This is a genomic window from Puia dinghuensis, from assembly GCF_014642875.1.
Lineage (GTDB): Bacteria > Bacteroidota > Bacteroidia > Chitinophagales > Chitinophagaceae > Puia > Puia dinghuensis.
In genome coordinates, this window is the sequence record NZ_BMJC01000007.1 from 115,343 (window position 1) to 230,685 (window position 115,343).

The following is a 115,343-nucleotide window of genomic DNA, read 5'->3' on the forward strand; positions in this document are numbered from 1 at the left end:
GTGGCTATATGAAGGCCAGTGGGCGGCGGCAGAAAGTATGGCCACCCAGGTGATCGCTGATGGCCGTTACCAGCTGGTGGCAAACCCGGATAGTGTCTTTCTTGCGGGGAGTCGTGAGGCCATCTGGCAATTGCAGCCGGTGCATGGCAGGATGGCTACAGCGGACGCGGGCGCCTTTCTCCGGCTGCTGGCAGGGAAGCCGAATTTTGTTTTGACGCAGCAACTATCGGCCAGTTTTGAAACGGGTGATCTGCGGAAGGTGCATTGGACGAAGAACAGCCTTTATGGGGCTTATCCGTATAAGTACAAGCAGATCGCTGCTTCCGGCGTGCCGCCGGAATATGAGATGGTGTTGCGGCTGGCCGAGCAATACCTCATCCGTGCCGAGGCGCGGGCACAGGAAGGGGATGTCGCCGGCGCGATGGCCGATCTGAATATTGTCCGGGCGCGGTCGGGTCTTGCTGCCACGACGGCGACGGGGCAGGCGGGGGTATTGGCTGCCATCCTGCACGAACGGCGCGTCGAGCTGTTTACCGAATGGGGGCATCGCTGGCTTGACCTCAAGCGTCTCGGGCAGGCCGATGCGGTGCTGAGCATAGAAAAAAACCCGGGCTGGCAGGCGAAGGATACGCTGTATCCTATCCCTGCGACGCAGTTGCTTGCCAGCCCGGGGATGCAGCAGAACCCGGGATATTAGACGCACCTAATGTGCATACAGATAGACGGCAGGATAGGCCGAATGTGGATAGTTATCGTTGAGATAGCCGCATACGATGAGGGTGCCGTTCATGGGATTCTGGTCGATGATCATGCCACCGAGGGCGACCCACCATTCGAAGCATTCGTCGCCGATAGAGAGCTCGTCATTGTAAACATCCTCAGGCTCGAGGTACCAATAATAGAGCATGTTGGAGTGGGAGGCGGCCCTTGTGGTGGAGGGGGAGAGGGGTGGATGTACCGACGATGGCAGGAGCAGCGGCGGATGGAAGGCGGGTGCTGGTTTAGCGGGCCCACCGGGCTTAACAGGGGTGGAGGCGATGGCGAAGCTGCAAACAAAGAGCATTACGGCCAGCGAAAGCGCCGGCAGGCAAATGGATAAGCGTTTCATGGCTTGTGCCGCTTTTATGAACAAAAAGCGGCAAAAACTTAAGGTTTAATAAATCGAGATACCTGTTGACGGAGGGTGCGGAAATAGTGCTGTCTGGAGGTAAGTAGATTTATATAGGGTTTATACGGGTTATCCCGGGGTGTCCATAAATGTAAGCAGGGCTTATGCAGGCTGACTGCATAAGGACGATTTTGCCTTTTTGGAGTCCCAAAAAGGCTGCAAAAACAATTCTATTTTTCATGATCGAATATGCAATAGGTGATCTATTGGCCGCCGATGTGCAGGCATTGGTGAAGGAAGGAGGAGGTGTGCCGGGCAAGATGATGGTCACCTGGGACAGTTCGCAGGAAGGGGAGAAGATGATCGTGCATTTCCCGACGAAGACGCACTTTTCGCGGAAGTCGCAATATAGTTATATCGAGGAAGGACTGAAAGACCTGGTGCGGGTGATAGGCGCCTGGCGTATAGCCAGCATCGCGTTGCCGCCGCTGGGCTGCGGAAATGGAGGATTGCAATGGGCGCAGGTGAGGCCCTTGATCGAGCAATACCTGGGGGATAGCCCCGCGCGAGTGGTGGTTTTTGAACCGAATGGAGAGGCGAAGACCGGAATTTGACAGGCCCCTGCTTTGGCGTTGCGGGGTGGAATGTTATCTTCCTTATTTAAACCTTTATCGCTATTCTCTATGCCTTCTCCAACCCATACTTTTGACGCCATTGTTGTAGGAAGCGGTATCAGCGGGGGCTGGGCCGCCAAGGAATTGTGCGAAGCCGGCCTGAAAACGCTGCTCATCGAAAGAGGCCGCAATGTTGTCCATCTGAAAGATTATCCCACCGCTAATTGGGGACCCTGGGATGCGCCACACCGGGGTGAGATGCCGCTGGCAGACCGGCAGCAAAATCCCCTTGCCAACGCCTGCAGCTATTATGGCGAGGAGACGGCGCATTTCTTTGTCAAGGACGCCGAGCATCCCTATATCCAGGAAAAGCCTTTTGGGTGGATCCGCGGTTACCAGGTGGGCGGGAAGTCGCTGATCTGGAACCGGCAGACCCAGCGGTTTAGTGATTTCGAGTTCACCGCGCCTGCCCGCTATGGATTTGCGGTGGACTGGCCGATAAGATATGCCGACCTCGCGCCGTGGTATTCACATGTCGAGAAATTCATCGGAGTCAGCGCCAACAAGGATGGATTGCCCCAGTTACCTGATGGGGAATTCCTGCCGCCGTGGGAGATGAATTGCGTGGAAAAGGAGATGCAGCGGCGCATCATGGCCCGCTGGCCCGAGCGCCCGGTGATCATTGGCCGTTGCGCCCATATTACCCAGCCTCAGCCGGTGCATCTCCAGCAGGGAAGGGGACAATGCCAGGCCCGCAACAGGTGCAACCGGGGCTGTCCTTTCGGGGGGTATTTCAGCAGCAATGCCAGCACGATACCCTGGGCGCAAAAGACGGGTAACCTGACGTTGCTGACCGACACCGTCGTGCATTCCCTTATCTATGACGGGGAAGAAGGGCGCGCCACCGGGGTGCGGGTCATCGACGCGCATACACATCAGGCTTCTGAATACTATTCCCGCATCATCTTTGTAAATGCCTCCGCCCTCAATACCCTGCTTATTATGCTGAACTCGACGTCGGGTAGGTTCCCCAATGGATTTGGGAATGACAATGGGCTGCTGGGCAAATATATCTCATGGACCAACTACCGGGGCGGGGTCTCGGGCAGTTATGAAGGATTTGACGACAAGTATTATTCCGGGCGCCGGCCGACGATGGTGATCATCCCTAATTTTCGCAACCTGGCCAAACAGGACACCAACTTTCTCGGGGGGTATCTTACCCGCATCTTCACCGGCCGGCAGAGGGGTATTCATAGTACCGTTGACGTAGGTCCCCAATATAAAGATGATCTCAGTGTAGCGGGCCCCTGGTATGTTACCATGAGTATGCAAGGCGAGGTCATTCCCAAGGAGTCGAATTATGTTTACCTGAGTTCCGACGAAAAAGATCCCTTTGGTATTCCCCAGCTCGTCACCTCGTGTGACTATGATGAGAATGATGATAACCTGGTAGATGACTTCCTGCAGCAGGCCTCGGAGATGATGGATGCTGCCGGGGCGAAGAATATCGGTACCGGCGACAATCATATGACCCCTGGCTTAGACATCCATGAAATGGGCGGGATGCGGATGGGTAAGGACCCCAAGACTTCCCTGCTGAATGCCTGGAACCAGGTGCATGGTTGTGACAATGTATTCGTGACGGATGGCGCTTGTATGACGTCTACGGGCACACAGAATCCATCGCTAACCTATATGGCACTGACGGCACGGGCGGTTAACCATGCGGTGGAGGAGTTGAAGAAGGGGAATCTATAAGCCTGTCAGGGCATTACGGTAAGTTGCTTTCCTTCCAGCTTAAAGTGTACATGATCGGTTTCGAGCGCCTTGAGGATGATCGAGAGGGGCATATTGCGTTCTATGCGGCCCATGAATTCCTGGTCGGGCGGGATGCTGCCCTGGTAGCTGACGGTGACATCGTACCAGCGGGCTAATTGCCGCATGGTAGTTTCGAGGTTGGCGTGGTCGAAGTTGAAATAGCCATTCTTCCAGGCAGTGATCACCGCGACATCGACGTGCTTCAATGTGTGGAGGTTGCCGTGGGTGTCAAGGACAGACTGTTCTTCTGGTTTCAGCAGGGCGCTTTTGTCACCGCTGGAATAGCGGATGCTGCCTTCGACGAGGGTGCTGCGGACGGCATTCTCGTCGCTATAGGCCATTATGTTGAAGGAGGTACCGAGGACGTCGATGGTGGAAGGGGCGGCGGTGGGGCCGCCGGTGATGCGGACGCGGAAAGGATGGGCTGCATCCTTTGCCACTTCGAAATAGGCTTCGCCGGTGAGCTCCACCTCGCGCGTTGCGCCGGTGAAGGCGACGGGATAGCGGAGGGACGATGCGTTGTTGAGCCAGGCCTTCGATCCGTCGGGCAGGGCCAGGGAGAACTGGCCGGCGCGGGGCGTGGTGAGAACGTTATAGACCATGGCCGCGGTGGTGGAGCCGGCAGAAGATTTATTATAGGCTAGTTGGCCGTCGGCCAATTTGGAGACGTTGGTATTGCCCTGGCTGGCGATGAGGCCGTTGGCACTGGAGTCGAGGTTGATGGTACGGCCGTCGGCGAGGGTGAGGGTGGCGCGGTTGCCGCCGGGAGCCACGTCAGTGGCGTTGGTCGTCCGGGCGATGGGCGCTGTCGAGGCCGGTGCAGGGTTGCTGCGGTGGAAGGCCCAGTAAGCGCCCGCGGTGGCGAGGAGGAGGGAGGCAGCGACGGCATAACGACGCCAAAACGATGCAATGCGGTTCTGATGGGCGTGCAAAGGGATGGCCACGGAGGCATCGGGCGCGTCGTCGCGCCAGTAGCCGTCCTCTTGTACGCGGGCGACGAGTTTTTCCCAGATGCGGGCGTGCGGGATCTCTTCCATATGCACCAGATTGGCTTTGGTCGAACGGGGTTCATTTTTCAGCTCTTCCAGCATCTCGCTACGGCCCTTGCCCTGATTGATCCAGGAGTGAAGGGCAGTAGTCTCCTCGGGCGACAGCGGTTCTTCGCGCAAATACTTCGTGACAATAGGATCGATTTCCATTGGTTGCTCCATAGCAGGCACATTCATTGTTTTTAGGCGCTCGGTCTATCCGGCGGTTTGGTAATTCAGGGCTCCAGGAAAGTACACGGATTGGTTGTTGCTTTAACCAACTCACCAGGTTAAGATTTCATTAATTTTATTTCAATAGGAGGAAGGCGGCGGCTATGGCAAATGTCGGGACTCCTTCGAGGAGCCATTTGATGCGGAGGCCGCTGCGCCGGAGGGCGTCGAGGGCCTTTGTTTTATGGTTAAGGCAGGTTTGCGGGCTGATGCCCATGATCTCGGCTATTTCGGGAGTGCTTTTTTGTTCGAAGAAATAGAGTCGTAGGATGGTGCGGCGCTGGGGCGGCAGCTTTTCTATCTCTTTCTGGATGTCCTGCAGGAGGATGGTGCGGACGCGTTCGGTCTCGATATGTTCTTCGATGCCGGTGTCGAGGTAAGCAAGGTCGTACTGGTTCTCGCGCTGTTTTGCTTTGATGCGGAGGTAGTCGATGGATTCGTTGCGGACGATGACGTAGAGCCAGCGTTTTACGTGGTCGTAGGACTTCATCGCGGCGCGCTGGTTGAAGAGCTTGTAGAAGGCATTGGCCACGATGTCTTCGGCATCCGGCTCGGAGTGGATGATATTCTCTACGAAGTACGTGAGGGGGCGCACCATGAAATCGTAGATGACGCGGAAGGCTTCTTTGTTGCCTTCGCGAAATGCGATCATGATGGCCTCTTCGTTGCCTCTGAGCGGTCGTTCTGGTTTTATTGCCTGCATGCCTTTACGCAATACGGATTTACTTAACGTTGAAGTTAACGGCTACTTGATCAAACAGGATAGAAGGTTTGGAACTTTCTTCAAGGATAAGAAAGCAGGTTGGAGCAATCGTGGATGTCGACGAGAATTTACCTCATGCAGGTGGGGCGTGAGCCCTTCGCCGTGCAACATAAGCCGAATTTCGGATTCCACGGAAGAAAAATTGCGTGCTTGCGCAAAAATTCGATATAAAACTACCAATTTATCGGCGGAAAAACTATAGTCTTCATAAAAATCTACGGGTATTTATATAATAATAACATGCTTTCGTCCATGGGTACACGCATTACAATCCCCTCCGGTGCGGGATGGCGACAGCGTGGGACGAGCGGATAATGGGGATGTTGGTTGTGAAGTGGTTGAGGACAGCCGAAGGTCTATGCTAATATAATCAAATAGGTTGAAATTTTCTAAAAAAGATGGTCTCCGTGGTTATTTTCAATCGCCTGCCGTAAAACTGGGCATGTACAGACTGTTATTTATCACATTGTTATTCCCTACCCTTTTGCTTCGCGCTCAGCCTTCGCGGCATGTTATCCTTATCACCATCGATGGGATGCGCCCGGAATTCTATGAAGACCCGGCCTGGCCGGCGCCCAACCTGCAGCACCTGATGCAGGAGGGGGCATACGCCATACGGATGCGGCCTGTGTTTCCGACGGTGACGCTGCCCAACCATACTACCATGATCACCGGTGCGCTGCCGGCGCGGCATGGGGTATATTATAATCAGCCGTTCAACCCGCTGGCTACGGGGATGTCGTGGAATTTTTTTGCCAACATCATCCGGGTGCCGACGCTTTTCGATGCCGTGCATGCCACCGGCAAGGTGACGGCGGCCATCGACTGGCCGGTGACGGTGGGCTCTCCTTCCATTGATTATAATTTTCCCGACTATTGGGGTTTTAGCGATACGACGGATAATATTGCGCTGATCCGCAGCGGGGTGCATCCCGCAGGACTGTGGGACGAGCTGGAGCAGAATGCGCTGGGCAAGGTGCCGAGCGAGGAGATCAACAGCGATGGGCTGCTGCGGACGGATGAGAATGCGGGGAGGATCGCTGCTTATTTGATCCGTCGTTATAAACCGACTTTTACAGCCTTTCATATTACCGAGACCGACCATGCCCAACATGAAGAGGGGCGGGAAGGATATTTCGTTCGGACGGCGGTAGCGGCGGCTGACCGGGCTGTGGGCGATGTGCTCGAGGCGGTGGAGCGGGCCGGCATCAAAGACAGCACCACCATCATCATCGCGGGCGACCACGGGTTCGCCAATATTCACAGTGTGTTATTCCCCAATGTCTGCCTGGCGCAGGCCGGGCTTTTCCAGAAAGGGGCGAACTGGCGGGCGAAATTTCAGTCGGCCAGCGGAAGCTGCTTTTTGTATCTTCAAGATCGTCATGACACGAAGACTTTGATGGCTGTGAAGGATCTGTTAGCCCGGTTGCCAGAGAAATATAAGTCGCTTTTTCGCGTGCTCGACCGGCCGGAGCTGGACCGGCTGGGTGTGGACTCCGCTGCTTTTCTCGCGCTGGCGCCGACCGTTGGCATCGCTATCGGCAATTCGGGCGAGGGAGAGGTGTTGCGCGGAGCACATGGAGGCACGCATGGATTCATGAATGACGAGCCAGAGATGATGACGGGGTTCATCGCTTACGGCGCGGGCATCCGGAAGGGAGTCGTGCTGCATGAGATGCAGACGCAGAACATTGCGCCGCTTGTCGCGAAGCTATTAGGGATAACTTTCATATGCCCCGATGGCATACTTTACCCGGGAATTCTTCGATGATTTATTCACTTTTTGTGGATAAATGAGGGGCGATTCGCAGCCCGAGATAGTTAACGAAAGTCTTTACCCGTGGTATGAGTAAGTCCACGCATGAAATCTCAACTCTAACGATTGTATAAACTGGTCCTTATTAAATCCAACCTCTGCCTATCAAGACCATACATTAATCGTTAAACCTTCCCAATTAGTGAATTAATAATTTGGTAATACCGGCCAGGTAGGTGGCCTCGCAAAACTATACTGTTCACTTAAATCTAAACAAGTACTATGACTCCTAATTCTAATGGGATGCCCCATGCGCGGGCAATCGCTGGTTACGATCCATTAGAGGCTCTGAAGGCCGCTAAGCTAGCGACTCGCGAACGACACGATTTTAAAGGCTTGCTTCGTGTTGTTAAATTGACTGCACTATTTCTTTTCGTCGGCCTCCTGCAATTGAGTGCAGGAAGTTCCGGTCAGCGGTTGAGCATTGCCGTTAAAAACACAACGCTGGACAAATTATTCAGCGAGATCGAGAAGAAGACAAGCTATGTTTTCTTCTATGATGCGACTCTGTTGCAGCACACGAGGCCGGTGACGGTGGATATGAAGGATGCAACCATCGAAGAGGTGTTGGCGTATTCGCTGAAGGGGCAAGGGCTGGCTTTCTCTATCCAGGACCGCACCATCTTTGTGAAGCGGGAGCAAGCCAAGACGGCGGGTGTAGGCACCGCTGAAGGCGGGGGCGCCACGCCGGGGGTTAAAGGAGAAGTGCGGTCGGAGGAAGGGTTGCCACTGGCGGGAGCGACGGTGTACATCAAGAAGCTGAAGATCTCGGGGATGACGGATGCGAAAGGGGAGTTTGAGTTGAAGAATGTACCGGATGGAGAGTATGAGGTGGAGATTAGCTATGTGGGATTTGAGGGGTATAAAACGATGGTCTCCGTGACGAATCATGTCGGGACGGTGACGGCAAAGTTGAAGCAGTCGATGAGTAAGCTGGATGAGACGGTGGTAAAAGGTTACTACAATACTACCAACAGGTTAAATACAGGATCCGTATTTACAGTAAAAGCTGAGGATATAGAGAAACAGCCGGTTACAGATCCCTTAATGGCTCTGGAAGGAAGAGTGCCGGGGTTGTATATTGCTCAAACATCAGGCATACCTGGCTCCTACGGCACGGTCCTTTTAAGAGGACAGAATTTCATTTTCACTAGAAGTCAAACGCCATTAAACCTCAATAGTCCCCTGTATATTGTAGATGGGGTGCCCTTCTCTTCAACATCCCTAACATCCAATGGTATTGGAGGTGGGGCTTTGGGATCACCGAGTAATGGCCCAAATCCGCAATTTGGAATGAGTCCCTTTAACAACCTTAATCCTGCGGATATTGAAAGCATAGAGGTGTTGAAAGATGCCGATGCGACGGCTATTTATGGTTCCCGGGGGGCAAATGGCGTCGTTTTAATTACGACGAAGAAAGGTAAGGCCGGGTCCACTAGGGTGGATGTAAATGTATATTCGGGCGCTGGTAAAGTAGCCAGGGAAATGCAATTATTGAACACCCAGCAATACTTGGCAATGCGGCATCAGGCTTTTTATAATGACTCCCTGTCAAGCCCTTCTTCCGATATCACACCAGGCCCAAATGATTATGATCTCAATGGCATATGGGACACCACCCGCTATACAGATTGGCAAAAAGTATTTATTGGCGGTACAGCTCAATTGACCAGTGCCAATTTGAATATCTCCGGTGGTAATCTGAACACACAATTCTTGATTGGTGGTAACTATACAAAACAGACAACCGTTTATCCGGGGGACTTTTCCGATCAAAAGGCTTCTGTTCATATCAATATCAACCATGCCTCTATTGACCAAAAATTTCATCTATTGTTTTCCGGACAATACATGAACGATAATAGTATGCTCCCATCAACAGATTTTGCTACCGATATTACAATGGCGCCGGATGCACCCGCCCTATACAATGCCGATGGGAGCATCAACTGGCAGGGGGGAACCTGGTATAATCCCCTGGCATCCATACTTATGACGTCTGGGGCCGTTACTCATAACCTGCTTGGAAATTTAAATTTGAGCTACGAACTTTTGCCAGGCCTTAAAATAAAAAGTAGTTTAGGTTATACACGGATGCAAATGGATCAAACGCAGTTGATACCTTCCGCTGCTTTTTATGGTCCCCCTGACCCGAATAACAGATTTAACTTTTTCGCGACAACAAGTGTTGGCACTTGGGTGCTTGAACCAGAAATTGATTATTCGAAAAAACTGGGTCAGGGAAAACTGGATATATTAATTGGAACTACTTTTCAGGAAAATGTGCAGAATACACTTGGTCAATACGCCTATGGGTTTAGCAGTGACGCGTTGATTTCTGATATTGCAGCCGCTTCAAATGTGGCCACGATTAATGCAACGAATTCCGATTATCGATATAATGCGCTTTTTGGCAGAGCCGGCTACAATTGGCGGGATAAATATTTAATTAATATTACCGCACGTCGGGATGGAAGCACCCGATTTGGACCCCAAAATCAATTTGGAAATTTTGGTTCTGCTGGAGTTGGATGGATATTTTCGAAAGAGAATTTTGCGGAAAAATTGCTTCCTGTTTTGAGCTTTGGAAAGCTTAGGATAAGTTATGGCGTTACCGGGAATGATCAGATAAACGATTATCAATACTTTAGTACTTATGCACCTTATTCTAGATCTTCCTACCAAGGCGTGATCGGGTTATATCCTCAACGTATCGCCAATCCATATTTTGGCTGGGAAAGGGTCAATAAATTGGAAGCGGGAATTGAATTGGGTTTTTTGAAGGATCGAGTCTTACTCTCGGGCGATTATTATCGCAATCGCAGCAACAATCAATTGGTGCTTGCACCATTACCCAGTATTGATGGCTTTTCATCGATACAATCGAACTTGCCTGCCTTGGTTCAGAATTCAGGCGCAGAAGTTGAAATCAATACTGTTAATATTAAGACAAAGAATTTTACCTGGACAACTGCTTTCAATCTGACTATACCTCGCAACAAATTGGTATCTTTTCCTGGCCTTGCAAGCAATTCAACATACAAGAATGCATATGAAATTGGAAAGTCACTATTTATCCAACATCAATATCACTACACAGGCGTAGATCCTCAGACGGGTCTATTTACATTTCAGGACGTGAACAAAGATGGAGTGATTAACTCACTTGATTTGCAATTTCTGAAGCAAGTAGCACAGGAATATTATGGGGGATTTGGGAACACTTTTATTTATAAAGAATTTCAATTGACGATCTTTTTTCAATATGTGAGGCAAACAGGATTTAATTATTTTGCTGATGCTAATCCAACAGGAATTTTTAATGGTGGTAGTAGTAATGTGCCGGTGTTTATGGTGAACAATTGGAAAAGGCCGGGTGATGTGTCAAATATTGAACAATTCACGCAAGGAGGAGGCAGTGGAGCAGCAGCTACAGCATGGTATAATATCCAGACAAGTGACTATGCTATCGGCGATGCTTCCTTTATCCGATTAAAAAATCTATCCTTGTCATGGTCTCTTCCCGAGCAGTGGAGGCGGAAAATGCATCTTCAAAATGCGAGGATTTATGTTCAAGGACAGAATTTACTAACCATTACGAAATATCGTGGCCAGGATCCAGAGTCGCCAACAAACCAAGGCCTCACTCTGCCCCCTTTACGAATGATAACGGGTGGTGTTCAATTAACTTTGTAAAAATTAAAATGAGCGCTCATGCAAAAGTTGAAAATAAAATATCCTTGTATTATATTATTTGTGCTGGCAATTGCAACAAGCTGTAAGAAATATCTTTCGGTTGGGCCTCCTACTACTCAGCTGGTCACGACGAATGTATTTACAAGTGACGCTTCGGCCACTGCTGCACAACTAGCTATTTACGCGCAAATGCAGAATGATCCTGCACTTTTTGATGAATATTGCGGATTGTCTTCAGATGAATTTAATATCGCGCGTACGGATGTCTTTTCTCTCGATTTGTATGGAAATAAGTTAGTCGCTTCCACTGATGCGAATCAGATACATGTATGGGGGCTCGCCTATCAATTTATTTACCAAGAAAATGCGATTCTCGCGAATTTGGCGTCCTCGGCAGGAGTAAGCAATGTAGTTAAGCAACAGTTGACAGCAGAGGCTGAGTTTACGAGAGCCTACTGGTATTTTTACCTGCTTAACTTCTATGGGGATGTGCCTTTGATCACTTCGACCGATTACAAGGCCAATTCGACCATGGTGAAAACGCCAAGTTCAAAGGTTTACCAACAGATTATCTCCGATCTGAGCGCTGCTGAATCAAAATTGAATGCAAATTATGTGGACGCCACTGATACTGCTGTTACGAATGACAGGGTACGACCTACAACGTGGGCGGCGGCCGCTTTGCTGGCGAGGACCTATTTGTTTGCTGGCGTCACGAATAATGCCTATTATGACAGTGCCGAAATGCAGGCAACTATTGTTATCAATAATTCGATGCAATTCTCGCTTACAGGATTGGATAACGTATTTCTAATTAACAGTAACGAGGCAATTTGGCAAATTTCGCCAAACAGTAATTACAATTATACAGCTGAGGGTTTAACTTTCGTATTGACAAAGCCGCCTGCAAGTTCGAGTTCCGGCATAACCATGAGCAAAAATTTGCTGAATGCATTTGAGCCCGGAGATAATCGAAGCTCGCATTGGATCGGAGCCTATACTAATGGCGGTAATACCTGGTATTTTCCACATAAATATAAAGCCGGGTCGAATGCTAAAAGCCTGACGGAATACTCAATGATCCTTCGACTTGGAGAACAATACCTTACACGAGCGGAAGCAAGGGCGCAGCAAGGAAATATCAATGGCGCTTTGTTGGACCTGGATGTTATTCGAAAGCGAGCGGGCCTGCCGAACTATTCCGGGCCTATCGATCAGGCTTCTGTTATCCTTGCCATCCAACATGAACGCCAAGTTGAACTATTTTCCGAGGGATTTCGCTGGCTGGATTTGAGAAGGACCGGTATGATAAATTCGGTAATGAGTGTTGTGACACCTCAGAAAGGTGGAGGAACTTGGAATGCCTATCAGCAGTTATACCCCATTCCGGTAACTGATGTCCAGTTGGATCCCAACTTAGCGCAAAATCCTAATTATTGAAAGCTTTAATGGTGGGTGCAAAAATCATGGTAAATACAATAAAATTTCTGTTTTTCGGAGTTGTGATGTTATTCTGTGGTAATTCAATGGGGCAATCTGTTAATCCCCCCCTGTTAGGTGAGCCCCTGGTTGGAAAAATATGTCCAAATTATGTGTTCAAAAATGTCGTTTTTTATTCAAAAAGACAAGCGTCTTTGAATGATTTCAGGGGTAAGTGGTTAATTATTGAATTTTGGGATAAACACTGCTCGGCCTGTATTGGTCATTTTCCCGATGCCAATGCAACTCAAAAGGAATTTAGGGATAGTTTACAGATTTTAATGATTGCGCCAGATGATGCTGAAAATGAGAATCTACCCTTGTATCGGAATTATCATGATCGCCTTCATCTAGAAATGCCTGCAGTTTTTGATTCGGCGTTGTTTTCAATTTGCAATGTAGATTTGCTTCCTCATGTAGTTATCATTGATCCGACAGGAGTGGTTAGAGCAATAACAAATGGAGTAAACTCAAAAAAGATTCATCAGCTTTTGGCTGGCGAAAACCCTGTGTTTAATGGGACTTCTTATAAGGATGGGAAGCAAGGAAAAGATAAATTTCGATACAATGGAGCAGTGCCTTTTCTGATCTCTGGTAACGGCGGCGTGGATACCAATTTTCTATTCAGGTCTTTACTCACCCACTGGGTACCAGGTAATCCTTCCAGAGCTTATGACGAGATCACTCCTGAAGATATAATTGACCAGGGACCATATAAGCAACAATCAAGATATGAAGGCTTAGGGCTAAGCCTTCGTTTTCTTTATGAAGCCGCTTATACAGGAAAGACGTATGGTATGGACATGAATGATTCACTATATGGAAAGGTATGGTATACCCCCCTTCTGGAAGTCAAAGACAGTAGCTTCTTCGTAGCTGATTATGCAACCGGGAAAAATGTATATTGTTATAGTCTGGTCGTTCCTTCATCCAGAGCGACCAAAGACCGAATGATGCAGATCATGCAGAATGAGTTAAAGAGCTGTTTTGGTTATGAGGTTTTGTTTGAAAGGAGAATGATGCCTTACTGGCGAGTGATTGCATTCGAAGGTACCGGAGAAAAGCTAAGATCAAAAGGAGGACCATGTCAAAGAACTGAAACTAAACCATGGCAGGAAATCGTATTTAAGAATACTTCTATTTGGGATTTTATTAAGGAAGTTAATGATTATTCGGGGATTGGAAGTATTCTTCATGAGCCCCTATTGGATGAAACCAATATTGCAGACAATATTGATATTACCGTTGATTGGTTCAAGAATGATTTTAATAGTGTTAAAGAGGCATTAAATAAGAACGGCTTAGATTTAATTCCTGGAAAAAAGGAAATGAAGGTCTTGGTCATTAAAGATGCGCACTATTAACAAGATTTAACTTCGGAGAATTTTACTTTTTTGAATCAAAAAGTAAGAAAAACATGAAATATACAAGTACGCATACCCCTTTTTCAGGTTTTCGAGATTCCCTGCCGCCCATCGTGGTTGCAGACAAGATGGACTATTACAAATAAAATAAAAGGCTAGTCGCTCTTGACTAGCCTTTTATTTTAGAATGGGTTATTGCGTATTTGTATGCAATTTATTAGTGCAAGTGTTGGTGGAATAACACGTATGGGTGCTGCTTTTGCAAGTTACGCCAGTCGCACCGGTAGAGCAGGCAACGTTGCCAAGGTTAGTTGTGCAGGTTGTATGCTTCGACCAACAGGCGTTTAAGTTATATTTGTTACTTGCTTTTGAAGCAAATGCGCCGGCGATAGCCAGTACAAAGGCTGTACCGCCCAAAATGATATTTGATTTTTTCATTGCTTTGTTCACTTTTTGAATCAAAAAGTAAGAAAAACTTTAAGTATACAATTACGCCTACTCTTTTTCAGGTTTTCGGCATTCCCTGCCGCCCATCGTGGCTGCAGACAAGATGGACTATTTGTGCACAATATTTTCAAATATCAAGCAACAGATGTCCGATCTTGTCGGGCATGTCACATCTCATTAAGAAATGAATAATACCGCATGTTCCGGTCATGAGTTCTGGCTCAAAATCGGGAAAGATATTCACCGACCAGTAGCCTTGTCGGTTTTCATGTTCCCAAAAAGTATGAATAAATAAATTTGCTAATTGATTAAGTCTATATTGCCAGATATCACCCCCCAAAACCCGACTTGCTTCCAGATAAACCTCTCCCAAACCCGATAAGCCATTTGCTTGCGTATAATCTAGATGTGTTGGGCTATCGGGAAGCGATGCTAAGGCATTTTCAGCTATTTTTTTATATAAAGGTTCATTTAAAAGTGAATATGCTTTTATGAATGTCAATGCGACACCTGGCAAGCCTATATCACTGCAGAATGCATTTTCCGACTTGCTTTTTGTACTTGTGGCCCAATAATATGAGCCGCTTTTTACCTTTGATTGCCTATGCAACCAAGCTAATCCTTTACAGATACATTCTATGACTTGCGGGTCTTTATGATAATTTGCATAAGCTATTAGAAAGCAAAGTATCCCTGCAGTTCCATGTGCAAACCCAATTGCATTGTCTTTTTTTTTGCCGCTTCTATAATTAGGCCATGATCCATCAGATTGTTGCGCCTGGATTACCATGGCTAGGTATTCCTGCAACAATGGTTTGTGGAATTCATGCCGTAAATAGGTAGCACAATGCAAAAGGGATAGCCCTTGCCCGGAAACTCCTGTCGCTAAAGCTAATTTTGACGCAGGCGGCTGAAAGCAGTGTTCTAAGTAGGTATAGTATTTATTGTCAGGGAGCAATCCGGATTCAATGCCTTCTTTGAGCGCTAATGCTATGCCTGCTGACCCATCGTATAAGCCAGGAGTTGATAATTGGATGGAATTGAGGAATTTATCTTCCAGGTATTTGCAACTTGCCGTGTATTCTTCAGTCACAGTGCTTGTATCATAGCCGAATCGCTTAGCCCGACCTATAAGATAGGCGATACCCGTTAGTCCGTTAAAAAATGCAGATTGAGGCGCACGCTCCGCAGGTTGATACCCTATGAGGTCATTTATTTTAACAGTCGAAAGCCACACATTATCCTCGGACAATATGCTTCCATTGCTAAGGCATTTTATCGCTTTGATGATTATTTCCCTGATCTTTTCCTTGTCTATTTTTGTGGTAAGCTTTTCCGACGATGTAATGGAAGGATGCATTTGCAATTCTTTCCGGTAATTAGTGATCGTTTCCTCTAACATTGATAGAGCGGGCCTTTCTTCAGGGTTGGAGGCAAGGCATTTCTTAATAAGTGCGGCTAAAACTGGATTGCGCAGAAAGTATTTTAATTGTTCAGGAAATTGTTCCGAAAAGGGATTAAATTTTATCGGTTGTATTCCAGTGAAAATAAAGATCATAAACGCTCCCAAAGCATAAATGTCTTCCTTTGTATTCGGGGTTTGAGCTTCCATTTGTTCTGGAGAAATATATCCCGGTGTTCCTAATTTAAATGGAGGATTTGGTTTATTGCAGTAAATGGAATAGCACAACTCCATATCGATCAAAAAGAGCTGGGACCTCCTGTTAATAATAAAATTCGCCGGCGTGATATCGCGATGGATATATCCCTTTTGGTGCAATTTGTCTGTGATACTTAGGATCATCAGTAAAAGATCAATTAAATGCAATTGCTGAGATTTGGCCAGGCCAAACCAGCTATTATTTTGGAATATGGACAATATATAGTCATTTAACGGGTCTCCTTTAATAAATTCCATTGCCAGATACGTACAATCCTGGTCCTGGAAAAGATCAAAGATTTCTGGCATAGGAAACTGCCCCGATAAATCCTTATACAATTCATATTGCCACATCAATCTGTCCGTAATGTCTCTTCCAAATTCATCGGCCCACATATTCTTTAGACCTTCTTTTATTATGCAGAGTTTTATTTGAAATGGTCCTTTGAAATAGTTTCCCTGGATAACCCTTCCTTTGGGATCAGGTTTGAGTACAGTCAATGGCTTGTACTTTAGATTCCAAAGTTTCTTTCTAACTGGTAACTTCACCTCTGCGATTTCGGCAAAAGGCCATATGACCCCCGGAGGCATGGAAAAAGGAATTGTCATCCTATCCAGGATTAAATTTCCGGTACTATCGTAAATATATTGCTGTTCATGACCGTTGTGCCCTATTTTTGTGATAGGATTGAAGCCTTCATACCGCGTATAGACGGTGCCACCTAGGAAACTATCGGTGGGAACCGCTGGGCCCCGGAAGTTGCGAGTGAGTTCGACGAGTTTTTTTGCTATAGTAAGTGTTGTTGGTTCTGATTCAATATATATGCATAGTATTTTGCCAACTTGAAAGTGACCAAGGGTGCCATCCAATAATGATCTTACTGTATCCTTTGTTCGCGGAATTTGAAATGGGATCTTCATAGAGATCAACAATGGTAAGATATTATTTATCAATGATGTAAACTGCAATCTTATAACAGAGACGTGTAAAACCCAACCTTGCGTGCCTGTAATTTCGCCAACTTGAAAATAGAGGCCTTTATCTTTATAAGATAAACCGTTACGGTTTAACATTTCATCACATTCAAATGAGGCTTCACCCACCAGATGGATCGCGGAAGATTGGTCTACATCGATTTCGGCAAATGTTGTTTGCATATAGCGCTTTTAGAATTTATTTTCCGGAAACTTCCAGATTCGCTTGTAAGGGAACATTATCTTGCTGATGAAGTGTTTTATTCAGCCAAATTCCAGCTAAGGCAATTAATGTGAAGATGATATTAAATATCAGGTGTTGCCTCCACTTAAGACCTTTGAGCACACCCCCGCATGCACATGGACGATGAGACGCAAGAAAATTTACATAGGCAACATATATGGTGAAAACTGACATCAGAATCAGGGAGGTGTATAACCCTTTGTGCCGCGTGGAAGGGATAATTAAAAGAACAGCCACTACAATTTCCACGAGGGGAAGTGCTATAGACAGAATGGCGGCAAAGGGCCTGAGTTCATCTGTTTGACGGAGAACAAAGAGGAAATTATTATAATCAGCAAGTTTGCTGACTGCAGTATACACAAATAATAGAATTAACAGACAAATGATGATTTGGAAAACAAGATCTTTTTTCATAATGATTAGATATCTTTTTGGAGTAAGTTTGTTTTTTGATCGGCGATGATAGGAGATTTGCTTATTAAATGCGGCTTTTTGCCCGGGACTAATTCACTCAGATGATCATTGAGCAAGGCCCCGAATGAAAGCAAGATTGCCATGGGAACCACTTGATACCGCAATATATTGACCGTCGTCACTATACTAAATAAGAAATTGAGAAGCAGGAAGGCTGCTACTGCCCACATGACCCGGTCATTTTCGCTAGTAAGGTGCACCCTTTTGTAGTTAATTAGGTATTTGGCCAATTGCCACAAAAAGTATAGATTGAATAACAAAAAGAATGCTTCATAAATAATTAAGAAACCCTGAAGAGAATGCGAGATACAATGTACAGTGGAGTTGGGGTACCCAAACCAGTCCCTTGCGATCGGATCTATCTCATTTGTGCCATAATTATATCTTTCGATGTGGGACAATGGAGGCAGGAAATAATGTAAGATGTTTGGACGTATGAAGTACCATGTGTAGGCCATGGGATGTTGAAGGATAACGGCTTTGCCAAACGGTTCGAAATCTGCGGATGCCTTCCCCCAGGCTGCTGTTAGGGCCATTTCACTGTGTAAATGTTGATAATGACTGCCAAAGTATCTTTTGAGCGGAGCATTTGGCTCTCGGATAAAGAAATTTCCTACATATGTTTCCAGGAGACTTCTATATTCCTCTTCATTAACATGTTTCAAAAAAGAAAGTGTTAGACGATTAACCTCTTTCGCCGCAGGTGTGGGAAGCGCCAGGCTGTCTTGTTCAATTCGATCATAAATGTAAAGCGCATTGTTGGCGAGTTGCCAGCCCGTGAATAGCGAATATTGCCTAATACCCGTGATTTTGAAGGCAGCTTGTTCCGTATAGATAATAAAGGGAACAAGAAAAAAAAATGGCATTAAGATTCCACCAAGTTTTACCTTCCAACTTTGCTTGGTGAGCAAATAGGCAATGACAGTTACTGCTGGGTAATAATATGCATTATTCCGAACTGTGAAGCACAGGAAAAGCAGGATTGCCTGGATAAGTACCTGGTAAAGACGGGGACGTTGGACGATCCAGATCATTTGGATGAGCCAAAGCAAGGTCAAAGCTGCAAACAAGGCATCGCTATTCACTGTGTTACAAAGGTAAAGGGAGAGGGGATTGATGAATAAGAAAAGGAACAGGATAGTTTGTGTGACCCTTTTCACCTTGAAAAAGTAGATAATGGTAAAATAAAAGTGCAATGCCGCCGCCTGCAAGAAGAAATATTGGAATGCTACAAGCGCTGTGTCGGAATGAGTAATGGCATGAAACCAATCAAGGAATTTGGAGTACCCGATCGGCCATATGCTTATATCCAAATGAGCGGATGCCGCGAATATATAGCTATAGGAGTCCCCAAAAAAATCAGGGAATGGATATAGCAACTTAAAAATGACAAACTGTATGATGCAGAGCCCTATCCCTAGGAGAAGGGATTTTCGATTGGCGCTTTCCTTCCAAATAAAAGACCAATAGGAATCCTGGCTTGTTGTGACGATATCGGTTGTGCTATTCATAAGAATGGCGATAACTTGGCTATAGTGATATATGTTATTTGGGTGCACGCATCCGGCAGAATACTGAGTATTTTACTAGGCTATAAATACTTCGTACGGCATCCCGTAACCTGATCTTCTTGCCTTCGGCAAAAGTTCTACCGTAATAAGAAATGCCGACCTCATAAATGCGGAGCTTAGGTATTCGGGCGATCTTGGCATTGAGTTCAGCATCAAAAGCAAAACGTTTTTCGACCAGGGGGATGCCTTTTATTGTGGAGGTGCGAATCACCTTGTAGCAGGTGTGTGCATCCGTAAGGTTCATATTGGTAAAGAGATTGCTAATAAATGTAAGCAACTTATTGCCCAGTGTATGCCAAAAAAAGAGGATCCTGTGAGGCTGTCCGCCCATGAAGCGGGAGCCATAAACAATATCGGCATGACCGCTGAGAATGGGCTCCAACAACAGATTATATTCCTTGGGATCATACTCTAGGTCAGCATCCTGGATGATCAGGTAGTCGCCAGTTGCGGCTTGCAGACCAGTCTGTATAGCAGCCCCTTTTCCTTGGTTGTGAGGATGAGAGAAGTACTTGATTGGTGTGTTGGGATTGTCATCAATATATTCACGGATCATGAGATCGGTATCATCTTTAGAACAATCGTTGACAACGATGATCTCCTTTTCTATAGAGTGGGTCAACATTACATCGGCAACTTTGTCTAGGATGATTGCAATGGTCGAAGCTTCGTTGTAACAGGGGATGATAATGGAAATCTTTCGGATACTAATATGGATTGGTGTACTTCGTATGTGCCGGGGAGTTCTGCGGACGGCTTCAACAGCCTCGGTAGCAAGTATGGAGGACTCATGCATAAAATAAGGTTTCTTGATCGTCGCGTAATGTAGCGTTGAATATGTGAACTAAGTTACTGTTGTTCTTGTTCTCAAAAGGGATAAAGGTGTGGTGAAATTGGATGCCCGAGAAAGCATGACTAGCATCTTATATTAAACTTAGTCATTGTGTATTCGTATGCAGTATCAGAAAGCAATGGCCAGTGGCGGCCCTCGACCAGCAAGTATGGACGCCCGAACGGCAAGTATAACCTGGTGCTGTGACAGAGCAAGCTACATTACCTAGGTTAGTAGTACAGGTTCCACGATCACTTAGCGACCAACAGAAGTTGATATTATATTTGTTATAGGCCTTTGAAGCAAGCGCACCGGCAATAGCCAGGACAAAGGCTGTAGCCCCCAGGATAGTATTCGCGTTTTTCATTTATTTATACAATATTTATATAATTACACCTGCCCTTGGTGATCTCCTTTTCTCTGACATGGGTCAATGCTCATCGGCAACTTGGTCCAGAATGATTGCAGCGGTTGAAGGTTCGTTGAAATGGCCAAAAATAATTTATAATAGCAGAGATATGGAAACTAATTTGATGTAACGCTGAATATATGAAGTTACATTTGTTCTTATTCTTAGAAGGGATAAAGATGTGACGAAATCGGATAGAATGTTAGGTCGAAAGAGCATGACAATCGAGCCATACGAGAAATACCCTGATATGCAAGTGAAAAAGGCTGATCGATTTTGATTAGCCTTTTATCTTAAACGTGATTTATTAGAGTGCACCTGTATACCTGTATACATTTTATTAACGCAACTGGAACTGGAATAGCAGGTATGGGTGCCACTTTTGCAAACTGCGCCAGGTGCATTGGTATCGCAAGCTACGTTACCTATATTGCTGCAACCTCCATTCTTCGACCAACATGCGTTGACAATGTATTTGTTACTTGCTTTTGAAACAAACGCGCCGGCAATGGCCAAGGCAAAGGTTATAGCCCCCAGGACAATGTTCGTTTTTTTTATTATTCTGCTATTTTTTATTAGCATAAGCCCCTTTTTTGCATACTGGGCAATTTTCGTTACAGCTCTCGTTTGGCTCAAGTTCATAGCCAGTCTCAACGCCCTTCATGTTAGCCGGCACACCCCTTGTCATCCACCTTGGCGGGGGGGTACCTTTCAAATAATGATCAAAGAACTGCTTCATTCTTATTGTGTAATCTTTGGCATCATCTAATGAATCTAGACCATGCCCAGCCATTTCATATTCAAGCAGCCATGTTGGCTTCCCTATCCTTCTTAAGGCCAGGAAGAGCTCAATTGCCTGCGCAAATGGTACTGCAGCGTCAAAATCCCCATGCATGATAAGTAATGGAGTGGTAACATCATTGACATGTAGGACCGCAGAATTTTGTATATACAAGTCGGGGGCACTCCAAGGTGTAACCCCGATGCCATAAGGCCCCCCCTGACCGTTAAATTCATAATATGCCTGGCTGCTGTTTCCCCATGGAAAAGCGATTTGATCATAGACGCTTAACAGATCACTTGGTCCAGAAGCTGAGCACGCTGCAGCAAACACTTTAGAATGAGTTACTATATAATTGGTTGCCCACCCGCCAAAACTGTGCCCTTGCAATCCCATTTTATTTATATCCACCCATGGAAGAGTCGCTAAGTAATTTGCCGCGGAGGTGATGGAATTCAATAGGTCTTCTCCATTGTGCCCAGGCTCAGTGTATAGAATATCGGGAGTAAATACCAAATACCCATTACTTACATAATAAGGGATATTAATGGTTGCAATCGACCAATTAGGCTCAAGAAATTTGTGCAAAGCATCAGCTTGTTTTTCATAAACCGAAAAGATCAATGGATATTTCCTGGTGGAATCAAAATTTTCAGGTTTAAATAGGATACCTTGAGATATTCTGCCATCCGTCATTTTCCACTTTATGAGCTGGGTAGTCATCCAGTTATAATTTTTCTCGGGACTTATGTTGCTCAAACGATTAAATGTCTTAAAATCTGTTGTTGTAAATAAATTGGGAGTATTAGATGCATCCTCCCTTTTTACAAGAAAAGTCATCGCGTTCCGTGCTTTTATAGGTGTGGCACCTCTTGCAAATGCCACAGACCCTGTTCTTCCCGTACGTGGGACAAAATAAGTGTATGGTTCCATATTACAGGATATTGGGTCCCCATGGTTTGTAATATCTAAATTCCAAAAGCCATTTTCCTTGGTGACGTCATCGAAGCCTGATAGTAAAAGGTTCCCACCAATTTCAAAAATTGGCGGGTCATCAAGCTCCTGAAAGTTAACCAAATTAAAGACAATATGATGTTTCCTGCCAAATCCATTCGTAAGATTTATCGGTGATTTGACTCCATCGGGGTCAACCTGCCATATGTCATAGCGGTCGTAGATAAGGAGTGAGCCTTCTGTTTTTGACCAACCGGCAATTCTCCAGGGTATGGCTTTTCCTAACTTTTCCGCTTCATCATCATATAGGCTAACAGGTATTTTTGTTGAGAGATTGTGTGTGACCCCACTTTTTATATCATAAGAACAGTAGCTCAGGCTATCATTATTGAACCAAATAGCATGTTTTTCATCCGGTGAAAGTACTTGCTCCATTTGTCCAAAAAATGCGGGCCCGGCCAATCTAATCCTCTTGCCTTCTTTAGTGTCAATCAAATAGAGGCATGGGCGATCACTCTTATTGAAATAGCCATTTGGCGATCCTCTGTCCATCGCCAGGACATAATTATTGTTTGGTTCAGGATATATTTGCCTTATTAGATCTATTTTATCGTTTTCCAGAATATTCAATTTGCCAGACAGAATGTCAATGTCGGCCCGAATCTTTTTATCCTCATGAGAATAATACGGACTTGTTTGTATTGATTGAAGTTCTTCGTCCTTGTAATTCCAGATGCGTACATTTGGTTTGATGCCTGATGAGCCAATTGTATTTGCAGCAAGGCTTTTCTTTAAGGCAAAGAACAGGATATTTCCATCTCCTGAAAATCTGATATCGCTTTCAATTAGGTGGAAACCTTGTGTTGTAAAATTGGTATCGTTCACCAAATCGGTTGAAGTTGAATCGCCTGCTTTATAAATTAAGATCTTACTGTCCCCTTCTGACTTCCCCTGAACAAAAAAAGCGAACTTGGTTTGCTTTTCATTCATTGCAATATCCTTTACTTCCATTCCCTTGCAAATTTTCAAAGATCTCCCGGACAGCAAAGACGTCCACTGTAATTCATGTTGGCCTTCGCTATCTGATGTTGCAATCAATATTCCCTTTTGCTTAGGTGCTGGCCAATAGTGATCGACTCCAACACACTTTTGCTTTTTATTATTTTTAAGATTTAATATAGTGAGTTCTTTTTGGGAGGTTATTTTATGGCAAAATAGCCAACTTTCGTCTTGAGTATTAGTTACTTTATAATTATCGATCTCAGTAAAGCATTGCGATTGAGCTGTTCCCAATCTTAAAATAAATAAGCTATCTTTTATTTTGAATATAAGCATTTCCCCATCGGACGTAAACATGCCGCCATCACAATCGACAAATGCGTGCACATATTTTTGGTTCCCGGTCGCACTTAAAAGCCAGGTAAACCGCCCAGGAGCGGGTAGATTTTGCACACCGTAAAAGACGTACTTTCCGTTGGGAGAGATCGCGGATCCAGTAATTAAATTTGGCCATTTGTTATCCCAGAGAACTCTAAATACCGAGGTGTCGATCGCAGGCTTTTGGGCACCAATAGATGTTGAAATACAATAAATTATCAAAAAAGCTTTAAGGTGCTTAATTTTTATTGCCATAATTAGATCAACGAGTGGAAGCCAAAGTTTAACCATTGATCGTTAACAATATTTTATGCCCGAACAAAGTGGGTGCAATGGATAAATATCATTATTTCAATGCAATATCTCTTATGACGTTTACGTCAGATTGCCCGAACAAGGATTGCTTCAAACATTTTTTTGTATTATATATCGCGGTATAAGGCGCTCCCGGAACATTGTAATAATTGTTAAATACATTTGAAGACTCGACACCAACCAGGATGTTCGGATATTTTTGAAGATGAAAATAATTATAGAATACTTGCATATCTTGAAATGAAGCCCGAGTGAAAAGGTAAAAGCGGATATTTTGTAGAGAGCTCATATTATCGATCATTTCTTGCATTTGGCTCCTAGAATAGGGACAATAAGGGCCAAAATAGAACAGGACAATAGGTTCTCCCATCGGAATAGAATCTGTGTTTAATTTGGTGATACCATCAGACAATTGAATACTGAAATGGGGCATTGGCTTTCCTTCAAGTCCAGTAATTGTTTTGTTAGGGTCATGACATCCGGATAAAACAGTAAGCAATAGTGGAATTATCACTTTTTTCATGATTATTTGAGATTTGTCTTTTACATTTTTTGGGGTTGAACACATTGAAATTAGTTCAGATAATATTTCAAAAAAGGATAAATCTATCTTCAAAACAGAATACAATGATTAAGAAATAGAGTCTCTGCTTTTGCTCAGCAGGGAAATTGAATATATTGCCCTCCTTTACAATTTGATTCCTTGCTAGCTATTAAACCTTTTATCCTGCTGCTACTTCTCGGCATAGCGTCCTTGTGTCTCTATGCCCAGAATCGTCCTGTGCTGGTACGATCACCTGATACTCTGCGGATAAAAATTGATACGTTAAAAACTGCAATTGTCACGGCAACACTGAGGCCGAGAATAAAGAGGGATACGATTGAATACAATACGGAGAATACTCGTTTGCATCCGAATGCATTGGTTGAAGAATTACTTGGCCGTTTTCCAGGAATGCAGATTGATTCGTATGGGAATATCACTTACAACGGAGAAAAGATTCAGCGTTTATTGGTGGATGGGGAAGATATCTTCGGATCTGACCCGACCATCGTCACCAGGAACTTCGGTGCTGACAAAATTGCAAAGGTACAGGTGTTAGACAGAAGGAGCGATCACACGATCTTTACGGGTATTGATGATGGAACGCGCACCAAAACCATTAACTTAGTGCTTAAGGGAAGCGCCAAAGACGGATATTTTGGTAAAGTGGAGGCAGGTGGTAATAAGGATGGATATTATAATTCGAATGGCGCCCTGGCGGCATTCCGAAACAGGGAGCAAATAACGATTCTTGGGCAGGCATCCAATACCGGGATAGTAGGATTTAGCAGTAATGCCGGTGGCTCACCTTCACAAGTTATCTTTTTGAGCAATATGGATCCCCTGGGCACTTCTGCGGGGACCGGAATTCCTAGTTTTGACGCTGCCGGATTGCATTATGCCAATACATGGAACGGCTCGGGAAACCACGTGATGGTTAATTGTCAGTACAATCATTATTTTACCCGACCGGTGACAACCACAGAGAGCTGGCAAACCGAAGCCAATAGGCTCTATGGGCAGTATCAGCAGAGCAACTCTATCAACCAGCAGGGTCAGCAATTGGCATATGGGGTATACGATTGGGCGTCAAGCCCCAATTCAGCAGTTAAACTTGTATTGAGTGGCAACAATTCGCAGGCACAAAATCAATTTGAGGCTACCGATATTGGCAATTTCAACGACACCCTTTTGAATGAAAGCCGGCGGACGATCCAGGATAAGGTGAGTTATCAGAGAATTGCCGGAGAAATTTCCTGGCGGATCCGGATCGGTCATCAGATTGGACGTACTTTTTCCGTTAGTTCAGGCATTACAAAGATGGACAATTCCACCCATGGATATTTGTATTCATTAAATAGTTATTACCAATCTGGCACTATCGAAAGCATTGACACGGTGGACCAGCGAAAGGTGATCACCAGTCATTCCCTGACTTACACCGGCCATATTGCATATACAGAACCATTGTGGAAGGATGCCTTTTTCGGGATGGAATATAATCTTCGAATTATCACCGATGCTCCTATGACTAGCACCTTTAATCGTGGGGACGGAAAGTACCTGCAACAAATAGACAGTTTGAGCAGCCATATAAAGACTCAATCCATCAACCAACGGGCAACATTCGAACTGCAAGGGAAAACCCAAGCACTCAACTATATTGTTGGATTTGATTGGATATGGTACAAATATTACCAGGGAAACCTGTTAGTTGACTCGATTTCTCATTTAAATTCTATTGATTTCGCACCAAGGGTAGGATTCTCATATGCGATAAACTCATTCAGCAGGCTCAGTTTCGAGTACGACGGATCGCCTCAACGAGTGTCTCCTGGCCAATTACAACCTATAATAAACAATAGCGATCCGCTGCATCTTACGATAGGTAATCCAGCACTAAAGCCGGGCCTTGAACATGACTTCAGCCTTGAATTCAGTCGACTTAAAACCTGGTTACTGAATCTGAAGTTGAATCTTAGGCTGATTGACAACGGCATTAGTACAAAAACCACTACCGACACTCTTGGCCGCCAGATCAGCCAGCCGATTAACGTCAATGGCGCGCATTCGGCGGTGCTTAATTTTTCTTTGAACAGACGCCTGCTAGGAATTGACGCTGGCCTGGACTTCGCGGGCACCTATGGTCACACGCTTAACTATGTCAACGCCGACCTTAGTCACAACGATGCTTTCACCGCCGGCACTGGTTTGAGCCTGAACAAATATGTACCTGATAAATTTTCACTTCTTGTAAAGACCAATTTAACCTATTTTGAGCAGTCCAGCAGCATCAATCCGGCTGCCCCAGTCCGCTATTGGATGCAGGATCATTCGGGCGCGATAACCTTATTTCTTATTAAAAATTATGAGCTTAACACCAATGCAACTTATACCTGGCACCAAAAGACCGCTTCCTTCCACGCGAATACCTCGGTCCTGTTTTGGAATGCCTACTTCGGCCGGAATTTTCTCCACAACAAACTAACCGCTAGATTCTTGTTTAACAACATCCTCAACAAAAATGCAGGTATTACCCGCACTAATACCGCCAATATCAACATCGAGTCCTCGACCAATATTTTGGGTCATTATTGGATGGTGTCGGCTACCTACCATTTCGACAAGAAATTTAAAAAGTAATGGTCGCCCTTCTAAATATTCTCTTTCTTCAACTCTTTGACGGCATGATCCAGCGCCATGGTGGTCAGTGCAATGTAGGTGAGGGAAGGATTTTGTGCTCCTATAGAGGTCATGCAGGCAGCATCGGCAACGAAGACGTTTGGGCAGGCGTGACCCTCGTTTCAGACATTGAGGAGGGAAGTTTTGGGATCACTGCCCATACTCATGCCGTCCATCTCGTGGACATCGAGACCGGGAAGCATGTGGTTGTCATATGTTTCAATATTCTTGACACCGGCAACATCTCTCATCTTCGCGGCTTGCACGACGAAGTCCTCGACCAGGCGTCGTCGTTGTCATTATAGTCGATAACGGTGACCAGTTGGGGGATGCCCCAGGGATCTTTTTCATTGATGCTTAAGTATACAAAGTTAGTCTCTCGCGGAAAGACTTCGACCTACATATTGAAGTTCATATGCCAGGGACTTGCCTCGCTGAGTGGGTATCTGGTATTTTGACCCTACCAACTCGGTGCTATGGACACCACGTTCGCGCATAGTTACTTGGCGGCCTAACCATCGCTAATGCCGAATCCGACGACCATGGGGTCAAATATATTACCTGGAGGTGGAGGCATGTAAGTTTTTTTGAGGTTCCAATTTCCGGGCGATCACGATGAAGGAGGGGCTGGATTGGTTAAAATAGTGGGTCGCAAGTATCTCCATTTCATCCGTCATTAGGCGCTTGATCGACTGGTGGTTGTACTTTTTTAAGTCTTCTAAATCTATCTCTAACCCGCTATAGATCGTAGTATACACCGGCGCCAGTGCGACCAGCCGACCTCTATCCCGCAATAGGTGTCTGGCATTACGAACTATGATTGAATTGCAAGATTGATTTAAGACAAGTACGGTATCAAAAAATCTTGCCACCTCTACTGGGTAAGCCTGCTCAAAGTCAGCTCTGTGGAAATCAAGAGCTTTAACATCCCTTATGGGTTCTATCCCTTGGTACTTCGTTCGTAGTTGGTCGCGGGTATACTTGTCGGAGCTACTCAAATGGATGGGTTGGCCTTTTTGTGCAAAGATGGCGGAAATAGAATGCGGAGTACTCCCCACTTCCAGCACCCGGCCTTTGAGCCAAGGTTCAATGATGTCGTAAAGCCATTCATTCAAAAGGCCGGGTGAGGAAACAGGCGGGGGAGTAGTAGACTCGCTCATGACGAAAAATTTAGGCGGTCTGCCGATTACGGTATTCGGTTGGCGCATAGCCATAGGCTTTTTTGAAGGCCGTGCTAAAGCCATTGTAGGTGTCGAAACCGACACGAGAGGCGATCTGGTCGATGGTGTCGTCTGTCTCTTCAAGGAGAACCTTGGCACGCTCGAGACAGAGGTGGAGGCGGTATTGGTATGGGCTGGTCTGGAACAACTCACGGAACCCCACCTTCAGCTTGAATTCATTGATACCGACCTTGTCGGCGAGCATCGGAATGTGGATGTGAGAGACAGGGTCCTTCAAAATAAGATCCCGGGCTTTTTCAATGGCGGGGACGTCGTAGAGTTTGGTGCGGGCAATAGGATGCTCGTAGCCCGCGATCTTTTTTTGGCGCTGCATAATCGATAAGGTTTAATGTGTAATGGTTGTTGCGCTACTAATCGGGCCTTGCGATGGTGTCGGAAGACTAATTTACGACCCGTTTAGGACATGTTACAAATAATCGTTGGCTACTAAAAGCAGAAAAGAGTTTACTAAAGGACGAGAGTGAAGTCATATTTCAGTTAAGGGCGAAAAATACCTCAATAATTATTTGAAAATTAATCGACGTTGATTGGTTGTCGAACAAGACTGCATGAATAATGCATTTAAATTCAAGAAAAATTTACAACTAAGCAGGGGGTTACCCTATTTTGCTGCTTCTTGCTCAGCAGTGTGATGCAAAACCGAGTTTGCAATAACTGCCGCTTCCTTTGTTGCCAGGGCTGACGGTTGCATACGTTTAGCAATGAAGTCTCTTACTTGTTTGGTGACGATATCGGTGCGATTGAGCAAGGGTCTTTCTATAAAATAATAGGTCTGACAAGTGATCAGGATCAACACTGCGCAGCAGCCGGAGATGACACACCAATAGCTTAAAGGAGAGAGCTTTTCTGCTGTTGCTCCATGAATTATAAATTGGAAAGTGGTATAAAGCAGGAGCCCACGTAACAAATAGATGCTGTACGATATCTGACCCAGAAGTCTGGATGCTTTTAGCGTCAGGATTCCAAAGAAATCATTCCCGCAGGCGATGGCAATAAATATCAGGCAAATGCACAGGTATGGCACAGGGCTAAAAACGGTAGAATAATTAAGTAAGGAGAGGTACAGCAGGGCTGCGAGCGCAGGCGTCAACCAGGGATTTGCAACAAAATTCCCGACCCGCTGGTTTCTAGTCGGGAAGGCGGCGGCAATTCCCCCCAGGAAGGGACTCATTTTTTCCCAGGCAAGTATAGGATAATATTCATGAATGATCAGTACGAATACAACAAGGCCAAGACTAGTGAGAAGGATAGTAGTGATCGAAGTCTTTATGCGGAAGAAAAGGCTACCGATGACAGCCAGGGAGCAATAGAATAGCCATTCAAATGCCAGACTCCATTGAACCCCTACGATGAGGTATTTCGTTCCTTTGAGCACATTAACATCTGGCTCCATAAATAGGATCCATTGTCCTGTATGCCAAATCAAATTCGGCAAGGATTCCTTAAGCGTAAATCCTGATTCAATGGCAACCAGGAGGAAAAGGAAGAACATTGCAAGTAGGAAGAGCGGCATGATCCTCAGCACCCTGGAAACATAAAGTTTTAGCCAATCCATCTTTCTTAAGCTTGCCTCGATCAATTTGGAAAAAAATAAGAAAGCGGTGATCATAAAAAAAGAAAGCGACGCTGGTAGAGCCAAAATGATCAAACAGCGGATGCGGGATTAGACCCCATTGATGCCGCTGGGACATATAGTACCAAAGAGTCGCATGGTGGATAAACAGAAACAGGGCCAGAAATCCTCTCAGCCCGTCAATGGAGGAGAAGCTATGAGGTTTTGCCTCGATGCCGATGGCTCGACCTATGAAATAGACTGAACCCAGGGCTATTAGCAGGATGGGAAGGATGGCGAGTGTGCTGATTAATTGCATAATAGATGAATCTGCGCGTATTCCCGGTAATAGGATTGCACTCTACCTCAATCGACCGTTAACAGGTCTTTCTCGTAGTCTAACGATCAATTTTCGATGCTTTGAGCCAACTCTGTGGCGGTAGGTTGCTGGCTTATCACCCTTTTCAATCTTTTCTTGGCGTCGAAAATGACTATGAGGGGTGTATTGTCAGTCTTGAAATAAGTGAAGAGGATATTGGCGCTGTCCCAACCCATGACAATATTCGGGTAGTGGGATAGTTGATAATATCTATAGAAGGTTCTCATGTTCTTGAACTGGGCGGGAGTGATGTAAAAGATGCGGGTGTCTTTGAAAACCTCGATATGGTATATAATGTCGACCGTAAGTTCCTGGCAGTGGTTGCACCAGGGGTCAAACCCTATAACGACGAAGGGTTTCCCGGCTGGGATGTCGTCGGTATTCAATCGTGTAGTGCTGTCGGTAAGAAGAAGGGGAATAGACGGGATTACACGCCCTTCCAGGCCTGTCTTCTCTGACACTGGAGCCGTGAAAGCGGTGAACAGCGACCATCCTATGACTGCCAGCAGACCTATGGCAGACGAATTGGTCAGCCATTTGAAAAGTCGTGTTGGTTGCTGCCGCCGTATAGCCATGATGCCGACCAGGCTAAGGATCACACAGGCGCTGTTGAAAAGAACATGCTGTTTGGGTGTCAGTTCTTGTATTATTCCACCGCAGCTGCAGGTGAGCTGATCATCTATTAGCAGAATAGTGATGACGTAGCCGGTGAAGAGGGTCATCAACCCGGCTGTAACATATAATGCTGGTAGCCGCCATCGGGTAGTGAACAGGGCTATCGTCAGGAGGATCTCGCCGATCGGGAGGGCCCAGGTGATGACCCCGGCAATGGAGCCCATCAATGGAGAGGAGGATAGTTGTTGCCTGAAAGTAGATATTTCAGTGAGTTTGACGAATCCTGTGTAGAGGAATAAAAGAATAAAGAAATAAGACACGATATCTGCAAGAATATTGCGTTTCATAAAATTAGGGAATAAGCCAGAACTCAAGTTAGGCGGGATCGTATTCTTAAACAGGATAATACTATGCAAAAAACGGATGGTCGATGGAGGACCATTCTGCTGTTTTCCCATTATCCGCAAGCGGGTAATGGGGCCGGCCGCTCACAACCGAACCCCGTACCTACCTGAAACCCGCTACCATCAATAAGCTTAACCAAAGCTTACCTCATACACATTGTTCATTCCGTTTCTATAGAAAAGGGAGATATCATTCGACCGGATCATCTCATACGTGCTGTCTATGCATCGTTTTCGAGGCTCTTTCTCGAAGATCTGGCGCTGACTAGTAGGATAAGTAATACTGCCCAAAGGAGATTCAGAACAAATAATTTCAAAGCGAAAGGGCCAGGTCGGAACACCTGGTCCGATAAGATCAAATATATTCCGTAGGACCCGAAATAAAGATTGAATATTGCCAGTAACGTCAATGGGAAAGGTATACCACTCTTTATTATTTTGAGCTTGCGTAGGGCCAAAATAGCCGGACTGACAACACTGGTGACCGTCCAGATGAGCAGAAAAAACGCAAACAAATCCTCTCCACCACCCAACTTTGAGTTTGTGCGGTAAAAAATGCCAGGAATGAAGATCAAAATTGCCAGAAGTAAAAGGGACCAAAAAATATGTATCAGTTTCATAGACGAATAACGTTTATTTTATAAGGTGTTGATGTATGCTCATGTATGAGCTTGAAAGATAGTTTAACCAATCCTGCTGCACGTCGGAGCTTACCTCGAAATAGGCATTCTCCGGCTGACAATAGAAAAAGCCCCCATAATGGCTAATAACGGCCTTTCGGATTTTGCCATCTGAAGTTTCGTAAGACGTTAGATAACAACCCATCCACGCAGGATTGGTGGACGGAAGTTCCTTAGCATCAGAAAGGAATATGTGCATGGAGTCGTCATTGAGAGGCTTGTTCTCTAGGTATTGCAAGCTATCTGCTGGGATCCCGAAAACCCGGTTAAAATTTTGCAATTTGTATATTCTCCAATTCTTTGTAGAGTGCCAAGGAACAGCGGGATGCGGCCGGTTGTAGGCTGCCACACATATTAATAAGAACATCAAAGAGAGGAATTTCATAACGATAGGTTTAATTACAGCTGCCAATGTTTGGATGATCGTTATCCACGGTGTTGCGGCTCATGTTGGAGAACAAGGGCATGTTACGGATGTCTTCTCCAAGGTCACCGGGGTCGTTGCCAGAGCCTCCTGGCCAGGTTCCGCGCGTTGACGGAAGGAAAATACCACCAGTCGAGAGGGCATTAATGACAAAGGTAGTGCAGTTGTTGGTATTGAGATTATAATAATAACCAGGATTATTGCCCAGTGCTACATAATTCAATATGTTGAAGAATTGAGTGCTTGTAACATTGAAAGTGAGACTAATATTATATGAGTGCGATTGGTCGTTATTGAGCACCCCCTGACTATACGAACCGCTTGTTGTTGGAATGACCAAGCTCGAAGGGTAGAAGCCTACATTCCGGGATATAATATTGCCCCGGTCGTTTTCTGTTAGAATCAGAAAGGTGTGACCGGTATTAACGAAATTGCTGGCAGAACTGCTACCGATCGGCCCGCCCGGCGTAAAGCCCCAGGCTTGCCTTGTGCCCGGATCGGGCTGGTCGACGCAAACTTGAACGGTATATGAATGATCGGGAGATGACCCATTCGTAAAGCATTTGAAATATTTGGTAATATTGGTTATAGGATTACCGGGAGGTGAAATAATGATTTTGAAAGAGCGCAAGAAACGATTCAGCGGGAGGTTTGAAAGCGTATACCCAGATAGTCCAGATCCCAGCGCGTCCGAAGAAAAACCATACGTGGTGCAAGATGTCTCCGACCAGGAAACGCCATTGCTCGGATCATCCGGCGAATAATTATAGCCGTCTATCTCGTTACATACTTGAATGTTCTGCATGTAGTCAGCTTGTTTCGGATTGGATGATCCTGGCGTGTCGGCAACGAGGTTCTGATCTCGTGAGCCAATGTGAATGGGAATGGAATTCCCCTGCCAATCTTCCTGGAGATATAGGCCACTTGGTGAGCCGACAGTACTTATTGAATCTGGAACAAATGTGATCATGACGGCGTGCATCTCCTGGTTAGGGTTTCGCATGATCACCAGGGACGTCAGGTCGCTTAGTTTGAATGCTCGGTATGGAGCTGACTTTAAGGAAACAAACAGGTTGTTGCGGTAGACGATGGGAACAATAAGCACATCGCCAATCGACATATGTCGAACGGTCGCCTCGTTCCATAGAATCGATTTAGGTTGAGCCGACCGATAGTTGTTGGCATTTGGATTTTTATCGGAGCCTGCGATACTCCTTTCAAAAAAGACCTGGGCTTGGGCTATCAGATTTTGGGTGGTTGGGTTAGCGTTCTTAGACTCGGTTTTGACGCAGCTGATGGATAGTAAGAGTAAACTAACGATTAGCAGTGATAATTTGATTGTCATATTATAAGGTTTTTAATTGACTGATTTTTTCATGCGGCGCCTGTCAACGCCTATTATCGCTTACGCCGCCTAACGGAGGACATGTTTAATTTTATCCTGCTTGAATGTAGATGGCGGAAGACATTTTCCGGAATGGATGTATAACTAGGGAGGTAGGGGATAGGAACGCGATCGAGTAATTCAGGCGAGTACAAGCGAAGTCGATCATAATTCGAACTATCCCAACCTGGTCGAGAACAACGACGTCTCTCCTGCATGGCCATCACGTCTTTTTGTAGAATGGTGCAATATTGCCTCTGGAATTGCGGGAACTTTTTAGTCAAAGTGTCGACGAGCGAACCAGGGAAGCGCCATAGTATACTATCTTCCAGCGCCTGGATGCCTTGCTCCTGCTCCGATTCTTCAGGAAATAATACTCTCAAAGTAATGATAAAATTATCCTCTTTTTTGAACCGGAAGGTTACTTGCTCGCCTTTTTCGAGGATAAAGATGCGTAACAAACCCTTTTCAACGAAATAGAAATCATCGGTGACTGTGCCAATCGGTTGAAAGACCTCATGTTTGCGGATAACCATAGGATGAACATTTTCCCGAAGGGTGGTTTCCAGCTCGAGGGGCATTCGCTTATAGCTTTTAAGGATCTTGATGTAGCGTTCCATAAAGGGATAGGTTTCGTTGAAAGGTGAATGATAAAAATGTGAGTTATTTCAAACCCTGTTTGTAAACATATAGTCGAAAAGAAAACGGTTCACACATTTTCCACATCTGCCAAGTCCGAATTAACCTGAGCCAATCGCTCTTTAAATTGAATTACCCTATGAAGATATTTGGAATAAATTTTGCTGGTTGGACGGAAATCGTGATCGATAAGGAGTTGAAATACATAACAATCATCCGATAGCTTTATACATCCGATATAGTCCTTAATGTCGCACCACACCGGAAGGATTAAATACACTTCCATTGCCAATGCCGCCCGAAGTTCGTCATCGCTCCTGATCGTATAAGCAAGTCCCGGACCGCTTATTTCATCCAGCCTACTTTCGCTTTCCGTAAAAACGTAGACTTCCCCGGGTTTTATGATCCCCTTCACCGATATACCATCTAATAACTTGTCCATAAATCTTTCATTTAATTAGGTTAAAGAATTCTTGATGACTTTGATGTAGTAAAAATATGCTCACTCTTGTTAATTACAAATGACATTTGTCAGATTCTAACTGCGCATATGGTTCGCCGATTATATGTATGTTCGCTCTTAATAACCTTTTAATCTTTACCTAATGGAAGAATTACTGCAATTCCTGTCCTCTATTCGTCAGCTATCTCGTAATTGCGCAGATTACCTATACGAAAACGTCGAATGTCGGGAACTTCGAAAGAAAGACGTGCTTTTGAAGATCGGTGAGATCAACCGGCATCTCTATTTTATCAAAAAGGGGCTTTTGTATTCCTACTATTATGTTAATGATAATCCTGTTCCGGCCTGGTTCTTCGGGCCTGGTCATACAGTTGTATCCACGCGTAGTTTCTACAACCAGGTGCCCAGTCATGCATGCATCGAGGTATTGGAAGATTGCGAGTTGTACTATTTTACCAAAGAGAAATTTGATTGTGCAAAAAAGACCTTTCATGAATTTAGCCTAATTGCCAATGAACTCTACCCCAAATATGTTATGGAGTTTGAGAGATACGCCGAAATGATCAGATATTACAAGGCTAAAGAAAAATATCAATTTCTTCTCTCGGAAAGGCCGGAATTGATTCAACAAGTTCCGGTCAAATTGTTGGCTCCCTGGCTTGGCATGCGCGAGGCGACTTTAAGCCGGATGCGTAGCCGAAATGGCGGAAAAAATAAATAATCTGACATTTATCAATAATTGCCAATTTACCTGCACTTATCTTTGATCTGCAAGTACCAAATACTGTGAGATAAGATAACGAGGAGAGAGGCATTGGCTAAACTTGGTACGGGGTACCGGCAACGCAAAGCCGGCCCCGTTTCTATTTTCCGGTGGTGGGTATCAAGTTTAGTTTGTTAAACCCAAAATGAGGAAGAATGGAAAAGGTCGTAAAAGAAAGGATGCAGGAGCTGGAACAAGCCATCCTTTCCAGTGAAAGTGAGCCAAGCCGGTTGAATAAGATTTCCCGCTATCTACTACTGGCTAGCCAGGCAATTGTACAGATAGTGGAAGAGATGAGAAATGACCCGGAGATGAAGCAGAGAGAGAATCTGGTGGCCTGTCTGTTATCCTATATTGAATACGCCGTGTTGTCTAGCAGGGAAGCAAATACTCAAAAGGCTGAGCCGGCGGACACCACACCGGGCCCAGTGGTAACCTATAAAGGAAAGGCCATCGACCTTGTTGAATTAGGGATGGGCATCTGGCTCTCAGAAGACGTCCACGTAGACGGCAAGCCTGCCACTCAGAAATTTATCCGACAGGCCTTGGAGATGCTATTCGGCGTTTCTCTTGCCCAGTGGGACAGCCGGGTACAAGAGCTGAAGAGAAGAACAAAGGACCACCGCCTCAGCAAATACAATGAAATAACTCGACGACTTGATGCCTATCTCGATCAGTTGTCGGATGACCGGCCAAAAAGGTATTCGTTTTGAACTTATGCATCGACTGCCGGAGGCTTCTTTCGCCGGACCATACAGAAAAGGAATAGCCCAAACAGGAGAGCATACACGATGCAAAACCTGGTATCAGAATGATCTGAAAAGGTATTGATGTGCCTGGTCGATCGGGCATACACTGGTCTAAACCGGGCTTTAAACCTGGCCAGTTGCCCCTTCCTCATTTTGCCGGAGGGACGGATGTCTTCAATTGACTTTTTAAAATAGGATTGACATTGCCGCCACGAACTGCGATAGATGAAGGTGCCCAGGTGTAGCAGGAAAAAGACGATAAAGCAAGCCACGATTAATTTCGTTGCAAGCGATGGCTGATGATAACTCATCCATCCGAGGCCGCCTACTGCTGAGATGGCAACGCCTGTAATAATGCCCGACAATATGGTATCCATACCCTTTGTTTTAAGGATTTACAATTTTTTGCCTTAAAATTTGGTTGGAAACCTAGGGACAGCAATATGCGATGAACGGAACTGCGAATCACTCCTTTCCGCAGATCAAATAGCAGAGTTCTACCTTGAAAAAATCGGCCAGGACAATAATAGTTTTCAGTGTTGGATTGCCTTTCCCATTCTCAATTTCATTGATATTTGTATGGTCCATATCGACCTCTAACGCCAGTTCCCTGGTGCTCAGATTACGCTCATTTCGAAGCTTTTTTAACCTTTCGCCGAATCCTTTTAATATTTCTTTTTCCCGGATAGGGTCCATTTAGCTAAAATCAATAAATCTGCTGAAAATACTGTTCGGTTATAACCGAACTGCCAATATTTTTGTTTTGAATCTAAGTGACCAAAAAATAAGACAGGAGCGGAAAAGCAGCTTAATAATCAGTGCCTTATAAAGGCACTTCTATAGTATAGTCTATACTATAGAAGTCAGGGTTAGCCGAAAAGCAACATTTGTGTCGAAACAATTTTTTTCACCAAAAACTTCGATCCAAATGTTACACGCAATCACTTGGGGCAGCTTCTTTACAGCGTTGCTCCTTTCGACGGCTGCCTACTACAGCATTCTCTGCCTTTTATTCTATCGTAACAAGCTCTTTCAGCGGATGCGCCAAAAAGGGCCCCTGGTGGCGATTGGCCTGCTGAGCAGTATTGCCCTTCATGCCCAGGACGGAAACGCGGGCATCACACAAGCGAATACCATGATTAGAAACTACTATGCCGACGGGGTGAATTTAATGTATGCTATCGCCGCCATATTAGGCCTGGTCGGCGCCGTTAAGGTGTATAGGGAGTGGAACCATGGACACCAGCAAGAAGCGTACAGAGCCGCAGCAGGGTGGTTCGGCTCATGTGTTTTCCTTGTCGTGGTAGCTACAGTGATCAAAAGCTTTTTCGGAATCTAAAAATGCGAGATGACAACGAGTGTCTATCCCAATTACCGGGCCATGAGCCGCCCCATTACGTTCAAAGGCTTCCGCGGTCAATACATCCTGGTCGCTGCCGCCTCGCTGGTCATCGACCTCCTACTCTTCGTCATCCTCTATTGCTGCGGAGTAACACCCCTGATCTGCATCCTGCTGGTCTTCGGACTGGGCGCTGCAGCACTATGGACGACAGCAAGATTGAGCCGGCGATTCGGCGCCCATGGCCTTATGAAACACTTTGCCGCCAAGCGCGTCCCCCGGGTAGTGCGCTTCAACAGCCGGCGGGTATACTTTAACCTTATAAAATAACAGTTATGCGTTCTTACCAAATTCACACCTTTCTCCCTATTCAGGAGATCGATAATAATTGCCTGCTCAGCCGCAATGGCGACATCGCCATCGCCTGCGCCGTAACCAAACAGCCTCTCTACGACCTCTCCCCGGCGGAATACGGCCGGCTGCACGAGACCCTGCAGAAAGCAATGGAGCTCTTCACCTACGGCACCATCGTTCATTTCCAGGATATCTACAACAATACCGCCTGGACCGATCTCACCCTTCCGACCGATACCGGCGACATTCTCGCCGACAGCAGCAACCGCCATTTCAATGGCCGGCTTTACCGGATGCAACGATCGTTTTTATACATCACCAAACGAACAGCCACCAGGCGGCCGCCAGACTCGTCACTGTCTTCGCTGCTAAGGTCGGCACACGACCCGCAATACTGCTCCACCCAGGCCGAAATAGATGCTTTTCTTGCGGAATGCCGCCAGTTCATCGATGGCCTGAATGCCAGCGGTGTCATCCAACTGAAGCATCTCACCGGAGAAGACCTAATGGGTACCATGTCGCGGACAGGGCTGTTGGAACAATACATGACGCTCGAACAATTCCAGCGAGCCGCCGTCCTGCAGGACGTCGACATCGACAAAGGCGAGATCCGCGTCGGCAGAAAACGGCTGGTGCTCTACACCCTCGCCGATGCCGCCAACCTTCCATCGCAATGCAGTCCCTTCCGGCTCTATGAACCCTACAGCACGGCCAATACCAATTATCCTATCGGTCATGCGACTACGCTCGGTCCGCTGCTGGACGTCGACCACATCTGCAACCTGTACATCGAGAAGTTCGATGCCAGAGACGAACTGCAAAGACTGGAAACACAACGTCGCCGCCTTCATAGCATGGCAGGGGCCGACCGGACCAACGCCGCGACCGCCGCGGACATCGACGCCTTCCTCGACCAGGCGGCAAAACCCGGCCAATGGGTGGTCCGCGTACACCAGAACATCCTGGGGTGGACCGAAGACCCGGCCTTTCTTCCGGAACTGAACAGCCGTATCATCACCGCCATCCACCGCACCGGCGCTACGCCCCATCTCGAAACGGTGGGCGCCCCCCAGATCTGGTGGGCCGGCATCCCGGGCAACGCCGGCGACCTCCCGGTGAACGAGACTTTCCTCAGCTTCCCCGGAGCGGCGCTCTGTTGGCTGATCCCCGAAGGGAGCGACCCCACCACAAAGACAACTACCCCCTCAGGCATCCGCCTGGGGGACCGTCACACGGGCATCCCCGTCAACGTAGACCTCTCCGACGAACCACTGAAGAAAGGCTGGATCACTAACAGAAATAAATTTATCCTCGGTGGCAGCGGCAGCGGGAAATCATTTTTCACGAACCTTCTCGTCCGCAGCTACCATGCCCAGCGCGCCCATATCGTCCTGCTCGACATCGGCGGCAGCTATAAGTCGCTATGTCAGCTGCTCGACGGCTACTATTTCGAATGCGCGGAGGCCAACCCCATCCGGTTCAACCCCTTTCTGCTTGCAGAAGGCGAGACCCTCGACACCGAGAAAAAGGAAAGCCTCAAGGCTCTGCTGCTTACCCTCTGGAAAAAGACGGACGAAGGCTTCCGCCGCAGCGAATATGTGGCCCTGTCCAATATGATTGAGGGCTATTACGCCTGGCTGGCGGATATCCCGTCGACAACGCCCTGCTTCGACAGCTTTTACGAGTGGACGCGGGACGTTTTCCAGCCGCGCGTCGTTGAAGTGGGTGTCCGCGAAAGCGATTTCGACTGCCGCAACCTGCTCTATGTTCTCCGCCCCTACTATAAGGGTGGAGAATATGACTACCTACTGAACGCTACGGAAAACACCGATCTCTTCCACCAGCGCCTCATCGTCTTCGACCTGGATGCGATCAAGGACCATCCAATTCTTTTCCCGATCACGACCATTATCATCATGGAGCTGTTCACCAGCAAGATGCGGAAGTTGAAGGGCGTCAGGAAGGTCATATTGTTGGAAGAAGCCTGGAAGGCCATCGCCAAGGAAGGGATGAGCGACTATGTGAAATATCTGTTCAAGACCGTTCGCAAATTCTACGGCGAGGCCATCGTCGTCACCCAGGATATCGAAGACATCGTCTCCAGCCCCGTGGTGAAGAACGCGATCATCAACAACGCCGACTGCAAGATCCTGCTCGACCAGAGCAAATTCCTCAACCGCTTCGACCAGATACAGGAACTGCTCGGCCTCACGGAGAAAGACAAAACCATGGTGCTTTCGCTCAACCGGGCCAACGACCCTAACCTCAAATACAAAGAGGTTTTCATCGGTCTCGGCGCCGATCATGGCAGGGTATACCGGGTCGAAGTCCCGCTGGAGGAATACCTGGTGTACACCACGGAAGAGAAGGAGAAGGTGAAGGTGTTCGAATATGCCGGGCAGCATGGCAGCCTTTGGAAGGGTATCGATGCACTGGCGGCCGATATCCGCAGCGGAGCGGTGAAGTTGCTGGTCGCAGCACTATTGACTGGTCTTTTCCTGCTGGCGCCCCATGCCCGGGCTTCGGCACAGGTCGATATTATCGGCGACGCCATCAAGGAAGCGCTCGAGTCCGCCGATCTACATATCCAGCGGCTGCAGACGAAGACGATCTTGCTGCAGAATGCCGAGAAGGCGCTTGAGAATACGATGGCCGGCGACCTGCTGGATGATATAACGGGCTGGGTGCAGCAACAAAAAGACCTCTACGGCGAATACTACAACGAGCTGTGGCAGGTGAAAGACGCATTCGTCCATTATAGTAAGGTGGTAACACTGCTCGACCGGCAGGCACAGCTTGTCAGCGATTACCAGCGAGCCACCGCGGCAGTGAAACAGGATGCGCATTTCAGTCCGGGGGAGTTGACGCATATCCTTAGCGTCTACAGCGGTATCCTCGATGCGAGTATCCGGGATGTCGGGCGACTGGCCACCGTTCTCACGGGCTTCGCCACGCAGATGGACGATGCGGCCCGCCTCCGGCTGCTCGACGAGACGGCCGCGGACATCGACCGCAACTCCGCCACCCTGCGCACCTTCACCCAGGAGAACAGCCTGCTGAGCCTCCAGCGTGCCAAGGATGCGGCAGACATTCAGGTGATCCAAAAACTCTACGGACTATGAACCGCTTATTGCTCATTAGCGCCCTTTGCGGCGGCCTGGCGCTGCCAGGGCATGCCCAGTCCATCCGCACCTGGATCGAGGAATTGGCGGCCTTGCAGACACTCGAGCATACGATCCAACAGGGATACCAGACCGTCAGCAGCGGGCTGCAAACGATCGACGCCATCCGCCGCGGCGAGTACGGGCTTCACAGCACATATTTCAGCAGCCTGGACAGGGTCAAGCCAGTCGTCACAGGCGATCCCCGGGTACAAGCGCTTCGCAGCCGGCTGACGGCGCTGATCGCCCAGTTGCAGGCGGCCCTGGATTACTGGAAACGGCAACCTATTGTTTCACCATAAAACCATTCTTATGCTAAAAATGATCTTGATCCTGGCGTTCGGGCTTGTCTCGGTGACCGGCCGCAGCCAGTCCATCCTCGATCTCACCGAGCAGCTGGCCTTCGACGTCGAGAAGCTGCATTCGATGAAGTCGACGCTACAGGAGATGTATGACGGGTACACTGAGCTGAAGACGGGTTATACCCATATCCGCGACATCGCCCGCGACAATTTCAACCTCCACAAGGCCTTTCTCGATGCGCTGTGGGTGGTGCATCCCGCCGTCCGGGATGACCCGCGGCTGGACGAAATCCTCAACACAACGGCTCGCATCGTGGGGAACTGGCGCTCGGCGACGGCAAGGCTGGGCGGCAACCCGGTGTTCACCGCGCAGGAGCGGGGCTATATCACGAGCACGCTCTCGGCCTTGCTAAACCGTTGTAGCCAGGCCCTGGAAGAGCTGGCGATGGTGACCACCGACGATGAGCTCCGAATGTCGGACGCCCAGCGGTTGGTGTCGCTCGACCGCATCGATGCCGAGGTTCGGAGTGAGGCTGCTTTTCTGCAACAATTCAATAATAGCCTTGCCGTGGAAGCTGCGCGGCGGCAGCGCGAGGCCGGAGACATTAACACCTTAAAAAAATTATATGGTCTACCTGATTGATATCTCCGCCGACATCGGCGGACTGCAGGGCGTCCTGCGGCAAGTGTATAATACGATGATCGTCCATTGCAGCGACCTCATCGGCATCAGCAGCGCCATCGCCGGCTTCGGCACGCTGTGGTATGTCGCCGCGCACGTCTGGATGAAGATCTCCAAGGCTCAACCCGTAGAAATGGAGGCGCTATACCGGCCCTTTGCCATCGGCATCGCGATCGCGCTGTGGCCCTATGTCATCGGACTGATCAACGGAGTGATGGAGCCTACCGTAACGGGTACGGCGGCGATCTACACCGATGCCAACCAGGGGGTGGCGACGCTGTTGCAGCAAAAGGAACAGGCCCTCGAGCAAAGCAGCGACTGGCAGATGTATGTCGGGTCGAACGGCGGCGGGAGCCTGGACAAATGGGAGGAACTGTCGGGTGAGGCCGACTCGGGGATGTTCTCCGGGCTATCCAACCGGGTGAAATTCGAGATGGCCAAGACTGCTTATAACCTGCGCAATTCGGTGAAGGTGTGGCTATCGGAGATACTGCAGGTGCTGTACGAGGCCGCGGCGCTTTGCATCAACACGGTGCGAACGTTCTACCTGGTGATATTGGCTATACTCGGTCCGCTCGCGTTAGCCTTCTCGGTATACCGCGGGCTCGAAGACAGCATCAGCCAGTGGTTCTCACGCTACCTCCACGTCTTTCTCTGGCTACCCGTGGCCAACATCTTCGGTTCGCTGATCGCCCAGATACAACAGGAGATGATCAAGCTCGACATCGCCCAGCTGAGTGCCACGGGGCAGACGACGTTCGGGGCTACCGATGCCGCGTACCTCGTGTTTTTGCTGATGGGCATCGTCGGGTATTTCACGGTGCCCTCGGTAACGCATTATATCATCCGCAGCGCGGGGATGGGCGCCCGGCTATGGCGGACACGCTTAACCTAAAACGAATGACTATGTTTCCAAAGACAAGAAATATTGAAACCTCTTTCCGGCATATCCGGTTGTTCACCGCTGTGGTGGTGGCGGGAAGTATGTTGTTGTGCGGCTTTGTCGTCTGGCAGTCGCTGCGCGCCGTCGGCCGCGTCCAGGACAGGATCTACATCCTTGAGTCCGGCAAGGCGCTGGAAGCCATAGCCGCCAGCCGGCGGGAGAACATTCCCGTGGAGGCGCGGGACCATATCCGCAGCTTTCATACGGATTTCTTTTCGCTCGATCCGGACGAGAAGGTGATCACCGCAAATGTCACCAGGGCCTTGTATCTCGCCGATGGCAGCGCCCGCCGGATGTATGAGAGCCTGCGGGAGAACGGCTATTACAGCGGCATCATCGCCGGCAATATCAGCCAGGAGATAACCATCGACAGCATCGCACTTGACATGCACAGCTATCCCATATCGCCGGCAATATCAGCCAGGAGATAACCATCGACAGCATCGCACTTGACATGCACAGCTATCCCATCTATTTCCGGTGCTATGCGACGGAGAAGATCATCCGGCCGACGAGTATGGTTACACGCAACCTGCTCACCGAGGGCTGGCTGCGGAATACGGGCCGGAGTGATAATAATCCCCATGGGTTTCTCATCGAACGGTGGGAGATTATCGACAACCATGATTTAAAAGTTGAAACACGTTAAAATGAAAAAATATGAAACTAATCATCACCAGGCAAAAGCGAAATTTCCTCCTTTGCCTGCCCCTTATCGTCCTTCCCTTTCTTTGTCTCGTCTTCCATGTGCTTGGCGGCGGCCGCGGCAACACAAACACTGGAAGCAAGGCCGTTGGCGGACTTAATATCCAACTGCCGGCGTCGCCGTTCGATCCGGCGAAAGCTTTCCAGGATAAGTTGAAGGCTTATCAGCAGGCGGAGAGTGATTCGGCGAGGAAGGCGCAGTACCAGCGGCAGGATCCTTATCGAAGGGATAGTGTTGTAGTGGCTCATCATTCAGTGGCGGCTGCGCCACCACAGGGTGATGCCCGGGCGGATGCGTTGTTGAGGCAGTTGGATCGCCTGCGGCAATCGGTGCATCAGCCGTCTGCGCCGGTGCGGTCAATGCCGCTTTCTCCGGTGGTGGGTGAAGTGAGTCAGCAAGAGCCAGTGGCCGACCCGCAGATCGACCGGTTGAATGCGATGCTCGACAAGGTGATCCGCATCCAGCATCCGCAGGAGCAAGCCTCACCGGCAACTGTGGCGGCGGCTGTTGTCCGGACAACGGATGCCGTTTTGCCGGGAGATTCCACTGTCAACAGTATCGCCGCGGTGGTGACCGAAGATCAGACGCTGACGGCAGGGACGACCATTGCCCTGCGGATCGTGGATTCCATCCGGATCAACGGGCGGGTTGTGCCGGCAGGGCAGCTGGTGTATGGAACAGTGACGTTGAATGGGGACCGGTTGTCTGTACATATCGGTGCGCTGCGGGAGGGGCGGAACCTTTATCCTACCGACTGGCAGGTGTACGATCTCGATGGGTTGGCGGGCATCCATATTCCGGGATTGCTGGGCCGGGATGTGGCCAAGCAATCGGCGGACCAGGGAGTGAGTTCGCTCAATCTTATGACCCTCGACCCGAGCCTTGGCGCGCAGGCGGCGGGTGCGGGGATACAGGCGGCTAAGACCTTCCTCGGGCGAAAAGTGCGACAGGTGCGCGTGACGGTGCGGGCGGGGTACCAGGTGTTGCTGCGGGGTGCGCGAGGCTTTCAGCCTGGACGGTTCGGTGATTGGGTGCGGCCGGTGGCCGATAGCAGCCTGTTGGCACCCGATGGGCAACCGGCGGGGCCTGTACTCGAGCGCTGTCGAACCGGGGGGGTGGAGCTGCGGCTGCGGGAGATCAGGATCGCCGGCTCCTGTCTGTGGTTCGGCCTGGAATGGGTGAACCGGTCCCCCATTGGATATACGCCGGCGTATGTGCGGTGGACGGTCCGCGACCGGCGGGCTTTCCGGCGAACGGCCTTGCAGGAGGAGCCACTGGCGCCGATGAGCCAATTGGAGCTGCCGTCGGTTGACCAGGATTCGGTGCGGTGCAGCTGGGTGGGGTTCAGACCGTTTGCGCTAGCGAAGGATAAGGAGCTGATACTGGAAGCGGGTGAGAAGGGTGGGGGAAGGACCCTGCAGCTGACGATTCAATCCAAACAAATCTTAAAAGCGAAAACAGATGCAAAAGCCAGCCGATTATAAGCGCCCGGAGGTGCGCGTCCGGTATAGCGTTGAGGAGTTCCATCGACTGAAGTTGGGCTATGCCCGGACGACCTGTAATACCCTCGGCGGCTATGTCCGTAAAGTGTCCCTGGGACAGCCGGTAGAGATTGTCCACCGCAATAAATCCTTCGATGACTTTGTCGGAGAGATCGTATTGCTTCGAAAGGAAATGGCAGCGCTCCGGCAGGACCACCGGCTTTCGCCGGGTGAACAGGCGCAGCTGGTGCTGCTGCATCAAAAAATTCAGACCACCATCGATAAAATCGTACAACTATGCATGCAAATGTCCAATCAAGCCCCAGCATCGCAAAAACGCTGAACTATCACGAACAAAAGATGAGCGAGCGGGTTGCGGAATGCATCGCGGCGGAGAATTTCGTTAAGGATAGGCAGTCGCTTACCCGGGAGGATATTGAATATTCTTTTAAACAGCGGCTCTCGCTGCATGATACCATTCAAAAGCCCGTGTTTCATCCGGCACTACAGTTTGGCAAAGGAGAGAAGATTGCCGACGCTACCCTGGCGGCGATCGGGCGGGAGTATATGGAGGGGATGGGTTTTGGCGATCAACCTTATCTTATCTACCGGCATAGCGATGCACCCCGGACGCATGTCCACTTGGTCAGTCCTAAGATCGACCGCGAGGGTGAGATCATCACCATCACCAAGGAGCTCTTACAGCGGAGCCAAGAATTGACGCGAGCATTGGAACGAAAGTATGGATTGCAGACCGAATACGGCGAGCGGCATGCGGCCATGAGCCAGGTGCTGGATGAGGTGATCCCCTACTATAGCTACACCAACCTGGGTGAATTGAATGCCGTTCTGCGGCTGCATCATATGGAAGTCAACCGGGGAAAGGAGGGGACGCTCACCTGGCGAAAGAGGGGCCTCCATTATCATATCCTGAATGCCGACGGAGTGCCCGAACGGGAGTATTACCCGGCCCGGCGGTTTAGCGTGCGGCCTACGCTGACCAACCTGGAGAAGAGGTTCGTGGAAAACCAATCAGCACGCGAACGGCACCGGAGCTCCCTGACCAGCCTGATCGATTATGCGCTGACGGGGAAGCCACTCAGCCTGGAAGCGTTGAAGCAGGCGCTGGCGAAGCGTCAGGTGAGTGTAGTGGTGCGCGAGGAAAAGGAGGCCGGCCGGCAGGTGTGGTTTGTCGATCAGCTGAATAAGACGGTCTTCGAAGGGGATTCGCTGGGTCGGGAATATTCGCTTGCGGCGCTGGAGAAGCGGCTGGTGCCGGAGGAAACCTATCGGCAGCAAATTCAACAACGAGTGCAGGAACAAAACCAACGGCAAAACCACCGTTATGGGCATTCACATTAAAAACTTGTAACTATGCATTCTTCCTATAAGGATATTACGCAGTTGAGCTTAGTCATCAGCATTGCCTTGCTGGGGCTGCACTTTTATTATACCGGTTATTGGGCCTTCGACCAATGGGGCTATACCAGCCGGATCAGCGACCGGATCTTGCAGGCGGTGCATGATACCGGGGTGCTCGAGGGAGTGAGCTGTCACTTTCTTGTCGTATTCTTTCTTGCGCTTTCGTTGACTGGAACGCCGGCCACCAAGAGCCCGGCCGTTTCGTTGCGCAGCTGTCTTGTCTATGTTGGGATAGGCGCCGTGTTGTTTTGTGGTAGTCTGCTGCTTTTTGCGCGGGCGGGCGACCCGATGACGACGATCGTCTGGTATATGTTGTTGAAGACGGTCGGCTATGGACTCTTGCTGACGGGAGGCAGCCGGCTCCGGCGGCTGTTGCGGGTGCCCTGGGCCAGGAATGATCCGTTTGGGCGGAAATCGTCGGGCTTTCCGCAGGAACAACGGAAGATCGACTATGGCCTCGCACTGCATCTCCGGGCGGAGCATACCTTCAACGGCAAGACCATGTCGAGCTGGGTCAACCTGCTCAATCCCCGGCGGGGGATATTGATCCTGGGCGGTCCGGGATCGGGGAAATCGCGCTTTATCATCGAGCCGCTGATCCGGCAGCTGATGGAAAAGAAGACAGCCATCTTCCTTTACGATTTCAAATATCCTGCGCTGACGGGGCTGGTCTACCGGCATTTCCAGGCCAACCGTGGAGGATATCCGCCGCGGACGAAGTTCTATTGTATCCAGTTCAACGATCTTTCCCGCAGCCACCGCTGCAACCTCCTGGCGCCGGCCACGCTCGAGACAGTGAACGATGCCCTGGGTGTTGCCCAGACGGTGTTGCTCAGCCTGAACAAGACCTGGATCGACCGGCAGGGTGAATTCTTTGTCGAGTCGGCGGTGAATTTCCTTGGCGCACTGATCTGGTTCCTGCGCCAATACCGGGATGGCTGCTATTGTACCCTGCCCCATGCGATCGAACTGGCGCAGACACCCTATGAACGGCTGTTTCCGATGTTAGCGGCGGAACCGGAGATAGAGTCGTTGATCATGCCGTTCCAGCAAGCCTATGACAACAAGAGCTTCGAGATGCTGGACAGCCAGGTGTCGACGGCGCGGATAGCGCTGAGCCGACTGTCGTCGCCTGATCTGTATTATATCCTTACGGGCAATGATCTGAGCCTGGAGATCAACGATCCGGCGGCGCCGAAGATCCTTTGCCTGGGAGGCGACCCCGCGCGGCAGGAGGCGTTGGGGCCGATCCTTTCCCTGTACATCGACCGGCTGAACCGGCTTTGTAACCAGCCGGGCCGTTATCCCTGTGCGCTGGTCTGTGACGAGTTTGCTACGGTGCGAGCCTACAGCATGACGACCACTATCGCGACGGGGCGGAGTAATGACATTATTCCTGTTCTTGCCGTTCAGGACCTCAGCCAGCTGCGGACGCGGTATACCCGGAATGAGGCGGAGACTTTCCTCAACATCTCCGGCAACTTGCTGTGCGGGCAGGTAGGCGGGGAAACGGCGCGGTGGGTGAGCGAGCGGTTTCCGCCTATTCAACGGCAACTCAGTAGCGTTACGGCGTACAGCAGTGACACTTCAGAGAATATTTCCCTGCAGTGGGAGCCTACTGTGACGCCGGCGACGATTGCGGGGCTTTCGTCGGGGGAGTTCGTGGGGATACTGTCCGACGAGCCGGGTAGAGAGCTGGAGCTGAAGGCTTTTCATGGGCGGTTGGTACGGGAAGGGGATGGCGCGGCGGCCGCGGGCTTGCAGGGGCAGGCGAGGGTGGTCGCACCGGGACAGTTGCCGGTGGTTCGGGCAGTGGATGAAAAGGCCGTCCGGCTGCAGTTCGAGCAGGTGCGCAGGGAGGTACAGGGGCTGGTGGTGGAGGCGCTGAAGACGTTGCCAGCCTGAGTATTCCGCCATGGCCCTGTGATCATTCTTCGGTGGCCAGACGATCAATCCGCCATCGCCATCAGATCGGCATTCTCCTGCTCGTAGTGTTTTGAAATAAAGGAAATACGGAAGCGCCCTTCTTCATTATAATAATACGTACCCCGGTTACGTGAGAATTTGATGGGCGCTCCCATTTCCTTTAGCATTTTGAGGTAGTCGTACAGGCTGCGTTCGGAGATGCCGATCTTTTGCGCGCAGTTGGCGGGGGTTCCGGTGCTCTTGAGATGGATGAGATAGTCGAGCCGGATAAGGCGGTGTAATAAGGACTTCATGGCAATATGGTTTTTGCTTTTATGGATAGAACGAATACACTTTTGCTGCGCTGCTAACCGAGAGAGATGTAGAGTTGATCCTTTCAAAGCTGAGTGCCATCGGCTTCACCGGCGGAGGGGAACTGCCTGGAATCCGGCAGATCCCCTTTTTTCCGGTTGATTATATATGGGATGCTGCGAACCAGGGCCTTAGGAATGTATGGAGAGATTCCTGTTGTGTGCGGGAGTAAGTTACGACGCCGGGAGGGGAGGGGGCAAATTTTGTTGGTGCACTAAAAACAGTTTTTTGTGTACAAAACGGCGGAAAATTCGTAACTTGAATCTTATCAGCCACTTTAGACCTTTCGTCCGGCCATCCCTATTGCATGATGATTTTCAAACTCTAACAACCTGTAGATAAGTGGTCTGGAAAGATCGCTTACCCAAGAATGAAAACAACTACTCAAGGCGATGATTGGTTCCTCCTTTTCCGGGAAGGAGACAAGAATGCATTTCGGGAAGTATTCGAGCGATACTATCGCCCGATAAGTTATTTTGCGCTTAAGATCCTAAGGGATAATACTTATGCGGAAGATATTGTAAGTGAAACTTTTCGAAAGGCCTGGGATCGAAAGGATAAATTCGCCACCCCCCGCCATCTGGAGAACTTCCTTTATCTCGTTACGCGCAATGCCTGCATTTCTTACTTACGTGGGGACAGGGTAAATCAATCTACTACCCGGGAATGGATACGGATGGCGGAAGACAATGAACGAGCTGACTCGTCCATAGATCTGGAGCGTGTCCAGACAAAGTTGATGGAGGTCATTTTCCAGAAGTTGCAAGGATTACCTGGTGGCGAGGTAATCCGGATGTCCTATTTAGAAGGAAAAAGCACCCGGGAAATAGCCTCAGAACTTAGGATGACAGAAAATAATGTCTACATTATTAAATCCCGATCGCTAAAGGTGCTCCGTACGATGCTTACCAAGAATGAGTGGATGTTCTTTGTGCTCATCTTTATGCAGTGGTAAGATTCAATTCTTTACAAGTTGGGCAAGCGGATCACCGCATTTATTCTGCATTGAAAGAATCTATCTTCCAATGCGTACTAGACTAAAAATTACTCCTTTTAAGGGCATACCATGAAACTTTTTTTTACCGAATTGCTGCTGATCAGTGGGTTAGGTTTGTCGGCCCAGCCTTTATCATTTGAGCCCAAAGCCATTTCCCATCATGTCTATAATGACGTTTATACCTATGAATACACGAACCGCGTAGCTTTTCCCATTGGCGGAATGGGGGCGGGCATGTTCTGCCTGGAGGGTGCGGGCGCCATTTCGCATCTCTCTATCCGTCATCGACCGGACATGTTCAACGAGCCACCCGTTTTTGCGGCGATTACGGTGAAAGGCATGGAGAACAGCGCACGGGTGCTGGAAGGGCCAGTCCCGACCTGGAAGAAGTACGGCGAATTTAACTCTGCCTTGGGGATGCCCGGCGCCACCTGGGGATTGCGGCGATTTGCAGAATCCAGTTTCCTGGCACGTTTTCCTTTTGGGGAGATCGATCTGACGGATAAGGAGTTGCCCCTGGAAGTACATATTACAGGCTGGAGCCCGTTTGTCCCGACCGACGCGGATAATTCCAGTCTGCCAGTGGGGGCACTGGAATACCGGTTTAAGAACACCGATTCCAAACTCCGGGAATATGTATTTTCATACAATGCGCGGAATTTCCTTGCGATTCGAAAAACTCCCAATCGCATAAGGCCATTGGACCGAGGATTTATTCTCACGCAGGATAGTACCACTGATAATCCCGAATTACAGGCGGATTTTGCGATTTTCACCGATGACCCCGCGACTGTGGTGAACCATTGTTGGTTCAGGGGTGGGTGGTTTGATCCGATGACGATGGTATGGAACGATATCGAGAAAGGCATTGTCCAGGCCGGTGTGCCCCAAAAGGATGCCATTGGCGCATCCCTAATGGTACCCTTTACATTACAGCCCGGCCAGGAAAAGACCATCCGGGTGATGATGGCCTGGTATGTACCGAATTCCAAGCTGCGGATGGGCAAGGATCCTGTTGATCCCAAGGACAGTACAGTGCGCAATAGCTCAGTGGTCCTGCCTTCGCGCTATCACAAACCCTGGTATAGCAGTAAGTTTTCTGATATTGATGGTGTGGCATATTACTGGCGTGACCACTATGTTGAGCTGCGGAAAAATTCCTTGCTTTTTAGGGATGCGTTCTATAGCAGTACTCTGCCGCCTGAAGTGATTGAGGCCGTTGCCGCCAATCTAACGATTCTAAAGTCGCCAACCGTGCTTCGGCAATACGATGGCCGGTTGTGGTCTTGGGAGGGCTGTGAGGACCAGCAGGGTAGCTGCCCAGGGAACTGCGAGCATGTCTGGAATTATGCACAGGCGCTAAGCCATTTGTTTCCTGACCTGGAGCGGGGGTTGCGACGAACTGAATTCGAGGAAGATCAGAATGCCGAAGGTCATCAGGAGTTTAGGGCGATATTACCGATACGCCCCCAGGCTCACCTCTTCCATGCGGCATCAGATGGCCAACTGGGAGGGATCATGAAAATATACCGGGATTGGCGGATAAGCGGAGATAATGACTGGTTGAGGCAGCTATATCCCAGGATTAAGCTCAGTATGGATTATTGCATCCACACCTGGGATCCCCGGCATACAGGAGTGCTGGAAGAGCCGCATCATAATACCTATGACATCGAGTTTTGGGGACCTGAGCCGATGTGTACCGGTTTTTACCTGGGGGCGTTAGAGGCAATTACGAAGATGGGCATTGCCATGGGCGATGACGTAAGCCGATATGCGGACTTGCTGGCCAAGGGCAGGGGCTTCGTGGAGCAGAGTCTTTTCAATGGCGAGTATTTTTTTCAGAAGATCCAGTGGAAGGGGCTGAGCGCCGCCGACCCAGTGGAGGATTCGAAACATTCGCTTGAAGGCGGGTATTCTCCCGAGGCAATACAGCTGCTGGAGAAGGAGGGACCGAAGTATCAGTATGGCACCGGTTGTCTTTCAGATGGCATGCTCGGCGCATGGATGGCGCAGGTTTGCGGGCTAAACCAGCCTTTAGATAGCGCAAAGGTGGTGAGTCATCTGCTTTCCGTGTACAAATATAATCTTGAAAAAGACCTTGCCAGCCACAGCAATCCGCAGCGACCCACCTTTGCACTTGGCCATGAAGGGGGATTGCTGTTATGCTCCTGGCCGAAGGGCGGGAAATTGTCATTACCGTTTATTTACAGTGATGAGGTGTGGACAGGCATCGAGTACGAAGTGGCTTCGCATCTTATTTTTATGGGAAGGGTAAAGGAGGGATTGGATATTGTTCGCACTTGCCGCAACCGCTATGATGGACGCGTGCGTAATCCCTTCGACGAATATGAGTGTGGACACTGGTATGCCCGCGCCATGTCCAGCTATGCGCTACTTGAAAGCCTGACGGGTGTTCGGTATGATGCGGTAGACAAGACTTTATATGTGCGGTCGCGGGTTGGCGATTTTACTAGCTTTTTATCCACTGGCACGGGTTTTGCCACGGTGCGATTCAACAGGGGGAAGGCTACAGTCCAGACTGTGTATGGCAATATCCCTATAGAAAGGACGGTTATTTTGCAATGAAAATATATGTGCTGTACGATTGCAGGCAAGGCATGTATTTTTCGAGCGTAAAATGCCTGCCGCTATGTCATCGGTCAAATCCTTCTTTTCTGACAATTGGGTTCTACTGTTTTCTGTTTTTATGCTTCTGGTGCCTACGGTGTTGATCGAGTATAGTGTGCTCGATTTCACCCATGGAGAAATAGTGTTTGCCCAGGACGACACCTATATACATCTTGCCATTGCACGCAACCTGGCCAAGTATGGAGTTTGGGGCATTACCAAGTATGAGTTTGTGTCGGCATCCTCGTCTATTTTGTATACGCTGTTGCTGGCAGGGATTTTCAAATTGTGGCCGGCATATACGCTGGTTCCGCTGATCCTCAACTTGTCAGCTTCTGTCGGATTGCTGGTTGTCATGCATAAATGGTTGGTAAGGCAAGGTATCAGCAGGAACGCACAACTCGTTACTTTATTGCTGGTGATCTTCCTTGTACCTCTTCCAGTGCTCATAGCGTTAGGGATGGAGCATACGTTACAATGTTTGTTTAGTTTTTTATTTATTTATGAATTTTCAGATTGGTTTGGAACCAGTATGGATAAGAAGGAAAAAGAAATTTCTGTTCCATGGACGATCTATGTATATGGACTGCTGACGGCTACTGTTCGATATGAGGGTACTTTTTTAATACTGATGGGCTGTTTGATCCTGGTATATTATCGGCGCTGGCTGTTTGCCGTAAATTTGGGATTGTTCTCGCTGTTGCCCATCCTCATTTTTGGTATCTATTCTATATCTCGAGGCGGGTTTTTTATCCCGAATTCGGTGCTGATAAAATCCGGTCCGTCTCTATTGTCTACGGAAGGAATGGTAAAATTGTTTACCCATGACATTTATGATAAGTTAACAAATTACTTCGGCATGAATGGCGTATCACTGCAACGCCTTCTTTTTCTCCTCCCCTTATTGGGTTTGTTCTTTCTCGATGAGGTGCGGAAAAATAGTACCTTTCGGTTAGTTTTGATCATCCTCACGGGGGGCACCTTCCTGCATTTGGCTTTTGCGGCAAGCCTTGCTACTTTCTGCCGGTATGAAGCTTATCTCATTGGTAGCGCGATTCCTATAGTCTGCGTTCTAATGGTTTACTGGGGCAAGGTTTTCATGCATAAGAAGGGAGTATTATCCAGGGGTATAGTTGTTTATCTTTGTTTTCTCTTCATTTTCCCTTTTCTGCTGAGGAGTACCGACGCATTCGGGCGCATCTCGCTTTGTTGTATAAACATCTATGAACAGCAATACCAGGCTGGTCGTTTCTTACATCGGTACTACAATAATACGGTGGTCTCCTTCAATGACATCGGTGCAATGTCCTATCAGACGGAAGGCAGTAAAGTTGATCTCGTCGGATTAGGAACACAGGACGTTGCTATAGCTGTCAAGATGAGTCGTCGGACGCCTGCTTTTATCGATAGTATTAGCGGTGCGAAAAGGGTGAAGATCGCTGTGGTGCATGAAAACTGGTTCGAGCCGGAGACTTTTTATCCCTGGAAGAAAGTAGCTCATTGGTATGTACCGAATAACACGACGCTTGCAAGTCCTTATCTTTCTTTTTTTGCGGTCGATACGACCATCGCAGAGGGCCTGGAAAAGAATTTAAAGGCCTTTCAATCTTCGCTTCCAGCAGGTGTACTTGCGGAGTATGCAAATTGAAATTTGTTATTATCGCCGTATTAACTGTGCCTCAATTGTCGATCATTTGGGCCAATTGCGCCGCGGTGGGCTGGCCTGGGATCACCTTTTTCAGTCTTTTCTTGGCATCGTAGATAGTTATCAGTGGTGTCGTATGGCTGTTAAAGAAGCCGAAGAAAAGGTTGGCGCTATCCCTTCCCATGACGATGTTCGGGTATTGGGATAGTTTGTAAAATTCGTAGAAGGATCTCATATTCTTGAACCAATCGGGGGTAATATAGAAGATGCGAGTATCCTTAAAATCCTTGATATGGTCCTTAATATCAATGGTTAACCTCTGACAATGAACACACCATGGAGCAAAGCCCATAACGATAAACGGCTTCCCGGTGGGGATGTCCTGCGTATTGAGCCAAGTAGTGCTGTCGGTAAGCAACAGGGGAATGGATGGGATCAAGCGACCCTCCAGACCGGTCTTCTGGACGACGGGGGCCTGGAAGGCGGTGAATAACCACCAGCCAACGATGGCAAATAATCCAATAGCCGTTGTGCCGGTGAGCCATTTGAATTGCCGTGTCGGCTGTTGCCGACGCATGGCCAGGATACCGATACCGCTGAGAATCATGCAGATGGTGTTGAACAGAACGTGTTGTTTGGGCGATAATTCTTCGATGATGCCTCCGCAACTGCAAGTGAGCTGGTCGTCGATGAGCAGGATGGTGATGACGTAGATTGTGAAAAGCGTCATCAGGCCGACGGTAACATATAAGCCTTTAAGCCGCCATTTTGGGATGAACAAGGCGATGGCCAGGAGAATCTCGCCGATCGGGAGGGTCCATGCTACGATACCCGCTAGGGATGCCATCAGTGGTGAAGAGGAGAGCTGCTGGCGAAAGGTATGGATTTCGGTCAGTTTAATGCCCCCGGTGTACAGGAAGAGGAAGATGAAAAAATAGGCGATGCTGTCGGCGAGGATGCTGCGCTTCATAAAATAAGGTATAAGGAAACTGTCCTCAAGTTAGGACGGTTGATATGCTTAATCAGGATAAAAATAGGATCCCAAAAAATAACGCTTGTGCGCTTTTATGCGTAACTAAGTTACAATGTTTATAGGGCAGGTAGCAAATTTTGTAGGTGCACTAAAGACAGAATTTTGTTACTGGTGGCGTAATCGCCGCTTGAGGGATCTTACAGCTAAATAAAATGGCGAATTGTACTGAATTAAGATAAGGTCCTTGATGGTGAAGTTGTCCATATGTGTTAGAACATAATGCATCAATTGTTTACGCAGCATTTTAGCCTCCTGGCCCCTTCCCGTGAAATAGCAACAGATTGAATAATAAAGCAAAAGCTCCCATTCATACAAATTAATGTTGATCATTCCACCTATTACATCAAGCGCCGGCGGCCTGCCGTTACACTCCTTGTATGCAAAAGAGCTGAATAAATAAGCAATGTTCCATTTTTTTGCGGTCATATAATGGCGAATGATCTCCGCGAGCGATTCCGCCTTCTGCATATAAAGTGAATATGCACTCAACAATAATTCCTGGGTTTTTGGCCATTCTTCCTTAAGAAAGTCCATACTTTCGGCTAAATGTTGAGAAATAATCACCTTTTCCTGCACTCCAATCTCTGTCAGGTTTAATGCTGTTATATAATATTTTTTTGCTGCTAAGCGATATTCTCTTGCTTTATTTTTAGACTTGCAACAATCTGCTGCAGCCATATAGCTGTCGCCAATATTATACAGCGTTCTGCAATCGCTATGCCCCTCAGCTTCATGTTCCAATAAAATTCGCACATAATTTAGAAATTTTTTTTCTAAATTCCCTTTCCATGAGGCGCCTTTGGTTTCATATTTAATAAATAGCTCCCTCATGCCAGATACCGTGATAGCTACATCTTTCCAGACTATCATCTCATGAACCGGACTTTCCCACCTAAATCCCCCTGAGAGCTTAAAAAGCGCCCGCCTTACAGTAATCTCTTCTTCGCGTTTAACTGCTACAAGATAAAGATCGGTTTCGAGCTGGCCCTTAGCAAATTTATCCGAAATTTGCAGGACCTCATCGCAATCGACGATTAGGCCCCAGACCTCTGCAGGAAGCCAACCTAATTCCGCAACGACATTATGGAGCTTATCGAGCGCATAATTCCTGGAGTTACAAAAATTGTCAAAAGGCCTTTCAAAAACGAATGAAGGAATACCCGCGCTGCTACCGAATTCTTTAATGGTTGAGATCGTCTTGTCAGAAGATCCGGTATCAACAGCTACAATGAGGTCAATGATTGGCCTCACAGATCCTAACATTCTCAAAATGATATGGTTTTCATTCTTGCAAATGATATTAAGCGCTATTCGTGGCATATATTTCAAATTCAGGGAATAGGTTTTTTTGACTCCAGATTAGGTCGATCTCTTCCCGGAGGAATATTTCTAAGTGTCTCAGGGTCAAACTATGAAGAAAACAAAACGTCTCCGTTGCCTCTTGCATTCTACCTAAAGAAAAGCATGCTGCTGTATGCAAATGTAAAACCCGCCAATTATAAAAGCTCTTATCAATTCCCCAATTTCCCTGGTCAGGCAGCTTACCATAGAACTGATCCTTTGCAGAACTGCTGAAAAGAAAGGCAATTGGCCATTGTTGTATGGAGAGATAATGTTGAATTATTTGATCTATGGGCTCTCCCCTTTGGGGGTACAGTTCATAGGCCGCCAAAAAAATTTCTTCCGCCTCTGGCCAGGGTTGATCCAGGGCTTGCAATAAAATTCCGGCAGAAAGGCAAGCGAAGAACTGTTCTTCGTCATTGCCTTTTCTTTGAATAAAATTCTGATAATGGGTTAGTGCGCATTCTAGAAAGCGCCTTTTTTTGTCCACGTCCTCTGTCAAGCGTGCAAGCTGATGATAAAGATACCCCAGGTAAAAGCTCTTTACTCTAAACTTGCGACCATGCTTGTATGGATAGCCTGTTTCTGTCTCTTCAATGAGCTGCCTATACGCACCCGATCTCTTGCCACTATTTATCTGATCCCCAAATCGAGCAGATATCCTTCTTTCCAGGTGTTCCGGTCCTAGTCTGATATCACTCATCGTGACTTGCATAGTTGTGGGAGTTGAAAATTTCTGAAATTTACAAAAGGCCGCTGCATTGCGCACGCGTTTAGCAACCAAGGAGATCCGCTCCATTATTTCTTCCTGAATTTCTTGTCGAAATGGTATGTCGCTGAAAGCATCCAGTACCGACCCAGGATATTCGTCGAGCTTTGGGTGTTAATGTTGGCCGTGTTGGAGCGGATGATACCGGCGTTGTTGTTGAGGATGTTGTTGAACTGAATTTTGGCCACAAGTTTGTTGTGCAGGAAGTTGCGGCTGATATACCCATTCAAGAGCAGCGCCGAGGTATTGACAGAGAAGGCGCTGGTCTTTTGCTGCCATGTATAGGTGGCATTAGTGTTGATCTCAAAGTCTCGCATGAAGAAAAGGGTCATTGCCCCTTGGTGGCTTTGCGTCCAGTACCTGACGGGGCTGGAAATATTGATGCTGCTTACCTGGTCGAAATACGTAAATGTGGTATAAAGGCTAAACGAATATTTATCCATTACATACCTGTTGAGGCTAAACCCGCCACTTCCACTATATGCATCATTTACTGTCAAATCGGCGTTAACATAGTTGACTGTCCGATCATATGTCCCTGTTGCATGGATTCCGACATCGAATCCCAGCACCTTCCGGGTCGCAGTAAGATTAATACCAGCCATTCTGGTCCCGTCCACATTTACTGGCTGGCTGATCTGTCGCCCCAGGCTGTCGGTGGTCGTTTTGGTGCTGATACTATTGCTAGTTAAGTTCATAGTCAGAGCTAGGTCAAGTAACCATGTCTTAAATCGGTGAAAATTTAATCCAAAGGTCTGACTAAAGTCTGATTTAAGATTAAGGTTCCCCAAGGTAAGATGCAAGGGGTCGTTATTATTTTTTGTCGGCATCAGTTGGGTAATAGAAGGCTCCCGAGTTAAAGTGTGGTAGTTAAAATTAAGATTAGTTTCCTTGTTAATGGCAAAGTTAAGCAATAGTCTAGGCTCCCAATTCAAGTAGCTAAGATGGCTTCCGGACGCGACCAACAGATCCTGTTGGCGATAACTGTAGGCATTCCATTCGTTCCCCATGGTATAGCTGAGAATACCAACCTTTCCTTGCAAGGAAATGGCCGCACTTTGATTAAATATCCGAGTCTTGAAGTGGCTGCTAAGGCTGTCTACTATCATGTCGTATTTTCCTCCAGCTCGACTCCAGGTCATCTGTAGGGGATTGTCACCGCTTTGGAACTGCCAATAAACCAATCCCAGTACAACACCCTTCCAAAGCGGTTCGGAAAAATTAATAGAAAATTCACTTGTTATTGGATGGCTTTCAAATTGCTTTCGCTGGTCAATGGTGTCAACACTTTGGATCAAACCATTAACCTGGTAATAGTGATTAAGTACGTATAGATACCCATTCGTGGTATTTTCAAGCTTTGCAACCGAACCTCTGAAAGACAAAACTCGATCTGTACGCTTTCCAATTACAATTCGCCAGGAAATATCGCTTCCAATCTTTTGCCGGATCACCGTATCCTGGATAGTCCGTAGGCTGGTATTGACAAGGGTGTCGCTTAGACTACTTGTCTCCGTAGAGCCGAATTGGTTTTGACTCCGGGAATCGGTTCCATAAACCGAAAAATTAAACGCTGATCGGGTATTAGGCGCCCAATTATAGATCCCATAGATCCAATGTTGATCTTGTTGATTAGTAGACTGAGCTTGTTGATCTTGCTTATAGAGATTGCCGGGCTGAATCTGCAAAGTTTGGATATCGGTCATAGGTTGGGTAAAGTAATGGCTATATTGGTAATTTGACGCCAGATGATTCTCGGGACCATGCCAGGTATTCGCATAATGGAGTGCCACTGCATCGAACTTGGGAATGCCTGTGCCGGCCGAAGCATTGAGCGCATCCGTGTTGCCATTTAGAAAATAAGTCGAGGCGTCAATGTTTTTGATGCTGGAACCCAGTACGCCGGTATTGGCAATAGTTCCCAAGGCAGTGAATTGTTCCTTGTTGCGGAAACTCGCTAGCGCCCCATTAACATTATAGTAATTGCTTGTATTCCCGCCTACATCAAGCTTTCCAAAATACCCACCCTTTGCACTTTCCTTTAGCACGAGGTTTAGCGTTTTGGTTCGGGCACCGTCGTCAATACCGGTAAATATCGCTTGCTCGCTTTTCCGATCCAGGATCTGCACCCGGGCGATCTTGCTCGCATCGAAGTTCCGTGTGATCATCGACGGATCATTACCAAAGATATCCTCTCCATCTACCAGTAGGTGCTGTATCTTCTCTCCGTTGTATATGATGGAACCATCGGGACCAATATGCAAACCTGGTAGACGTTGCAGAAGGTCTTCTACAACAGCATTGTTTTGCAAGTGAATGTGCTCGGTATTATATTCCAATGTATCACCCTTCATTTGTGGGCGGAATGTTGCTGTAACGATGGCGGCCTTTAGTGTATCTACTTTCATGGGTACGGTATCTGGTGAGCTTTTAGGAATGCTCTTGGCCTGTCCAAATAAACATTGGACCACCGCACAAAATAATAAGACAAGAAATATGACCTTGAATTGCACAAATTGACTGATAGGGCAGCCAAATTATCTCATATCCATGCAAAGTGACCGCAGGGTTATTCCTGCAGCGACAGCACGATGAAGAAGGAGCCTAGATAGGTTCACTTAATTTTGCTGACTCATAGTACACCATTTAGTGCCTTCAGTAAACCACAATAATTTGTCATTCGCCTTTTGTCGATCGTAACTTGCATCCAGTTATTCATATAAGCCTTGCCCACGATGACCAGATACATAACCCACCGACCTGCGTTTATGCGATTATTTCCAGACCATCTTCTCAATTGCTTCTGATCTACATATTTTTGTTTTCCGCCTAAAAGGACCCAACTCAAATTGCCTTTATGAAATTGCTATATGTCTTAATTTCGATCGTTCTTCTTTTGAGCTGTAATGGATGTAAAAAGCGATTCAGCTCAGATCTGGTTGGACAAAGGCTTCCGTCTTTCGATCTAGTCTTAGCTGATAGCATTACAAAATTAAATACAGGAAATTTATCGTCGGAAATCCCTTTTATCCTTTTCCTTTATCAACCCTACTGTCCATATTGTCAAGCAGTAACAAGGAATATCATTAAAGAGATGCATTTTTTTAAAAACGTTAGAATATACATGATCACCTCTTATTCATTCACCTTAATAAAACGATATACAAAATTATTTGGGTTGGAAAAATATCCCAATGTTGTAATGGTCAGAGATTCTGCTCAGCAGCTCGAAACGTATTTAAAAGTGCCAGGTATACCTTATCTCGCCTATTATGATCGTCAACGACGGTTGCAAAAAGTAATCCTTGGCGAGGTGGATTTGGGTACTCTTAGAGAACTTGTTGCGAATTAGCAAAACGAAATTGCTAGCATTTTCTTGATTAGGAATTTTAGCCGGCCCATCTTTTACCGACGGGTAAATCTGAAGACCATGGGGAAGCCGAAAACCATTTATTAGAGTAGGCATTATCTAACAATCTAAAGTTAGCTTTTGAATCTGAAAAAGCACTTCGTTATGAACAAAGCAAAAATTTTCTTAGCAGCAACCGCTATTCTTGGTCTAGTTGGGGGAGCATTAGCATTCAAAGCAGCAAAGAGTGGAAGTTCCTACTGCTATACTACAGCCTTAAGTTCGGTCACTTGCAGTACTTTTGCACATGGCTCATTATCTGGCCGTAGTGGAATTAAATATGTTGTAACTACGGGTACTGATTGCTTGGATCGCCCGATGTGCAGCCAAACAGACGCGGCATCCATAATTGCTGATTAGGTCCAATCGAAGTTGCTCTGGAATCAAAATATTAGGGCCAAATAATAAGCCCCTGCGACAATTTGCTTAAGCCACCCGGTTTGCATCGCCATCTTGCACATCTGCTCCAGCATGCTCCGACACTGACGCAGAAGGCATAATACTCAACTAATCGAAGCGAATTGACTCCGCTTTTTTGACAATTTCGCAGATTTTGTCCTAGAAAGAAAGATAAGATTTCTATGAAATTATGTCCCGCCCTATAAAATCAGCCACGACTCGTCAAATGAACAGTCATTCCCGAAATTGAATTAAGAGTGCTTGACGAAATAGTTAGTACCTAAATATAAAATAGCTAGCATTTCCCAGATCAGGGAATTTAACCGGCCCATCTTTTACCGACGGGTAAATCTGAAGACCATGGGGAAGCCGAAAACCATTTATTAGAGTAGGCGCAATCTAACAATCTGAAGTTTAGCTTTTTGAATCTGAAAAAGCACTTTCGTTATGAACAAAGCAAAAATTTTCTTAGCGGCAACAGCCATCCTGGGTTTAGTTGGGGGAGCATTAGCATTCAAAACATCAAAGAGTGGATCTTCCTACTGCTATACGACAAATTTAAGTGCCACGACATGCAGTACTTTTGCACATGGCAGCTTATCTGGCACTGTTGGGATTAAATATGTTACAACCACAGGGACCGATTGCTCGACTCCTCCTGCATGCTCCTCCACTAACGCAGCTAGCATTACGACTGACTAGTCAAAGCGAAATGGTTCTAGAATTAAAATATTAGGACCAAATAGTAAACCGCCCGGCGCAAATTTCTTAAGCCGGGCGGTTTCATCAGGATGCAAATGGAATAGCATTTATCATCAGTACCCACTATTTTGAACAAGCTTGACGTCGGCCTGTAGTTCAGATAATGGAATCGGATACCATTCCCAAGTGGACTGCCACGTTTGCCCGCTTTTACCAAGGCACCGGTTTCCAGGAGGCCCCATTACGCTATCGATTGCTCCTGTACGTTTAAGATCAAACCATCGATGCCCCCACTCCGTAAATAATTCAACCTGCCGTTCATGAAGGATGGCCTTCAGCAATGAATTCTTATCCATTGCTCCTGCATAGTTGGGCAATCCTGCCCTATTGCGGATCGAATTGAGGTCGGCAACGGCGCCATTTATCCCATTTCCAGCGCCTTGCGCTTGGGCTTCAGCCCGGATCAAATATAATTCCCCTAAGCGCAGCACCGTTGAATATTCCGTTACCGGTGCATTAAAAGTATTTACTTTGTATTTGAAAGGGTAATAGTAGGTTAAACCACTAACTGTCACGCTGTCAATCCAAGTATAACGTCGTCCATCACCGGGTTCGAAACTGTTGAGTAAAGTATTGCTTAAATAAAATGGGTGTACCTTACTCGGGCCGCTTACGGGAAGGATAAAAGCTATTGCATCGACTGTGTTTTCCCCCGCAAAGACAGGCTGGAGTTGCCAGATCGCTTCAGAACTGTTTGAAAGAAAGGCATTGCTCTGTGAACTTAGGCCAAATTGGGTCGAGTTGTTGATCACGACGGTAGCTTCTATAGATGCGCTATCCCAACTCTGCATATACAAATATGCCCGGGCTAAAAGCGCAGCTGCCGACCAACTTGTAGGTCGGAGCCTTTGGGAGCTAACATTGAGCAGAGTAGCGTCAAGATAATTTTGGCTTAGCAAGCTTTGTGCCTGTAAGAGGTCCTGAATAATTTGCCTCCACACTAGGGCTTGTGGAGTTCGGCTTGCTCCTGCCGCCATAGTGTAATCTGTACTGGTGATCAAAGGGACATCTCCGTATAAGTTTACTAGATAAAAATAACAGAATGCCCGAATGAATTTTGCCTCCCCGATAAGCTGCTGCTTGACTGCAGGTGTTAAAAGTGAATTTCCCGATAATCCATCCAAAGCCGAATTAACGGTGTAGATCATCGGGTAAATTCCTGTCCAAAATTCTCCTCCTGAGGTGTTTGACGCTAAGGAATTGTTATAATAAGCTGCTTCAGCGGCGTTTGCCTGACCATGCAGAAGTGTCAATTCATCTGCAGATAATTCTGAAAACAAAGAAGTTGATGTCAAGCCGAATCCGTTAGCGCTAGAACCAGTAGGGAAATGGTTAGCGCTCATTTGTGCATATACTCCCGTCAGTACTGCAGCAGCAGTGGCATCGGTGGCATAGACATTCTGGGAATTGATGCTTGTAACAGGCGAGTTGACATCGACGAATTTGTTGCATGCCTGCAATATTAAAATCGTAGACAAAAAAAGTATCAATATCGGGAATCTCATATAAGTTTGTTTATGTTTCCGATTGAATTTTAGTTAAAGGCTCAATTGTACTCCAGCTACAATTGTCCTTAAGGGGGGAAGCGTCGTAGAGCTCAGCGTTTCGGGGTCTAGCCCGACGTAATGGGTGATTGTAAACAGATTTTGCCCTTGGATGAATATTCTTGTATTTTGCAAATGCGCCTTTTTATTCCATTGCGGGGGAAAGCTCCAGGATAAAGCAAGATTTTTCAACCTGATATAGGAGGCATCGGTATAGGCCCGATCGCTAAAGGAAGCGTCTATCCATGGACCGAATATGCTGTAATTAGAATTGAATTTTTGAATGGGCCGTACATCTCCCTGAATTTGCCACCGGTTTATTGTCCAGGCTGGCTCGTTATTATTAGAAACTCCAGGTTCTCCGCTACCAAAATAGTAGTTGTGCCCTTTCTGCCTGACAAACTGGAAAAAGATATCCAATGAAAGTGTTTTGTAGCGAAACGTGTTACTAAACCCACCATAAAGCGTGGGATCCACATTGAGGGCCAAATAATTATCCATGCCATTAACCGGCGTATTAACAGGAATTCCTTTCAAACTATTAAACTCATAAATCCCAGTGGTATCATTAACTCCCAGATAATGATATGCCTGAACAATGGTAATTGGCTTGCCGACGATCAGTGTTTTAGCGTAGCTTGATGAAGCGAGATTAGGGAAAGCGACTAGCTTATTCCTGGGGAATGTGAGATTAACATGAGTTGTCCAAGAAAAGTCCCTGTGTTTAATGTTGATCGTGTTTAAAGAAAATTCATATCCTGTGTTTTGTACCGTAGCGGGGAAATTTCTTGTGATAGTTGCAAATCCCGTAATCACCGGTAATTTATAAGGCAATAGTTGATTTGAAGATTGATTCTTAAAATAGGTGGCATTCAGTAATACTGCATCTTTAAAAAATCCTAAGTCCAAGCCTACTTCTTCTTTTTTGGTTTCTTCCCATTGCAAATAGGAATTTGAAAGACCGCTTGGCTGGAGTCCGGTCGCTCCCTGGTATGGAACCTGCGCCGGCGCCAGCCGGTACTGACTCAAAAATTGATAATCACCTATCTGATCGCTCCCTGTCGTACCATAGCTGCCCCTCAACTTACCAAAGCTTAGAAAGCTAATGTTGTCGCGTATCAAGGATTCGTTTGAAAAGACCCATCCTATGCCTACGGCACCAAAGTCATGAAATCGATTTGCCGGCCCAAATCTGCTGGTTCCATCACGGCGGCCAGTAAGGTTGATTAGATACTTGTCATCCCAATTATACATGATCCGGCCAAACAAGGCTTCATACTTGTAAACGGTGGCTAAAGAAGATTGAACACTAACCTGGGCCGCAGAACCAATATCGGAAATTACCAGATCACTATTGTACCCTGCTCCGAGCAATTGCTGGCCATTATTATTGTTTTGTTGGAATGTTGCTCCACCCAAAACTTCAAGATTCCCTTTGCCAATAACCATTTGATAATTAAGCTGAGGTTCGATGATCCACGATTTTGTGTTATTGTTGGTAAAATAACCGACTCGCGGGATGTATGGCTGCAAAAACGGAATTACGCTGGTTAACGGAAAAGTAACGGTTTCATTAATCTGCATATTATTGTAACCAAAGCTACTTCGGATAATTAACCCTTTCGACAATTGGTAGCTCAAAAGTGCATTTCCTACCAGATTCGTGGCCTTATTTAAATAGGTCTCATACGTATAGGCCACTGGATTTGAATAGAAGGTCGAGACTCCCGATGCATTTGTCATCCAGTTTAGGCTACCATCTTTGTTGTAAAGCGGCGGGGCATCCGGTGGCAGGGTAATGGCTGAAGCTGTCAGATCAACAGTAGGTAATTGGTTGTAATCTACCAAATAATTGCCTGATAGCTGGAGATGAAATTTCTGATTAGTGGAAACATTATTAATATTAAAATGTAAACTTCCCTTTTGATCTGCGAAGCTACCAGGGAACACATTTGTTTCCCGATGGTAGGTACCTCCAACAAGAAATTGTGTATTTGAGTTCCCACCGGAAATAGTGGCATTTGCATGGGTGTAAGCAGCTGATCCGCCAATTAGTTTTTTTTGCCAATCGGTGTTGCGGGTCGTGTCCCAAGCCAATAGATCATAATCGCCGTTGGACAAGCTTGGAGTGAGTCCGTCATTACTGAGTGCTTCATGCCTCATTTCCAAATATTGCGGAGTAGTCAACAGATTAAGCTTTCTCGGCACGTGTCCCCAGCCTTGTTGAAAATTGATATCTAGTTTTGTTTCGCCGGCCCTCCCCTTTTTTGTTGTGATGATTATGGCTCCGTTGGCAGCGCGTGTACCATAGATAGCCGTTGCATCGGCGTCCTTGAGTACCGAGATACTTTCGATATCCGAAGGATTGATATAAGTAAAGGGATTGCCCCCCCAGGCTAACGAGGCCCCCCTGGAAGTGGAAGCTCCCAATGGCCCATTAGTCGCACTCCAATTGGGTAAAAGTTCGGAATTATATGGCACCCCATCGATGACATAAAAAGGATCGTTACCGTTTTGAATGCTGTTTTGGCCTTGAATCTGAATAGTAATAGCGCTTCCAGGCAATCCGTTTGCCTGGGTAATAAACAATCCGGGAACCCGCCCTTCAAGGGCCAGCAAGGGGTTATTCACTGGTTGCTTTTCAATGACGGCACTGCTCACATTCGTAACATCGCCGGTGCTTAGTCTTTGCGTTGTATTACCATACGCAATGACCTGCGCTTCGTCCAGTTTACTATCCGCAATGGACAATTGAATAGCGATAAAGGAATTACCGTTCACGCGGATTTCCTGTTGCTTATACCCGGTAAATGAGACTTCCAAAATTGCATCACTTTTGATGTTTTTTAATTCGAACATCCCCTTTTCATCGGTAATCGTCCCTTTTATTTCATGTTTTAAAGTAATGCTAGCTCCTTCCAATGGGCTTCCTTGCTGATTGGTTACCGTTCCTTTCAAGTTTAACTGGCGAGATGCTAAAGTTTGTCCTACTGACGTGTCATGGGCAGCAGAAGTCAACCTTCGCACAATGAATACTGTCTTTCCCGCCTCGTAAAAATCCAGGCTTTTTCCTTTCAGGACTTCGCCTAAGGCCTCTTCTAAGGGGAGATTTCTGAAGTTTGCCGTTACAACCTGGTCACGGATCAACTGATAGTTAAAAAAGAAGGACAGGCCGGTCTGCTTCTCGATGCTCGCAAATACGGCCGTCAGCGGCACATTTTTCCCACTAAAGCTTACTTTCTGGGAAAAGCTATGGGCGCTCACATTTATGCAGACAGCAGTCAATAACAGAACAATCAATTTTATGACTCTTCGCAGATGTTGTGGGATGAGCTTCGGAATGGCGCAAAGAAGCCCTGCTCCCGAAATGGAAATTTCCATGTACTTTTGATTTTTGGGGTTAATAATCGATGATCAATAAGCAAATCCCTTGGGGATAGACCTTTACCCAGATAAGGGTATGGCGCGAAAAGCAAGTTTTGGTTGCATCTCAGATGGTTTAAAATGCAGGAGAAAAGCTAGGTTTAATGATTGTGGTATATGCAAAGATTAAGACTTGGACCGCAATGTTACAGTGCTTCAGTTTGGCAGGACAATCAGCTTGCGGCCTTGCAATCGGAAGTGGATTTGGTTTTTATCCAGGAATTTCAACAGGTCATTCAAAGGCAGGCTGCGGTCGATCTTGCCGCCGAACTCCATGTCCGGAGTCTTCCCTTCATATACGACATCCACGTCGTACCAGCGGGCCAGTTGCCGCATAACGGCTTCAAAGGAAGCAGTGCTACCAAAATAAAAAAAGCCATCCTTCCACGAAACGATATCCCGGCTCACTACATCTTTGAGTATTCTTAATTCGCCGCCTGCCATCACCTGCGCCTGCTGATCCGGTTTGAGCTTCACGGACGCCTTGCCAGTTCGGACTTGCACCGCGCCGGAGAGCAACGTTGTCTGGGTCCCACCTTCTTCCGCATAGGCCATTATGTTGAAGCTCGTACCGAGCACTTCCACAGACTGGTCCTGTACCTTTACGATAAACGGCCGGTTGTCATCCCTGGCGATATCGAAATAGGCCTCACCGCTGAGCTCTACCGTCCTATCCTTCCCCTGGAAAGCGGTGGGATAGCGAAGGCTGGATAAGTTGTTGAGCCATATCCTGCTTCCATCCGGCAGCTTTAGCTGGTATTGACCTGCTTTGGGCGTCGTAAGGACATTGTAGGTCATCACTCGAAGCACTCCACTAGTCTGTACGTACGAGAGACTTCCACTTTCCCCTTTCATCACCTGACTGGCGCCTTGCATGCCCAATTTCCCAACTCCCACACTATCCAAGAGTACCTGTTGCCCATTCGCCAGCGTGAGCGTCGCGGTATTCCTACCTGGCATTACCATGTTGTTGACGACCACCACGGTGGCCGGTGGATGAGAGCCAGAATTCCTACTCTTCATCAGGCTGATTATTGTGGTTGCAATCAACAGGGAAGCAGCCACCGACCAAGAAGCCATGCGCCGAATTCGGGCATGCCGCTGAGTTCTCCAACAAGCCCTCCACCTTGCAAACCCTTCCGCTGGATCGATATTCTTCCAAAGAGCGATTTCTCTATCTGACAGGGCATCAATGGAAATGCGCTTAAAAAATTCCCGATTGATCGTCGATTCATTAGTCCATGTCTCCAACTCCAGAACTTCTTCCGGAGCCAGTTCCCCGGAAAGCTGCCGGGTGATCAACGATACTAATCGATCTTCTGTCATGCACCTTATTTCTATTACGAGCAACCCTGTGATTTACCCATTTCCCATATTCGGGAAAATAACAATTTCATAACTTTTATATATTAGTTACTACTTGGTTATTGCGGTCTTTCAGTTTGACCGCAAGTATTTTTTCAAAAAGTTGCAATCGGACTGATTTTTTGGTGTTTTGCCCTTATTCACTTTAAATTATTATATCTTACCACCCAGGCGGTCGGTTCCCCCCGTTGCATCTTCTCGTATGCCTCACATATTTCCTTGGTTTTGGGCTCTAGTGCAACAGCTTTGGCTTCAAGGGCTAGAGCCTCTTTCTTCCTCCCAAGCTTGTATAACAGGTTGGCTTTTGTGTCCAGAAAACCTCCAATGGGTTTTCCTTCCATTTTGATTACCCGATCGCTCCATGTCACAGCTTTCTCTAACTCATCCTTGTTATCGCTATATTGAAAAACATACCACGCGCAGTCATTGAGGTAAGCGGGATCCAAGTCATTTTGGATTCTCCTGAGATCAACCTGTTTGACTATGTATTTGGTTAGGTTTTCCCAATCCTTTTTCTCATAATACCAGCTCTTTTTAGCCTGAATTATGTTTTCCTGAGCGAACGCGACGCTAAATTTATGCTCAATGTTTCTGGTAATCCTATCCCAATCTGGTTCCTTGCCTGCGGTCTTCGCGGCATCAATCATCGGCTTGATTTCTTCCTGGGTTATAACTGAATTCACAAATCGCTTAGAAAAGCCCTTATTATCCAAGGCCGAATCGGCCAGATCCCCATTGCGGTAAAGGAACTCGAATACCTTGTCGCTTGAACTCAAGACCATGGGAAATTGTGCGAGTAAATCGAGATTTTTCTTTGCACAAATCTCCGAGCTGCCCGAATTGTTCAAATAATTATGTAAATAATCGGCGACAACTGCTCTGGCAACGTCCGGTTCATCAGCGAAATTCGCCCGATGTGCCAGGTAAGGCAAATCTTTAGGATCCATGTTACCGGATCTGTACTTTTCTAATAATGTGTAGTACTGCTTAGCTGGATTCCGGGCTTCCATGGCAAGCCTGATAAATTCCTGTACGGTAAGATATCCAAGGCCACGATGTACGATATGCCCATCGGGTGTGAAAAAAAGAAAGCTGGGGAGGGATTTGATTTTATATGCTGTCCCCAATGTATGTGCATCTTCATACCAGGCCTTGACTGTATCATTGTCATATCTTGTGGTATCCATTTGCACCTTCACCGAAACAAACTGCGAATTGAGTATCTGTCCTACAGAATCATTTGAGTACACATTTCGGTCCATCATCTTACACGGCCTACACCATGTGGCATAATAATCGACAAAAATATATTTATTCTCCGCTATGGCCTTCTCTCTGATCTGCTGCCAACTCAATCCGTTTTCGAAATGGGCACCCTGGGCGATCACTACCAGCGGCGCCCAAAACAACAAATTAAACAATATCTTCATTTTCTCTTTTTCTCATACATACGCCCTATTGTCGGACCTTCTGTCAGTCTTCATCGCAGCAAAACTGCACTATGTTGATACAAGTATTTGTTTACCAATATTGTATTATAAAAATAATAAATGGACTAGCGCCTTCTCGAAGCGGCAGGCTGCAGAACTGCATGGAAGATATCGAACTTTGAAAGAGGTTGCCTCATCCAACGTATACCATGTTGTTTAATAATCAAAGTTTATACATTATGTTTCGAGGAGCAATTGCCTTTTTCAGTGCTGTTTTTATTACGTATTTACCGGCCAACGCTCAAAAGCACCTGATAGAATGGGATTCGGGAAAAGAATGGCCGGAGGTCCATTTCCAGGGAATCACCAATAACGGTGAGTATGTAGCCTATACAATCCATAGTGAGATTTCCGACAGTTTAGTGTTGTATTCTACCATTACAGGTGCACGCCTTTTTTTCACGGGAGTTAACAGCTGTTATTTCACCCAGGATAGCAAAAGAGCGATCTATAGGAAAGGAGATAGTATTTGCATCATGGAACTGCACCAACCATCCAAAGTGCAGTACATAACTGGGGTGAGTAGTGAACAGGTTGTTAAATGTGGACGAGACCAGGATCTTTTGGTCTATCACCTGAAGCAAAGACCCGGTGAATCAAACATAAAAATGATGGAAGGCGACAAGGATTACGCCTTGCCGGCGGTCGAAGCTTACTGGGTGAATAGCGAACGAAGTGTTTTAATCTTTGAGAACACGAGAATCACAGCAGGAATCATAAACCATGAATTGCATTGGTTGGACGTTGCGACGGGACTGGATAGCATGATCTGGAAGGGTGATAAAGTTGGTCAGTTACTAATAGACGGTGATAGTGGACGATGCGTATTTTATATCCCTAGGTCACAGGAGAGTTCTGCCAACTCAATATGGTTGTATCGGAAAGGAGACACAGCTGCACACAGGATCGCCGACGATCGTTCGTTTGGTATGGATAGTGGAATTTGTGTCACTGGTATCATTTGTTTTAACAGTATCGATAATCGTACTTATGTTGGACTCAAAAAGTTTGCAGGCAAGCGAGCAGTCGGACATGACTTGCCGGTAGGTGTCTGGAGCTATAAGGATGCGAAATTACAATCGCGGCAGTTATTTGAATTTCATGAGCATGCCAATGGCGACAAGGAATCTATGGCGGTGATCAATATTAACGATAAAACGATATTTTGCTTGCATGACGATGAAGGGCTGGTTGGTATACCATTTTCGGACAGGAAAACGAACTTTGTGCTATTGGCAAGACACGGTGATGGTGACCTAGAAAACGAATGGAATTGGAATAAAAATTGCTGGACGTCCGTTTACCTTTTTTCTCTAAAAGATGGAACCAGAAGGCTTCTAAATCAAGGTTTTGGGCCGGGCTACCGGTCAGAGTACCTCCTATCCTACAATGAAAACTATATTTATTTTTATGATGCTGCCACAAAAAATTACTGGTGCTATCGCATTGCAGATAGTAGCCGTATGAATATGACTTCGGAGGTAAATGCCAAATGGATTGAACTTGAAAGGGGGGATGAGCCGGATTCGGCACATGACATTTATGGGTTTGCCGGATGGATCAGGAATTCGGATGCTTTATTGGTATACGATCGAAATGATATTTTTAGGCTAGATCCGACCAGCAAGACAAAGGTGTTGTGTTTGACGAATGGCAAAAGTAACGGCCAAGATCTCGTATATCGAATTCATCCATTAACTCCTATGCCCATCGTGGATCTACATCAGAACGTTCTGTTAAATGTTTTTGACAGAAACAGCAAGAAGCAAGGGCTTATTAATCTCTCTTTTGATTCGTTAATGTCAGCCAATCACGTTAGCCTGGAACCATTTGCATGGGAGCAATCTGCACCTGTTAAAGCCAGAGACACGAACCTATATGTCGTCGGCCGAATGACGGCAGAGCAATCCATGAATTTGTTCCTCACCACTGATTTTAGTCACTACACCAGAATATCGAATATATTCCCTGAGCGGAATTTTAATTGGTTGACTACTGAATTGGTTACCTGGAAGACTTTCGATGGCACCATCGATCAGGGAATATTATATAAGCCAGAGAATTTCGACCCCCACAAAAAATACCCGATGCTGATTCACTACTATGAAAGAAAGTCCGATAACTTGCACAATTTCATCAGGCCTGAGCCCAGTAATTCGGAATTGAACATCCCATTTTTCGTAAGCCACGGATATTTAGTCTTTACGCCGGATATCCATTACAAGGTTGGACGGCCTGGTAAAAGTGCTTACAATGCGATCGTCTCCGGCGCCTTGTATTTGGCAAGCAGAAGCTATGTGGATGATAAAAAGATGGGCTTACAAGGTTTTAGCTTTGGGGGCTTCGAGACCAATTATGTGATCACGCATAGTCATCTGTTTGCTGCTGCGATGTCGGTTTCGGGCATGTCTGATTTCATAAGCGCGTATGGCAGCATCATCTATGATGGGACCAGTCGGCAAAGACAATATGAATTGTACCGAGACCGGATGGGCACGACGCCTTGGCAACGTCCGGATCTTTATATAGAGAATTCGCCCGTATTACGGGCAGACAAGGTCACTACGCCGCTTTTGATGATGGCTAATACTGAGGATGCCAATGTGCCTGTACAACAGGGCATCGAATTCTTCACGGCTTTAAGAAGGCTCGGGAAAAAGGTGTGGATGCTACAATATGACGGAGAAAACCACAACCTTGCGGGCCAACTGGCGAAAAAAGATCTAACTGAGCGAATGTTCCAGTTCTTTAACTACTATCTCAAAGGAGAACCTGCACCGAAATGGATGACAAAAGGCATTCCCGCTGCCCTGAAAGGTATCGATACGGGGCTGGAGTTTGATACCAGTGGATCTAAACCATAGTTGTCATGCACAAAATGTCCCGTCCGGAAAAAAAGTTGACAAAAAGCTGGCCTTTTTGAGCCGGCCTACTTGTAGTTGCTCGGGTGTTTACCTTCCGATCTCTTTTCTCCTGCGCCCGCAACACCGACCATAAAAACCGGCAGATCCGCAGGGCCATTAAAAGCTCAACTCCAGCTGATCCCGTGGCGTCTCCAGGTAAGTCGTATAAGACGGTTGTAATGCCGCGGCCAGTTCATTGTTATCCGGCTTATTCCTATTCTGATTTGGCCAGCATCTGGCCGACTGTGCAGCTTGCACGGTTGGAAGATGAATCTGTCATGGAAAAGGGAATATTCTATCTTTCAATAATGCTCTCTATCGTTGATTTGGTATTGGGAACAGCAATACTGCGTTTGCTTTGCAGACAACCTTCTTAAATTGAAGGCATGAATCAATTGTCAAGCTTAAACAGACTGCGGACCATCAGACAATAGCATTGGGTCATTTGCTACGCAACCGGATTCTCTAACCGATTTTTAGGGCCGACAAATTTAGTCATCCCCATATATCAAACAGCCAGCCTTACCACCACTATGAGATATCTAACAACCAGAGCATCTTCGCTAAAAACAAGACTTGAAGAATGGGTCAAAGAGCATAAAATCATTCTATTGACTTCCTTTTTACTACTCATTCTGCAGTTCACTTTATTTAAGATCATCTACCCTTTTCCGAACTTCCTGCCGGAATCACCATCCTATATTGAAGCGGCAAAAAATCATCAGCCTTTGAATACATGGCCCATTGCTTATTCGAAATTCCTACTTGTATTTCATTTTATGTCCCATTCCCCCCTGCTGCTAGTATTATTTCAATACCTTTTTCTTGAACTCAATATCCTGCTTTTCCTGTTTACTGTGTCCAAAGTATTTAAGTTAAAGAGAAAGGCAACCAACTTATTGTTTATTCTCAACGTATGCAATCCGGTCGTTTTACATATTTCGAACTTTATATCGAGTGATTCGTTGTTCGTGGGTCTAAGTCTATGTTGGTTTTCGCTATTAGTCCGGATGGTGTGTGAGCCTCGAAAGACCACTTTTTGCCTACATGTACTGGTCCTGATGTTGGCATTTTCACTTCGCTACTTTGCCCTTTACTATCCACTAATAAGCATAGCGACAATTATGTTCTTAAAAATGAAAGCTATTGCTAAGGTAGCTTGCATCGCTTTGATTCTAGTCTGCATTTCAGGATATATTTTTATCACCGTCAAAAAATATCAAAAATATACGAATACCACTCAATTATCGTCATTTGGAGGTTGGCAGCTTGCAGCAAATGCTCTATACGGTTACGCTCATTCGAGACTAGATTCATTGAATCAGGTACCACCTAAATTTCGACCGTTACACAAAGTTGTGAACGAACATATGGTGTGGTTGAACACCTTCAAGGAAAGACCGGATTCATATGTAAGCGTTTATTACCAATGGAACGATCATGCTCCGCTAAAGTACTATATGTCATTATGTTATTCAAGAGACAGCATTACAGGAGGTTTCCAACGGTATGCTGTAATGGGTAAATTGTACGGAAGTTATGGATATTGGCTCATCCGCAGGCACCCTATAAATTATTTGCATTACTTCGCGGTTCCCAATTTCATTGCCTATTATGCTCCGGACATCGAATTTATGGGGTTTTACAATATGGGTCTTGACACAGTTTCTTATATTACCATGAAATGGTTTGACCTGAAAACTAACAGAGTTTATAATCGGCTGCATTCAAAAACCATATGGGAAATCCATCCCTATACCATATTATTCCCTATAATAAATGTTATTTTCATTAGCAGCCTTATTTTTATCCTATCCGGGAAACTTATGCGAGAAAATCCGTCCGCACATCAAATTGTACGATTGACAATAACAGTTTGGAGTATTACCATACTTTTTGGATCGCTGTCAGCATACGTACTTTTGCGCTATGAAATCTTTCCTTTCATAATTACGCTGACGTTTTCCATCGTCACGCTTACTCTTTTGTTAAATGAATTAAAGACAGATAACCCAAAACGATCTTTTACAGTCTGATTTAACGGGAGGAGGTCAGCTAAACTCGGCTGAATGATACAACCCCTTTGCTCCACTTTCATTACAAATGCTTCCTCACCTTTACGGGTTGTTCCGCCCCCCTGCATCGGTACTCTGTTAGCAGCATCCAGGCAGCTGAGCTTGCGGGTCATGACCTCCAACGCGATCTTAGCTTTCATCCCCGGCGAGAAAGCCGGCTTGATCCTGGGAATTTGAGCTCCCTGTATGGCATGGTTTATCGGTTTAACGACAACCATTTTTGACAACCTATGTCAGTACATAACATTAACGCCTTTTGAGAAGGGAGTGTTCACTCCCTCCATCTTTTGCTTCACCTGTGCTTTCATTTGTTGCACCATCCAGTCGATAACGAGTACTGCGAAAACAGTGGTCAGGATGACTGGAAATGCCTGGAAGCGAAGAGCAGCGGGAGATGCGAAGATCGCAAACCCTGCATTAAGCAACCAGATTGTAGCCGCGATTGCCATGAGCTTTGGGAAAGGGCTCTTGTCCCTATAGCCGCTGAGCAACAAATAACAAAGCAAGCCGCAGAAGAACAGCACATTGACGATACCCGTGAGTATAGGATAAAACGATAGGATATATACTCTGCTATCTTCAAATCGTGATTTTATTTTTTGAGCCCGATATCCAAACCAGGTCTGGGCATTCTTGTCGACATAGTCTTCTCCCCCATTATAATATTCCAAGTATTCAACAGGTGGGGCATAATAGTTTGATGCGTTCGGCCACAAAAAGTATCGAAGATAATGGATAGGATATGTTCGGATAAGGTAGCCACTATAGCTGGTGTAAAATGGCCCCATTGATGCCCATTTTCTTAGGGTATCCGCCGAAGTATCTCCGGCGAACCGACGCTGCATATATCGCTGTAAGGGCATACCTCGCGCCCACATATAAAACGAACTGGATGCAAGCACTCCATCGGGTAGTCGTGAGGTAGCATAAAAGCGGCGGATCATGTTGTCTATCGACTCGAACTGCCTGGGGGCTTTGTTGTGATCGGCGCTGTCAACGAACCGATAGGCTACCAAGGCATTGCCGGCCATTTGCCAACCGCTGAAGGGGCTGAATTGCCATGTGCCGGTTAGTTGTTTGTATCTATTTCCTGTGTATAAAATAAACAATGAGCAAAGCAGGACCGACAAACAAAGCCCCAATATTTTTTTTCGAATGGATAATTGGGATAGGCCAAACGCTACTGCTGAGAGCAGTGGATAGATTAGCGCGTTATAACGGACGGTGAATGCATAGGATAATATGAGCGCATGTAGCACGATTATTCTTGTTGAAGGGCGGTTAATTATCCATATTATTAAAGAGAACCACGTACAGCTAAGGGCCAGGAATAAAGCGTCGCTAGACACCAGATTTGCAAGGTGCAAAAACAGGGGGTTCAGAACGATGAATGCTAATAAGAGCCGTTGGATTGATTTTCCTGGCTTATAAAAGTAGAATATAGTAAATAGGAGAAATAAGGCGCTGCATTGGATCAAGAGGTATTGAAAGGTGACCAGTGCCGTATCGGAATTGGAAAAGACGCTAAACAGGCGAAGGAACCGAGGATATCCTATGGGCAAAGTATCGATATCCTTGTTATCACGGGCCATGTCAAGGTATATGAACGAATCGCCATGAATAAAGCTTGGAAAAGGGTACCAATATTTAAAAAGACTGAACTGGATGATGATGGCTATTGCGGCTAGCCAGAGGTAAAGTTTGTTTTGCTTATTTTCGAATAGAAATGTTCTAAAGGACAAATCGGGTGTTACCTGCTCGATCCCTGATGTCGATCTTTGTTTTATCAAATCGGCTCTCTGTGTTTCTCGTTGCAATTGATCTTCTGGGGTTGATTTCTCCTCATGATAATTCTGTTCAGTGTTTATCTCCCATATATTCGCCTTTTCCGTCACCCCTGCGATGATATTATCTACCGCGACCATCGCTGTCAACATCGAATGATCGGAATTATTGTATTTATGCATCCCGTTGCGGCCCACAAGGAAAAGGTTCTCAAAGCCATCTACGAATTGCCGCACTTCGTCGAATCTATTGTACGTGCCAAAATAGGCGGGATAAGTTTTTTCCATTCGCAGTACCGTACTATCCAGGACGTCGCTTACCCTGGCTAACCCCATTTTGTCCAGTTCCTTGATCGCGAGGCTACTAATGGCCTCATCCGGTTGCAACCAGAAATCGTCCGCCTTATTGCAGAAATATTCCATCCCTACCCATACCGTATCGGGATCCTTAACCATAAACGGGCTCCAGTTGTTGAAGATCTGCAGTCGGCCTACTTTTACGTCCTTTTCCTGGATATAGATCCAGGTATCGGGCAAGATGTGACTCTTGTTCTCATTCTCTCTTTTTCCTGGAGGGGACATTTTTTTCAGGAGAACCCCCACGGTAATAAAATCGCGGTATTGTAAGCCCCTTGCCACCTCCTGTACACTAGCTGGTGCCACATCATCCATTCCAGCAATCAATTCTTGTACCGGCATGGTTGAAAAGAAATAGTCGCCATCATAAGAATCCGTCTCTTGGGTTTGGGTATTAAAGGCGTCAACGCCTACCACTTGATTAACTTTTGAAATGAGGTTTTTTACTTCCGTGTGAAACAGAATTGAGCCTCCTTTCTCAGTTATTTGTCTTGCGACTTCTTCCCACAACTGTCCGGGTCCGAATTTGGGATAGAGGAATCTTTCAATAAGGCTAGTTTCCGTATCCTTTTGGCTTACATCGCCTGGTTTTTTCTTGTGCCAAAATGAATTTGCCGCGTGGGCGAGAGCCTTTCCTATCGAAATGCCCTTTATCCGTTGCGCTCCCCATTCTGCTGAGATTTGGCTACAGGGTACACCCCATACCTTTTCCGTGTAATCCTTGAAAAACAAGCTATATAACTTGTTACCGAAGCGGTTGATGAAGAAATCTTCGAGGCTTTTTTCGGGTTTTCTTGGAAAAAGCCTTCTGCATATATAGGAAGCCAGAATCCCTGCGGTGCGAGCTACCCCTAGCTTTTTAAGCGTATCCAAGGATAATTGGATCGGATAGGTAAAGAATTTGCGAAGAAAATAAATGCGGGAAATGCGCCTTCGAACGAGCATTATTTTGTCTGATTGTTCTGTGCCATCGATCGTTGAAGAGGGTCCAGTTGGTTTGATCGTTCGCGATTTTTGTTGGTAAGTCACTGTGAATTGCTTTTCCTCCATCGGCTGAATTGGCATAATACTTAGCCACCAGTCCATGACGCGGTCTGACTTTGAAAAAAAGCGATGACCGCCGATATCGATGCGGTTCCCTTTATAGTTGACAGTTTTCGATATGCCGCCGATGTCTCCTGATTTCTCAAGGATTACTGGAATTATGTCTGTTCGTTTGAGCAGTTCGTAGGCAGCGGAAAGTCCTGCCGGGCCTGCGCCTATGATGATGGCTTTTTTGGGCATAGCAAAATGGTTTAATCAATGGGTTGATTATAATTATTGCCAACACTTAACAGGAATTTGGGAACAGAGCCCGTCGAAAAAATCGATGATTATGAAGAGATGAAAAACGAATCAGGAAAAAAACGCATAAACACTGGTCGGTGGTAGTTTTGACTCGACATGTCGATAAGGGTTATGTTAGACGCTGTACGCAAGATACTATGCCCAAAGCGGCCTTAGCAAAATTTGATGGTTTACTTAAAGCATGAAGAGGTTTACTATCGGCAGAGAAAGTGTACAATAATCTTACGGTCTTATTTCTTCGCGAGCCTGGTGCAGCCGGCGATAAGCGGCCGGAGTCAATTGAAAGATGGATTTGAAGGTTTTGTTAAAACTTCGTTGTTTCTTATAACCACTGTTGAGAGCTATAGCTTTTATGGAGTCATCTGAGTCCAAGAGCCTCCGCGCTGCCTTCTCCATGCGTTGACGAATGATATAGGCATGAACCGTAGATTGTACCTGATCATGAAAGCCGGCCTGCAATTTTTCACGATTAATGGTGAATCGGCGGCAGATGTCAATAATTGGGTGGTCTTCATAAAGGTGCTGGTCAAGAAATTCCCGGATCTCGCGGATCAGTTGTGCATCTTTTCGCTTCATAAATAAAGGTGAAGGTTAAGCCACTAACCCAGAGCAACCATTAGGCTGGAAAAATAGGGATAACCCCTGCGTTTGCCTCGCAGGGAAACGATTAAATCAGAAAGCCCATCGGCGCCGTATTATTGCTGACAATGGCGATCTTGTAAATGGAATCGATCCACATCATCGCTAATTGAAACCTAAGGGCAGCGAGCGGAATGGAATGATGGGAGCCATAATGAGTTGGTGCAGGGGGTGGAACAGCATGTGACGAATGTATTTACGAGGAGGGCGGTTAGGTCCACCTAGAATAGGGGCGTCGTATGTTTGATCGTCAGTTGGCCGGCGACGCGTGCTCGCGGATATTCTCTTCAAAGCGCCGCCGCTCAATTTCGCGGCGATTGGCGCCATCGAACTGGATATATTCTTTTGTTTTTGGAACGTAATTATTCCAGTCCTGGTTGTTGAGATAATAAACCGTCTCGGTGCGGAGGAGTATTTCATTGCCAGGGGTGCCATAGGGCTTCACCTTGTCGGCAATAGCCGACCAATCGGGATGCCCCTGGGTATTGACGCAGGGTTCGATTTCCCCTTTGTAAATACTATTCATTAGCGCCACGGTATAGGGCCGGTCGCCGAGGACTTTGCGGAAGGCATCGGCATTCTCCGTCATCAGTTGGAAACCCGCATCGGTGGTGGATTTCGTGAATTGCGCCACCGCCCGGATATCGTCTTGGCTCAGGGGCAGGGAAAGGGATGCAATATATTCTCCGCCAGCCAGCCGGGCTTATCCCCTACTTGCGAGGCCATCATCATCAGCCGTCGGAGGAAGGTTGGCTGGTGCTCGCCGTCGATGTATTGCTGGAGCAATTGGCTATAGACCATGCCCGGATCGGTGAGGTCTGCATTCTGGATGGTCATGTCGAGGAGGGTGCTCATATCCGGGTTCAGCGCAGCATGGATGCGGCGCATTTGCTCGCACGGGATCTTGATCACTTGCCGATCGTAGGTCATCAGACCGTTTTGTTCTCCTTCCACATCGAAGGTTGGGCATAAATGGAGCCACTGAGACCCTCACGTTGCAGCAGTTGGAGATGCTGGTTCATGATCGTGTATTTGATTGGCAGGGTAGCGGGCTTCTCGGTGATATAACCCCAGGCACTGGCGCTGTTCGATTGGTGATCGGGGATGAAGACAACGATGCCGCCAAATTCGCCCAACACCTGCGCCTTACCCGGCTGCTTGATCAGCATCATCGAGTTGGGATAGCTATGTACATCAGTGATGTCCGCCGCCACATAAGCATTGGGGGAAGGACTGCGCAGTTGCTCGTTGACGTATAGAATCTCGCCGGTGTGACCGTTGATGATGCGGCTGGGATCGATGGAGCGGATCTATTTTGTCAGCCGCTTTTGATCGAACTGCCCCCATTTCTCGTTGAACAACACCCAACAGACGATAGAGGGAGCATTGTGCAATTGATGGAGGATCTCCGCTGATTTTTTTTCAAACTCTGCCTTGGCGCCCTCCGGCAATCCCTGATTGGGATTGACCATATCCTGCCAAACCAACATGCCTAGTCGATCGGCATGGTAATACCAGCGGGCCGGCTCTACCTTGATGTGTTTGTTGATGGTATTTAAGCCCATTGGCTTGATGGCCTTGATGTCGAAGGCCAATGCCTCATCGGTGGGTGCGGTGTACAGCCCGTCGGGCCAGAAGCCCTGATCCAGCACGCCGAGATTGAAACAGGGTTTGTTGTTGAGGAAGATGCGGTCGATACCCTTTTGGTCCTTGCCGATGCTGATCTTGCGCATCCCGAAATAGCTCTTCACCTCGTCGATGACTTTGCCGCCTTTCTTTAGGCGGATGGTCGGATCGTAAAGGAAGGGATCGGCGGGAGATGAAAGGTGAGGGGTTTTGACGGGGAGGACTAAGCTGCCTTGAGAGTTGCCTTGGGCCGTAGCTACAGGGGGCGCCGTTGGAGGAATCGGTGAGTTCGATGGTGTAGCCGACAGGGGCCGAGATAGTGGTGTGGAGGGTTTGGTTATTGATGTCGGGCGTCAGTTGTATATCCTGGATGTGGACGGCGGGCACGGGCTCCAGCCATACGGTTTGCCAGATGCCCGAGGTGGCGGTATAATAGATATCGTGGGGGTTGAGCACCTGCTTGCCGTGCAGACCGATGCCCTGGTCGGTGGGGTCGAATACTTTTACGAGGAGCTCGTTGTCGCCCTGCTTCAATGCTCCGGTGATGTCGAATGTAAAGGCCGTGTAGCCGCCGGTGTGGGTGCCCACTTGGTGACCGTTGACAAATATGGTAGTCTGCCAGTCCACGGCGCCAAAATGCAAGAACAGTTGTTCACCGGGCTTTAGGTCAGGGCGGGTAAAGGTGCGATGGTACCAAAGGTTTTGGATGGGCAGCAGGGGCTTTTTTACGCTAGAGAGGGCGGATTCCAGGGGGTAGGGATCTGGATCTGGCCATCGTACTGTTTTGGCGCCGGGGCATCCTTTGCGACGACGGCATAATCCCAGAGGCCATTGAGGTTGATCCAGGTGGGGCGAGTCATCTGTGGGCAGGGATACTCCAACAGGGCGTTGTCGCTAAAAAAGAAGGTATACACAGGCGGCAAGCAGAAGAGACTTCTTCACGGTAGTTTTTATTTAGAGACGTCTAAGTTAGTGAAATCTTTCATCGAGTTCTGCCCCCCTATTCGGATTTGGAGAAGGCGATCCGCGACAACAGAATGACCGTCCAGGACGCTGCAAGACAATATGACGTCGACGGTGCTCTAGCTCATTCCATTAATTTGTTGAGTGTCAATAGGAATTTTTCTTCCATGTGATCACTTTGGATGGGCCAGGTGGAAGCATCCCATCTTATAAGAATAGATAACCTTTCTTTAGTTTGGCAAGCGCTTATTTCAAAGCGTGTTTTCCAAACGTTTTGCCCTGTCGATGGTTGACTGTCAAGTCGTTCTGCAAAAAGATCGTTGGGAAAGATCAACGGATCATTGTCTATGACTAAATTGCATGCAAGAAGCGAGTTCGCTTTAGAAAACCCCTGTTTACCAGCTTCTGTAGCCATAAATTCCGATAAGGATGGATAGTCGAATTGCCGATGGACCATTGCATCTGTAATCTGATTTCGTACTCTATGTAAAAATTGTAATGCTGGTTCATTTGGTTTAATCGAAAAGCGTACGTGTAGAGGCATGACCAAATTAGCAATAATATCCTGTTCTTCCAATAGAATTCTGTTTGAGACCGGGATATTTAGTATTATGTCCTCCAGATCTCTTGCCCGTGCTAATAAAAGCAGCTCAGTGGCCGCCAGAAGGTGGAATATGGAGCTTTTATTTGTGCGACAAAAATTGATTAGCAGTTGAAATGCCTCGCCGGTAAGTTGATGACAATATACACTGGCAGTTGTCGTAGATATCTCAATATTAGGATCTAAATTTAAGGGAGCGCCTTTTAACTGCTGTTCCCAATATAACAGGTTGTTTTTCTCCAGGTTGCGTTGACTCACTTCCTTTGCTATATATCTGAAGAGCGCCTGTGAAGGAGCCACAGATGATAGACAGCCATTGATGGCATTTTGATAAGAGTTAACTAAAGCTCGCTCAAAAAGATCAAGCGAAATTCCGTCGGCGGCAATGTGGTCTACGCAAAGACTCAATAGATGTTCTCCGTTCACAGAAATAATCGTCGCCGTCACCGGCGGTTCATTTCTTAAGTCCAACACTTTTCGTCCCTCCTCTGTTACGATGCTTTGCGCATAAGCCAGGCACTTTCCAGGAACCTTCCCCTGTACCTCTATCGCCGAAATGTTGGGTCCCAGATCTGGAAAGCATTGGTACCACCCGGCCTTATTTTGAACCAACTTAAGTCTTAGAGAAGGATGTAATGCAACTGTATGCCTGATTGCCGCGGCAAAGAGGGAATGATCGAAATTTTTATTAAATCGATAGAGCCTTTGCGTGGGGGTAGCATATTTAGGTGCATTTTGGAAACGATGCACCATGAATCTTTGACCGCATGTAAGACAAAAGTCCTTTTTGATTATTTCTTCCATAAATATGGCAGATAATCACAAATCTATTTTTTTTACTATAATATCGGGTTCCATCTTGTTCTGCAATTCAGAAACTAAATTTACCATTGCGGTTAGATCGGTGCTATTTATTTCCAATTGTCCAGAAGCTTCCAGCTTGTTATTTACTTTTGTAGCAATTAATTCCGCTAGTTCGTCTAGTTTTTCAAGTCGATGTAATTTTATCTCATTTATCGATTCACTTTCTGTCATGACCTTTTGATACACCTTTTGTGAAATTAGATCGGCTAATGCTTCGATTTCTTCAAGATTCATAAAAAGTAATTTTATGGGTATTAATTTTTTTGAATTGTAGAGATTCTTATTACAATTTGACATTTATCAAGATATGTATTTGTTTCGATAAAGACCCGGCGGTTGGATAATCGAACAAACTCCCCATGTCTAAGTCGATGGCGTAGTGATCAGCGGCCCATGCCGCTATTTCAACCGTGCCTAAGGAATGTCCTCCTAACAAAAAGTAATCATCCTCCGGCCCTATATTCTCCTGGCCCAATATCTCCCGAAATTTGTTTAGCACGGATTCTTCAATAGATAAATCATTTTCGAGCTCAGCCAACATTGATGATAGCCTTGGCAAATCAATTTTACCACTCGCAGTTATTGGGATTTCCTCTAGTATAAGATATCTTATAGGGATCATAACAGAGGGTAGGAAATCTTGGAGATATCGTTTTATTTCTTCCGCATTTGGCTTGCGATCCGTATAAGAGACTACAGCAATTAATTCATCATGCCTAGTTTGTTTGTGGCAAAAAATGGTTGAGGACTTCACATCGGGAAACCTGTTCAAATGAAAGATGATCTCTTCAGGTTCAATTCGATTGCCTAGGATTTTGATCTGGTTATCTATTCTCCCCCGAAGCTCGATATTGCCCTCGGAATTCACGCAAGCAAGATCCCCCGTGCGATACCAGATGCTGTCTCCGAAAGTATAGTCATTTAAATTTAGAAAACCTTTTTGTGTTAGATCTGGCCTTAGCCAATAGCCATTGGCTAGTCCGCTTCCACTAATGAAAAGTTCCCCATCTTCTAGCGGATTCGCTATGGATAAATCGGGTCGCCTTATACTTGTGTTAACATGTGCTATGGGTTGTCCAATGGGGACAATCGAATTTGCAAATTGTTTTGGAATTTTATATACGCAGCAACCAACCGTTGCTTCCGTCGGGCCATAATGATTTAGTATGGCCAGATCTTCATTGTCCCGCCGGGCATCCGAGATTAAGCCAGGGGAGAGTTTTTCACCCCCAAAAATCAACAGTTTTGTGTGACATCCCAATTGAGCACGCTGATCTCTGTCTAAGAAACCGAATAAGGATGGAGTTATTTTAACGTAACTATAGGGGCCATCGTTTGTGATGCTGGATAAGAGATTTGACGCCAGAGAACGTCCTCCGGCAATTGGGGGAAGTACTATGATCTTGTCTCCACTTAATAACGGCGGAAATATGTTTGTAAGGGCATGGTCGAATGAGATGCTCGTAAAAAGTGGCACACCTATCCCCGTAAACGGTAGTTCTGTTATCGCCCAATGAACATAATTTTCGAGTGCACTATGACTTACTTCTACTCCCTTGGGTTTTCCTGTAGAACCTGAAGTATATATTATGTAAGCAGAGGGAGGGGCCTTTAACTCCGTCGTTAGGAATTCTTCGTCAAATTCGCGTAGGATTAGCGAAGCCTGACAATCTTGCAATATGGTTTCTATTCGGGATGTGGGATTGTCCGGGTCGATAGGCACAAATGTTGCCTCAGCAGCCATAACCCCCAAAATGGCGACGATCATTTCGAACGACCGGGGTAGAACAATGGCGACCCGGTCTCCGGAACCGATGCCTTTGTTTCGAAGAGTAGCAGCAAAGGTATCTACCTTCTGCATCAACTCTTCATACGTCATCTGACTATTCTCATATTGAAGGACAATGGAGTCCTTCTTTAACTCTGCGATTTTGCGGATGTTACTGATGATTGACATTTATGGCAACTATTCGAAGTGCCTAAATTAGATGATGTGCATGCAACTAATTTGCGGGAGAAATGTAGACACATCTACTTTGATAAGAAGTTCAAGCAGAAATAGTTACCTTAGAAAAAATAAATCTTCTCCCAATGCAACGATTCCTCCTGCCACTACTGCTGACCCTTGCCGGGCCGCTTTTCGCCCAATCCCCCTTCAACGGCGTCGAATCCAATCTTTCTAATTTATTCCGCCTCTCGCCGGCCCGAAGCCGGAGCATCAGCCCGTAAAATTTCAACGGCGCAAAAGGCGGCGGCGGGAAAGCTACCACGGGCACAGGGGCTGGACCGGCACATGAGCTCGGCCAGGGCTGGAAGGTGAGTCCAAGCGTGGTCATCAAGGCCGGCCAGACCTTTACCATCGCCGATATAGAAGGCCCCGGCTCCATCCAGCATATCTGGATGACGCCTACGGGCAACTGGCGCTATTCCATTATCCGCTTCTATTGGGATGATGAGGCGACGCCGTCCGTGGAGGTGCCGGTGGGCGATTTCTTTGGCATGGGATGGGGGCAGTATGCGCCTTTGCAGCCCCTGGCTATCTGTGTCAACCCCGGCAGCGCCTTCAACTGCTACTGGCCTATGCCCTTCCGCAAGAAATGCCGAATCACTATGGAGAACATAGATACCCACGACATGACCCTCTATTTCCAGGTGGACTACTTGGAGACGGAAATCCCCAAAGACGCGGCCTATTTCCACGCCCAGTTTCGCCGCACCAACCCGCTGCCGTATAAACAGAATTATGTCCTCGTTGACAGCATCCAGAGCAAGGGCCAATACGTCGGCACCTTCCTCGCCATAGGCGTCCACAACAACGGCTGGTGGGGCGAAGGGGAGATAAAATTCTATATGGATGGCGACACCGACTTCCCCACCATTTGCGGCACGGGCACCGAAGACTATTTCTGCGGCAGCTCGGCCTCTACCGCTGGCAAATCACCGACCCCAGCCGCTTCGAGAAAGGTCTAAAGGTAACCATCCAAGGCCTCGGCTGGCGCCAGGATGGGCGCTACATGCCCCTGCAGGACGATATGGCCTCGATCGTGTTCTGTTACCAGGCGGAGCCACATGCGCCTTTTCCGAAGCTGCCGGCGAAAGATCAGCTGGAAGTGGACTAGGCTTCAAACTTTGTTAAATGTTTTTAGGTCACTATAGAGTAGGCATTAGTGCTATTTGCAGAAGATAGTAGAAACTTTCTTGTTGCTTTCACGGTATGGGCATTGCCCAGCAGCGAAGCCCGGGCCCTCGATTTGTCGAAGAAAGGCGTGGTGTTTACCTCTAGCCACCGGCAACGAGGGCCCGGGCTATGTTTTTATCTATTTCCCCCTTATTTTTCCCTCCATTTTCTCGACCGAGTGAGTAACTGCAGATAGCAAAATGCGCTGCTAAAAATATTTAATAATACTTCCGTAGGCATTGCCGCATCTCGATGCAAAATATCGACACCAATGACATGACTCTATACTACCATGCGGACTGCCGGGAGACGCAGATCCCCAAAGACGCAGGCCGATTATTCGGGAGGAGTTCGCAAATTAAATTTGTTACAGTTATAATTCGTAATCTGAATGCAGTGCGATAGGTGTTATAATTTATCTATACCATTTTAATGGATTTTCATTTTAAGTTTATAAATAGCTTTGGGAGCTGAATCTCCTAATCGGCAAACTCGTTTGCTATGATTAAAGAACCTATATCCGCCGGGGGGCGCACCATTGATGCGACACCAGAGGTGAAAAAATGGTATGTAGCTTATACGTTGCCTAAATCCGAGGAGAAGGCACAAAATCAGCTCGAAAAAATCGGGATACACTGTTACCTGCCAATGCACAGGGTCATCCGAAATTGGAGTGACAGGAAGAAAAAACTCCTGGTTCCCCTATTCCCCAATTACATCTTTGTGAATATTGCTGACAAGAAGCGAAATGAAACTTTCACGGTGAAGGAGATAGTACGGTATGTGTCTTTTGGTGGGAAGCCGGCAGTCATCAATGAATCCATTATCAATTCTTTGCAACATATTCTCGATAAAACCATGGATATCGATATTGAAAAATATGTCCAACCAGGCGTTTATGTCCGGATTACCCATGGCCCCTTTGCCGGATCTGAGGGAGTGCTGATGAGGCGAAACGGTAATACCCGGCTCTTGGTCCAAATCGACGCTTTACAACAGGGTATTGCAGTCAACATTTCTATCGATGATATCTCCCCACTGAATATAGAAAAGATCAGCCCATAAAGGAGTGGTAGATATTCGCCATCTTTTCCGCGGCAGTTTCCCAGGTGAATTGATGACTCCAACGCAATCCTCTCGAGATTTGGGAGGCCCTGTATTCTTTATTCCGAAGGACGGCTAAAATGGCAAGCATGAGTTCGGAGGGGTGGAAAGGATCGACCTGAGGACAAATGCCCCCGGAAATTTCCGGTAATGCCCCCCGGTCCGATACTATTGCAGGGCATTCACAGGCCATCGCCTCTAAAACGGGTAATCCAAAGCCTTCATAGATGGACGGAAACAAAAATATTTTCGCCAGCGAATAAAGAACGGGCATGTCCTCCACATCGACAAATCCCGGGAAAAGAACTTCATGCTGAAGACCAAGATTGGCCGTCAATTCAAAAATAGGAGTATATTTCCAGGCTTTCCTTCCGGCCAAAACCAGTTTGAACTCTTTGCAGTGTTCTTTTTTTAATGCAGCAAATGCCTGAATAATGCCAATGATATTTTTTCTGGGCTCCAGATTGCCGACGAAAAGAAAAAACTTATCCGGAAGATGGTATTTGTGTTTGACTTTTTCCAATGCCTCCGCTTCGGTTATTTTTTTAAAGCGGCTGTGGAGCCCAGGATAAATTACAACGATTTTTTCTTTGTTGATGTCCGGAAATCGATCGATTATATCTTTTCTTACGACATCGGATACCGTTATAATAGTGCTGGCTTTTCTAATGGTAGGAGGAAGAAAAAGTTTGTAATACAATACGGTTTCGTTCTGACAAAGCGATGGATACCGGAGAGGCACCAGATCATGAATGGTTACCATACCGGGCATGCGAAAAAACAAAGGAAGAATTGAACCGGGGGAATGGAATAAATCAAAGCGGCGCCGTTTAAAATATCCGGCTAGTAAAAAATTCTCGAAATAAATCCGGCTCAGTCTATTGGATGTATTCAGGGATATTTTATTTATTTTAAGATATTTACTCTCCCTGAGAATACCGTTATAGTTTTGGGAGACTAAGACTTCCAAGGTACTGTCATGGAGATCCATTTTGCTCAGGGTCTCAATGAGGTATTCGATGTAGTATTGTACGCCCGAATAGGTCCCATGAAGCAACAGACCATTGATTAAGATGTTTTTCAATTTTTTCGAGGTTGTCTATGTTAAATTTTGTTTCGACGATTCTCCGCCCTTCTTTCCCCATTTTATTTCTCAGGTCTCCGAATTGCGTCAATAAGTATAGTTTTTCAGCGATGGTTTCCGGGTCAGGTTTGTCGATCAAATAGCCTGACGCTTCATCTGCCACAATTTCAATTGGGCCGCCTTCTCTCAATGCAACGACCGGCTTTTCCAGAGCCATTGCCTCTATGAGCACCCTGCCGAAGGGTTCCCCTCTGGACAGGTGAACCAGGATGTCGATGCCTGATAACAACGTTTTGTTGTCTTCCAGATAAAAAGGGAAGGTAAAATAGTCTTCTATTCCCGCCAGGCGGATAGTTTGCAGTAAATGCCTGGAATACCCTGGATAATCGTTGAATAGGTCCCTGCCGGCTATTAAGAAATGTACGTCCTTATTATCGATTATTAATCTTTGAGCGATCTCGATCAACAGCATATGGTTTTTCCAGGGGACCAATGAACCGATTTGTGCTATGATGATCTTATTTAGAGGAAGCTCCAATTCTTTCCTTAACTGGGCCGCCGGAGCGGATCGGATGTCCCATATGCGCGTATCGATGCCATTGTATATGATCACTTTTTTCTTTTTGTTCAGAGGAATTTGTTTATAGATATGGTAAGAGACACAAATTATTTTATTAGCGAAAAGGCCGAGGCAGAAGGCAGCGAGTCGATTTGGCAGATTGTCCCTTATATGCCAGAAAACTTTTTTCCCGGTCAGCAGCCTGATAAAGATTGCATAAATGAAAGACTGGTTGGTGTTGGCGTATACATAATTTATGCGTTCGGAATTGATCCGCCGGGAAATCTTACGGGCTGCCGTTATGATCGATAGGAGTTGCTTGAAATAACCTTCGCGCCTTTTTATTAGTGGCATTGGAACGATTGTGGTGCTGTATTTGCACTGCAGTGCGAAGAATAATTCGGTTTCTTCGGGAAGAATAACACTAAGGTGAATTTTTTTTTGTAGAACTAAAAGCAGGTCTATTAAACTTCTTTCGGCACCACCGATGCGAGATGAAGAATTGAGTATCAAAACTTTTTTCACTGCAGGCGATTGGTTTTGGAATTGAAATTCCAAAAAAATGCGAGACGCTGGTGTTATTTTTTAAAATAAAAAATTTGTACATTCGGATTGCTACAATCCAGCATCTTACGATGCACTCATAATGCCGGGTGTCTTTTGAGGAAATCGAGTTGGGACTAACCTCTAGCGAAGCTATGAAATTGCTTTCTTGTTTGTCTGGTAGTGCTGCTTTTGTTTTGTCGATTTGCGCCATAGCGGCAATCGGTTTGATTTACAAAATATGTATTGCCGGAAGAAGGCTGGTCTTTTCGGATCTGTTGTATGCAGGTCATGTGTCTATATTGACGGGGCTATTTTTTTCCCTATACTGTTTTATTTATTTCAGCATTGCTTTTCATCAGAAGCGGCATGCGTTTGATGAAACAGCATGGAAAGCCAACCGGGAGACGAGGGTAGAAATGATCGACGATCTGCTGGGACGAAAAATCCTTAAGCATAAAAGCAGCAGGGAGGTGATGAGCATACTGGGCAAACCCGTGCTGGAAGGTGAAAATAAATTTGACAGTGTTATTATCTATTTTTATTATTTGGGTATCCCTGACAAGGTATTTGTACTGGATCCGGAATTCCTTGTCATAGTATTTCGGAATGAAAGTGTTGAAAAATATTATTTAAAGCCTGGCGGGCCGTATGAGTAATAAATTATTTATGATCAGAAGAATTCTTGAAAAAAGCAGGGAGGTCACCTTTCTGCTATTTGTTTGTTTTGTTTCATTTGAGATTTCTCTTCGAACCATATTGAAGGAGCATATGGTATTGCATGCCTATCCTAAGATATATCGTTATGATTCCGTCGTGGGTTTTAGAGGGATCCCGAATGTAGAAGGTTATATCAGGAGGCCCAGCATCGATAAACATTTTAAATTGAACAATTTTGGCTACTATGGTCCGGATTTTGACGCCCGTCATCCCGATAGTATATTTCGAATAGGTGTTTTTGGTGCTTCTATGGTGGAAGGTGTATGGGCCAACCAGGTTGAATCATTTCCTGAAATTCTCAATAGAATGTTCAAGGATAAGGGATACCGGGTGGAAGTTCTAAACCTGGGAATACAAGGTCGGCTCAGGGTACTACATAATTTGGAACTTATGAAGAAAGATGTTGCTGCATTCAAGGTGAATCTGGCATTAATGGAAGAGTCTTTTCCCATCATCTCCGCCAACAATCATTTTGATCAATACAAAGGTTATTCGATAGAGTTCACAGGGGATAATACTCCAGATGGCAGATTTTCCCAAATGCTTGTACAAAAAAAGGTGGATCGCCTGGAAAAGCATAAATTAATTACAGACCTGCTGAAACTCTTCTGTTCGTCGAGGGCTTACCTACGGCACGTTGAGGGCAATTCGGGGGTGTATAGAGGTACGCTGATCGACTGTTGGCGGAATTTCTACGAAAATAGCTGCGACAATCTCCTGTTTTTTAATGTTGTAAACTATAGCCCAGAGCAAAGTGTAGCGATATTGAACCGATCCCGGGCTGAGCTTTGTAACCAGAATACCGAGTTCGCTCTATTTAGTTATGCGAAAGATAGCTTGTCCAAATACCTCAGGGCGAATAGTAATGTGGAGTTCCGAAGCATACAGTTAAACCTTCCCTTATATAAAAATCAGTATAAACAGGAACTGGATGGTCATCCCAATTCCAAAGGTGATTCTTTAATTGCAGGCGCATTATTTCGGGAACTCTGTCAAAACTATATACCGGCGAATTTTAAACCGGCGCGATGATTCATCAGTTTATAGGCGTCGATAGCAGGAGATTGTTCAGCGTATATCAAGGTCCTGAGGTAATGGATCATGATGGCACCGGAGTAGTGTTGTGCTACCCATATGGTCAGGAATACATCAGATGTCACATGCTTTATGTCCATATGGCTAATAAGCTTGCTAAACGGGGCTTCCATGCTTTACGGTTTGATTACTATGGTACAGGCGATTCTGCAGGCGATTTTAGCTCAGTAACGGTGAAAGAAAGCCTGGATAATATTCAAATGGCAATTGACGAATTGAAAAAGACGTATGACGTCTCGCGGATTATTTTATTTGGTGTCCGGTTCGGGGCTACATTGGCAGTTATATATTCCAGGCTCCATGCTATTGATGCCCTGGTTTTGTGGGATCCTGTATTAGACGGCCGCTTCTACCTGAAAAGCATTGATCAAAGCTATAAGAACTGGTTAAAGGGCGCCTTTGCCAAACGAAAGAAAAAAAACAACTCTTTCATAGAAAATTTTGGGTTTCAATTTTCGATGGAATTAGTAAATGAAATCAGAGCCGTCAATATCGGCAGAGAAAAATGGATGACTGATATACCCACACTTGTTTTGGGAGCGAACAGCGAGTATTGGATAAAACGGGAAGACGAATTTAATAAAGCAATGGTACCGGTGTATGAGACAGATAAAACGATTGACTGGCTGGATAATTTACTATTGTGATGGTAAACGATGAAATAGTCAATTTTGGCGAGAACAGATCCATATGCGGTATATTTACCCCCAGCCTAGGGAAGGTTCTTAACGACAAGTTTTGTGTAATTTTTCTAAATGCCGGTCTGATCCACAAGGTCGGGCCCAACCAGATATATAAAAAACTCGCTGCAAATTTTTCCAGGAACGGTTATGCCGCTTTTCGTTTGGATTTCTCCGGTCTGGGTGACAGCGGATCTTACAATGGAACTATGAGTAAGAGCAACAGACAAACGGCAGAAGTAGGAATGGCCATGAATTGGCTTCAGGAAAATAAGGATATTAATCAATTTATACTTTCGGGGATGTGTTCTGGCGCCAAAGTGGCCTGGAAGGCTTCTCTTGATGACCGAAGAGTTATCGGCTTGTGTCTTATCGATGGAGTATTCGCGGATGATCAGCTGTTAAAACAAGTCGGCAGGAATGCCGATCGGCAATTGCGAATCCGGTATTATAAAAAGCACCTATTTAGTTGGGAGAGGTGGATAAAATTCTTTTCGGGGAAAAGCAGATTGCTGAGCTTAAAAAATATACTTAAAAAGAAACAAGTAAATGGACAAATGTCTGTCGATTTGTCAAACAACCTGACCCCATGGGAAAATCTATTCAAAAGAAAAGTGAAGATACAGCTGATCTTTTCTGAAGGGAGTATCGCAATAGACATATATAAACTAACTCTTTCCAAGTGGTTAAATGGGGAAAATGGATTATTGCAGACTATATTGGTAAAAGATGTGGACCATACTTTTACCCCTATATGGTCGCAAAAATACCTTTCAGACCTAACCATGGCCTGGTTGAAGAAGGAATTTGAACTATGAGACAAAGTGTGAATAGGATTTACCTGATAATCATAATTTTGTTTCACTATTCAGATGCTTTTTCGTTTCAAAATGACGTTGAAAATGAAGTCTCATCGGTTCTGCGAAAGGGGGAGATCCCTGGATTGTCATTAGTGACCATTAATCAGGACAAAGTTTTAATTAAGAATTATGGATATTACGATGATGAAAAGAAAACCCCGGTCACTCAGAACACACTATTTGAAATAGGTTCGTGCAGTAAGGCTTTTGTTGCGTTGGCTATCCTCAAACTGGCGGATGAGGGGCTTATCAATCTGGATGAAAAAGTATCGGCCTATATTCCCTGGTTCAATGTTTATTATAAAAAAGATAAAGCAGACATCTATATCAGGCAGCTGCTGAATCAAACCAGTGGCATTCCCTGGAATACTATCGCTAAAATTCCTGCCACAAATGACCCGAACGCCCTTGAAAAAACTGTTAAAACGATGGTCGGAATTGAATTGCATCGCTTACCCGGAGAGCAATTTGAATATGCCACGATAAATTATGATGTTCTTGCTTTGGTGGTGGAAAAAGTGACCAGGCAGTCATTCGAGAGCTACTTACAGCGGCAAATTCTCACACCTCTCCAACTCAACTATACCTCTCTGGGGACGCCCATTGACAAGCGCCTGATGTCAGAAGGGTATAAAATAGGGTTCTTTAAGCCAAGAAGATATGACGCACCCATATATCGGGGCGACAACCCGGCTGATTATTTAATAACAAATGCCATGGATATGGCTAAGTGGCTCAGGTATCAGATGAATCAAACGCATAAACGGGATGAGGCGGTTGCTCCGGTAAACAATGTATCCTATGCTTCCGGCTGGTATACCTCATTAAATGGAGATAATTTGATATTCCACGATGGCCGAAATCCCAATTTTAGTGCTTTTATTGGATTTAATCCAGTTAAAAAACTGGGTGTTGCGGTTCTGGCAAACTCCAATAGTGCTTATACAACCATTATAGGGCGGAATATTTTGAACCTGTTATCAGGGAAAAAAGTGGATAAGGAGCGGATCTGGAATGACAACAATGACCGGATATATTCAACTGCTTGCTTGATCCTTGGGACTTATATTCTGATCGTTTTTTCTTTTATTGTTTATATCGTTTCGGAAGTAATCAGGGGGAAAAGACCAGGTGAGAGAATTAGTTCGTCAAATGCAAGAGAAGCGATACTAATGGTAGGGATGCTTATCCCTTTTTTCTACGGACTTTATCAACTCCCGAATGCCATAGCTGGATTTAGCTGGCGTGCTGCCCGGGTCTGGATGCCGCAGAGTTTTTATGTAATGATCCTGTTGATATGCACCGCTATTATAGTTAGTTATATTTCCTATTTTCTGACCTTGTATTTCCCTGATACAAATAAATATAAAGGGGCTTTTCCCAAGCTGGTTTTGATAAGCGCGATCTCCGGGGTGGCAAATATGATTCTCCTATTGCTAATAACTACTGCCCTAAAAACAGATATGGAGGTTAAATTTATTCTTTTTTATTTTGGGTTTACCCTTTTTATTTATCTCACCGGCCGAAGATTCGTTCAGGTAAAACTCGTCAAAATCACGCGAGATCTGATCTTCGATCTGAGGCTCCAGCTTATGGAGAGAATTTTTAAGACATCTTATCAGCGATTTGAAAAAATGGACAGTGGGCGGATCTATACTGCTTTTAACGACGATGTAGGAACGATCGGCGAATCGACAAATATGTTTATCATGTTGGTCACCAATGTATTCACTGCGATAGCTGCCGTACTTTATTTGACCACCATTGCTTTTTGGGCCACACTGCTTATCCTGCTTTTGGTGAGTGTATTGACATCTGTTTATTATTTTGTAAGCCGAAGCACCCGTCGATATTTTGAAGATGCCAGGAACAGCCGAACGGTATTTGTCCGTTTGGTCAACGGCCTGATAGATGGCTATAAGGAAATAAGCTTGCATATAAAGAAAAAGTACCTGTATAAGGAAGATGTAGCAGCAAGCGCGAATGAATATCGGATGAAGATGTCTACTGCATCGATCCTATACATTAATGCTTCACTGGTGGGGGAGATTGTTTTGATTGCTATACTTGCCACGGTTGCGTTTGCCTTCCCCGTCTTATTTCCAGATATTCCTCTCTATGCCATCTCTTTATTTATCGTTATATTATTGTACCTGATAGGACCCGTTAATGCCATTCTAGGATCAATACCTACGGCTATGCGCCTTAGAATTGCCTGGAACCGGGTTCGGCAATTCCTAAAGGAAATTCCCGCAAATGATGACACGGATACTGACAGGATCCCTTTAAAGCCTCAAAAAGTTCACAGCCTCCGAACGGAAAACCTCCGGTTTCGATATGAGGGTGAGCATCCTTTTGAGATCGGACCGATCGACCTTGAAGTCAGCAGCGGAGAGGTTCTGTTTATCATTGGCGGGAACGGCAGCGGTAAAACAACCCTGGCTAAATTATTGACCGGCCTTTACGAACCTGCAGAAGGGAAAATATATATTGATGCTGTGGAAGAACATTCTTCCCGGCTTGGGGAATATTTTTCGGCAGCATTTAACCCGGTCTATCTGTTTGAAAAGCTCTACAATATCGATACCCGGGGAAAAACAGCTGAGATCTCAAGGTATCTGGACTTATTAGATATAAAGGAGAAAGTTCAGGTGCTGAATAACGGAACATTCAGTACCATTCAGTTGTCGGGCGGACAACGAAAAAGATTGGCTTTGCTTTTGTGTTACCTGGAAGATTCCCCGATCTATTTATTTGACGAATGGGCGGCGGATCAGGATCCAGAGTATCGTAAGTTCTTCTACAGGACGCTGCTTCCTGAAATGAAAAGCAGTGGTAAGATCATAATTGCCATCACCCACGATGATCATTATTTTGATGTAGCAGACAGAGTGGTGAAAATGAATCAAGGGAAATTGGAAGAATACTGTATTCATGCCACATAATCCAATTCTGCGGGCTTCTATTGCAATTGGAGTTGTTACCATTGGCGCAAAGTTGCTTGGATATGGCGAAAAACTCGTCCTGGCCTATTTTTTTGGGACAGATTACCGAATAGACGTTTATAATGTTGTGATCACCGTGATAACCGGGGTCTTTATTTTTTCCCGGGAGATTATAGAACCTGCATTTCTGAACGTATTCATAAATGCGATAGGGGAGAAAGACGAACGGAGCGCCTGGGGCCTTTTCAACAGGTACAGCAGGGGGATAATACTCATTACGATGTTGCTTTCTCTTCTTGTTTACTTTTATCCCGGGGCTGTGATCAGCCTGGTTGCACCTGGATTTGCGAACGGTAAACGGCAACTGGCCGTCAGGCTAATTCAAATCGCCTTTCCTGCATGTATCTTTCTTTCCCTATCCGCGCTCACCAATATCACGCTGAATGGTATGAAGAAATTTGTGCTGCCGGCATCAGCCGATCTGGCTTTTAAGGGATTGACCTTGCTCTGCCTGGTCTTTTTATACAAATATCTGGGGATTTATGCAGCAGTTGTTGGTGTCATCATTGGGGCGGTGAGTAAGCTATCGATACAATTTTCACTTCTTCACCGAAAATTGTCATTTAGAGCGGGCTTTGTGGACCCAGTCTATAGCAAGAATATCTGGCGACTTTCATGGCCGCTACTTTTGGGGGTTTCTTTTTCCCAGATCAATACCCTTGCAGAGAATGTATTCGCATCGTATATGCAGGAAGGCGCCATTTCCGCATTGAGTTATTCCAAAAAAGTGATTGACCTGCCTATTCTCATCATATCATATACTTTAAGTGTGGTAGTATTCCCGTATTTCGTGGAATTGTCAGTTGCTAAGGAAAAAGAAAAGTTGACTCGCTTATTAGCCCGGGCCCTTGGCTATATTACATTGATCTATCTTCCCCTGTCGCTTCTTTCTTTTCTTTTTAGCCGGGAGATCGTGGAACTGATCTTTAAGAGGGGGGCATTCGATAATGCCGCTGTAAAGCTCACTGCTACTCCCCTGGCGTACTATTCGATCGGTATGGTATTTTTTTCCCTGGAAACTATTCTGGTCATTTTCTATTTCGCCAACTCCAATACCCGTACACCCATATTTTGGGGAGTGGTAACGGTGATCGAAAATATTCTTCTTTGCTATATTTTCACCAGTACTATCGGCTATGCCGGTATAGCGCTTGCACTGACGTTATCAAAAGGTACTAAGGTCATCGCCCTTTTGTCGCAATTAAAAAGATATATTAATGTTAGTTGCCTATATCCTGGACGAATTCCCCTCCGCATCTGAATATTTTATTTTGAACGAGATCGTCGAGCTGGTCAAGAGAGGCTTTACTATACAGGTATTGGCGATGCGGAAAAACAACAAGATCACCGGGCATGAGATTGCGGGCGTCTTATATGAACAAGGTTGTTTTTCCGTAGGCACGTTTATGGCACACCTCTATCTTATGCGTACAGTGAGGAAAAGGTATGTCGGCATGATTAAAAAAATCACTAAACTGAGGCAGTTAAGGGTCTTTTTAACAGGAGGCTATTTTCTATTTCTCCTCAGAAAAATGCCGGTTGAACATATTCATGCACATTTCTGTTCAATTCCCGCCGACATAGCGATGATCATGTCCGAACTTTCGGGGATTGGATTTAGCTGCAGTGCACATTCCCGTGATATCTTCACCGGGAATAAAGAAGGCCTTAGGGTGAAGATTAACAAAGCTCGCTTTTTTATTACCTGTACGAGTTATAACAGACTTTATTTACAACAGATTGCTCAGGGGGATGGCCTTGGTAAGATATTTCATCTCTATCATGGTATTGATCTGGCCAAATGGCCAGAGAAAAAGCAAGGTTCCGGGCCTTCCCGTCACGATAAAGTGAGGATATTAACGGTATGCCGCCTGGTGGGAAAAAAAGGCATTTTCTTTCTGTTGGAAGCCATAAAGATGTTGCGAGACACGGGGCTAACCATAGAGTGTTCGATTGTCGGGGAGGGGCCCTTGCGCAGAGAGATCGAAAAATACATAGATATGAACGGCCTTCGCTGCAATATCCATTTACAAGGGATGTTACTGCAATCTGCTGTCAAACCATTTTATTTGTCTGCAGACATATTTGTTCTTCCTGCTATCGTAGCGGATGATGGAGACAGGGATGGACTTCCCAATGTGTTGGTGGAAGCAATGGCCGTTGGGGTCCCCGTGATCACTACCGCTGTTTCTGCCATCCCTGAATTAGTGGTGCATGAATTTACCGGTCTGCTGGTACCGGAAAAATCTCCTGAAGCCATCCGAGATGCCATTGTAAGACTTATATCGGAGGAAGAATTGTGCCATAAAATCGCCAGGAATGGCAGGAGGAAGGTGAAAGCAGAGTTCAGTATACATACCACTACAGATCGCATGGTGGAGATCTTTACTTCAAATAGACAGGGTGCGTAAGAAAATTCATATTTTATATGGGCTGGAGGCCGCAGATTCCGGTGCATTAAAGCATTTGACTTATCTCGCTACCAACCTCGACCAGACGATCTTCGAGATCACGGTTATTCTTTCGACGCGGCGTTCTACCGAATATGCTTACCGGCATATCATGCAAATGAGAAGATCGAAGATCCGCGTTATCGTCATTCCAATGGAAAGAAACATTCATTTCGGGAAAGACATTGTTTCTTTTTGGGCAATATTCAGCCACCTGGTACAGAATCAGTATGACATCGTTCACGCTCATAGTTCGAAGGCCGGCGTGTTATTTAGAGTGGCAGCCTGGATGGCGAGGGTGCCGGCCATATTCTATACGCCCCATTGCTTTTATTTTCAGGGCAAATCGGGGATTAAAAGAGCGGTTTATTCCGCTATCGAAAGGTGGATGGGAGCTATCACCGATCATATTGTCGTTTCGAACAATGAAAGGGACGCAGCGATGAACTATAATATAGCGGGTTCGGAGAAATTGTTAAACATTAATAATGCCATCGACTTCGAAGAGTATAAAAGCTGCCGGCGAAAAGAGATCTTGAAAAGAGCAATGGGTTTACAAGAAAACGCTCTGGTGGTTGGCGCCGTCGGCAGGCTGGTGGAACAAAAGGACTGGTTAACGTATATATATGCTGCAAAAGACACGATTGCACGTTTCCCGGAGGCGGTCTTTTTAATAGTTGGCGAGGGGGAATTACGCGAATACCTCCAGGATACCATCGACTTCCTGGGTATGACGGACAAAATTATTATCACCGGATATTATGCGGAGATCGCTGAAATTTATTCCGTCATTGACATTTATGTGAGTACTTCCTTGTGGGAAGGGCTTCCATATGTACTGCTGGAAGCCATGTGGTTTAGGAAACCGGTTGTTGCAACGGATCTTGGTTATTCCGATCTTATACAGGAAAGAGAGAATGGATTCCTGGTCACCAGGAAAGACTATTCGTTAATCGCCAAAAGGATAGGACAATTGATCCAGGATCAGGCCTTAAGACAGCGGATGGGGGAGAAAGGACATCAGCGGGTTAGTAGGCTTTTCACATTTCAAAAATTTGTAAGGTCACACGAAAAGGCCTATTTGCAACTCTTCTCTAATGGAGCGTATGAAACTCTTTTGCCTACCGTTTGCGGGCGGGAGTAAATATTCTTATCGTGAATATGAGATCAAGGCCCCGCGGAACCTGCAGATGATCTGTTTGGAATATCCAGGCAGGGGGGGTAGGTCGAGTGAGCCGCTTGTTGCCGATGTAAATCAACTGGTGAAGGATCTTTTTATGCAATTGAGCGGCAAGCTGAGCGGGGAGCCATATGCCCTTTATGGTCACAGTATGGGGGGGCTCATAGCCTGCCTGCTTGCAAGAAAGATAGTCATTGAAAACGAAAGGCCACCGGTGCATATTTTCGTTACGGGCACCGAGGGTCCATCGGCGCCATCGAGGATAGAAGATAAAAGGCATTTACTTAATAAAGAGGATTTTTTGAAAGAGATAAAAGATCTGGATGGCTGTCCGGACGAGCTCCTCAATGATGTTGAATTACTCGCGCATTTTGAACCCATTCTCCGATCTGATTTCAAAGCCAGCGAAACTTATCTCTACGAAGAGGGCGAGCCATTGGATATACCCTTTACTGTTCTTACGGGAACCGAAGAAAATATGGAATTGGCCGATATAGAATTATGGCAAAAAGAGACCAGGCTCAGCGTTGATTTCAGGCGGCTGCCGGGGAGACACTTCTTTATTTTCGATCATGCAGAGACAATTCTAAAAATAATTGTGGAGAAGCTATCCAATAACCAAAAATTCATAAGACATGAATCAGTCAGAAAAATATCTTAAACCGAATGTCGTAGTAGAGCCGCTATTCGACAGGTGGTATGCATGGAGTCATCTGATCTCCCCGGCTACGGCTGCTATGAACCTGGTGGACAGACATATTAATATTATGGAGTCCTATCTTTCCGCTCCGGATATTCATGCGCAAGCCGTTCTTAATCCGAAAATGCGGGGTGGTCCTTTTATGGATTTCGGCGGGGGCAGGACCGACGAAGTGAAGGCTTTGCTGGAAAGGACCAGGAGTCGGAATGCCAAATTGATTCAATTTGCGAAGGCGATCAAAGATCTGGATAAGCTTCTTCAAACCGAAGCCAAAGGTTTCGGGCTGGAGCCGCTTTATGAAAAGGTGCCCGAGCTGCTAAAGGGTTATGTGGAGCTGTATTACGATCGAAACAACCACGCCGATCTCCGATTTTTTGAACCGCTGCTATATAAAAGCGAATACTATAATAAAGATGCGCAAAGCATTGCCTTGTGGTTGACGAATAATGATCATCGGCCATTTTGTCTGAGCACTCCCCGGTTGGAGGAGAAGGATGTCCTTCAGCTGGACTTTGCATTCGATCATCCGGGTATAGATGAGCTGGCTAAGATGAAAAGGGCGCCGCAGCCGTTGTCCTATATAAAAACGCTGCTGGGCATCTCGACGAAGCAGGAACCGCTTTTTGATACTTTTTTTACAGACGAACCGCCCGCTCCGTACGAGAAATATTCCGGCGACAAGATCCGGATGCGGTATTTCGGGCATGCGTGTATCCTGGTTGAAACGAAAGACATAAGCATCCTGGTGGATCCGTTGATAAGCTACTATGGGTATCATTCGGATGTCGAGCATTTTTCGGATGCCGATCTGCCCGATGTCATCGACTACGTGTTGATCACCCATAACCATCAGGATCACATTCTTTTCGAAACCTTGCTGCCGCTGCGGCATAAGGTAAGGAACTTTATTGTACCCAGGACTTGCAGCGGAAAGTTGCAGGATCCCGATCTGAAAATGATGTTCAATAGTATAGGGTTCAATAATGTGATCTCCATAGATGAAATGGAAACTATAAAGTTTTCGGACGCCGTTATTACCGGGCTTCCTTTCACGGGCGAGCACAGCGATCTGAACATACTAACCAAGTCCTGTTATCTTGTTCAGATCGGGAAATTCCAATTGCTGTTTTTGGCCGATTCGAGGATCCTGGAGCCCCAGCTATATCGGCTTATTCAACGGGAGATCGGCAATATTGACGTGCTGTTCCTGGGAATGGAATGTGACGGCGCTCCCTTGTCCTGGTTGTACGGTCCGTTGATGCCTAAGAAATTGCCCAGGGATCAGGATGGCAGCAGACGTTTGGCCGGTTCGGATTGCGTCAAGGGTATGTCCCTGGTGGATGCCTTTTCGCCAAAAGAAGTATATGTCTATGCCATGGGGCAGGAGCCCTGGGTAGAGTTCATCAGCAGCATCAAATATACCGATGAGTCCAACCCGATAGTCCAATCGAACAAGCTGGTGAAAATTTGCCGCGAAAGGGGACTGATCGCCGAGCGTTTATACGGAGAAAAAGAATTGTTGTATGAAAAGATGGAGGATGTTTTATGATAAAGAAACCTTATCCTTTGCATCCGGCACAAAAAGATGTTTATTTAGATCAGCTCATCGACCCCGGAAGCCCTTATTATAATGTGGGTGGTTACATTAGACTGGTTGGGAAATTGGATATAGACTGGCTTAAGGAGGTAGTGAGATCGGTCCCGGAGGTGTTCGATGTTTTTAATCTTCAATTTGAATTTGGCGATACTGAGCCCGTTTGCTATCTCAATGAACAGGGGGTACCCTACGAGGTGAGGGAATTGGACTTCAGCGGGGAAGCCGATGCGGCTGGTGTCGCCGCAAGATGGATGCAAGCCCGGTTCAATGTGGCCTTTGAAGTAGATCGTGAGCGTGTCCTTTTCGAGCTTTATTTGATAAAGATCTCGGACACGGAATATTATTTTTTCAACAGATATCACCATTTGCTTACGGATGGGTATGGGTTTACCGTTTGGGCGCATTATATAGCGAAGAAATATTGTGAATTGACGGTTGAGTTTCATTATCCCAGTTATTTGGAGGAGGCAGCCAGGAGTGCCGAGTATCAGTCTTCGGATGATTATCGCGTTGAAGGGTTGTATTGGCAAAATAAATTAAAGGAAAGGCCGGACAAAGTCATTCATAGGAAGTACCAGGTTGCCCGAACGGCTGTTTTTAAGGATGGCAGATATAGCTTACACCTGGAGAAGGAGTGCAAGAAAAGGCTCAATGCGCTGCAAAAAGCGGCCAATTGCAGTTTGTTGCAATTGTCGATAGCTGCATTGATCATCTATTTCGGGAAAACGACGGACCAGACCGAATTTGTTTTTGGGACTCCTATTCATAAAAGAAGGTCGAAGCGTTTGCGGAACATTGTGGGGATGTTCTCCGGATTCCTTCCTTTTTATGGAGTCTATATGCCGGAATCGAGCGTGATCGATCTTGTAAAATGGATCGCGGCCTCGCAACGGGAGGATTACCGGCATCAAAATTATCTTTTAGGGGATATAAAGCGGCATCTCAACTATAACCGGCAAGATGAGCTGCTGGAGGTTATTGTAAATTATGAGCTGTTGGACTTTAACCTGGATTTTGGGGAAGGCCTGCAAGCCGAGACGCATGAGATTACCAGTGAGTATTCGAAATACCCATTACAATTGTGTTGGCGGGATTATGGAGAGCAACAGCCACTGGAATTGTGTATCGATTTCCAGGTTGAATGTTTTTCGCAGGAAGAGATCGAATTATTAGTCGAGCGTATCCTATTCATTTTTGAGCAGTTTTCCGCTAATCTTTCTCAGCGGGTAGGGAATATTGCCTTGTTATTGGATAAGGAGCTTGCCCTATTAGCCGAATTTGAACGCGGGCCTACGACTGATCCGATGGACAGGACGGTGGTGGACCTCATCGAGGAGCAGGCGGCTCGCAGTCCGGAGGCGATCGCGGTGGTGTATGGGGATGAGCGGGTGACCTATCGGAAACTGGAGCAGCGAAGCAACCAGCTGGCGCATTACCTGCGGAAGCTGGGAGTACGGGAGGAGGTGCTGGTGCCGGTGTGCCTGGAGCGGTCGGTGGAGATGATCATAGCGATACTGGGGATTTTAAAGGCCGGAGGGGCATATGTGCCACTGGATCCGGAGTATCCGGCTGAGCGGTTGGCGTATATGCTGGAAGAGACGGCGGCGAAGGTGGTGGTGAGCTGCCACGAACTGGTGACTTCGCTGCCGGTGGACGGAGCTGTGCGGGTGGTGCTGCTGGATGAGGAGGCAGCGTATATTGGTGAGCGTCCGATGCGGCGGGTGGAGCGGTCGCTTCGGCCGGAGCATCTGGCGTATGTGATCTATACGTCGGGCTCGACGGGCCGTCCCAAGGGGGTGATGATCGAGCACCGGGGATTACTCAACCGGCTCTTGTGGGCACAGAATTATTTTAATCTCGGGCCGCAGGATGCGGTCTTGCAGAAGACGACGTATTGTTTTGATGTATCGGTGTGGGAGCTGCTGTGGCCCTTGCTGTCGGGTGCGCGGCTGGTGTTTGCCGAGCCACAAGGGCATAAGGACCCGGGTTATCTGAAGGCGGTGATCGAGGAACAGGGGATCACCACCATCCATTTTGTGCCGGGGATGCTGGAGGTGTTTTTACGAGAGGTGGAGGCGGGAGAGTGTTTGGGGTTGCGTCGGGTGCTTTGCAGCGGAGAGGCATTGAAGAGCGGTCAGGTGCGGTTATGCCGGGAGCGGCTGCCGCAGGCGGAGGTGCATAACCTGTATGGACCGACGGAGGCTTCGATAGAGGTCAGCTGCTGGAGCTGTCCTGCGGAGGTGCCGGAGGTGATCCCGATCGGGCGGCCAGTGGCTAATACGCAACTCTACATTGTAGGGCGTCAGCAGGAGCTGATTCCGATCGGGGGGATAGGGGAGATCTGTATCGGCGGGGTGCAGCTGAGCCGGGGATACCTGGCGCATCCGGAATGGACGGAAGAGCAGTTTGTCCCGGATGTGTTCAGTAGGCGAGCCGGGGAGCGGCTGTACCGGACGGGGGACATGGGGCGGTGGCTGCCGGATGGGAACATCGAATACCTGGGCAGGCGGGATGAGCAGGTGAAGATCCGGGGCTACCGCATCGAGCTGGGGGAGATCGAAAGTGTACTGTTAGAGAGCGGCGGGGTGAAGCAGGTGGTGGTTGTGGCGCGGGAGGATCAGGAAGGCAACAAGCGGCTGGTGGGGTATGTAGTGGCAGGCGATGGATGGGACAAGGAGGAGATACTGGCGGAGCTGCGGGAGCGGCTGCCGGAGTATATGGTGCCGCAGGTGTGGGTGGAGATGAAGGCATTGCCGTTGACCAGTAGTGGAAAGGTGGACCGCAAGGGGTTGCCGGAGCCAGATCAAGCAAGGGGGAGTTATGAGGCGCCACGGGATGAGGTGGAACGGGTGCTGGTGGCAATCTGGAAGGAGCTGTTGGGAGTAGAGCAGGTAGGCATCCACGATAATTTTTTTGAGCTGGGCGGACATTCGCTGCTGGCGATGCGGGTTGTGTCTGCGATCCGCCGGCGGCTGGGGTTGGAGGTGTCGATCCAGGAGCTGTTCGAGTACCCGGAGAACGGGGCTTTAGCGCGTCAATTGCAGAGCAAAAGCCGGGGTGAAGGGCTGCCACCGCTTGAAAGGCAGGTGCGTCCGGAACGGATACCCCTGTCGTTCAGCCAGGAGCGGTTGTGGTTCATCGACCGGCTGGAGGGAAGCGTGCAGTATCACATGCCGGTGGTGCTGCGTATCCGAGGGAGGCTGGACCGGGCAGCGCTGGACCGGACGCTGCGGAGGCTCGTGGATCGGCATGAGGTGCTGCGGACGATGATCGACGAGCAGGAGGGAAAGGCTTATCAGCGGATCGTATCGGCGGAAGGGTGGACATTGGAGACTATAGAGTGGCCGTCATCGGAGGCGGACCTTTCGGCCTATATCGGGCAGGCAGTGTACAGGCCATTCGATCTGTCGGCGGACTATAAGTTACGGGCGGAGCTGATCGTGCTGGGCGAGGGGGAGCAGGTATTGGTGGTGACACTGCATCACATAGCCTCCGACGGGTGGTCTGGAGCGGTCCTGGTGCGGGAGTTCCGGGAACTGTATAGCGCGTATGTGGAAGGGCGTGAGCCGGTGCTCGCGGAGCTGCCGGTACAGTATGCGGATTATGCATTGTGGCAGCGGCGCTACCTGGAGGGAGAGGTGCTGAACAGGCATCTGGCCTATTGGCAGCAGCAGCTAACAGGATGGCAGGTGCTGGAGCTGCCGACGGACCATGTGCGACCGGCGGTGCAGAGTGTGCGTGGAAGTGTGGTGCCGCTGCGGGTGGAGAAAGGGTTAAGCGAAGCATTGCAGGAGCTGAGCCGGAGGGAAGGGGTGACGTTATTTATGACCTTGCTGTCGGTATTCAAGGTGTTGCTCTACCGTTACAGCGGGCAGGGAGATATCCTGGTGGGGGTACCGGTGGCCAACCGGACGCGGCAGGAGGTGGAGGGGCTCATCGGATTTTTTGTCAATACGCTGGTGCTGCGCAGCCAGCTGGGGGACGACCCGGGATTTGCGGAGCTGCTGCAGCGGGTGAAGCAAACGACGCTGGAAGCCTATGACCACCAGGAGGTGCCGTTCGAGCGAGTAGTGGAGGTGGTGGTGAAGGAGCGGGACCTGAGCCGCAGCCCGCTGTTCGGGGTGCAGTTCGTGTTGCAGAACATGGAGCAGGGCAGGGTAGAGGAACTGGCAGTGGGGAGACTGGAAGTAGTAGGAAATACTATGACAGATCACGTGACCTCCAAATACGATCTGACGCTGACGTTGGCCGAAGGGGAAGAGGGCCTGGTGGGGGAGGTGGAGTATTGCCGGGACCTGTACGAGCTGGAGACGATCGAGCGGTTGATCAGTCATTATGTGGAGCTGCTGTGGTCGGTGGTAGAGCAGCCGGAGCAAAAGATCAGTGCGTTAGGCATGTTGGGTGCGATGGAGCGGCGGCAGCTGGTAGAGGAGTTCAATGCGACGAGGGTGGATTACCCGATGGAGAAGACGGTAGTGGAGTTGTTCGAGGAGCAGGTGGCCCGTACGCCGGGAGGGGTAGCGGTGGTGTGTGAGGAGCGAGAGGTGGGCTATAAAGAGCTGGAGGAACGGTCGAACCGCCTGGGGAGGTATTTACGGAAGAGAGGAGTACGGGAGGAGATGCTGGTTCCGATCTGTATGGAGCGGAGTGTGGAGATGATCGTAGGGATCCTGGGGATACTGAAGGCGGGGGGAGCGTATGTGCCGATCGATCCGGCCTATCCAGAGGAGCGAGTGCGGTACATGGTGGAGGACAGCGGGTCGGGGATCGTAGTGGTGAGTGGAAAGCGAAGCCGGGAGTTGATGTTGGGAGCGGGTGTTCGGGAGGTGATCGATCTGCAGGGAGATGGGGAGGAGATTGGTGAGGAGCCGGGGGATAGGGTTGAGGCGGATACCGGCGGCGCCAATCTGGCGTATGTGCTCTATACATCGGGATCGACGGGTCGGCCGAAGGGGGTGCTTGTGGAGCATAAGAATATTGTGAGCCTGGTCAAGAAAGGGGGATATGTTTGTTTTGGAGCGGAGGATGTTCTGCTGTCGACGGGATCACCATCTTTTGATGCGACGACATTCGAATATTGGGGCATGTTGTTGAACGGGGGGCGGCTAATCTTGTGTCCAGAGGAAAAGCTGCTGGATAAGGATCTACTGCAAAACGAGATAAGACAGAGAAAAGTGACGAAGATGTGGTTTACTGCCAGCTGGTTCAATCAGTTGGTGGATGTTGATATAACGGTGTTTGAAGGGTTGAAGGTAGTGTTGGTGGGAGGAGAGCGGTTATCGACTCATCATATAACCCGAGTGAGAGCAATGTATCCGGACATGGAATTGATCAATGGCTATGGGCCGACGGAGAATACGACTTTTTCCACGACCTACCTGATCGATTGGATGGACTTTAGGGGTGACATTCCGATCGGTCGGCCGTTGAATAATCGTTGCATGTGGGTGTTAGATGTCATGGGAGAAGTCTGCCCGATAGGTGTGCCAGGAGAATTGTATGTAGGCGGAGCCGGCGTGGCGCGGGGCTATCTGAACCAGCCGGAGCTGACGGCGGAGAAGTTTGTGACCGATCCATTCGGAAGAGAAGGTCGGTTGTACCGGACGGGGGACCTGGGACGATGGCTTGCGGATGGGAACATCGAATACCTGGGCAGGCGGGATGAGCAGGTGAAGATCCGGGGGTATCGGATCGAGCTGGGAGAGATCGAGAAGGTGTTGCAAGAGAGTGAGCAGGTTCGGCAGGGGGTGGTGGTGGCCAGAGAGAACAAAGAAGGTAACAAGCGGCTGGTGGGCTATGTAGTGGGAGAGGCTGGATGGGACAAGGAGCAGATGATAGCCGAACTGAAGCGGCGGTTGCCAGAGTATATGGTTCCGGGGGTATGGGTGGAGTTGGAGGCGATTCCGTTAACGGCTAATGGGAAGGTGGATCGGAAGGGATTGCCAGAGCCGGAGGCGAGTGGAGGTGAGTATGTGGTACCGAGAAGTGAAGTAGAGCGGCAGCTGGCGGCGATCTGGTCAGAGCTGCTGGGGGTGGAGCAGGTAGGGGTAACCGATAATTTTTTCGAGCTGGGGGGTGATTCGATCATTACGATCCAGGTGGTGAGCCGAGCCCGGAGGTTGGGCTATAAAGGGCTGCAGGTAGCGGATGTGTTCACGCATCAAACGATAGAGAAGCTATGCGCGATGCTGGCCGAGGGGAGCGATGAGGGAGCTGGTGAAGCAGGGGAGTGGGATGAGCTGGAAGGGATAAGCGGTCTGCTGCCGATCCAGCGGTGGTATCTGGAAGAGGAGCCGGAAGAGGTATCGCATTATGATCAGAGTGTATTATTGCGGATAGCCAAGGAGGTGAGGGAGGATGAGCTGCGGGAGGCGTTGCGGATGTTGTTGCGTCATCACGATGCCTTACGGTTCGAATACCGGCGGGGTGCATCGGGCTGGGAGCAGGTGTATGGTCCGATGCGGGACATAGGGGCGGTATTGCGGGTAGAGGAACTAAGGGCAACGACGGCCGAAGAGCTGGTCCGGGAGATCGAAGAGCGGTCGCCGGGCTATCAGCAGAGTTTGGACATCGAAAAGGGGGAGTTGATTCGGGTGGTGTTGCTGCAGACACCGGAGTGGGAGGAGCGGAACCGGCTGCTGGTAGTGATCCATCATTTGGTGGTGGATGGGGTTTCGTGGCGGATATTGCTGAGAGACTTGGAGGAGCTGTTAACGGGCATGCGGAAGGGAGAGCGGGTGGGCCTTGGAGTGAAGGGGAGCTCGTACCGGGAATGGTATGGGGCATTGGAGGGATATAGCCGAAGCAAGAGATTATTAGAGCAGAAGGGGTATTGGTCGAAGGTAGCGGGGAGCTACTGGCCGTTGCGGGTAGATCGGGATTATACAGGGATGGTGCGGTTAGGGGAGATGGGTAGCCATACGGTACGGTTGGGAGTGGAGCAAACGCATTGGTTGCTGCATGAGGTACCGCGAGTATATCATACGGGGGTGAACGATGTGCTGCTGAGTGCATTATTATTAGCGATCGGGGAGTGGAGCGGAGAACTTCGGATGGTGATCGGGTTAGAAGGTCATGGCCGGGAGGAACTGGGTGGAGGAGTAGATACGAGCCGGACGGTAGGTTGGTTTACGAGCCTGTATCCGGTGTTGCTGGAGCGGGGAGAGGCGGTGGGTTTGGGAGAGGTGCTGAAGGGGGTGAAGGAACAGTTGCGGGGAGTGCCGGATAAGGGTTTGGGATATGGAGTGCTCAAGTATATGGTTCGGGCGGAAGAGTTGCAGGGGGAAACGGGTTGGGATGTGGTGTTTAACTATTTGGGTCAGGTGGATAATGTGGTTCGAGAGAGTAGATGGATGGAGGGGGCTAGGGAATCAGGTGGCCGGTGTATGAGCGAGCGTCAGATAGTGAGAGAGAAGCTATCGATCGATGGGATGGTTGTGGGTAGAGAGCTGGTACTTCAGTGGGGCTATAGCAGGAAGCATTACGATGGGGAGAGCATAGAGGAGTTGTCGGGCCTGTATGTGAAGAAGCTGGAGGAGCTGATCGATCATTGCCGGGGCCGTGAAGGGCAGGAGCATACGCCGTCGGATTATGGGTTGGGAAGGGAGATGAGTTATCAAGAGCTGGATCGTTTTTTAGGGGAGCAGCAGAAGGAGATAGTGGGGTTATACCGATTAAGCGGGTTGCAGGAGGGGATGTTATTCCATGGGCTGTACGACGAACGGGCGGGGACGTATGTGATCCAGCTGGAAGGAGAGCTGTTGCGCCTGGATGAAGCCATTTTCCGTCGGAGCTGGGGCGAGATGGTAAGGCGGCACAGCATCTTGCGGAGCGGGTTTTATCATGATGCCTTCAAGATCCCGGTGCAATGCGTTTACCGGACGGTAGAGGTACCTGTGGAGGTGCTGGACTACAGGGGAAGGAGTGAGGCGGAGCAGCGGGAGTGGATGGCGGCGTACAAGGAGGAGGACCGCAGGAAGGGTTTTGCCTTTGGAGAGGCGCCGTTGATGCGGGTGGGTTTGTTGCGGCTGAGCGAAGAACGGTATTGGATGTTATGGACGCATCATCATCTCTTGTTGGATGGGTGGTCGGTGCAGGTGTTGATGGAGGAATTTTTAACAATATATGAGGAGCTGGTGAGTGGAGGGGAGGCAAATGAGCAGGAGGAGGACCGGTATGAGGAGTATATCCGGTACCTGGAAGGGCGGGATAAGGAGGAAGACGAGGGTTATTGGCGAAAATATATGTCGGGAGTAAGTAAAAGGACGCTGTTGCCATTTGTGCGGGGAGGGATGGAAAGGAACAAGGGGATAGGAAAGTATGTGGAGTGGGAGGTGCGATTGGGAAAGGAGGAGACGGATCGGGTGGTGGCGTATGCGCAGGATCAGCGGTTGACGGTGAACACGGTGATGCAGGGGGTATGGGGATATCTGTTGAGCCGGTATACGGGCAGCGAGGAGGTGGTGTATGGGGTGACGGTATCAGGTCGTCCGGAGGGTTTGAGGGAAGTGGAGCGTCGGGTAGGGATGTACATCAACACACTTCCCTTGCATGTGGTGGTCAGGGAAGAGGAAAGGATAAGCGAGTGGCTGCTGGGGCTGCAGGAGGGGCAGATCAGGAGCCGGGAGCATCAGTATACGGCATTGAGCGATATCCAGCGGTGGACCGGGTTGTCGGGCGATCTGTTCGACAGCCTGCTTGTCTTCGAGAATTACCCGGTGAGCGAGATGCTGTCTTCACGCCGGCTGCTGTTGGAGATCGGCGAGGGGGGGACAGGGGGACAGGTGAATTTCCCATTGCTATTGTTGATCACGATCAGGAAAGAGATCAAGATCGTGTTCAGTTATAATTCATCGTTATTGGCGGAAGAATATGTACGGGAGATCAGCGGACATTTTGAACGGGTGATCGGGCAGTTACCGGAGAAGGGGGAAGGGCGATTGGGGGGCCTGGAGCTCCTAAACGAAGCGGAGCGGCGGCAGTTGGTAGAGGAGTTCAATACGACGCGGGTGGATTACCCGATGGATAGGACAGTGGTGGACTTGATCGAAGAGCAGGCGCTGCTTCGTACCGAGGCGGTCGCGGTAGTGTTTGGGGAGGAGCGGGTGAGTTATGGGGAGCTGGACGAGCGGAGCAATCAGCTGGGACATTATCTGCGGGAGTTGGGGGTACGGGAGGAAGTGCTGGTGCCAGTGTGTTTGGAGCGTTCGGTGGAGATGATCGTGGGGATACTGGGGATACTAAAGGCCGGAGGAGCGTATGTACCGCTAGACCCGGAGTATCCGGCCGGGCGGCTGGGGTATATGCTGGAAGAGACGGAGGCGAAGGTAGTGGTGAGCAGTGGGGCGGTGGCAGCGAAGCTGCCGGTAAGTGGAGATGTTCGGGTGGTGCTGCTGGATGAGGAAGCCGCGTTTATTGGTGAACGTCCGGTGGGCCGGGTAGAGCGGTTGCTTCGGCCGGAGCATCTGGCCTATGTGATCTATACTTCGGGATCGACGGGTCAGCCCAAGGGGGTGATGATCGAGCATCGCAGCCTGATGGATTATCTGTTTGGGCTATCACAGGCCACAACGATCAGCCAGTGCCGGTCGTTTGCCCTGGTCTCGACCCTGTCGGCCGATCTGGGCAATACCGTGATCTATAGTTCCCTGGTGTGGGGAGGCGTGCTGCATGTGCTGCCCACAGCGGTGGTCAATGACAGCTCGCTGGCCCCAGCCTATTTCAGCCAGCAGGGGATCGATTGCGTGAAGATCGTACCCTCGCACTGGCGGGCGTTGAGCAGCGGAGCGGAGCTGTTGCTCCCTGAGAAGTTATTGATCTTTGGTGGAGAGGCTTTGCCGGTGGAAGTGGTAACGAAACTTCGATCGGAGGGCAATGGATGCCAGGTGGTCAATCACTATGGTCCTACCGAGACGACTATCGGTAAGCTGCTGCATACGATAGAACCAGGACGCGAGTATAGCGGCGTGGTGCCGATCGGCCGGCCTTTTGGCAATACACGGGTCTATGTCCTGAACGAACAGGGAAAGCTCTGTCTGAAAGGGATAGTCGGTGAATTGTATATCGGCGGTGACGGGCTGGCCCGTGGGTACCTGGGTCATCCGGAATGGACCGGAGAGCGGTTCGTTCCCGACAAGTTCAGCGGGCGGAGTGGAGAGAGGTTGTACCGGACGGGAGATCTGGTGCGCTGGTTACCGGACGGCAACATCGAATACATCGGGAGACGGGATGAGCAGGTGAAGATTCGGGGCTACCGGATCGAGCTGGGGGAAGTGGAGAGTGTGCTGGGTCAATGTGTGGGGGTGCAGCAAGGCGTGGTCGTGGCCCGGGAAGATAAAGAAGGTAATAAACGGCTGGTGGGCTATGTAGTGGGAGATGCCAGATGGGACAAGGAGCAGCTAATGGCCGAACTGAAGGAGCGGTTGCCGGAGTATATGGTGCCGCTGGTGTGGGTGGAGCTGGAGGCGCTGCCGTTGACGGCCAATGGGAAGGTGGATCGCAAGGGGCTGCCGGACCCCGAAGTGGTGGGAACAGCCGCAGCAGCTTATCAGAGGGCGCTCACGGAAGTAGAGCGGACGCTAGTGTCGATCTGGGAGGAGTTGTTGGGCGTAGAAGGAATAGGTATCGGCGATGACTTTTTCGCGCTGGGGGGGCATTCGCTGCTGGCCATCCGGGTAGTGTCGGCGATCCGTAGTGGACTGGGGGTAGAGGTAGCGATCGGAGATATTTTTGACCATCCGACGATCGGGTCGTTGGCGGTCAGGATTGGGGAGCTTTCGGGAGGCGAGTCAGTGGTGCGGATCGTCCGCCAGGAGCGACCGGAGCGTATACCGCTATCGTTCGCCCAGGAACGGTTATGGTTCATCGACCGGCTGGAGGGGAGCGTGCAGTATCATATCCCGGTAGTGCTACGCATCCGGGGGAGGCTGGACCGGGGAGCACTGGAACGGGCCTTGCGGGGGATCGTGGGCCGGCATGAGGTGTTGCGGACGATGATCGAAGAGCAGGAGGGACAGGCATATCAGCGGATCATGCCAGCGGAGGGTTGGGTTTTGGAGACTATAGAATGGCCGTCTCCGGCGGTGGGGTTGCCGGAACATATTGGAGAAGTAGTGAGCCTGCCGTTCGATCTGTCGGCTCACTATAAATTACGGGCACAGTTGATAGAGCTGGGACCCGCAGAGCAGGTATTAGTGGTGACGCTGCATCACATTGCCTCCGATGGGTGGTCGAGATCGATCCTGGTGCGGGAGTTCCGGGAGCTGTATGCGGCGTTTGTGGAAGGCCGTGAGCCGGTCTTGCCGGAGCTGCCGGTGCAATATGCGGACTATGCGCTGTGGCAGCGGCGTTACTTGGAAGGGGAGGTGCTGGACGAACAGCTGGCCTATTGGCAGCAGCAGTTGGCGGGGTGGCAGGTGCTGGAGCTGCCGACAGACCATATACGGCCGGCGGTACAGACTATGCGAGGTGGAGGGGTGTCCTTTCAAATAGAGGGGGCGTTAAGCGAGGCATTACAGGAGCTGAGCCGCCGCGAAGGGGTAACCTTGTTCATGATCCTATTGGCGGTGTTCAAGGTCTTGCTGTACCGCTACAGCGGACTGGAAGATATCCTGGTCGGGGTACCGATAGCTAACCGGACCCGGCAGGAGGTAGAGGGACTCATCGGATTTTTTGTCAATATGCTGGCACTGCGTAGTCAGCTGGGAGATGATCCGGACTTTGTGCAGCTGCTGCAGCGGGTGAAACAAACGACCCTGGAAGCGTATGAGCACCAGGAGGTGCCGTTCGAGCGAGTGGTGGAGGCGATGGTACAGGAACGGGATCTGAGTCGCAGCCCGCTGTTCGGGGCGCTGTTCGTGTGGCAGAATATGGAGCGGGGGACGGTGGAGGAGCTGACTGTGCCGGGATTGGAAATAACAGCAAAACCGCTGCCACAAACGACCTCCAAATTCGATCTGACGCTGGTGCTGGCGGAAGGGGAAGAGGGACTGGTAGGGTGGGTGGAGTATTGCCGGGATTTGTATGAGCTGGAGACGATCGAACGCCTGATCGGGCATTATATAGAGCTGTTGGGGTCGGTGGTAGAGCAGCCGGAGCAAAAGATCAGCGGCTTAGGTATGTTGAGTCTGGCCGAGCAGCAGCAGCTGTTAGACGAGTTTAATGCGACGGCGGTGGATTATCCGAAGGGCAAGACATTGGTGGACTTATTTGAAGAGCAGGTAGGCCAGACACCGGACCGGGTAGCTGTGATATCCGAAGGGGTGCAGTTGACCTATCAGGAGTTGCAGGAGCGGTCGAATCAATTGGGACATTATCTGCGGGGGCTTGGCGTACGGGAGGAGGTGTTGGTGCCGATCTGTATAGAGCGGAGTGTGGAGATGGTGGTGGGGATACTGGGCATTATGAAGGCAGGTGGAGCCTATGTGCCGATCGATCCGGAGTACCCGGCCGAGCGAATACGGTATATGGTAGAGGATACGGGAGCAGGGCTGGTGGTGAGCAGTGGGGAATGCCGGGGGATAGTAGAAGCGGCGTTAGCAGTGGAGGTAGTGGTGATCGAGGAGGTGGAAGGGCCTGCGGGGAAGGTGGAGCGGGAGTTGCGACCGGAACATCTGGCGTATGTGATCTATACGTCGGGGTCGACGGGCCGGCCGAAGGGGGTGCTGGTGGAGCATCGCAATGTGGTGCGGTTGTTCAAGACGGAGGGGGCGTTGTATGATTTTAGCGAGAAGGATGTATGGACGCTGTTCCATTCGTATTGTTTTGATTTTTCGGTATGGGAGATGTATGGGGCGTTGTTGTTTGGGGGACGGTTGGTGGTGGTGTCGCGGGAGACGGCGCGGGATGCGGTAGCTTATGGGAAGTTATTGCTGGAACAGGGAGTGACGGTGTTGAACCAGACGCCGACGGCGTTTTATGCGTTGCAGGAAGAGGTGTTAGGGGAAGAGCTGGAGCTGGCAGTGCGGTATGTGATCTTCGGAGGGGAGGCGTTGACGCCGGTGAAGGCTCGGGGGTGGAAGGAGCGGTATAGGGGTTGCCGGATGGTGAACATGTATGGGATAACGGAGACGACGGTGCATGTGACGTACCAGGAGTTGGGCGAGGAGGAACTGATGGGGAGTTCGAGTGTGATCGGTCGGGCGATACCGACGTTGCGGGTATACGTACTGGATGGGGAGGGGGGACTGGTGCCGGTAGGGGTGCCGGGAGAGCTGTATGTAGGAGGGGCAGGAGTGGCGCGAGGATATTTGAACCGGGGAGAGCTCACGGGGGAGCGGTTTGTGGCTGATCCGTTCGCGGAGGGCGGCCGGCTTTACCGGACAGGTGACCTGGGCCGGTGGCTGGCGAATGGGCGGCTGGAGTACCTGGGGAGGAAGGATGGGCAGGTGAAGGTGCGGGGTTACCGGATCGAGTTGGGAGAGATCGAGAGTGTGGTAGGGGGGTATGATGGCGTCCGGCAGAGTGTGGTGGTAGCGC

86 protein-coding genes and 2 pseudogenes (2 of these 88 running past the window's edge) are annotated in these 115,343 nt (G+C 47.7%); 42 read left to right on the forward strand and 46 right to left on the reverse strand.

Annotated features, from left to right (window positions below; all coding sequences use genetic code 11):
- A protein-coding gene (locus tag IEY39_RS27600) for a RagB/SusD family nutrient uptake outer membrane protein (RefSeq protein ID WP_188937762.1) crosses the window boundary here: on the forward strand, window positions 1–697 show its 3' portion. Its footprint begins 668 nt before the window's first position; the window shows 697 of its 1,365 coding nt (coding positions 669–1,365); the start codon falls outside the window, past its left edge; it ends in the stop codon at window positions 695–697.
- Between the two features lie 6 nt (window positions 698–703).
- Here the strand turns inward: IEY39_RS27600 and IEY39_RS27605 are convergent, their stop codons facing one another.
- A complete protein-coding gene (locus tag IEY39_RS27605; RefSeq protein WP_188937763.1) occupies window positions 704–1,108 on the reverse strand; it encodes a hypothetical protein in 405 nt (134 codons plus the stop codon).
- A 239-nt stretch (window positions 1,109–1,347) separates the two neighbouring features.
- Between IEY39_RS27605 and IEY39_RS27610 the strand changes: the two genes are divergently transcribed.
- Both IEY39_RS27610 and IEY39_RS27615 read left to right on the forward strand, forming a co-directional pair.
- Window positions 1,348–1,722 (forward strand): macro domain-containing protein, encoded by a 375-nt coding sequence (locus IEY39_RS27610; RefSeq protein WP_188937766.1) that lies wholly within the window; start codon window positions 1,348–1,350, stop codon window positions 1,720–1,722.
- A 69-nt stretch (window positions 1,723–1,791) separates the two neighbouring features.
- The gene (locus tag IEY39_RS27615) at window positions 1,792–3,483 is read left to right on the forward strand and encodes a GMC oxidoreductase (RefSeq protein ID WP_188937767.1); all 1,692 of its coding nucleotides are present in this window, start codon (window positions 1,792–1,794) and stop codon (window positions 3,481–3,483) included.
- Between the two features lie 5 nt (window positions 3,484–3,488).
- Here IEY39_RS27615 and IEY39_RS27620 read toward each other — a convergent pair whose 3' ends face one another.
- Window positions 3,489–4,754: a FecR family protein gene (locus tag IEY39_RS27620; protein WP_188937769.1), complete on the reverse strand. Its 1,266-nt coding sequence runs from the start codon at window positions 4,752–4,754 to the stop codon at window positions 3,489–3,491.
- Window positions 4,755–4,878: 124 nt separating this feature from the next.
- On the reverse strand, window positions 4,879–5,505 hold the full coding sequence (locus IEY39_RS27625) for an RNA polymerase sigma factor (RefSeq protein WP_188937770.1): 627 nt from the start codon (window positions 5,503–5,505) through the stop codon (window positions 4,879–4,881).
- A gap of 502 nt (window positions 5,506–6,007) precedes the next feature.
- On the opposite strand from IEY39_RS27625, the gene IEY39_RS27630 reads away from it, so the two are divergent.
- The 4 genes from IEY39_RS27630 (at window position 6,008) to IEY39_RS27645 (ending at window position 13,920) form a co-directional block, all read left to right on the forward strand.
- Window positions 6,008–7,336, forward strand: a complete 1,329-nt coding sequence (locus IEY39_RS27630; protein ID WP_188937772.1) for an alkaline phosphatase family protein — start codon at window positions 6,008–6,010, stop codon at window positions 7,334–7,336.
- A 267-nt stretch (window positions 7,337–7,603) separates the two neighbouring features.
- The gene (locus IEY39_RS27635) at window positions 7,604–11,077 is read left to right on the forward strand and encodes a SusC/RagA family TonB-linked outer membrane protein (RefSeq protein ID WP_188937775.1); all 3,474 of its coding nucleotides are present in this window, start codon (window positions 7,604–7,606) and stop codon (window positions 11,075–11,077) included.
- 18 nt (window positions 11,078–11,095) lie between these two features.
- Complete coding sequence (locus tag IEY39_RS27640; protein ID WP_188937776.1) at window positions 11,096–12,517, forward strand: RagB/SusD family nutrient uptake outer membrane protein; 1,422 nt, start codon at window positions 11,096–11,098, stop codon at window positions 12,515–12,517.
- Window positions 12,514–13,920 carry a redoxin domain-containing protein gene (locus tag IEY39_RS27645; protein WP_188937777.1) on the forward strand — a complete coding sequence of 469 codons (1,407 nt, stop codon included), beginning with the start codon at window positions 12,514–12,516 and terminating at the stop codon, window positions 13,918–13,920. The genes IEY39_RS27640 and IEY39_RS27645 overlap by 4 nt, the downstream gene beginning before the upstream one ends.
- A 192-nt stretch (window positions 13,921–14,112) precedes the next feature.
- On the opposite strand, the gene IEY39_RS30290 is transcribed toward IEY39_RS27645, so the two are convergent.
- The 7 genes from IEY39_RS30290 to IEY39_RS27675 form a co-directional block, all read right to left on the reverse strand.
- Window positions 14,113–14,358 carry a DUF6520 family protein gene (locus tag IEY39_RS30290; protein ID WP_373285492.1) on the reverse strand — a complete coding sequence of 82 codons (246 nt, stop codon included), beginning with the start codon at window positions 14,356–14,358 and terminating at the stop codon, window positions 14,113–14,115.
- A 136-nt stretch (window positions 14,359–14,494) separates the two neighbouring features.
- Window positions 14,495–17,185 carry a lanthionine synthetase LanC family protein gene (locus tag IEY39_RS27650; protein ID WP_188937779.1) on the reverse strand — a complete coding sequence of 897 codons (2,691 nt, stop codon included), beginning with the start codon at window positions 17,183–17,185 and terminating at the stop codon, window positions 14,495–14,497.
- A gap of 16 nt (window positions 17,186–17,201) precedes the next feature.
- Window positions 17,202–17,660 (reverse strand): MauE/DoxX family redox-associated membrane protein, encoded by a 459-nt coding sequence (locus IEY39_RS27655; protein ID WP_188937781.1) that lies wholly within the window; start codon window positions 17,658–17,660, stop codon window positions 17,202–17,204.
- 5 nt (window positions 17,661–17,665) lie between these two features.
- On the reverse strand, window positions 17,666–19,231 hold the full coding sequence (locus IEY39_RS27660) for a hypothetical protein (protein ID WP_188937782.1): 1,566 nt from the start codon (window positions 19,229–19,231) through the stop codon (window positions 17,666–17,668).
- Between the two features lie 34 nt (window positions 19,232–19,265).
- Window positions 19,266–20,087: a glycosyltransferase family 2 protein gene (locus IEY39_RS27665; protein WP_188937784.1), complete on the reverse strand. Its 822-nt coding sequence runs from the start codon at window positions 20,085–20,087 to the stop codon at window positions 19,266–19,268.
- A gap of 1,010 nt (window positions 20,088–21,097) precedes the next feature.
- Window positions 21,098–23,935: an alpha/beta hydrolase family protein gene (locus IEY39_RS27670; RefSeq protein ID WP_188937785.1), complete on the reverse strand. Its 2,838-nt coding sequence runs from the start codon at window positions 23,933–23,935 to the stop codon at window positions 21,098–21,100.
- Window positions 23,936–23,990: 55 nt separating this feature from the next.
- Window positions 23,991–24,482 carry a TlpA family protein disulfide reductase gene (locus tag IEY39_RS27675; protein ID WP_188937787.1) on the reverse strand — a complete coding sequence of 164 codons (492 nt, stop codon included), beginning with the start codon at window positions 24,480–24,482 and terminating at the stop codon, window positions 23,991–23,993.
- Between the two features lie 180 nt (window positions 24,483–24,662).
- On the opposite strand from IEY39_RS27675, the gene IEY39_RS27680 reads away from it, so the two are divergent.
- A complete protein-coding gene (locus tag IEY39_RS27680; RefSeq protein ID WP_188937788.1) occupies window positions 24,663–27,146 on the forward strand; it encodes an outer membrane beta-barrel protein in 2,484 nt (827 codons plus the stop codon).
- A 161-nt stretch (window positions 27,147–27,307) separates the two neighbouring features.
- Here the strand turns inward: IEY39_RS27680 and IEY39_RS30110 are convergent, their stop codons facing one another.
- The 10 genes from IEY39_RS30110 to IEY39_RS27720 all read right to left on the reverse strand — a co-directional run bounded on the left by IEY39_RS30110 (window position 27,308) and on the right by IEY39_RS27720 (window position 34,945).
- Window positions 27,308–27,436 carry a hypothetical protein gene (locus tag IEY39_RS30110; RefSeq protein ID WP_262892888.1) on the reverse strand — a complete coding sequence of 43 codons (129 nt, stop codon included), beginning with the start codon at window positions 27,434–27,436 and terminating at the stop codon, window positions 27,308–27,310.
- 306 nt (window positions 27,437–27,742) lie between these two features.
- A complete protein-coding gene (locus IEY39_RS27685; RefSeq protein WP_188937790.1) occupies window positions 27,743–28,345 on the reverse strand; it encodes an HAD family hydrolase in 603 nt (200 codons plus the stop codon).
- Window positions 28,346–28,355: 10 nt separating this feature from the next.
- Window positions 28,356–28,739 (reverse strand): helix-turn-helix transcriptional regulator, encoded by a 384-nt coding sequence (locus IEY39_RS27690; protein WP_188937791.1) that lies wholly within the window; start codon window positions 28,737–28,739, stop codon window positions 28,356–28,358.
- Between the two features lie 288 nt (window positions 28,740–29,027).
- Entirely contained in the window at window positions 29,028–29,981 is a 954-nt protein-coding gene (locus tag IEY39_RS27695) for an acyltransferase family protein (protein WP_229689123.1), read from the reverse strand.
- On the reverse strand, window positions 29,887–30,297 hold the full coding sequence (locus tag IEY39_RS29960) for a hypothetical protein (protein WP_229689124.1): 411 nt from the start codon (window positions 30,295–30,297) through the stop codon (window positions 29,887–29,889). The genes IEY39_RS27695 and IEY39_RS29960 overlap by 95 nt, the downstream gene beginning before the upstream one ends.
- Window positions 30,298–30,383: 86 nt before the next feature.
- Window positions 30,384–31,319 carry a MauE/DoxX family redox-associated membrane protein gene (locus tag IEY39_RS27700; RefSeq protein ID WP_188937794.1) on the reverse strand — a complete coding sequence of 312 codons (936 nt, stop codon included), beginning with the start codon at window positions 31,317–31,319 and terminating at the stop codon, window positions 30,384–30,386.
- 690 nt (window positions 31,320–32,009) lie between these two features.
- Complete coding sequence (locus IEY39_RS27705; RefSeq protein WP_188937795.1) at window positions 32,010–32,441, reverse strand: hypothetical protein; 432 nt, start codon at window positions 32,439–32,441, stop codon at window positions 32,010–32,012.
- 10 nt (window positions 32,442–32,451) lie between these two features.
- Window positions 32,452–33,825 (reverse strand): hypothetical protein, encoded by a 1,374-nt coding sequence (locus tag IEY39_RS27710; RefSeq protein ID WP_188937796.1) that lies wholly within the window; start codon window positions 33,823–33,825, stop codon window positions 32,452–32,454.
- 53 nt (window positions 33,826–33,878) lie between these two features.
- Window positions 33,879–34,484, reverse strand: coding sequence for a Crp/Fnr family transcriptional regulator (locus IEY39_RS27715; protein WP_188937797.1), 606 nt, complete (start codon window positions 34,482–34,484; stop codon window positions 33,879–33,881).
- An 89-nt stretch (window positions 34,485–34,573) separates the two neighbouring features.
- Complete coding sequence (locus IEY39_RS27720) at window positions 34,574–34,945, reverse strand: hypothetical protein (protein ID WP_188937798.1); 372 nt, start codon at window positions 34,943–34,945, stop codon at window positions 34,574–34,576.
- Between the two features lie 163 nt (window positions 34,946–35,108).
- On the opposite strand from IEY39_RS27720, the gene IEY39_RS27725 reads away from it, so the two are divergent.
- The gene (locus IEY39_RS27725; protein ID WP_188937799.1) at window positions 35,109–35,687 is read left to right on the forward strand and encodes a Crp/Fnr family transcriptional regulator; all 579 of its coding nucleotides are present in this window, start codon (window positions 35,109–35,111) and stop codon (window positions 35,685–35,687) included.
- A gap of 197 nt (window positions 35,688–35,884) precedes the next feature.
- Window positions 35,885–36,442 (forward strand): hypothetical protein, encoded by a 558-nt coding sequence (locus tag IEY39_RS27730; protein ID WP_188937801.1) that lies wholly within the window; start codon window positions 35,885–35,887, stop codon window positions 36,440–36,442.
- Window positions 36,443–36,444: 2 nt separating this feature from the next.
- Here the strand turns inward: IEY39_RS27730 and IEY39_RS27735 are convergent, their stop codons facing one another.
- A complete protein-coding gene (locus IEY39_RS27735) occupies window positions 36,445–36,855 on the reverse strand; it encodes a hypothetical protein (RefSeq protein WP_188937803.1) in 411 nt (136 codons plus the stop codon).
- Window positions 36,856–36,943: 88 nt separating this feature from the next.
- Window positions 36,944–37,174 carry a helix-turn-helix domain-containing protein gene (locus IEY39_RS30295; protein WP_188937804.1) on the reverse strand — a complete coding sequence of 77 codons (231 nt, stop codon included), beginning with the start codon at window positions 37,172–37,174 and terminating at the stop codon, window positions 36,944–36,946.
- A 232-nt stretch (window positions 37,175–37,406) separates the two neighbouring features.
- Between IEY39_RS30295 and IEY39_RS27745 the strand changes: the two genes are divergently transcribed.
- From IEY39_RS27745 to IEY39_RS27800, 12 genes are read left to right on the forward strand one after another with little or no spacing between them, the layout of a single operon-like run.
- Window positions 37,407–37,817, forward strand: coding sequence for a DUF4134 domain-containing protein (locus IEY39_RS27745; RefSeq protein WP_229689116.1), 411 nt, complete (start codon window positions 37,407–37,409; stop codon window positions 37,815–37,817).
- A 9-nt stretch (window positions 37,818–37,826) separates the two neighbouring features.
- Entirely contained in the window at window positions 37,827–38,147 is a 321-nt protein-coding gene (locus IEY39_RS27750) for a DUF4133 domain-containing protein (protein ID WP_188937806.1), read from the forward strand.
- Between the two features lie 5 nt (window positions 38,148–38,152).
- Window positions 38,153–41,293 (forward strand): TraG family conjugative transposon ATPase, encoded by a 3,141-nt coding sequence (locus IEY39_RS27755; protein ID WP_188937808.1) that lies wholly within the window; start codon window positions 38,153–38,155, stop codon window positions 41,291–41,293.
- Window positions 41,290–41,634, forward strand: a complete 345-nt coding sequence (locus IEY39_RS27760; protein ID WP_188937809.1) for a hypothetical protein — start codon at window positions 41,290–41,292, stop codon at window positions 41,632–41,634. The genes IEY39_RS27755 and IEY39_RS27760 overlap by 4 nt, the downstream gene beginning before the upstream one ends.
- Window positions 41,635–41,644: 10 nt before the next feature.
- On the forward strand, window positions 41,645–42,277 hold the full coding sequence (locus IEY39_RS27765; protein WP_188937811.1) for a TerB family tellurite resistance protein: 633 nt from the start codon (window positions 41,645–41,647) through the stop codon (window positions 42,275–42,277).
- Window positions 42,261–43,211: a conjugative transposon protein TraJ gene (gene traJ / locus IEY39_RS27770; RefSeq protein ID WP_188937813.1), complete on the forward strand. Its 951-nt coding sequence runs from the start codon at window positions 42,261–42,263 to the stop codon at window positions 43,209–43,211. The genes IEY39_RS27765 and traJ overlap by 17 nt, the downstream gene beginning before the upstream one ends.
- A gap of 11 nt (window positions 43,212–43,222) precedes the next feature.
- Window positions 43,223–43,690: a conjugative transposon protein TraK gene (gene traK, locus IEY39_RS27775; protein ID WP_188937815.1), complete on the forward strand. Its 468-nt coding sequence runs from the start codon at window positions 43,223–43,225 to the stop codon at window positions 43,688–43,690.
- 23 nt (window positions 43,691–43,713) lie between these two features.
- Entirely contained in the window at window positions 43,714–43,908 is a 195-nt protein-coding gene (locus IEY39_RS27780) for a hypothetical protein (protein ID WP_188937817.1), read from the forward strand.
- 11 nt (window positions 43,909–43,919) lie between these two features.
- Window positions 43,920–45,449 carry a conjugative transposon protein TraM gene (gene traM / locus IEY39_RS27785; RefSeq protein ID WP_188937818.1) on the forward strand — a complete coding sequence of 510 codons (1,530 nt, stop codon included), beginning with the start codon at window positions 43,920–43,922 and terminating at the stop codon, window positions 45,447–45,449.
- Window positions 45,427–45,789 (forward strand): hypothetical protein, encoded by a 363-nt coding sequence (locus IEY39_RS27790; RefSeq protein WP_188937819.1) that lies wholly within the window; start codon window positions 45,427–45,429, stop codon window positions 45,787–45,789. The genes traM and IEY39_RS27790 overlap by 23 nt, the downstream gene beginning before the upstream one ends.
- Window positions 45,744–46,808 carry a relaxase/mobilization nuclease domain-containing protein gene (locus IEY39_RS27795; RefSeq protein ID WP_188937821.1) on the forward strand — a complete coding sequence of 355 codons (1,065 nt, stop codon included), beginning with the start codon at window positions 45,744–45,746 and terminating at the stop codon, window positions 46,806–46,808. The genes IEY39_RS27790 and IEY39_RS27795 overlap by 46 nt, the downstream gene beginning before the upstream one ends.
- A gap of 12 nt (window positions 46,809–46,820) precedes the next feature.
- Complete coding sequence (locus IEY39_RS27800; RefSeq protein WP_188937823.1) at window positions 46,821–48,773, forward strand: YWFCY domain-containing protein; 1,953 nt, start codon at window positions 46,821–46,823, stop codon at window positions 48,771–48,773.
- Between the two features lie 44 nt (window positions 48,774–48,817).
- Here IEY39_RS27800 and IEY39_RS27805 read toward each other — a convergent pair whose 3' ends face one another.
- Window positions 48,818–49,087, reverse strand: coding sequence for an HTH domain-containing protein (locus IEY39_RS27805; RefSeq protein ID WP_188937824.1), 270 nt, complete (start codon window positions 49,085–49,087; stop codon window positions 48,818–48,820).
- 428 nt (window positions 49,088–49,515) lie between these two features.
- Here IEY39_RS27805 and IEY39_RS27810 point away from each other — a divergent pair, with 428 nt between their 5' ends.
- From IEY39_RS27810 to IEY39_RS27820, 3 genes are all read left to right on the forward strand, one after another.
- Window positions 49,516–50,100: an RNA polymerase sigma factor gene (locus IEY39_RS27810; protein ID WP_188937826.1), complete on the forward strand. Its 585-nt coding sequence runs from the start codon at window positions 49,516–49,518 to the stop codon at window positions 50,098–50,100.
- Between the two features lie 111 nt (window positions 50,101–50,211).
- Window positions 50,212–52,731 (forward strand): GH116 family glycosyl hydrolase, encoded by a 2,520-nt coding sequence (locus tag IEY39_RS27815; RefSeq protein WP_188937827.1) that lies wholly within the window; start codon window positions 50,212–50,214, stop codon window positions 52,729–52,731.
- Window positions 52,732–52,795: 64 nt separating this feature from the next.
- On the forward strand, window positions 52,796–54,421 hold the full coding sequence (locus IEY39_RS27820; protein ID WP_188937829.1) for a DUF8728 domain-containing protein: 1,626 nt from the start codon (window positions 52,796–52,798) through the stop codon (window positions 54,419–54,421).
- Window positions 54,422–54,452: 31 nt separating this feature from the next.
- On the opposite strand, the gene IEY39_RS27825 is transcribed toward IEY39_RS27820, so the two are convergent.
- From IEY39_RS27825 to IEY39_RS27840, 4 genes are all read right to left on the reverse strand, one after another.
- Window positions 54,453–55,388 (reverse strand): TlpA family protein disulfide reductase, encoded by a 936-nt coding sequence (locus IEY39_RS27825; RefSeq protein WP_188937830.1) that lies wholly within the window; start codon window positions 55,386–55,388, stop codon window positions 54,453–54,455.
- 168 nt (window positions 55,389–55,556) lie between these two features.
- Entirely contained in the window at window positions 55,557–56,771 is a 1,215-nt protein-coding gene (locus tag IEY39_RS27830; RefSeq protein ID WP_188937832.1) for a glycosyltransferase family protein, read from the reverse strand.
- Window positions 56,752–57,591, reverse strand: a complete 840-nt coding sequence (locus IEY39_RS27835; protein WP_188937834.1) for a hypothetical protein — start codon at window positions 57,589–57,591, stop codon at window positions 56,752–56,754. The genes IEY39_RS27830 and IEY39_RS27835 overlap by 20 nt, the downstream gene beginning before the upstream one ends.
- Complete coding sequence (locus IEY39_RS27840) at window positions 57,591–59,969, reverse strand: outer membrane beta-barrel protein (protein ID WP_188937836.1); 2,379 nt, start codon at window positions 59,967–59,969, stop codon at window positions 57,591–57,593. The genes IEY39_RS27835 and IEY39_RS27840 overlap by 1 nt, the downstream gene beginning before the upstream one ends.
- Before the next feature lie 716 nt (window positions 59,970–60,685).
- Between IEY39_RS27840 and IEY39_RS29965 the strand changes: the two genes are divergently transcribed.
- The gene (locus IEY39_RS29965; protein WP_229689117.1) at window positions 60,686–60,913 is read left to right on the forward strand and encodes a hypothetical protein; all 228 of its coding nucleotides are present in this window, start codon (window positions 60,686–60,688) and stop codon (window positions 60,911–60,913) included.
- Window positions 60,914–61,075: 162 nt separating this feature from the next.
- A complete protein-coding gene (locus tag IEY39_RS27850) occupies window positions 61,076–61,330 on the forward strand; it encodes a hypothetical protein (protein ID WP_188937840.1) in 255 nt (84 codons plus the stop codon).
- Between the two features lie 854 nt (window positions 61,331–62,184).
- Here IEY39_RS27850 and IEY39_RS27855 read toward each other — a convergent pair.
- From IEY39_RS27855 to IEY39_RS27870, 4 genes are all read right to left on the reverse strand, one after another.
- Window positions 62,185–63,636, reverse strand: coding sequence for a RagB/SusD family nutrient uptake outer membrane protein (locus IEY39_RS27855; RefSeq protein ID WP_188937842.1), 1,452 nt, complete (start codon window positions 63,634–63,636; stop codon window positions 62,185–62,187).
- A 33-nt stretch (window positions 63,637–63,669) separates the two neighbouring features.
- Window positions 63,670–67,056 (reverse strand): SusC/RagA family TonB-linked outer membrane protein, encoded by a 3,387-nt coding sequence (locus tag IEY39_RS27860; protein ID WP_188937849.1) that lies wholly within the window; start codon window positions 67,054–67,056, stop codon window positions 63,670–63,672.
- Between the two features lie 198 nt (window positions 67,057–67,254).
- The gene (locus tag IEY39_RS27865; RefSeq protein ID WP_188937851.1) at window positions 67,255–68,121 is read right to left on the reverse strand and encodes a FecR family protein; all 867 of its coding nucleotides are present in this window, start codon (window positions 68,119–68,121) and stop codon (window positions 67,255–67,257) included.
- 482 nt (window positions 68,122–68,603) lie between these two features.
- Window positions 68,604–69,893 (reverse strand): thioredoxin family protein, encoded by a 1,290-nt coding sequence (locus IEY39_RS27870; RefSeq protein ID WP_188937853.1) that lies wholly within the window; start codon window positions 69,891–69,893, stop codon window positions 68,604–68,606.
- 239 nt (window positions 69,894–70,132) lie between these two features.
- Between IEY39_RS27870 and IEY39_RS27875 the strand changes: the two genes are divergently transcribed.
- A complete protein-coding gene (locus IEY39_RS27875) occupies window positions 70,133–72,817 on the forward strand; it encodes an alpha/beta hydrolase family protein (protein WP_188937854.1) in 2,685 nt (894 codons plus the stop codon).
- A 1,966-nt stretch (window positions 72,818–74,783) separates the two neighbouring features.
- On the opposite strand, the gene IEY39_RS27880 is transcribed toward IEY39_RS27875, so the two are convergent.
- The 13 genes and pseudogenes from IEY39_RS27880 to IEY39_RS27930 form a co-directional block, all read right to left on the reverse strand.
- Complete coding sequence (locus IEY39_RS27880) at window positions 74,784–75,071, reverse strand: hypothetical protein (RefSeq protein WP_188937856.1); 288 nt, start codon at window positions 75,069–75,071, stop codon at window positions 74,784–74,786.
- A 93-nt stretch (window positions 75,072–75,164) separates the two neighbouring features.
- A complete protein-coding gene (locus tag IEY39_RS27885) occupies window positions 75,165–78,356 on the reverse strand; it encodes an NAD(P)/FAD-dependent oxidoreductase (protein WP_188937857.1) in 3,192 nt (1,063 codons plus the stop codon).
- Window positions 78,357–78,641: 285 nt separating this feature from the next.
- Window positions 78,642–78,995, reverse strand: coding sequence for a helix-turn-helix domain-containing protein (locus tag IEY39_RS27890; RefSeq protein ID WP_188937858.1), 354 nt, complete (start codon window positions 78,993–78,995; stop codon window positions 78,642–78,644).
- Between the two features lie 313 nt (window positions 78,996–79,308).
- On the reverse strand, window positions 79,309–79,692 hold the full coding sequence (locus IEY39_RS27895; RefSeq protein ID WP_188937859.1) for a hypothetical protein: 384 nt from the start codon (window positions 79,690–79,692) through the stop codon (window positions 79,309–79,311).
- Between the two features lie 20 nt (window positions 79,693–79,712).
- Window positions 79,713–80,012, reverse strand: coding sequence for a hypothetical protein (locus tag IEY39_RS27900; RefSeq protein WP_229689118.1), 300 nt, complete (start codon window positions 80,010–80,012; stop codon window positions 79,713–79,715).
- Window positions 79,988–80,230, reverse strand: coding sequence for a hypothetical protein (locus tag IEY39_RS27905; protein WP_188937862.1), 243 nt, complete (start codon window positions 80,228–80,230; stop codon window positions 79,988–79,990). Before IEY39_RS27905 ends, IEY39_RS27900 begins: the two co-directional genes overlap by 25 nt.
- A 138-nt stretch (window positions 80,231–80,368) precedes the next feature.
- On the reverse strand, window positions 80,369–80,809 hold the full coding sequence (locus IEY39_RS27910; RefSeq protein WP_229689119.1) for a glycoside hydrolase family 2 protein: 441 nt from the start codon (window positions 80,807–80,809) through the stop codon (window positions 80,369–80,371).
- A gap of 36 nt (window positions 80,810–80,845) precedes the next feature.
- Window positions 80,846–81,025 (reverse strand): annotated as a pseudogene (locus tag IEY39_RS29970) (hypothetical protein); the annotation flags it as partial.
- Window positions 81,026–81,137: 112 nt separating this feature from the next.
- A pseudogene (locus tag IEY39_RS29975) lies at window positions 81,138–81,434 on the reverse strand (glycosyl hydrolase 2 galactose-binding domain-containing protein); the annotation flags it as partial.
- Window positions 81,410–81,607, reverse strand: a complete 198-nt coding sequence (locus tag IEY39_RS29980; RefSeq protein ID WP_229689120.1) for a hypothetical protein — start codon at window positions 81,605–81,607, stop codon at window positions 81,410–81,412. The pseudogene IEY39_RS29975 and the gene IEY39_RS29980, both read right to left, overlap by 25 nt.
- 164 nt (window positions 81,608–81,771) lie before the next feature.
- Window positions 81,772–83,052, reverse strand: a complete 1,281-nt coding sequence (locus IEY39_RS27920) for a condensation domain-containing protein (RefSeq protein WP_188937863.1) — start codon at window positions 83,050–83,052, stop codon at window positions 81,772–81,774.
- Between the two features lie 15 nt (window positions 83,053–83,067).
- A complete protein-coding gene (locus tag IEY39_RS27925; RefSeq protein ID WP_188937864.1) occupies window positions 83,068–83,346 on the reverse strand; it encodes a hypothetical protein in 279 nt (92 codons plus the stop codon).
- A gap of 49 nt (window positions 83,347–83,395) precedes the next feature.
- Window positions 83,396–85,069, reverse strand: a complete 1,674-nt coding sequence (locus IEY39_RS27930; protein WP_188937865.1) for a non-ribosomal peptide synthetase — start codon at window positions 85,067–85,069, stop codon at window positions 83,396–83,398.
- 134 nt (window positions 85,070–85,203) lie between these two features.
- Between IEY39_RS27930 and IEY39_RS29985 the strand changes: the two genes are divergently transcribed.
- From IEY39_RS29985 to IEY39_RS27940, 3 genes are all read left to right on the forward strand, one after another.
- Window positions 85,204–85,341: a hypothetical protein gene (locus tag IEY39_RS29985; RefSeq protein ID WP_229689121.1), complete on the forward strand. Its 138-nt coding sequence runs from the start codon at window positions 85,204–85,206 to the stop codon at window positions 85,339–85,341.
- 87 nt (window positions 85,342–85,428) lie between these two features.
- Window positions 85,429–86,082, forward strand: a complete 654-nt coding sequence (locus IEY39_RS29990; RefSeq protein ID WP_229689122.1) for a glycoside hydrolase family 172 protein — start codon at window positions 85,429–85,431, stop codon at window positions 86,080–86,082.
- A gap of 709 nt (window positions 86,083–86,791) precedes the next feature.
- Window positions 86,792–87,355, forward strand: a complete 564-nt coding sequence (locus IEY39_RS27940; RefSeq protein ID WP_188937866.1) for a UpxY family transcription antiterminator — start codon at window positions 86,792–86,794, stop codon at window positions 87,353–87,355.
- Here the strand turns inward: IEY39_RS27940 and IEY39_RS27945 are convergent.
- Both IEY39_RS27945 and IEY39_RS27950 read right to left on the reverse strand, forming a co-directional pair.
- Window positions 87,345–88,478 carry a glycosyltransferase family 4 protein gene (locus IEY39_RS27945; RefSeq protein WP_188937867.1) on the reverse strand — a complete coding sequence of 378 codons (1,134 nt, stop codon included), beginning with the start codon at window positions 88,476–88,478 and terminating at the stop codon, window positions 87,345–87,347. The two genes, IEY39_RS27940 and IEY39_RS27945, sit on opposite strands and share 11 nt — an antisense overlap.
- A complete protein-coding gene (locus IEY39_RS27950; protein WP_188937869.1) occupies window positions 88,399–89,562 on the reverse strand; it encodes a glycosyltransferase family 4 protein in 1,164 nt (387 codons plus the stop codon). The genes IEY39_RS27945 and IEY39_RS27950 overlap by 80 nt, the downstream gene beginning before the upstream one ends.
- 173 nt (window positions 89,563–89,735) lie before the next feature.
- On the opposite strand from IEY39_RS27950, the gene IEY39_RS27955 reads away from it, so the two are divergent.
- The 11 genes from IEY39_RS27955 to IEY39_RS28005 form a co-directional block, all read left to right on the forward strand.
- Window positions 89,736–90,239: a hypothetical protein gene (locus IEY39_RS27955; RefSeq protein WP_188937870.1), complete on the forward strand. Its 504-nt coding sequence runs from the start codon at window positions 89,736–89,738 to the stop codon at window positions 90,237–90,239.
- A gap of 10 nt (window positions 90,240–90,249) precedes the next feature.
- Window positions 90,250–91,332, forward strand: a complete 1,083-nt coding sequence (locus IEY39_RS27960) for an SGNH/GDSL hydrolase family protein (protein ID WP_188937871.1) — start codon at window positions 90,250–90,252, stop codon at window positions 91,330–91,332.
- A complete protein-coding gene (locus IEY39_RS27965; protein ID WP_188937872.1) occupies window positions 91,329–92,042 on the forward strand; it encodes a serine aminopeptidase domain-containing protein in 714 nt (237 codons plus the stop codon). The genes IEY39_RS27960 and IEY39_RS27965 overlap by 4 nt, the downstream gene beginning before the upstream one ends.
- On the forward strand, window positions 92,042–92,893 hold the full coding sequence (locus IEY39_RS27970; protein WP_188937873.1) for a serine aminopeptidase domain-containing protein: 852 nt from the start codon (window positions 92,042–92,044) through the stop codon (window positions 92,891–92,893). Before IEY39_RS27965 ends, IEY39_RS27970 begins: the two co-directional genes overlap by 1 nt.
- 38 nt (window positions 92,894–92,931) lie before the next feature.
- Window positions 92,932–95,880 carry a cyclic peptide export ABC transporter gene (locus tag IEY39_RS27975; RefSeq protein ID WP_188937874.1) on the forward strand — a complete coding sequence of 983 codons (2,949 nt, stop codon included), beginning with the start codon at window positions 92,932–92,934 and terminating at the stop codon, window positions 95,878–95,880.
- The gene (gene murJ, locus IEY39_RS27980; RefSeq protein WP_188937876.1) at window positions 95,870–97,201 is read left to right on the forward strand and encodes a murein biosynthesis integral membrane protein MurJ; all 1,332 of its coding nucleotides are present in this window, start codon (window positions 95,870–95,872) and stop codon (window positions 97,199–97,201) included. The genes IEY39_RS27975 and murJ overlap by 11 nt, the downstream gene beginning before the upstream one ends.
- Window positions 97,158–98,351, forward strand: a complete 1,194-nt coding sequence (locus IEY39_RS27985) for a glycosyltransferase (RefSeq protein ID WP_188937877.1) — start codon at window positions 97,158–97,160, stop codon at window positions 98,349–98,351. The genes murJ and IEY39_RS27985 overlap by 44 nt, the downstream gene beginning before the upstream one ends.
- Complete coding sequence (locus IEY39_RS27990) at window positions 98,344–99,534, forward strand: glycosyltransferase family 4 protein (RefSeq protein ID WP_188937879.1); 1,191 nt, start codon at window positions 98,344–98,346, stop codon at window positions 99,532–99,534. The genes IEY39_RS27985 and IEY39_RS27990 overlap by 8 nt, the downstream gene beginning before the upstream one ends.
- On the forward strand, window positions 99,497–100,231 hold the full coding sequence (locus IEY39_RS27995; RefSeq protein ID WP_188937881.1) for a thioesterase II family protein: 735 nt from the start codon (window positions 99,497–99,499) through the stop codon (window positions 100,229–100,231). Before IEY39_RS27990 ends, IEY39_RS27995 begins: the two co-directional genes overlap by 38 nt.
- On the forward strand, window positions 100,206–101,819 hold the full coding sequence (locus IEY39_RS28000; protein ID WP_188937883.1) for an MBL fold metallo-hydrolase: 1,614 nt from the start codon (window positions 100,206–100,208) through the stop codon (window positions 101,817–101,819). The genes IEY39_RS27995 and IEY39_RS28000 overlap by 26 nt, the downstream gene beginning before the upstream one ends.
- Window positions 101,816–115,343 carry part of the coding region annotated (locus IEY39_RS28005) for a non-ribosomal peptide synthetase (protein WP_188937888.1) on the forward strand (this coding region is incomplete at its 3' end). Its footprint extends 16,047 nt past the window's final position, so 13,528 of the 29,575 annotated nt are shown. The genes IEY39_RS28000 and IEY39_RS28005, both read left to right, overlap by 4 nt.

Excerpts from the sequence above, each read along its gene's own strand:
- IEY39_RS27605 (WP_188937763.1), bottom strand. The coding sequence starts at position 1,108 with ATGAAACGCTTATCCATTTGCCTGCCGGCGCTTTCGCTGGCCGTAATG.
- IEY39_RS27610 (WP_188937766.1), top strand. The coding sequence starts at position 1,348 with ATGATCGAATATGCAATAGGTGATCTATTGGCCGCCGATGTGCAGGCA.
- IEY39_RS27615 (WP_188937767.1), top strand. The coding sequence starts at position 1,792 with ATGCCTTCTCCAACCCATACTTTTGACGCCATTGTTGTAGGAAGCGGT.
- IEY39_RS27620 (WP_188937769.1), bottom strand. The coding sequence starts at position 4,754 with ATGGAGCAACCAATGGAAATCGATCCTATTGTCACGAAGTATTTGCGC.
- IEY39_RS27625 (WP_188937770.1), bottom strand. The coding sequence starts at position 5,505 with ATGCAGGCAATAAAACCAGAACGACCGCTCAGAGGCAACGAAGAGGCC.
- IEY39_RS27630 (WP_188937772.1), top strand. The coding sequence starts at position 6,008 with ATGTACAGACTGTTATTTATCACATTGTTATTCCCTACCCTTTTGCTT.
- IEY39_RS27635 (WP_188937775.1), top strand. The coding sequence starts at position 7,604 with ATGACTCCTAATTCTAATGGGATGCCCCATGCGCGGGCAATCGCTGGT.
- IEY39_RS27640 (WP_188937776.1), top strand. The coding sequence starts at position 11,096 with ATGCAAAAGTTGAAAATAAAATATCCTTGTATTATATTATTTGTGCTG.
- IEY39_RS30290 (WP_373285492.1), bottom strand. The coding sequence starts at position 14,358 with ATGAAAAAATCAAATATCATTTTGGGCGGTACAGCCTTTGTACTGGCT.
- IEY39_RS27650 (WP_188937779.1), bottom strand. The coding sequence starts at position 17,185 with ATGCAAACAACATTTGCCGAAATCGATGTAGACCAATCTTCCGCGATC.
- IEY39_RS27655 (WP_188937781.1), bottom strand. The coding sequence starts at position 17,660 with ATGAAAAAAGATCTTGTTTTCCAAATCATCATTTGTCTGTTAATTCTA.
- IEY39_RS27660 (WP_188937782.1), bottom strand. The coding sequence starts at position 19,231 with ATGAATAGCACAACCGATATCGTCACAACAAGCCAGGATTCCTATTGG.
- IEY39_RS27665 (WP_188937784.1), bottom strand. The coding sequence starts at position 20,087 with ATGCATGAGTCCTCCATACTTGCTACCGAGGCTGTTGAAGCCGTCCGC.
- IEY39_RS27670 (WP_188937785.1), bottom strand. The coding sequence starts at position 23,935 with ATGGTTAAACTTTGGCTTCCACTCGTTGATCTAATTATGGCAATAAAA.
- IEY39_RS27675 (WP_188937787.1), bottom strand. The coding sequence starts at position 24,482 with ATGAAAAAAGTGATAATTCCACTATTGCTTACTGTTTTATCCGGATGT.
- IEY39_RS30110 (WP_262892888.1), bottom strand. The coding sequence starts at position 27,436 with ATGAGAGATGTTGCCGGTGTCAAGAATATTGAAACATATGACAACCAC.
- IEY39_RS27685 (WP_188937790.1), bottom strand. The coding sequence starts at position 28,345 with ATGAGCGAGTCTACTACTCCCCCGCCTGTTTCCTCACCCGGCCTTTTG.
- IEY39_RS27690 (WP_188937791.1), bottom strand. The coding sequence starts at position 28,739 with ATGCAGCGCCAAAAAAAGATCGCGGGCTACGAGCATCCTATTGCCCGC.
- IEY39_RS27695 (WP_229689123.1), bottom strand. The coding sequence starts at position 29,981 with ATGGATTGGCTAAAACTTTATGTTTCCAGGGTGCTGAGGATCATGCCG.
- IEY39_RS29960 (WP_229689124.1), bottom strand. The coding sequence starts at position 30,297 with ATGCAATTAATCAGCACACTCGCCATCCTTCCCATCCTGCTAATAGCC.
- IEY39_RS27700 (WP_188937794.1), bottom strand. The coding sequence starts at position 31,319 with ATGAAACGCAATATTCTTGCAGATATCGTGTCTTATTTCTTTATTCTT.
- IEY39_RS27705 (WP_188937795.1), bottom strand. The coding sequence starts at position 32,441 with ATGAAATTCCTCTCTTTGATGTTCTTATTAATATGTGTGGCAGCCTAC.
- IEY39_RS27710 (WP_188937796.1), bottom strand. The coding sequence starts at position 33,825 with ATGACAATCAAATTATCACTGCTAATCGTTAGTTTACTCTTACTATCC.
- IEY39_RS27715 (WP_188937797.1), bottom strand. The coding sequence starts at position 34,484 with ATGGAACGCTACATCAAGATCCTTAAAAGCTATAAGCGAATGCCCCTC.
- IEY39_RS27720 (WP_188937798.1), bottom strand. The coding sequence starts at position 34,945 with ATGGACAAGTTATTAGATGGTATATCGGTGAAGGGGATCATAAAACCC.
- IEY39_RS27725 (WP_188937799.1), top strand. The coding sequence starts at position 35,109 with ATGGAAGAATTACTGCAATTCCTGTCCTCTATTCGTCAGCTATCTCGT.
- IEY39_RS27730 (WP_188937801.1), top strand. The coding sequence starts at position 35,885 with ATGGAAAAGGTCGTAAAAGAAAGGATGCAGGAGCTGGAACAAGCCATC.
- IEY39_RS27735 (WP_188937803.1), bottom strand. The coding sequence starts at position 36,855 with ATGGATACCATATTGTCGGGCATTATTACAGGCGTTGCCATCTCAGCA.
- IEY39_RS30295 (WP_188937804.1), bottom strand. The coding sequence starts at position 37,174 with ATGGACCCTATCCGGGAAAAAGAAATATTAAAAGGATTCGGCGAAAGG.
- IEY39_RS27745 (WP_229689116.1), top strand. The coding sequence starts at position 37,407 with ATGTTACACGCAATCACTTGGGGCAGCTTCTTTACAGCGTTGCTCCTT.
- IEY39_RS27750 (WP_188937806.1), top strand. The coding sequence starts at position 37,827 with ATGACAACGAGTGTCTATCCCAATTACCGGGCCATGAGCCGCCCCATT.
- IEY39_RS27755 (WP_188937808.1), top strand. The coding sequence starts at position 38,153 with ATGCGTTCTTACCAAATTCACACCTTTCTCCCTATTCAGGAGATCGAT.
- IEY39_RS27760 (WP_188937809.1), top strand. The coding sequence starts at position 41,290 with ATGAACCGCTTATTGCTCATTAGCGCCCTTTGCGGCGGCCTGGCGCTG.
- IEY39_RS27765 (WP_188937811.1), top strand. The coding sequence starts at position 41,645 with ATGCTAAAAATGATCTTGATCCTGGCGTTCGGGCTTGTCTCGGTGACC.
- traJ (WP_188937813.1), top strand. The coding sequence starts at position 42,261 with ATGGTCTACCTGATTGATATCTCCGCCGACATCGGCGGACTGCAGGGC.
- traK (WP_188937815.1), top strand. The coding sequence starts at position 43,223 with ATGTTTCCAAAGACAAGAAATATTGAAACCTCTTTCCGGCATATCCGG.
- IEY39_RS27780 (WP_188937817.1), top strand. The coding sequence starts at position 43,714 with ATGCACAGCTATCCCATCTATTTCCGGTGCTATGCGACGGAGAAGATC.
- traM (WP_188937818.1), top strand. The coding sequence starts at position 43,920 with ATGAAACTAATCATCACCAGGCAAAAGCGAAATTTCCTCCTTTGCCTG.
- IEY39_RS27790 (WP_188937819.1), top strand. The coding sequence starts at position 45,427 with ATGCAAAAGCCAGCCGATTATAAGCGCCCGGAGGTGCGCGTCCGGTAT.
- IEY39_RS27795 (WP_188937821.1), top strand. The coding sequence starts at position 45,744 with ATGCATGCAAATGTCCAATCAAGCCCCAGCATCGCAAAAACGCTGAAC.
- IEY39_RS27800 (WP_188937823.1), top strand. The coding sequence starts at position 46,821 with ATGCATTCTTCCTATAAGGATATTACGCAGTTGAGCTTAGTCATCAGC.
- IEY39_RS27805 (WP_188937824.1), bottom strand. The coding sequence starts at position 49,087 with ATGAAGTCCTTATTACACCGCCTTATCCGGCTCGACTATCTCATCCAT.
- IEY39_RS27810 (WP_188937826.1), top strand. The coding sequence starts at position 49,516 with ATGAAAACAACTACTCAAGGCGATGATTGGTTCCTCCTTTTCCGGGAA.
- IEY39_RS27815 (WP_188937827.1), top strand. The coding sequence starts at position 50,212 with ATGAAACTTTTTTTTACCGAATTGCTGCTGATCAGTGGGTTAGGTTTG.
- IEY39_RS27820 (WP_188937829.1), top strand. The coding sequence starts at position 52,796 with ATGTCATCGGTCAAATCCTTCTTTTCTGACAATTGGGTTCTACTGTTT.
- IEY39_RS27825 (WP_188937830.1), bottom strand. The coding sequence starts at position 55,388 with ATGAAGCGCAGCATCCTCGCCGACAGCATCGCCTATTTTTTCATCTTC.
- IEY39_RS27830 (WP_188937832.1), bottom strand. The coding sequence starts at position 56,771 with ATGCCACGAATAGCGCTTAATATCATTTGCAAGAATGAAAACCATATC.
- IEY39_RS27835 (WP_188937834.1), bottom strand. The coding sequence starts at position 57,591 with ATGGAGCGGATCTCCTTGGTTGCTAAACGCGTGCGCAATGCAGCGGCC.
- IEY39_RS27840 (WP_188937836.1), bottom strand. The coding sequence starts at position 59,969 with ATGAAAGTAGATACACTAAAGGCCGCCATCGTTACAGCAACATTCCGC.
- IEY39_RS29965 (WP_229689117.1), top strand. The coding sequence starts at position 60,686 with ATGATCACCTCTTATTCATTCACCTTAATAAAACGATATACAAAATTA.
- IEY39_RS27850 (WP_188937840.1), top strand. The coding sequence starts at position 61,076 with ATGAACAAAGCAAAAATTTTCTTAGCAGCAACCGCTATTCTTGGTCTA.
- IEY39_RS27855 (WP_188937842.1), bottom strand. The coding sequence starts at position 63,636 with ATGAGATTCCCGATATTGATACTTTTTTTGTCTACGATTTTAATATTG.
- IEY39_RS27860 (WP_188937849.1), bottom strand. The coding sequence starts at position 67,056 with ATGGAAATTTCCATTTCGGGAGCAGGGCTTCTTTGCGCCATTCCGAAG.
- IEY39_RS27865 (WP_188937851.1), bottom strand. The coding sequence starts at position 68,121 with ATGAAGAGTAGGAATTCTGGCTCTCATCCACCGGCCACCGTGGTGGTC.
- IEY39_RS27870 (WP_188937853.1), bottom strand. The coding sequence starts at position 69,893 with ATGAAGATATTGTTTAATTTGTTGTTTTGGGCGCCGCTGGTAGTGATC.
- IEY39_RS27875 (WP_188937854.1), top strand. The coding sequence starts at position 70,133 with ATGTTTCGAGGAGCAATTGCCTTTTTCAGTGCTGTTTTTATTACGTAT.
- IEY39_RS27880 (WP_188937856.1), bottom strand. The coding sequence starts at position 75,071 with ATGAAAGCTAAGATCGCGTTGGAGGTCATGACCCGCAAGCTCAGCTGC.
- IEY39_RS27885 (WP_188937857.1), bottom strand. The coding sequence starts at position 78,356 with ATGCCCAAAAAAGCCATCATCATAGGCGCAGGCCCGGCAGGACTTTCC.
- IEY39_RS27890 (WP_188937858.1), bottom strand. The coding sequence starts at position 78,995 with ATGAAGCGAAAAGATGCACAACTGATCCGCGAGATCCGGGAATTTCTT.
- IEY39_RS27905 (WP_188937862.1), bottom strand. The coding sequence starts at position 80,230 with ATGATGCTGATCAAGCAGCCGGGTAAGGCGCAGGTGTTGGGCGAATTT.
- IEY39_RS27920 (WP_188937863.1), bottom strand. The coding sequence starts at position 83,052 with ATGGAAGAAATAATCAAAAAGGACTTTTGTCTTACATGCGGTCAAAGA.
- IEY39_RS27925 (WP_188937864.1), bottom strand. The coding sequence starts at position 83,346 with ATGAATCTTGAAGAAATCGAAGCATTAGCCGATCTAATTTCACAAAAG.
- IEY39_RS27930 (WP_188937865.1), bottom strand. The coding sequence starts at position 85,069 with ATGTCAATCATCAGTAACATCCGCAAAATCGCAGAGTTAAAGAAGGAC.
- IEY39_RS29985 (WP_229689121.1), top strand. The coding sequence starts at position 85,204 with ATGCAACGATTCCTCCTGCCACTACTGCTGACCCTTGCCGGGCCGCTT.
- IEY39_RS27940 (WP_188937866.1), top strand. The coding sequence starts at position 86,792 with ATGATTAAAGAACCTATATCCGCCGGGGGGCGCACCATTGATGCGACA.
- IEY39_RS27955 (WP_188937870.1), top strand. The coding sequence starts at position 89,736 with ATGAAATTGCTTTCTTGTTTGTCTGGTAGTGCTGCTTTTGTTTTGTCG.
- IEY39_RS27960 (WP_188937871.1), top strand. The coding sequence starts at position 90,250 with ATGATCAGAAGAATTCTTGAAAAAAGCAGGGAGGTCACCTTTCTGCTA.
- IEY39_RS27965 (WP_188937872.1), top strand. The coding sequence starts at position 91,329 with ATGATTCATCAGTTTATAGGCGTCGATAGCAGGAGATTGTTCAGCGTA.
- IEY39_RS27970 (WP_188937873.1), top strand. The coding sequence starts at position 92,042 with ATGGTAAACGATGAAATAGTCAATTTTGGCGAGAACAGATCCATATGC.
- murJ (WP_188937876.1), top strand. The coding sequence starts at position 95,870 with ATGCCACATAATCCAATTCTGCGGGCTTCTATTGCAATTGGAGTTGTT.
- IEY39_RS27985 (WP_188937877.1), top strand. The coding sequence starts at position 97,158 with ATGTTAGTTGCCTATATCCTGGACGAATTCCCCTCCGCATCTGAATAT.
- IEY39_RS27995 (WP_188937881.1), top strand. The coding sequence starts at position 99,497 with ATGAAACTCTTTTGCCTACCGTTTGCGGGCGGGAGTAAATATTCTTAT.
- IEY39_RS28000 (WP_188937883.1), top strand. The coding sequence starts at position 100,206 with ATGAATCAGTCAGAAAAATATCTTAAACCGAATGTCGTAGTAGAGCCG.